97 protein-coding genes and 1 tRNA gene (2 of these 98 only partly in view) are annotated in these 115,343 nt (G+C 38.3%); 53 read left to right on the forward strand and 45 right to left on the reverse strand.

All coding sequences use genetic code 11. The features are described 5' to 3' along the window. The 5 genes from argH to rpiA form a co-directional block, all read left to right on the forward strand. Positions 1-285, forward strand: the 3' end of a protein-coding gene (gene argH / locus V7O61_RS06750) for an argininosuccinate lyase (protein ID WP_288070280.1). The gene continues 1,197 nt to the left of window position 1, outside the view; the window shows 285 of its 1,482 coding nt (coding positions 1,198-1,482); its start codon lies off the left edge, out of view; the stop codon is at positions 283-285. Positions 286-371: 86 nt separating this feature from the next. Next, on the forward strand, positions 372-1,622 hold the full coding sequence (gene gatD, locus V7O61_RS06755) for a Glu-tRNA(Gln) amidotransferase subunit GatD (protein ID WP_407282336.1): 1,251 nt from the start codon (positions 372-374) through the stop codon (positions 1,620-1,622). Positions 1,623-1,892: 270 nt separating this feature from the next. Further along, positions 1,893-2,318, forward strand: a complete 426-nt coding sequence (locus V7O61_RS06760; RefSeq protein ID WP_407282335.1) for a hypothetical protein — start codon at positions 1,893-1,895, stop codon at positions 2,316-2,318. A 289-nt stretch (positions 2,319-2,607) separates the two neighbouring features. Next, positions 2,608-3,939 (forward strand): aspartate--tRNA(Asn) ligase, encoded by a 1,332-nt coding sequence (gene aspS, locus V7O61_RS06765; protein WP_407282334.1) that lies wholly within the window; start codon positions 2,608-2,610, stop codon positions 3,937-3,939. A gap of 20 nt (positions 3,940-3,959) precedes the next feature. Continuing rightward, positions 3,960-4,652 (forward strand): ribose-5-phosphate isomerase RpiA, encoded by a 693-nt coding sequence (gene rpiA / locus V7O61_RS06770; protein ID WP_288068226.1) that lies wholly within the window; start codon positions 3,960-3,962, stop codon positions 4,650-4,652. A gap of 47 nt (positions 4,653-4,699) precedes the next feature. Here the strand turns inward: rpiA and V7O61_RS06775 are convergent, their stop codons facing one another. From V7O61_RS06775 to V7O61_RS06785, 3 genes are all read right to left on the reverse strand, one after another. Beyond that, on the reverse strand, positions 4,700-5,905 hold the full coding sequence (locus V7O61_RS06775; protein ID WP_023846410.1) for a potassium channel family protein: 1,206 nt from the start codon (positions 5,903-5,905) through the stop codon (positions 4,700-4,702). Between the two features lie 67 nt (positions 5,906-5,972). Beyond that, complete coding sequence (locus V7O61_RS06780; protein ID WP_023846411.1) at positions 5,973-6,530, reverse strand: magnesium transporter; 558 nt, start codon at positions 6,528-6,530, stop codon at positions 5,973-5,975. Next, positions 6,527-7,150 (reverse strand): magnesium transporter, encoded by a 624-nt coding sequence (locus V7O61_RS06785; protein WP_023846412.1) that lies wholly within the window; start codon positions 7,148-7,150, stop codon positions 6,527-6,529. Before V7O61_RS06785 ends, V7O61_RS06780 begins: the two co-directional genes overlap by 4 nt. 128 nt (positions 7,151-7,278) lie before the next feature. On the opposite strand from V7O61_RS06785, the gene V7O61_RS06790 reads away from it, so the two are divergent. The 10 genes from V7O61_RS06790 (at position 7,279) to V7O61_RS06835 (ending at position 21,405) form a co-directional block, all read left to right on the forward strand. Further along, positions 7,279-7,581: a Dabb family protein gene (locus V7O61_RS06790; RefSeq protein WP_023846413.1), complete on the forward strand. Its 303-nt coding sequence runs from the start codon at positions 7,279-7,281 to the stop codon at positions 7,579-7,581. 64 nt (positions 7,582-7,645) lie between these two features. After that, on the forward strand, positions 7,646-8,146 hold the full coding sequence (locus tag V7O61_RS06795; RefSeq protein ID WP_407282333.1) for a pyridoxamine 5'-phosphate oxidase family protein: 501 nt from the start codon (positions 7,646-7,648) through the stop codon (positions 8,144-8,146). Between the two features lie 193 nt (positions 8,147-8,339). Then, a tRNA-Val gene (locus V7O61_RS06800) sits at positions 8,340-8,416 on the forward strand. A 442-nt stretch (positions 8,417-8,858) separates the two neighbouring features. Continuing rightward, positions 8,859-9,326 (forward strand): hypothetical protein, encoded by a 468-nt coding sequence (locus tag V7O61_RS06805; protein WP_407282332.1) that lies wholly within the window; start codon positions 8,859-8,861, stop codon positions 9,324-9,326. A gap of 21 nt (positions 9,327-9,347) precedes the next feature. Then, complete coding sequence (locus tag V7O61_RS06810) at positions 9,348-10,457, forward strand: hypothetical protein (RefSeq protein WP_407282331.1); 1,110 nt, start codon at positions 9,348-9,350, stop codon at positions 10,455-10,457. A 1,481-nt stretch (positions 10,458-11,938) separates the two neighbouring features. Then, positions 11,939-12,346 carry a hypothetical protein gene (locus tag V7O61_RS06815; RefSeq protein ID WP_407282330.1) on the forward strand — a complete coding sequence of 136 codons (408 nt, stop codon included), beginning with the start codon at positions 11,939-11,941 and terminating at the stop codon, positions 12,344-12,346. A 350-nt stretch (positions 12,347-12,696) separates the two neighbouring features. Further along, the gene (locus tag V7O61_RS06820; protein ID WP_407282329.1) at positions 12,697-14,808 is read left to right on the forward strand and encodes an N-6 DNA methylase; all 2,112 of its coding nucleotides are present in this window, start codon (positions 12,697-12,699) and stop codon (positions 14,806-14,808) included. Between the two features lie 41 nt (positions 14,809-14,849). After that, on the forward strand, positions 14,850-15,947 hold the full coding sequence (locus V7O61_RS06825; protein ID WP_407282328.1) for a restriction endonuclease subunit S: 1,098 nt from the start codon (positions 14,850-14,852) through the stop codon (positions 15,945-15,947). Beyond that, positions 15,944-18,193 (forward strand): DUF262 domain-containing protein, encoded by a 2,250-nt coding sequence (locus V7O61_RS06830; RefSeq protein ID WP_407282327.1) that lies wholly within the window; start codon positions 15,944-15,946, stop codon positions 18,191-18,193. Before V7O61_RS06825 ends, V7O61_RS06830 begins: the two co-directional genes overlap by 4 nt. Beyond that, complete coding sequence (locus V7O61_RS06835) at positions 18,193-21,405, forward strand: type I restriction endonuclease subunit R (RefSeq protein WP_407282326.1); 3,213 nt, start codon at positions 18,193-18,195, stop codon at positions 21,403-21,405. Before V7O61_RS06830 ends, V7O61_RS06835 begins: the two co-directional genes overlap by 1 nt. Positions 21,406-21,681: 276 nt before the next feature. On the opposite strand, the gene V7O61_RS06840 is transcribed toward V7O61_RS06835, so the two are convergent. Further along, positions 21,682-22,155 (reverse strand): hypothetical protein, encoded by a 474-nt coding sequence (locus V7O61_RS06840; protein ID WP_407282325.1) that lies wholly within the window; start codon positions 22,153-22,155, stop codon positions 21,682-21,684. Positions 22,156-22,595: 440 nt separating this feature from the next. On the opposite strand from V7O61_RS06840, the gene V7O61_RS06845 reads away from it, so the two are divergent. Further along, positions 22,596-23,822: a hypothetical protein gene (locus V7O61_RS06845; RefSeq protein WP_407282324.1), complete on the forward strand. Its 1,227-nt coding sequence runs from the start codon at positions 22,596-22,598 to the stop codon at positions 23,820-23,822. 26 nt (positions 23,823-23,848) lie between these two features. Here V7O61_RS06845 and V7O61_RS06850 read toward each other — a convergent pair whose 3' ends face one another. Together V7O61_RS06850 and V7O61_RS06855 are read right to left on the reverse strand one after the other, a co-directional pair. Beyond that, complete coding sequence (locus V7O61_RS06850) at positions 23,849-24,031, reverse strand: hypothetical protein (protein WP_407282323.1); 183 nt, start codon at positions 24,029-24,031, stop codon at positions 23,849-23,851. 43 nt (positions 24,032-24,074) lie between these two features. Further along, complete coding sequence (locus V7O61_RS06855; RefSeq protein ID WP_407282322.1) at positions 24,075-26,384, reverse strand: hypothetical protein; 2,310 nt, start codon at positions 26,382-26,384, stop codon at positions 24,075-24,077. A gap of 146 nt (positions 26,385-26,530) precedes the next feature. Between V7O61_RS06855 and V7O61_RS06860 the strand changes: the two genes are divergently transcribed. From V7O61_RS06860 to V7O61_RS06875, 4 genes are all read left to right on the forward strand, one after another. After that, positions 26,531-26,653: a hypothetical protein gene (locus tag V7O61_RS06860; protein ID WP_407282321.1), complete on the forward strand. Its 123-nt coding sequence runs from the start codon at positions 26,531-26,533 to the stop codon at positions 26,651-26,653. Positions 26,654-26,702: 49 nt separating this feature from the next. Beyond that, positions 26,703-26,825, forward strand: a complete 123-nt coding sequence (locus tag V7O61_RS06865) for a hypothetical protein (RefSeq protein WP_407282320.1) — start codon at positions 26,703-26,705, stop codon at positions 26,823-26,825. 45 nt (positions 26,826-26,870) lie between these two features. Then, positions 26,871-27,182, forward strand: coding sequence for a hypothetical protein (locus V7O61_RS06870; protein WP_407282319.1), 312 nt, complete (start codon positions 26,871-26,873; stop codon positions 27,180-27,182). A 163-nt stretch (positions 27,183-27,345) separates the two neighbouring features. Beyond that, positions 27,346-27,486: a hypothetical protein gene (locus V7O61_RS06875; protein WP_407282318.1), complete on the forward strand. Its 141-nt coding sequence runs from the start codon at positions 27,346-27,348 to the stop codon at positions 27,484-27,486. Between the two features lie 342 nt (positions 27,487-27,828). Here V7O61_RS06875 and V7O61_RS06880 read toward each other — a convergent pair whose 3' ends face one another. The 6 genes from V7O61_RS06880 to V7O61_RS06905 all read right to left on the reverse strand — a co-directional run bounded on the left by V7O61_RS06880 (position 27,829) and on the right by V7O61_RS06905 (position 34,889). Then, positions 27,829-28,518 carry a DUF2290 domain-containing protein gene (locus V7O61_RS06880; protein ID WP_407282317.1) on the reverse strand — a complete coding sequence of 230 codons (690 nt, stop codon included), beginning with the start codon at positions 28,516-28,518 and terminating at the stop codon, positions 27,829-27,831. Continuing rightward, positions 28,515-30,716, reverse strand: coding sequence for a DEAD/DEAH box helicase (locus tag V7O61_RS06885; protein WP_407282316.1), 2,202 nt, complete (start codon positions 30,714-30,716; stop codon positions 28,515-28,517). The genes V7O61_RS06880 and V7O61_RS06885 overlap by 4 nt, the downstream gene beginning before the upstream one ends. Before the next feature lie 370 nt (positions 30,717-31,086). Continuing rightward, positions 31,087-32,094, reverse strand: a complete 1,008-nt coding sequence (locus V7O61_RS06890) for an integrase (RefSeq protein ID WP_407282315.1) — start codon at positions 32,092-32,094, stop codon at positions 31,087-31,089. A gap of 387 nt (positions 32,095-32,481) precedes the next feature. Further along, positions 32,482-33,462 (reverse strand): hypothetical protein, encoded by a 981-nt coding sequence (locus tag V7O61_RS06895; RefSeq protein ID WP_288068236.1) that lies wholly within the window; start codon positions 33,460-33,462, stop codon positions 32,482-32,484. Between the two features lie 383 nt (positions 33,463-33,845). Further along, positions 33,846-33,992 (reverse strand): integrase, encoded by a 147-nt coding sequence (locus tag V7O61_RS06900; protein ID WP_407347468.1) that lies wholly within the window; start codon positions 33,990-33,992, stop codon positions 33,846-33,848. A 63-nt stretch (positions 33,993-34,055) separates the two neighbouring features. Continuing rightward, complete coding sequence (locus tag V7O61_RS06905; RefSeq protein WP_288068238.1) at positions 34,056-34,889, reverse strand: TrmB family transcriptional regulator; 834 nt, start codon at positions 34,887-34,889, stop codon at positions 34,056-34,058. 187 nt (positions 34,890-35,076) lie between these two features. Here V7O61_RS06905 and V7O61_RS06910 point away from each other — a divergent pair, with 187 nt between their 5' ends. Further along, positions 35,077-35,823 carry a class I SAM-dependent methyltransferase gene (locus V7O61_RS06910; RefSeq protein ID WP_288068240.1) on the forward strand — a complete coding sequence of 249 codons (747 nt, stop codon included), beginning with the start codon at positions 35,077-35,079 and terminating at the stop codon, positions 35,821-35,823. A gap of 179 nt (positions 35,824-36,002) precedes the next feature. On the opposite strand, the gene V7O61_RS06915 is transcribed toward V7O61_RS06910, so the two are convergent. Together V7O61_RS06915 and V7O61_RS06920 are read right to left on the reverse strand one after the other, a co-directional pair. Next, on the reverse strand, positions 36,003-36,665 hold the full coding sequence (locus V7O61_RS06915) for a GNAT family N-acetyltransferase (RefSeq protein ID WP_288068243.1): 663 nt from the start codon (positions 36,663-36,665) through the stop codon (positions 36,003-36,005). Further along, entirely contained in the window at positions 36,662-36,826 is a 165-nt protein-coding gene (locus tag V7O61_RS06920) for a hypothetical protein (RefSeq protein WP_288068246.1), read from the reverse strand. The genes V7O61_RS06915 and V7O61_RS06920 overlap by 4 nt, the downstream gene beginning before the upstream one ends. A 593-nt stretch (positions 36,827-37,419) precedes the next feature. Here V7O61_RS06920 and V7O61_RS06925 point away from each other — a divergent pair. Next, on the forward strand, positions 37,420-38,265 hold the full coding sequence (locus V7O61_RS06925; protein WP_288068248.1) for a DMT family transporter: 846 nt from the start codon (positions 37,420-37,422) through the stop codon (positions 38,263-38,265). 33 nt (positions 38,266-38,298) lie between these two features. Here the strand turns inward: V7O61_RS06925 and V7O61_RS06930 are convergent, their stop codons facing one another. Further along, entirely contained in the window at positions 38,299-39,816 is a 1,518-nt protein-coding gene (locus V7O61_RS06930) for a PAS domain-containing sensor histidine kinase (protein WP_407282314.1), read from the reverse strand. Positions 39,817-39,846: 30 nt separating this feature from the next. After that, complete coding sequence (locus V7O61_RS06935) at positions 39,847-42,843, reverse strand: PAS domain S-box protein (protein WP_407282313.1); 2,997 nt, start codon at positions 42,841-42,843, stop codon at positions 39,847-39,849. A 218-nt stretch (positions 42,844-43,061) separates the two neighbouring features. Between V7O61_RS06935 and V7O61_RS06940 the strand changes: the two genes are divergently transcribed. Both V7O61_RS06940 and V7O61_RS06945 read left to right on the forward strand, forming a co-directional pair. After that, positions 43,062-44,372 carry an APC family permease gene (locus tag V7O61_RS06940; RefSeq protein ID WP_407282312.1) on the forward strand — a complete coding sequence of 437 codons (1,311 nt, stop codon included), beginning with the start codon at positions 43,062-43,064 and terminating at the stop codon, positions 44,370-44,372. After that, on the forward strand, positions 44,350-45,669 hold the full coding sequence (locus V7O61_RS06945; protein WP_288068256.1) for an APC family permease: 1,320 nt from the start codon (positions 44,350-44,352) through the stop codon (positions 45,667-45,669). Before V7O61_RS06940 ends, V7O61_RS06945 begins: the two co-directional genes overlap by 23 nt. 51 nt (positions 45,670-45,720) lie before the next feature. Here V7O61_RS06945 and V7O61_RS06950 read toward each other — a convergent pair whose 3' ends face one another. The 4 genes from V7O61_RS06950 to V7O61_RS06965 all read right to left on the reverse strand — a co-directional run bounded on the left by V7O61_RS06950 (position 45,721) and on the right by V7O61_RS06965 (position 55,878). Further along, on the reverse strand, positions 45,721-47,619 hold the full coding sequence (locus V7O61_RS06950) for a PAS domain S-box protein (protein WP_407282311.1): 1,899 nt from the start codon (positions 47,617-47,619) through the stop codon (positions 45,721-45,723). A gap of 118 nt (positions 47,620-47,737) precedes the next feature. Continuing rightward, positions 47,738-51,493 carry a PAS domain-containing sensor histidine kinase gene (locus V7O61_RS06955; RefSeq protein ID WP_407282310.1) on the reverse strand — a complete coding sequence of 1,252 codons (3,756 nt, stop codon included), beginning with the start codon at positions 51,491-51,493 and terminating at the stop codon, positions 47,738-47,740. 260 nt (positions 51,494-51,753) lie between these two features. Then, positions 51,754-54,342: a PAS domain S-box protein gene (locus V7O61_RS06960; RefSeq protein WP_407282309.1), complete on the reverse strand. Its 2,589-nt coding sequence runs from the start codon at positions 54,340-54,342 to the stop codon at positions 51,754-51,756. Between the two features lie 249 nt (positions 54,343-54,591). Continuing rightward, positions 54,592-55,878: a M1 family aminopeptidase gene (locus V7O61_RS06965; protein WP_407282308.1), complete on the reverse strand. Its 1,287-nt coding sequence runs from the start codon at positions 55,876-55,878 to the stop codon at positions 54,592-54,594. 266 nt (positions 55,879-56,144) lie between these two features. On the opposite strand from V7O61_RS06965, the gene V7O61_RS06970 reads away from it, so the two are divergent. Continuing rightward, positions 56,145-57,446, forward strand: a complete 1,302-nt coding sequence (locus V7O61_RS06970) for a phenylacetate--CoA ligase family protein (RefSeq protein WP_407282307.1) — start codon at positions 56,145-56,147, stop codon at positions 57,444-57,446. Between the two features lie 41 nt (positions 57,447-57,487). After that, a complete protein-coding gene (locus V7O61_RS06975; protein ID WP_407282306.1) occupies positions 57,488-58,336 on the forward strand; it encodes a methanogenesis marker 8 protein in 849 nt (282 codons plus the stop codon). An 82-nt stretch (positions 58,337-58,418) separates the two neighbouring features. Here V7O61_RS06975 and V7O61_RS06980 read toward each other — a convergent pair whose 3' ends face one another. Next, positions 58,419-58,835 (reverse strand): PaaI family thioesterase, encoded by a 417-nt coding sequence (locus tag V7O61_RS06980; RefSeq protein WP_023846442.1) that lies wholly within the window; start codon positions 58,833-58,835, stop codon positions 58,419-58,421. A gap of 758 nt (positions 58,836-59,593) precedes the next feature. Here V7O61_RS06980 and V7O61_RS06985 point away from each other — a divergent pair. Continuing rightward, a complete protein-coding gene (locus V7O61_RS06985; protein WP_052324345.1) occupies positions 59,594-61,246 on the forward strand; it encodes a PAS domain-containing sensor histidine kinase in 1,653 nt (550 codons plus the stop codon). Positions 61,247-61,256: 10 nt separating this feature from the next. On the opposite strand, the gene V7O61_RS06990 is transcribed toward V7O61_RS06985, so the two are convergent. After that, positions 61,257-61,658: a metalloprotein gene (locus tag V7O61_RS06990; RefSeq protein ID WP_023846444.1), complete on the reverse strand. Its 402-nt coding sequence runs from the start codon at positions 61,656-61,658 to the stop codon at positions 61,257-61,259. Between the two features lie 97 nt (positions 61,659-61,755). Here V7O61_RS06990 and V7O61_RS06995 point away from each other — a divergent pair, with 97 nt between their 5' ends. After that, complete coding sequence (locus tag V7O61_RS06995) at positions 61,756-62,985, forward strand: NADP-dependent malic enzyme (RefSeq protein WP_023846445.1); 1,230 nt, start codon at positions 61,756-61,758, stop codon at positions 62,983-62,985. On the opposite strand, the gene V7O61_RS07000 is transcribed toward V7O61_RS06995, so the two are convergent. Together V7O61_RS07000 and V7O61_RS07005 are read right to left on the reverse strand one after the other, a co-directional pair. Continuing rightward, positions 62,941-64,749 carry an ATP-binding protein gene (locus V7O61_RS07000; protein ID WP_288068278.1) on the reverse strand — a complete coding sequence of 603 codons (1,809 nt, stop codon included), beginning with the start codon at positions 64,747-64,749 and terminating at the stop codon, positions 62,941-62,943. The two genes, V7O61_RS06995 and V7O61_RS07000, sit on opposite strands and share 45 nt — an antisense overlap. A 132-nt stretch (positions 64,750-64,881) precedes the next feature. Continuing rightward, a complete protein-coding gene (locus V7O61_RS07005) occupies positions 64,882-66,309 on the reverse strand; it encodes a DUF92 domain-containing protein (protein ID WP_407282305.1) in 1,428 nt (475 codons plus the stop codon). 353 nt (positions 66,310-66,662) lie between these two features. Here V7O61_RS07005 and V7O61_RS07010 point away from each other — a divergent pair, with 353 nt between their 5' ends. The 6 genes from V7O61_RS07010 to V7O61_RS07035 all read left to right on the forward strand — a co-directional run bounded on the left by V7O61_RS07010 (position 66,663) and on the right by V7O61_RS07035 (position 72,312). Next, the gene (locus V7O61_RS07010; protein ID WP_023846448.1) at positions 66,663-67,217 is read left to right on the forward strand and encodes a helix-turn-helix domain-containing protein; all 555 of its coding nucleotides are present in this window, start codon (positions 66,663-66,665) and stop codon (positions 67,215-67,217) included. A gap of 57 nt (positions 67,218-67,274) precedes the next feature. Beyond that, on the forward strand, positions 67,275-68,948 hold the full coding sequence (locus V7O61_RS07015; RefSeq protein WP_407282304.1) for an AMP-binding protein: 1,674 nt from the start codon (positions 67,275-67,277) through the stop codon (positions 68,946-68,948). Between the two features lie 123 nt (positions 68,949-69,071). Then, complete coding sequence (locus tag V7O61_RS07020) at positions 69,072-69,305, forward strand: ferredoxin family protein (protein WP_023846450.1); 234 nt, start codon at positions 69,072-69,074, stop codon at positions 69,303-69,305. Positions 69,306-69,320: 15 nt separating this feature from the next. Then, entirely contained in the window at positions 69,321-70,379 is a 1,059-nt protein-coding gene (locus tag V7O61_RS07025; protein ID WP_023846451.1) for a 3-methyl-2-oxobutanoate dehydrogenase subunit VorB, read from the forward strand. A gap of 2 nt (positions 70,380-70,381) precedes the next feature. Continuing rightward, positions 70,382-71,803, forward strand: a complete 1,422-nt coding sequence (locus V7O61_RS07030; RefSeq protein ID WP_023846452.1) for a 2-oxoacid:acceptor oxidoreductase family protein — start codon at positions 70,382-70,384, stop codon at positions 71,801-71,803. Between the two features lie 116 nt (positions 71,804-71,919). Continuing rightward, positions 71,920-72,312 (forward strand): co-chaperone YbbN, encoded by a 393-nt coding sequence (locus V7O61_RS07035; RefSeq protein ID WP_288068038.1) that lies wholly within the window; start codon positions 71,920-71,922, stop codon positions 72,310-72,312. A 17-nt stretch (positions 72,313-72,329) separates the two neighbouring features. On the opposite strand, the gene V7O61_RS07040 is transcribed toward V7O61_RS07035, so the two are convergent. Next, on the reverse strand, positions 72,330-72,995 hold the full coding sequence (locus V7O61_RS07040) for a 2,3-bisphosphoglycerate-dependent phosphoglycerate mutase (protein WP_407282303.1): 666 nt from the start codon (positions 72,993-72,995) through the stop codon (positions 72,330-72,332). A 385-nt stretch (positions 72,996-73,380) separates the two neighbouring features. Here V7O61_RS07040 and V7O61_RS07045 point away from each other — a divergent pair, with 385 nt between their 5' ends. The 4 genes from V7O61_RS07045 (at position 73,381) to V7O61_RS07060 (ending at position 78,249) form a co-directional block, all read left to right on the forward strand. Beyond that, positions 73,381-73,998: a zinc ribbon domain-containing protein gene (locus V7O61_RS07045; RefSeq protein WP_288068033.1), complete on the forward strand. Its 618-nt coding sequence runs from the start codon at positions 73,381-73,383 to the stop codon at positions 73,996-73,998. Positions 73,999-74,079: 81 nt separating this feature from the next. Then, positions 74,080-75,009: a transglutaminase domain-containing protein gene (locus V7O61_RS07050; protein WP_288068032.1), complete on the forward strand. Its 930-nt coding sequence runs from the start codon at positions 74,080-74,082 to the stop codon at positions 75,007-75,009. 216 nt (positions 75,010-75,225) lie between these two features. Then, entirely contained in the window at positions 75,226-76,134 is a 909-nt protein-coding gene (gene nudC / locus V7O61_RS07055) for an NAD(+) diphosphatase (protein ID WP_407282302.1), read from the forward strand. 198 nt (positions 76,135-76,332) lie between these two features. After that, a complete protein-coding gene (locus tag V7O61_RS07060) occupies positions 76,333-78,249 on the forward strand; it encodes a DUF2341 domain-containing protein (protein ID WP_407283414.1) in 1,917 nt (638 codons plus the stop codon). A gap of 63 nt (positions 78,250-78,312) precedes the next feature. Here the strand turns inward: V7O61_RS07060 and V7O61_RS07065 are convergent, their stop codons facing one another. The 4 genes from V7O61_RS07065 to V7O61_RS07080 all read right to left on the reverse strand — a co-directional run bounded on the left by V7O61_RS07065 (position 78,313) and on the right by V7O61_RS07080 (position 81,470). Continuing rightward, positions 78,313-79,956 carry an AMP-binding protein gene (locus V7O61_RS07065; protein ID WP_288068029.1) on the reverse strand — a complete coding sequence of 548 codons (1,644 nt, stop codon included), beginning with the start codon at positions 79,954-79,956 and terminating at the stop codon, positions 78,313-78,315. A 28-nt stretch (positions 79,957-79,984) separates the two neighbouring features. Then, the gene (locus V7O61_RS07070; protein WP_023846460.1) at positions 79,985-80,401 is read right to left on the reverse strand and encodes a thioesterase family protein; all 417 of its coding nucleotides are present in this window, start codon (positions 80,399-80,401) and stop codon (positions 79,985-79,987) included. 22 nt (positions 80,402-80,423) lie between these two features. Continuing rightward, positions 80,424-80,999 carry a helix-turn-helix domain-containing protein gene (locus V7O61_RS07075; protein WP_407282301.1) on the reverse strand — a complete coding sequence of 192 codons (576 nt, stop codon included), beginning with the start codon at positions 80,997-80,999 and terminating at the stop codon, positions 80,424-80,426. 174 nt (positions 81,000-81,173) lie between these two features. Beyond that, complete coding sequence (locus V7O61_RS07080; protein WP_288068027.1) at positions 81,174-81,470, reverse strand: hypothetical protein; 297 nt, start codon at positions 81,468-81,470, stop codon at positions 81,174-81,176. A gap of 121 nt (positions 81,471-81,591) precedes the next feature. On the opposite strand from V7O61_RS07080, the gene V7O61_RS07085 reads away from it, so the two are divergent. Beyond that, positions 81,592-83,526, forward strand: a complete 1,935-nt coding sequence (locus V7O61_RS07085) for a hydantoinase/oxoprolinase family protein (protein WP_407282300.1) — start codon at positions 81,592-81,594, stop codon at positions 83,524-83,526. A gap of 11 nt (positions 83,527-83,537) precedes the next feature. Here V7O61_RS07085 and V7O61_RS07090 read toward each other — a convergent pair whose 3' ends face one another. Beyond that, positions 83,538-86,300 (reverse strand): ATP-binding protein, encoded by a 2,763-nt coding sequence (locus V7O61_RS07090; protein WP_407282299.1) that lies wholly within the window; start codon positions 86,298-86,300, stop codon positions 83,538-83,540. A 339-nt stretch (positions 86,301-86,639) separates the two neighbouring features. On the opposite strand from V7O61_RS07090, the gene V7O61_RS07095 reads away from it, so the two are divergent. Beyond that, positions 86,640-87,371, forward strand: coding sequence for an NAD-dependent protein deacylase (locus V7O61_RS07095; RefSeq protein ID WP_023846464.1), 732 nt, complete (start codon positions 86,640-86,642; stop codon positions 87,369-87,371). Here the strand turns inward: V7O61_RS07095 and V7O61_RS07100 are convergent. From V7O61_RS07100 to V7O61_RS07110, 3 genes are all read right to left on the reverse strand, one after another. Next, positions 87,356-87,610, reverse strand: coding sequence for a TfoX/Sxy family protein (locus V7O61_RS07100; RefSeq protein ID WP_023846465.1), 255 nt, complete (start codon positions 87,608-87,610; stop codon positions 87,356-87,358). The genes V7O61_RS07095 and V7O61_RS07100 overlap by 16 nt on opposite strands. A 25-nt stretch (positions 87,611-87,635) precedes the next feature. Continuing rightward, positions 87,636-88,337, reverse strand: coding sequence for a pirin family protein (locus tag V7O61_RS07105; protein ID WP_407282298.1), 702 nt, complete (start codon positions 88,335-88,337; stop codon positions 87,636-87,638). Positions 88,338-88,463: 126 nt separating this feature from the next. Beyond that, complete coding sequence (locus V7O61_RS07110; protein ID WP_048135528.1) at positions 88,464-88,970, reverse strand: Hsp20/alpha crystallin family protein; 507 nt, start codon at positions 88,968-88,970, stop codon at positions 88,464-88,466. A gap of 258 nt (positions 88,971-89,228) precedes the next feature. On the opposite strand from V7O61_RS07110, the gene V7O61_RS07115 reads away from it, so the two are divergent. Then, positions 89,229-90,491 carry a diaminopimelate decarboxylase family protein gene (locus V7O61_RS07115; protein ID WP_407282297.1) on the forward strand — a complete coding sequence of 421 codons (1,263 nt, stop codon included), beginning with the start codon at positions 89,229-89,231 and terminating at the stop codon, positions 90,489-90,491. Positions 90,492-90,572: 81 nt separating this feature from the next. Here V7O61_RS07115 and V7O61_RS07120 read toward each other — a convergent pair whose 3' ends face one another. Then, positions 90,573-90,971 (reverse strand): hypothetical protein, encoded by a 399-nt coding sequence (locus V7O61_RS07120; RefSeq protein ID WP_407282296.1) that lies wholly within the window; start codon positions 90,969-90,971, stop codon positions 90,573-90,575. Between the two features lie 246 nt (positions 90,972-91,217). Here V7O61_RS07120 and V7O61_RS07125 point away from each other — a divergent pair, with 246 nt between their 5' ends. Next, a complete protein-coding gene (locus V7O61_RS07125) occupies positions 91,218-91,610 on the forward strand; it encodes a secondary thiamine-phosphate synthase enzyme YjbQ (protein WP_407282295.1) in 393 nt (130 codons plus the stop codon). A 301-nt stretch (positions 91,611-91,911) separates the two neighbouring features. Here the strand turns inward: V7O61_RS07125 and V7O61_RS07130 are convergent, their stop codons facing one another. From V7O61_RS07130 to V7O61_RS07145, 4 genes are all read right to left on the reverse strand, one after another. Continuing rightward, on the reverse strand, positions 91,912-92,109 hold the full coding sequence (locus V7O61_RS07130) for a helix-turn-helix domain-containing protein (protein ID WP_023846471.1): 198 nt from the start codon (positions 92,107-92,109) through the stop codon (positions 91,912-91,914). 110 nt (positions 92,110-92,219) lie between these two features. Further along, on the reverse strand, positions 92,220-92,633 hold the full coding sequence (locus V7O61_RS07135; protein WP_023846472.1) for an HIT family protein: 414 nt from the start codon (positions 92,631-92,633) through the stop codon (positions 92,220-92,222). Between the two features lie 64 nt (positions 92,634-92,697). Beyond that, on the reverse strand, positions 92,698-94,404 hold the full coding sequence (locus V7O61_RS07140; RefSeq protein WP_407282294.1) for a sensor histidine kinase: 1,707 nt from the start codon (positions 94,402-94,404) through the stop codon (positions 92,698-92,700). A 200-nt stretch (positions 94,405-94,604) separates the two neighbouring features. Further along, positions 94,605-96,515 (reverse strand): VIT domain-containing protein, encoded by a 1,911-nt coding sequence (locus V7O61_RS07145; protein WP_407282293.1) that lies wholly within the window; start codon positions 96,513-96,515, stop codon positions 94,605-94,607. Positions 96,516-96,871: 356 nt separating this feature from the next. Here V7O61_RS07145 and sfsA point away from each other — a divergent pair, with 356 nt between their 5' ends. Next, positions 96,872-97,633 carry a DNA/RNA nuclease SfsA gene (gene sfsA / locus V7O61_RS07150; RefSeq protein ID WP_407282292.1) on the forward strand — a complete coding sequence of 254 codons (762 nt, stop codon included), beginning with the start codon at positions 96,872-96,874 and terminating at the stop codon, positions 97,631-97,633. Positions 97,634-97,657: 24 nt separating this feature from the next. Here the strand turns inward: sfsA and V7O61_RS07155 are convergent, their stop codons facing one another. From V7O61_RS07155 to V7O61_RS07165, 3 genes are all read right to left on the reverse strand, one after another. After that, positions 97,658-99,037 carry a PqqD family peptide modification chaperone gene (locus V7O61_RS07155; RefSeq protein ID WP_407282291.1) on the reverse strand — a complete coding sequence of 460 codons (1,380 nt, stop codon included), beginning with the start codon at positions 99,035-99,037 and terminating at the stop codon, positions 97,658-97,660. Next, positions 99,034-101,145, reverse strand: a complete 2,112-nt coding sequence (locus V7O61_RS07160) for a M4 family metallopeptidase (RefSeq protein WP_407282290.1) — start codon at positions 101,143-101,145, stop codon at positions 99,034-99,036. Before V7O61_RS07160 ends, V7O61_RS07155 begins: the two co-directional genes overlap by 4 nt. A gap of 242 nt (positions 101,146-101,387) precedes the next feature. Beyond that, positions 101,388-101,585 carry a hypothetical protein gene (locus V7O61_RS07165; RefSeq protein WP_407282289.1) on the reverse strand — a complete coding sequence of 66 codons (198 nt, stop codon included), beginning with the start codon at positions 101,583-101,585 and terminating at the stop codon, positions 101,388-101,390. A 265-nt stretch (positions 101,586-101,850) separates the two neighbouring features. Between V7O61_RS07165 and V7O61_RS07170 the strand changes: the two genes are divergently transcribed. Beyond that, the gene (locus V7O61_RS07170; RefSeq protein ID WP_023846480.1) at positions 101,851-103,089 is read left to right on the forward strand and encodes a uracil-xanthine permease family protein; all 1,239 of its coding nucleotides are present in this window, start codon (positions 101,851-101,853) and stop codon (positions 103,087-103,089) included. Between the two features lie 83 nt (positions 103,090-103,172). Next, positions 103,173-103,871, forward strand: coding sequence for a uracil phosphoribosyltransferase (gene upp / locus V7O61_RS07175; protein ID WP_023846481.1), 699 nt, complete (start codon positions 103,173-103,175; stop codon positions 103,869-103,871). A gap of 97 nt (positions 103,872-103,968) precedes the next feature. Here upp and V7O61_RS07180 read toward each other — a convergent pair whose 3' ends face one another. Further along, positions 103,969-104,718 (reverse strand): protease inhibitor I42 family protein, encoded by a 750-nt coding sequence (locus V7O61_RS07180; RefSeq protein ID WP_407282288.1) that lies wholly within the window; start codon positions 104,716-104,718, stop codon positions 103,969-103,971. 283 nt (positions 104,719-105,001) lie between these two features. Here V7O61_RS07180 and V7O61_RS07185 point away from each other — a divergent pair, with 283 nt between their 5' ends. The 3 genes from V7O61_RS07185 (at position 105,002) to V7O61_RS07195 (ending at position 106,695) form a co-directional block, all read left to right on the forward strand. Further along, positions 105,002-105,694 carry a SatD family protein gene (locus V7O61_RS07185; RefSeq protein WP_407282287.1) on the forward strand — a complete coding sequence of 231 codons (693 nt, stop codon included), beginning with the start codon at positions 105,002-105,004 and terminating at the stop codon, positions 105,692-105,694. After that, on the forward strand, positions 105,691-106,422 hold the full coding sequence (locus tag V7O61_RS07190; RefSeq protein ID WP_407282286.1) for a DUF3307 domain-containing protein: 732 nt from the start codon (positions 105,691-105,693) through the stop codon (positions 106,420-106,422). Before V7O61_RS07185 ends, V7O61_RS07190 begins: the two co-directional genes overlap by 4 nt. Before the next feature lie 108 nt (positions 106,423-106,530). Beyond that, positions 106,531-106,695: a hypothetical protein gene (locus tag V7O61_RS07195; protein WP_156916293.1), complete on the forward strand. Its 165-nt coding sequence runs from the start codon at positions 106,531-106,533 to the stop codon at positions 106,693-106,695. 151 nt (positions 106,696-106,846) lie between these two features. Here the strand turns inward: V7O61_RS07195 and V7O61_RS07200 are convergent, their stop codons facing one another. The 3 genes from V7O61_RS07200 to V7O61_RS07210 all read right to left on the reverse strand — a co-directional run bounded on the left by V7O61_RS07200 (position 106,847) and on the right by V7O61_RS07210 (position 108,750). Continuing rightward, positions 106,847-107,167, reverse strand: coding sequence for a DUF6951 family protein (locus V7O61_RS07200; RefSeq protein ID WP_023846485.1), 321 nt, complete (start codon positions 107,165-107,167; stop codon positions 106,847-106,849). 170 nt (positions 107,168-107,337) lie between these two features. Continuing rightward, complete coding sequence (locus tag V7O61_RS07205; protein ID WP_023846486.1) at positions 107,338-107,673, reverse strand: carboxymuconolactone decarboxylase family protein; 336 nt, start codon at positions 107,671-107,673, stop codon at positions 107,338-107,340. A gap of 153 nt (positions 107,674-107,826) precedes the next feature. Then, entirely contained in the window at positions 107,827-108,750 is a 924-nt protein-coding gene (locus tag V7O61_RS07210) for a DMT family transporter (protein ID WP_407282285.1), read from the reverse strand. A gap of 93 nt (positions 108,751-108,843) precedes the next feature. Here V7O61_RS07210 and V7O61_RS07215 point away from each other — a divergent pair, with 93 nt between their 5' ends. The 5 genes from V7O61_RS07215 to mtaB all read left to right on the forward strand — a co-directional run. Next, positions 108,844-109,212 (forward strand): VOC family protein, encoded by a 369-nt coding sequence (locus V7O61_RS07215; RefSeq protein ID WP_023846487.1) that lies wholly within the window; start codon positions 108,844-108,846, stop codon positions 109,210-109,212. Positions 109,213-109,678: 466 nt separating this feature from the next. Further along, on the forward strand, positions 109,679-110,443 hold the full coding sequence (gene mtaC, locus V7O61_RS07220; RefSeq protein WP_023846488.1) for a methanol--corrinoid protein MtaC: 765 nt from the start codon (positions 109,679-109,681) through the stop codon (positions 110,441-110,443). A 266-nt stretch (positions 110,444-110,709) separates the two neighbouring features. Then, positions 110,710-113,862 carry a PAS domain S-box protein gene (locus V7O61_RS07225; protein ID WP_023846489.1) on the forward strand — a complete coding sequence of 1,051 codons (3,153 nt, stop codon included), beginning with the start codon at positions 110,710-110,712 and terminating at the stop codon, positions 113,860-113,862. Between the two features lie 639 nt (positions 113,863-114,501). Further along, complete coding sequence (gene mtaC, locus V7O61_RS07230) at positions 114,502-115,266, forward strand: methanol--corrinoid protein MtaC (RefSeq protein WP_023846490.1); 765 nt, start codon at positions 114,502-114,504, stop codon at positions 115,264-115,266. An 11-nt stretch (positions 115,267-115,277) separates the two neighbouring features. Further along, a protein-coding gene (gene mtaB / locus V7O61_RS07235; protein ID WP_023846491.1) for a methanol--corrinoid protein co-methyltransferase MtaB crosses the window boundary here: on the forward strand, positions 115,278-115,343 show its start. 1,314 nt of this gene lie beyond the right edge of the window; the window shows 66 of its 1,380 coding nt (coding positions 1-66); the start codon lies at positions 115,278-115,280; its stop codon lies beyond the right edge, outside the window.

Here is a 115,343-nt window from a genome sequence, read left to right on the forward strand (position 1 = left end):
CTTGCTGATGTTGATGCAGTAGCAAAGGATGTAATTGGTGAAACTTTGAGCAGTCGAGGCCTTACTGAGGAAATGGTAAAGGAAGCCCTAGATCCTGTTCTTAACATCAACAGGCGTTCAATCACAGGTGGTCCTGCACCTTCAGAAATGGAAAAGGCAATAAAGACCCGTCTTGAAGATCTTGAAGGTACAAAGACAAGCATCTCAGAGCTGAACGCCGGTATTGAGGAATCATTGAAGGTTCTTTACGGAATTGTTGAAAAGTATACAGGACAAAAGGCTTGAGATACTTATTTACATTTAATTCCTATCATAGAGTTAGAATTAATATTCAGATTTGACTTAGACTTACAGGTAATCAAGTGATGATCATGGATTATGAAGAGGGCGACAGAGTAAAGGTCGAGAAGTCCGGCGTGGAATACGAAGGCATTGTAATGCCAAGTACAACCGGTCATATTATTATAAAGATGGTCAGTGGATACAATGCAGGTATCGAACCTGAGGGTGCCACTGTTACAGTAGTACAGAAGAAAGCTGACATGGAAGAAACTGCAAAAAAAGCAGTAAACGAAGTAAAACCTAAAAAAGGTCTTCCAAAGGTATCCATACTCTCAACCGGTGGAACCATTGCCAGTAAAATAGACTACAGGACCGGTGCTGTAACATCACAATTCTCAGCAGATGATATCCTGCAGGCAATTCCTGAACTTACTGAGATCGCAAACTTCAGTGGCAAGGCAATCTACAACATCCTTTCAGAGAATATGAAGGCAGACTACTGGCAGGAGCTTGCCAGGGCTGTTGTTGAAGAGATCAAAAATGGAGCCGACGGAATTATTGTTGCCCACGGTACTGACACCATGATGTATTCAGCAGCTGCATTGTCATTTATGATAGACACTCCTGTGCCAATCGTGTTTGTAGGTTCCCAGAGAAGTGCTGACAGGCCAAGCAGTGACAATGCCATGAATGCAATTTGCGCTGCAAAGGTTGCTGTAAGTGATATTGCAGAAGTGACCGTTGTTATGCACAGTGAGTCATCAGATGATAAGTGTTCAATACACCGTGCAACCAAGGTTCGCAAGATGCATACATCCAGAAGGGATGCTTTCAGATCAATTAACTCTGAACCAATAGGATATGTCGATTATTCCACCGGGGAAATTACAACCGGTCTTTCCTATGTAAAGAGGAATGAAAGGGAACTGACACTTATGGATTCCATCGAACCGAAATGTGCCCTTGTGAAATTTACTCCTGGTTCAAGCTCTGATATTCTTGGTTACTTTATCGATGCTGGCTACAAAGGAATCGTCATTGAAGGTACTGGTCTTGGACACGTATCTACAGACTGGATTCCACATATAGAGAGAGCCACCGAACAGAAGATCCCCGTGATAGTCACTTCCCAGTGTCTTAACGGCAGGATATGTGACAGGGTATACGACACAGGCAGGGACATCTTAAAAGCCGGAGCAATTGAAGGCGAGGATATGCTTCCTGAGGTTGCACTTGTTAAGATGATGTGGACTCTTGGTCAGATACAGAATTATGATGATGCAGTTGATATTCTTAAACAGGATATCAGGTGCGAGATTAATGAGAGGAGCCTTGAATAAAGGTTCCAATGTTTCATTTTGTAAGAGTTCTTTAGGACTGCTAAATTGTTGCATAAAATGTCAAATCATAGCTTTTATTGTTATGATTATTCCACTTTTTTGAATACTTTGTAGTTACTATTATGGTGAGTTATGGTCTGCTCAAGTTTCTTGTAATTATTATTTTTGTTTCATGTATATTTTGCCAAGACGGGGACATCTGCTAAAATTACACTGGATAATAAAATTTATTTACATGATATTCCTACTACTTATAGAAAAGGAACAATTATGAAATCTATTGACAAGAAATTTATTGTTGTGGGAACTATCATATTTATTGCGTTGATATTATTTATTCTGTACATGCCTTTTTTATTCATGGGTCCTGAATCTCCTTTGTTTGTAATTCAAAACCATGATACTACTAACCATTCTGTAGCCATTGAAATATTAAATTCAGATAATAACTCTTTGATGAAGGAAACATACAAACTGGAAACAAACAGTGATGTTTTCCAAAAAAGACCTTTCTTGTTGAGCCTGCCATTGTCAAAAGATGAATTTACATTTAATATTGCTGTAGATGATACTAATATGGGTTCATATCTTGTCGAAATACCGCATCCTCATACAATGGTTGATATACAATTATATTTTGAGGATTATACAGGAAATATTACTCCTGTCTCTGTGGAGGTAGTGGCAGTTGAATAACAATTGCCAAACATTTTATTTAGGAGGGTATTTACTAATTTTTTTTCTTAGCTTGAATATCCTTTTCTCCAACAATCGTTTACTGCTTGTTTAATTACAATATTTATTATTCATTTATAATCTTAAATGAATTAATATGTAAAATCAATTTACTCTCCCACATAACCATTATTTTAGAGTATATTCTGATTCATTATCTAAAACCTCAATTCGAAAACCTTTATAACGAATAAATTAGCTATTGAAGCAAATCAGTCTATTATATTAATACAATACTCAGGTGAATATTATGACATTAGCAAATCTCAGGACACACTATGCGTCACAGATTAAACCCGAGGAACTCGGTGACCAGAAGGTTACCGTGGCAGGATGGGTTCACGAGGTCCGTGACCTTGGTGGAATTTGTTTTGTTGTGGTCAGGGACCGTACAGGCAAATCCCAGATCACACTGGTAAAAAAGAAGACAGACCCAGAACTTCTGGAGCAGGCAAGAAAGCTTGTGAGGGAATCCGTGGTTTCAATTACAGGAAGCGTAAAGCCGGAAGGAAAAGCACCAAACGGTTACGAGCTTATTCCTGATGAGATAACACTTCTCAACGAGGCAGACTCACCACTTCCAATGGACACAACCGGAAAGGTAGAAGCTGAACTTGACACCCGTCTTGATTCAAGGTTCATTGACCTCAGACGTGAGAGAACAACATCCATTTTCAAGATAAGACACGAAGTCCTCAAGGCAGTCAGAGGCTACCTTACAGACAACGGATTCATTGAAACTTCCAGTCCAAAAGTTGTGGCAACAGCAACAGAAGGTGGAACATCACTCTTCCCAATCACATACTTTGACAGGGAAGCTTTCCTTAACCAGAGTCCACAGCTCTTCAAGCAGATTCTCATGTCAGGTGGACTTGACAGGGTATTTGAAATTGGTCCTATCTTCAGGGCAGAAGAACACGACACCCGCAGACACCTTAACGAAGCAACATCCATTGATATCGAAGCAAGTTTCTGTGATCACTTCGATGTAATGGAAGTCCTTGAGGAAATGGTTGCTTACGTCTATGAGCAGGTAATTGAGAATGCATCCGATTCACTTGGAGTTCTTGATGTTGAACTTAAGGTTCCACAGGTGCCATTCAAGAGAGTAACCTATGATGAGGCAATTGAGATTGTCAACGCAAACACAGACGAGATGCTTAACTGGGGAGATGACCTTGGAACAGCTGCCGAACACGCAATCGGTGAGTACGTATTCAAGGAAACAGGGGAATCGCATTACTTTATCATCGACTGGCCAACAGAGATCAAGCCATTCTATGCGATGCCATATGAGGATAACCCGATTCTGTCAAAGGGATTTGACATGATGCACAGGACAATGGAACTTTCATCCGGTGCACAGCGTATTCACATTCCTGAACTTCTCATCGAGAGAATCGAGTCACAGGGTCTTGACCCTGAAGGATTCGAGTTCTATCTCAAGGCTTTCAGATATGGTATGCCACCACACGCTGGTTGGGGTATCGGTTGTGAAAGACTTGTTATGACTATGCTGGGTACTGAGAACATTCGTGATGTCGTACTCTTCCCAAGGGACAGGCGCAGACTTTCCCCATAATTCTTTTTAAGGTGATACTTATGAAGGAAAGGAATCCAACAGGAGAAAGTCCTGAGAAGAAAGCTGCAGGAATTGCTGCAGCAGACCTTGTGCAGGATGGCATGGTTGTCGGTCTTGGTACCGGTTCAACAACAGCCTACACAATAGCCGAACTTGGCAGGCGTGTTGACGAAGGTCTTGATATCCTTGCAGTTGTAACATCATACCAGTCAGAAATGCTTGCAATTCAGGCAGGAATCACTCTTACATCACTTGCAGAACATCCAAACCTGGACATTGCCATTGACGGTGCAGACCAGATTGATAAAGGTCTGAATGTCATCAAAGGCGGCGGAGCAGCACACACACGTGAAAAGGTTGTTTCACGTTCTGCAGAGCGTTTTGTTGTAGTTGCAGATGAGTCAAAATATAGCGAACAGCTTAATCACTATGTGCCTCTGGAAGTACTTCCATATGCAAAGGAGTATGTTTCACAGCAGGTGTGCAGGATTGGCGGAAAGCCTGAGCTTCGCCTTGCAGCAAGAAAAGACGGTCCTGTAATAACAGATAACGGTAACTTTGTAATCGATGCAAGTCTTGGAACAATTGAGAATCCTGTTGTAACAGCAGCTATTCTTTCCCAGGTTGCCGGAGTTGTGGAACACGGAATATTTACCAATGTAGACGAGGTTTACATCGGTAAGAAAGACGGTTCCGTAGAAATAATGGCCTGATCTGAAAAGATCAGGTTTTATTCAATTTATTGTTATTCTTATTTTGTTTATTCTTCGCCTTCAAAAGGACAGGCACACATTTCAAATAATGCCTCTTCTCCTGTGTGTGACCCTCTTGCAATGAGTATGTCTCCGGCTTTTACAACAGTTCTCTTATTAGGTCTGTAGACCCACCGGTCATCTCTTTTTATAGCCATCACATGCACGCCGGTTTCAGTTTCCAGCTTCAACTGACCAAATGTCTTCTCAATTATCGGTGAACAGTCCTGAACTACAAGTTTAGTTATAACTTCATCTGATTCCCTGACAGCGATTGTGATGATCGGATGCAGGTCGATGTCTCTGAGAACCGTATCTGCAATTGTGTATGCTGCATCTGAAATTGCCTCTGCGGAGTTTGCAAGCTGAAGAAGTCCTCTGAGAATATTAACATCGGGCACGTGTTTTGCAGTTTCAAGTACCCAGTGCTGGAGTTCATGCTTCATGCTGTCCATTTCAGATTCAAGAGCCTTTACTTCATGGGCTATGTCTTCATTATCAAACAGAAGAGCAGAATATGCAAGTCCTACTGACAGTTCTCCCATGTTCTTCATTTCCACAATTATGTCAACGGCTCTCTCAAGGTCGATAAGGAATCTTTCATGTTCCATGGTCCTTGGTACATATTTGCGGTTTGTAACGAGCTCTATAAAAAGTGGTACACCTTCGTCATGTCCTCTGGAAAAAATAACGTCATCAGGTCTTATGCGGGTTGCATGATTTGGATCGTATATCCATTCGTCGTTGCGGCGTATGGCAATTATCCACATTCCGGCTTCGGTGTCAAGTTCAATATCTTCAAGGTTCATACCTGCGAGTTTTGAATCTTCACTAACCGTCGCTCTTGTGATGGTTTCCTCAGCTTCTCGCATTGCCAGTTTTAACTCCATTGGAATGCCTATGTCTCTGAGTACTATCTGAGCAATATCTCCTGCTGCGTTGGCAATATTTTCCGATGCACGTGCAACCTGGAGCACTCCTGACATTTCCTCTGCTTCCTCAACACGTCTTGTGCTGAGCATGGCAGCTATCTTCATATGATAGTCAAGCGTGTCCATCTTTCCTTCGAGGCGAACCACCTCTTCCGCAATATCCTCGTCATCATAGACCATGGCTGAATATGCCAGGTCTACCATGAGTTCGGATGTATCCTTCATCTCTATCAGGAGGTCCTTGAGATTACGTGGAACATATCTTATTTCCTTTGGACTCATAGATTTCTACCGTTCATTGTATTCTAAATATGTATTTACTTGTTATATATTTTGTATTTATATCAGATTATATAAGGTTCATGATGTGCATAGCCATAAAAATACCGCTGACTCCTATAAGGTCACCAAGTGTGGCGATAAGAGGAATTACTGTATCATCGGGGTCAACACCGAATCTGTGAGATGCAAATGCAATGGCTATAGTGGCTGAAAATACTGCCAGAAGTTCAAATGTACCTGCGAGGAGGCAGAGTGCCAGAAGTGTCAGGAATGAGATTCTCATGTCAAATAGCATTCCGGTTATCCAGACGGTGATACTGACAAAAACACATGCAACAAGGCCAACTATAATGGCAGCATAGACGCTGTTCCTGACAACAGGACTCCTGTGCAGGTGACTTCCAAGACCCATGTGGAAGGATGAGGAAAGTCTTGCTCCAAGCATGCTGCCGGTGTCTCCACCGATTTTGATAAGTGCCGGTATAAGCACCAGTATTATTGGCATTGATACTATCTTGTCAATTTCGATATTTAGTATCTGGCCTGAGAATATGCCTATGATGGATGTTACCAGAAGGATTGGGAATCCCCTTCCAACTATGCCTTTGACTGTATAATAGGTCATATCATAAGCACCACCTTTGCAGCCATGAAGATCATTACCATGGATACTATGTCACCGATGGTGGCAATAGCAGGCGTTACAACGTTGTCCGGATCAAATCCGAAACGAAACATACCAAGTGCCAGCAGCACTGCAACAACTGAGAGAATAAGTCCTGAAGAAACTCCTGCCAGAACTGCGATAAGCGTAAGAGTGATTGCACCTGCACTTTGCATTCCAAGTGCAATAGTTATTATATGGCCGGTAATTCCAAGGATCACCGACATGATAAAACTTAGAAGAAGGGAGCCTGATACATTATTGACTAGCTCTGGATTTCGGTCAATTTTTGTAATAAGACCCATGTGTATGGCACTTCCAAGACGGGAACCAAGGGTGCATGAGATGTTTCCACGCATACCAAGTACTGCCGGTGTTATCACAATAAGTCCTGGAATTAGTTCCAGTTCATTGCTCATTCCTGAAAGAATAAGCCCGGATATTACTCCTCCTATTGTTGCCATGAGTTCAAATGGCAACGCCTCACGCACTATGGAGCGGACACTTCCGTAATCTCCTATGTATTCCTCGACGACTTCTATTTCATATTCTTCGTCTTCATCACTTGTGTCGTAAGCCATTACAATGCCCTATTTCACTTTGTTATTATTTATACGTATCAGGCATCTATGAGCTTTTTCTCATAGTTTCTTCCTTCTATGGTTAAGCATAAAACTAATGTTCTCCTTTCCAGAAACGAGGAAATCCCATGTTAAAACATATAGTTATGTGGAAATTGAAGGAAAGTGCAGAAGGTAACAGCAAAGGTGAGAATGCAAAACTCATGAAAGAGAAACTAGAGGCTCTTAAAGCGAAGATACCTGAGATAGGTGTTATTGAAGTAGGAATTAATGCTATTCCTTCAGATGCTGCTTATGATGTTACTCTTTATTCTGAGTTCAGTGATGAGTCAGCTTTCAAAACATATCAGGTTCATCCTGAACACCTGAAAGTTGCTGAGTTCGTTGGAAAGATCAATGATAACAGGGTAGTTGTAGATTATTTTGTCTGATAACTTCACATTTTTATTATCTTTATTTTTTATTTTTCTGGTTTTTAGATATTGGGGCTGAGGTATGACTATGAGAAGGTCTGAGAAACAGATTATAGACAAGGAGACGTTAGGGACTATCCTCAATAAATCCATAGTGTGCAGGATAGGTATGTGCAGGGACAATATCCCGTATGTTGTGCCAATGAATTTTGCATACCATGGCAATGCTCTTTATCTGCACGCTGCAAAGGAAGGTAAAAAGCTTGATATGATGGCTGAGAACCCCCATGTCTGCTTTGAGATGGAATACAAGGCGGAAGTTTCTCCTGCACCGACTAGCTGTGGCTGGAGTATGAAATATTACAGCATCATAGGATGGGGAAATGCTTCCATTCTCAACGATCCTGAAGATAAAACCAAGGCTCTGAACCTTTTAATGGATAAGTATGCAGACGAAACTAATGATTCTTACCCGGACAGCGTTCTCAGCAAAACTGCCATAATTAAGGTTGAGATTACTGAACTTACGGGCAAGTTCTCAGGTTATTCCAAACCTTCCACTTGCGGCAGTGGAAATGAATGATTTTGTCCTTTTGCTTTTAAAGGATACTCACCAATCCGGGTATATTTTTAAATTTATGCCGGATTTTTCTGTGATAGACACATTTTAATCCTTTTTTCCAGCTAATCCATCAATAAAGGTTATATACAACTAGTTACATCTAGGGGTTGCTCGAGGGCGAAAGCGCCACCGAACAACTTAATCGCAAAACAATGGGCCCGTGGTCTAGCCGGTTATGACATCGCCTTTACACGGCGGGGGTCATGAGTTCGAATCTCATCGGGCCCACCAAAATTACTCTTTTCTATTGCTATTGTTTCTTGGATTAGTGAGAGCTGGATTTCGACTGATTGAAGTCTGGATTCGAGGTCTGAGTTACTGCTGGGTTGTATAACTTGGAGTTCGCCGTCAAATTCTTCTTCTAGAGATAGAATGAATACAGGCTTGCCGTTGTACTCGGTTTTGAAGATATGGGCTGTTTCTCCGATTATTTCTGTGTATGATTGTGGGAGTCTTATTAGAGGATATGTGATGTCTTTTTTAGGGCTGAGCCTTGTGATTTTAGATTTGCCTATGGATTTCATTGAGTTTTACCTTCTTAATAGAGAAAAGTTGTATAATAGTTATATAATTATTGATTGGGCATTAATCTAAATGTTGGAATGCGTACCTTTGTCATCGCAGTTTTTAGTATTCCAAATCCTGCAATGAATGTCCATTCAACGATGGAGTCATGGAAGATGGTAACAAGATCAAGTGCCAGCTGAAGCTCTCAGTTCTGATGGAACACGAAGATCCAAACAAGGTATACGAAGTAAAACTTCCATACGGTAGCTACATCGAGTTCTCCAGGTACGTCAGGGAACTCCATGCAGCAAAAACCGATGTACCTTTCGTTATGACCAAGATAACCAAGATCGAGAACCCATCAGGAAATGGCGGACTCTTTACATTCGAGAGAGGCGAGGACATTGAAGGTGGTGCAGGTGAAGAGGAAGCAGCTCCGGAAGAAGTTGTCCTGACAGAAGCTGAGGAAGAAGCACTCCTTAACCTCATAGCAAAAGCTGAAGCCCTGGGTGAGCCAATCGATGAGGACTTCGCAGTAGGAATGCTGATGAAGATCAAAGACCTTGCAGGCATTTCCAAGGAGAGAGCACAGGCTGTTGTAGCTACCGCTGCAGTAGACGGCGTAATCGGCTAATCCTAGTCGGAGGAAAAACGGATGGATGAGCTTGACGAGGCTTTTCAACAAGTCCTCGAAGAGAAGCTCATGGAAGATCTCGAACTTACCGAAGCAGATTTTGAACGTTTCAAGCAGATGAGAAGCATCACCATGCCGGAGATCTACGACTTGAATATCATCCTGGATGATACAATAGTCGGAGAACATCAGGCAAGGATGAGTCTTTTCACTATCTTTATCCTGTCGAAGATCTGCACATATGTCAGCGGACCTTCAGCAGGTGGTAAGACTGCTCTGATGGATGCAGTACTTGACACCCTAATGCCAGGAGACGGAGTAGTGGTCGAAGGTGGTTCAGACAAGGCTATCTTTGACAAGGAACGTGAAATAAAAAAGGCCAGGTATGTAGAGATCCGTGAGCTTAACAAGGTCAACCAGATCTGGCTTGAGATCTTCAAGTCATGGGGAGAAGGCAAAGAGTATGTTTATGAAAGAGCTCAGATACAGGGGTTCAACAAAAAGTTTGTACTACCGCCAAGACCATTCGTGGTAAGTCGTGCAGACGAATCCGCAAACGACTATGACGTTGGTGCTGAGTTCAGGTCCAGAATGGTTGAGATATCTGTCGATGGTTCTAAGGAGCAGACCGAGAGTGTCATGGACAGGCAGGCAGAGAATGTTGAGAATCCTTTCGATGTCAAACAGGTCGATAAGGTGTTCAAAGCCTGCCTGAAATGGCACATCAGTAACATTCCTGAGTTCGATGTGATCGTTAACCCTGCTGGTGGAATGCTGAAGAAGTATATCCCGACAGTCTTCACTACTGCTAGGCGTGACTTCCCTAAGTATCTCGCCAACTGCGAGGGTATAGCAAGGTTCTATCATAAGGATAGAATGATCACTGATATTAACGGTCAGAAAACGCTATTCGTAACACCGAAGGACCTCTTCCTGAATCACTATATCTTTGGTACTTCTCTGATAGCATCAGCTTTGCGCTGTTCACATCTTGAAAAGCAGATGATTAAGGTTATAGAGAAACATGGTGAGGTGACTAAGCAGGAACTTCAGCGGTATTTACGTGGCTATAAATACTGCAGGATACAAGAAGGTGATGCAGTAGAAATGTTGATGATGGGAACATTATAATTGTTATTAACAGGTTTTGCTCCATCGATTACTGCTGGTAAACCGCTAGGAAATAATAAAAGGAGTCCTAACCTCTCTACCACTCGAAACTATGACAATTGAGTATTCAGGAACCTAAAAGGCTGATCAGGGACATATTGTGTTAGTTGTGTGCAGTGGGTAGCGGTAATCAGTCTGTACCAGCTGGGAGGAATATCATAATTGGTACTAATAAATATCGTCCATATGGCGAAACTGCTGTGAAGCTTATCATTACAAATAATATTGATAGATATTTATTCTCTTTCTATCCGCACTGTTGTTCAGCAGACTCTTAGTTACCAGTAGGCAGTTGCGGCAAATCAGGACGTATAAAGGGTGTAAATTCATCAAAATCGAGAAAATTTATAAGAAAATCCTCTCATTCGGTGCATTTTTATGTATAAATATGTACATTATACGCCATAATTGTCACAATTATATTGTTATAATCAGTATAATGCGAAAATTATTTAAGTCTATAACGCATATATAGCAGTATAAAGCAGTCCCCCACAGTCCGCAAGTACTTCTAAGTTGTGTTAGGGGGGTTCAGTGGCGGTTACTATACATTACTCCTAAACTGTTAATAACCGCTGCATAGACTGATATAAACTCTTAATAGCGGTTGTTATTTCTATTCTACACCCTGAACCCGCTAGTTATAACCTAATACTTATAGGATATTGCTAAGACATTGTAAGTATGACTGATATAAACCGTTAATAGCGGTTGTTACTTCTATTCTACATCCTGAACCCCCTAGTTATAACCTAGTACTGCTAAGACACTGCTTATGTATAGCCCAAGACTATTTCTTAATGTGTCTATAAGACATACCATAGATAACGTTGTACAATTAAGATTAGATATCTCAGGTTTAACGAGAATCAACCCTTAAACTGCTTAGAAAACCAAAGATACGTTTCCATTAGTAAAAAACAATTTTGTTAATATAAGGTCTATGATTAATCCATTTTGCAGGTTTATGATCTCTCAAAATTAAGGCAAAAAATAACGGCTGTAGGGGAGAAAAGCTTCATAGATTCAACGAACTCCTTCCCATGTAGGGTAACTATACACTCAACCCTTTCAAACGATTCTATAGTTAAAATTCTACGTAAAACAACTGGGAAAATATGATTATTTAATGCCAATATTCACCCTGAACCACCTATTCAGTATAACTGTCAGGATTAGGGGTTAGAATAAAAGTGATTTTTCTTTTTTAGGGGGTTCCCCTAAAATACGCTTTGTCCGAAAAATAGGGTATTTATTGGACAATGACCCCGAATATTCGGACAAAAGCATGAATTTTCGGACAAAGCACTTATGGATATAATGCATATATACTATACAAAATAATTTTACGGTATCACATATAATCATGTGAAGTAACTAATCAAAAATAGGGAGTGTTTGCAATTAAAAGTAATAAATCAATAATTATATCATTAAGCATTTTGTTACTAATCAATTTATCTTTTGGATGTATTGACCAAGACTCAACTAAAAATTCATCTATGCAATCAAGTAATAACACATCAATAAATTTAGATATTAATTATTCCGAAATTAAACTCCTCCCACCATATAATGAATCAAAACCTGAATGGCTCAAAACAAATGAATCTAATATAGCTAGAATTGCACTCAAGGATATTCGAGTTCAGCAAATGATTCAAGAAGGAGGGACAATCATAGGAGTAACTTATTCATGCCATCCAACTTATGAAGGATATGACGGAATCGGATGTGCTCCTGCCTTAAAAATTAAATCTAAGTCTGAAAATGAGATCGTAGATTTCTTAGTTGATGAAGAGAAGGAAGTAGTAGCTGAAACCGTTACAGAAATTACATATAGTAACTAATACTTTTCTTTTTTATACATATGGGAATTGCGATTAACTGCTTATTTTTTAAAGCAAATTTTGTTGACTGATTTTTTAAGCATTCCTCTCTATCTTCAGCGGCTTGCTATTATTCATTGAGATACTTTATCGGACAAAAATCCGATTTTTCGGACAGAATCATGAATATTCGGACAAATTGATTTTTCGGACAAAGCGCCTAAAATAGTAACCTTTTTATAAATGGTTCAAACAATAATGAAATATTCTTTATCAGTTCTAAATATGCTTATTGACACATACAAGAGGCTTTAATACGTATCTCAATCCTTAATTTCCCCTACGTTTAACAAAATGGAGTTCACAGTTATATGTCACAATTAGAAAGTATTGAGGCAATCGAAAAACGTCTCTGGAAAAGCGCAGATAACCTGCGTGCTAATTCTAACTACGCCAGTAATGAATACTTCATGCCAGTTATGGGACTGATATTCCTTCGACATGCCTATAGCCGTTACTTAAATGTCAAGGATGATATCGAGAAATCCCTGCCAAAACGTGGTGGTAAAACAAGATCACTCACAAAAGAAGATTTCTCTGGAAAAGGTGCTATTTTCCTAAAACCAGAAGCTCAATTTGATTACTTGGTTGAATTGCCAGACAGTGAAGATAGATCACAGGCAATTTTTGATGCAATGGAATCAATAGAGGAAGATTATGAGACTCTGAAAGGAGTTCTTCCCAAAAACGAGTACAAGGAATTGGATAATGAGGTTCTTGGACAGTTACTAAGGACTTTTAATGATTCTGCACTTAAGAAAGCGACAGGAGATATCTTTGGACGTATCTATGAATATTTCCTCACTGGATTTGCTGACCAGAAAGCCCACGATGGAGGAGAATTCTTCACTCCTGTTTCACTGGTTCAGACAATTGTAAATGTCATTGAACCAGAACATGGTAAAGTGCTTGATCCTGCATGTGGTTCTGGCGGAATGTTTGTTCAGAGTGCTCATTTCATCGAACACATGAATAAGAATCCAACAGAAATGGTCACATTCTATGGACTGGAAAAGAACCCCACAACCATCAAACTTGCAAAGATGAACCTGGCAGTACATGGTCTTGAAGGGAATATTCAGAAAGCAATCACCTACTATGAAGACCCTCATGAGATGGTTGGAAAGGCTGACTTTGTGATGGCAAATCCCCCATTCAATGTTGATGAGATTGATGCTGAGAAGATAAAGAATGACCCACGTCTTCCTTTTGGTCTTCCTGGAGTTAACAAGAAAAAGAAAGTCTCCAACGGCAACTACGTATGGATCAATTACTTCTACAGCTATCTCAACGAGAATGGCAGAGCAGGATTTGTGATGTCATCTCAGGCATCCAGTGCTGGAGGAGATGAACAAAAAGTCAGACAGAAACTCATCGAAAGTGGCGATGTTGATGCCATGATATCCATTCGTAATAACTTCTTTTATACAAGGGCAGTACCCTGTGAGCTCTGGTTCTTGAATCGCAATAAGCCTGAAGAGTACCGTGATAAGGTTCTCATGATCGATGCTCGGAACATCTATCGAAAGGTGACACGTAAGATCTATGATTTTAGTCCTGAACAGGAAAAGAACATAATTTCTATTGTCTGGCTATATCGCGGCCAAACAGAACGTTTTCTTGATTTGATTGATAGTTACTGCAGAAGAATGCTTGAGGAAGGCCATTCATGTTTTGAGAGTATAACTGAAGATGGAAAAGTCCAGCCATTACCAGCATTTGTTGGTGCGATCAAAGAACTCTATCAACCACTGAACCACTTCATCGAGACGCTTAGCGAAGATGCAGATAAACCAGAAGCATTGAATGAACTCAACGAAAAACTTCCATTATTCATTGCTGATGTTGAGGCTTTCAAGAACAATTTGAACGAGCAACAGTCAGGATATGAAAGTGAAAGTGAAGGAAGAGTGAGCTTCAATCAAGCTGTTGAAGAACTAGAGCCACTTGCTGAAACAAGCCGTGATCTTATCAAAGATGCAGACTTGATTTACAAACTCATATCTCAGCTCATTGATACTTGTGAAAATGAATATAGTGCCAAAGAAAGCAAAAACTGGTCCAGTAGAGATGTAAACAGTAAGCTCAAAGAAACAAATGAAGCACGCCATTTTGCTGTAGAACAACTCAAGAAGATTCGCTATTTCTATCGACATGCACACTGGCTCACCTCCAATTTCCCCGAAGCAAAATTACGTGATGTAGAAGGCTTGGTGAAGTTGGTTGATATTAGTGAGATAAAAGATAATGATTGGAGCCTGACTCCTGGACGTTATGTGGGTATTGCTCCAGAGGAAGAAGATGAAGACTTTGATTTTGAGGAAACAATAAATGAAATTCATATTGAATTGGAAGGACTCAATGAAGAAGCTGTTGAATTAGCTGCAATTATTAAGAAGAACTTTGAGGAGCTGGGAATCTGAAAATAATAACTAAAAAGGTTCCTTTAGATGAAGTTATAACTTTGCAACGTGGTTTTGATTTGCCTACATCCAAGAGAGTTGCTGGATCAGTCCCTGTGGTAGCTTCCAGGGGTATTACTGGATATCATAATGAATCAAAGGTGAAAGGTCCAGGTGTAGTTATTGGACGCAGTGGAAGTATTGGAGGCGGTCAGTTTATCCCTAATGACTTTTGGCCACTTAATACAACACTCTGGGTTAAAGATTTCAAAAATCATAATGAGCGCTTTATTTACTATCTCTTGAAGAATATTGACTTCACTACATTTAATGCTGGGGCTAGTGTACCCACACTAAATAGAAATCACTTATCCAGCATCTTGATTCCATTGTTTAGTCTGGAAGCAGAAAGAGAAATTGCTAATATACTTTCTGCATACGATGATTTAATTGAAAACAACCAGCGCCGCATAGAGTTACTCGAACAGGCAGCCCGTTTGCTTTACAAAGAATGGTTCGTTAATCTTCGTTTTCCAGGTCATGAGCATGTCAAGATCATAGATGGTGTTCCTGAGGGGTGGCATACAAAAATTATTGATGATGTATGTGATACAATTGGAGGCGGAACTCCTTCTACTAAGAATCCAGATTATTGGGATGGGGGAGATATCACGTGGGTAATTCCTTCAGACATAACAAAAAATGATTGTCTGGTACTCATTGATTCTGAGAGAAAAATAACGGAAGCAGGTCTCAGATCATCTTCTGCACGCATGGTCCCCTCTGAAACGATTCTGATGACCAGCAGAGCTTCAGTCGGGTTTTTTGGATTAATTGAAAAAGAAGTTTGCACAAATCAAGGGTTTATTAACATTATCCCTCATGAAGAATGGCTTCGTATGTATTTATTGTACAATCTCATGTGGAGAGTTGAAGAAATTCGTGCACATGCTGGAGGCTCAACATATAAAGAGATTAGTAAAGGTCGTTTTCGTCAAATGCCAATTATAGTTCCAGAAAAGATGATTGCAAAAGAGTTTTACGATTTTTCATATCAAATACTCCAGCAAATTCGAACATTAAAAAAACAACAATTCAAATTAAAAGAAGCCCGTGACCTTTTGCTTCCTAAATTAATGAGTGGGGAGATATCTGTATGAGTGAAACCGTATTTACAAAAGTTGACTACGATCTTGGATCACTTGTTAAATTCATATCGCTTGGTGAGATTGGTCTTCCAGATATCCAGCGACCTTTTGTCTGGAAGAATGCCAAGGTACGTAATCTATTCGATTCGATGTACAAGGGATATCCAGTAGGATATCTACTTTTCTGGCAGAATGGATTAGCTGCTGATTCCCGTACAATTGGAACCGATACAAAACAAAAGGCACCAAGACTTGTTATTGTAGATGGTCAGCAGCGATTGACTTCTTTGTATGCGGTTGTTAAAGGTGTACCAGTCATCCGTGAAAATTATGAAAGCGAACTGATCCGTATTGCATTTAACCCACTTGAAGAAAAATTCGAGGTTGCAGATGCAGCAATCCTACGGGATCCTTCTTACATATCTGACATTTCAGTCCTATGGAATCAGGAAACTGATTTGTTCGAAGTTGTTGATAGCTATTTAGGAGGTTTACGGGAATCACGTGAGGTTATGGATGAACACGTAAAGAAGGTACGTAAAGCCATAACTAAATTACAGGGTCTTTTGAGCTTTCCTTTTACTGCTCTTGAACTGGCGGCTAATATCTCGGAAGAGGATGTATCTGAAGTTTTTGTTAGAATCAATAGTGAAGGTACATCACTGAATCAGGCTGACTTTATACTGACTTTAATGTCAGTATTCTGGGAAGAAGGACGCACTGAACTTGAAATGTTTTGCAGAGATGCAAGGAAACCATCTAAAAGTGGTCTATCATCATTCAACCATTTCATTGAACCAACACCTGATCAATTGTTAAGAGTAAGTGTAGGAGTAGCTTTCAAACGTGCGAGGCTGAAGTATGTTTATTCTATTCTAAGAGGAAAAGACCTCGAAACAGAAACGTTTAGCGAAGAAAGACGAGTAGAGCAGTTTGAAGCACTTAAAGAAGCACAATCTAAGGTACTGAACCTTCAATACTGGCATGACTTCATGAACTGTGTCCGTCAGGCAGGCTTCAGAAATGGTAAAATGATTAGTTCAAAGAACAATCTCTTGTTTGCCTATATGCTCTATTTGATAGGAAAAACTGAGTACAGAATTGAAGAATTTGATCTACGCCAAGCCATAGCCCGTTGGTTCTTCATGTCATGTGTAACAAGTCGCTTTGCAAGATCACCTGAATCTGATATGGAGTTTGATCTTGCACGTTTCCGTGATGTAAAAGATGGAAAACAATTTATTAACATTTTAGAACAGGTTTGTGATGTAACTCTTACTAATGATTACTGGAGTGTCACATTACCCAATGATATGGCAACATCATCCTCACGAAGTCCTTCTTTATTCGCATATTATGCATCCTTGGTTCTACTAGATGCAAAAGTGCTTTTTTCAAAAACCAGAGTATCCGAACTGTTGGATCCTTCAATTCAAGGAAAGAGATCACTGGAACGGCATCACCTGTTCCCTAAAGGATACCTTAAAAATAACGGAATAACAGGTACTCGTGATACAAATCAAATTGCAAACTATGCACTTGTGGAATGGGGGGATAACCTTAAGATATCAGATCAAGCACCCTCTGAATACCTTCCTGACTTTAAATCACGTTTCACACTCAACGAACTAACTCGCATGTATTACTGGCACGCTTTACCAGAAAATTGGGAAAATCTGGACTATCGTGATTTCCTTGAAAGCCGAAGGGAACTAATGGCAAAGGTCATTGCTGAAGGCTATAAGACTCTGCAAACAAGTGCAGATACAGATACAAATTTCGAAGAATTTGATATTGATAGCCTAATCCAGAATGGCGAATCATCTGCAGTGGAATTTAAGTCCACTCTGAGGACAAATCTTCACACTGGAAACAAAGACCCTCGCATGGAACGTGTCGTTCTAAAGACATTGGCAGGTTTTCTGAATACTAATGGAGGCAGTCTTATAATCGGTGTTTCAGATGATGGAAAAGCTGTGGGCATTGATGCCGATGATTTCCAGAATGAGGACAAAATGAGTCTGCATTTAGTAAATATTGTTAAAAGCAGGATGGGACCACAGGCAATGACCAGCATACATCCACACTTTGAAGACTATAACAGTTCAAGAGTAATGGTACTCAAGTGTGACAAAGCGAATGCACCAGTTTTCTTAAATGATGATGGTACCGAACGATTCTATATCCGAACTGGTCCTTCTACAACCGAACTTCCACCCAGTCAAACACAGGATTATATAAGGCAGAGGTACTCCTGATGACGCAAAAGTACAACGAGGATACTTTAGTGCAGCAGACAACAGCAAACTATCTGCACGATGAACTTGGATGGAATTCAGTTTATGCCTACAATACTGAAGTTCTAGGCCATGATGGTACCCTCGGTCGTACAAGTGAAAAAGAAGTAGTACTAACTCGTTATCTAAAAGAAGCACTTGAAAAATTCAACCCTGAACTCCCCTCTTCTGTATATCAGGATGCTATTAGTCAAATCGTTGATTACTCTGTTACTCAATCAGTTTTGCAGATAAATCAAGACAAGTACAGGATGCTCAAAGATGGGGTACAGGTTCAATTTAGAAATGACAAAGGTGATCTTGTAAAGAAACGCCTGAAGGTTTTTGATTTTGATAATCCCGGAGAGAACCATTTCCTGGCAGTCCGCGAACTCTGGATAAAAGGGTCAATTTACAGGAGAAGAGCTGACATAATAGGATTTGTCAATGGCATACCTTTACTATTTGTTGAATTAAAGAACGTTCATAAAGACATACGTAAAGCCTACGAACAGAATTTTTCAGACTACAAGGATACAGTCCCTCATCTTTTCCACCATAATGCAATAGTTATGATCGGGAACGGTATTCAATCAAAGATTGGGTCATATTCCAGCAAATACGAATATTTCCATGAATGGAAACGGCTTGCAGAAGAAGACGAAGGAATCGTTGACATGGAAACGATGCTGAAAGGCATCTGCAGTAAAGACAATTTCATGGACATATTCGAGAACTTCGTTCTGTTTGATGAAAGCTCAGGAAAAGTGGCTAAGATCATAGCTAAGAACCATCAGTATCTTGGAGTCAATCGTGCAATAAATTCGGTAATTAATCGAAAGCAGCTTGATGGAAAACTTGGTGTTTTCTGGCATACACAGGGAGCAGGAAAATCATATTCAATGGCTTTTTTCACACAAAAGATCCATCGTAAGCTTGGTGGAAATTTCACATTCCTTGTATGTACTGACAGAACTGATCTTGACAATCAGATATACAATACATTTGCAGGTTGTGGACTGGCTGATAATGACCGAGAACACTGCCGTCCAAAGGATGGAGAACAACTGAAACAAATGCTTGGTGAGCACAAAGCCTTCGTATTCACTCTGATCCAGAAGTTCAACAAGAAGATTGACGGAGATCCCTATTCCACCAGGGAAGACATAATTGTTCTCTCCGATGAAGCACACAGGACACAATCAGGACTGCTGGCACGCAACATGAGAGATGCACTGCCAAATGCCAGTTTCCTTGGATTTACAGGTACACCACTGTTCAAGGATGATGAACTGACAAAGCGTATCTTTGGTGGTTATGTCTCAACCTATGATTTCCAGAGAGCTGTTGAAGATAATGCCACTGTACCACTCTATTATGATGCAAGAGGTGACAGACTTGGAATCACTACAAGCGATATCAACGAGCGTATCGCTGAAAAATTAGAGGAATTTGAGATCGATGATGTGGATGTAACCCAAAAACTTGAAAGAGAACTCAAACGTGAATATCACATCATCACCGCTGAAAAACGACTGGATCAGATTGCAAGAGACTTCACAAATCATTATTCAACACAATGGGAATGTGGTAAGGCCATGTTGATCTGCATCGACAAGATTACCTGTGGTCGAATGTACAATTTAATTGCTCATTACTGGCAGGAAAAGATTGTTGAGCTTGAAAAAGAACTGGCTACTATCCAGGATGAACAGGAAGAGATTCAACTCCAGAACAAGATAAATTGGATGAAAGAAACTCTTATGGCTATAATTATAAGTGAGGAGCAGGGAGAGGTTGACAAGTTCAGGAAATGGGACATTGATATCACTCCTCACCGAAAGCTGATAAAAGAAGGCTTTGAAACCGCAGATGGAAAAAGAATTGATGTAGATTCTGCCTTCAAAAAGGAAGAGCATCCATTCAGAATAGCTGTTGTCTGTGCCATGTGGTTAACAGGTTTTGACGTACCAAGCCTGTCTATTCTTTACCTTGACAAACCTCTGAAGGCCCATACCCTAATGCAGGCTATAGCCAGAGCCAACCGTGTGAACGAAGGCAAGAACAACGGATTGATAATCGATTATTGTGGTATCCTTAAAAATCTCAGGAGTGCTCTGGCAGTCTTTGCAGGTCATAAGGGTAGCGATATGATCGATGGTGAACCACAGCCAGAAGTTGACCCTGCAAATCCAACTGAGAAACTTCTGGATGACCTTACGAATTCAATCGATATGGTACGTGAATATCTTTTATCGCATGATTTCCGTCTTGAGAGAATCACTGAAGAAACCGGCTTCAGACAAATAAATGCCATCGATGAAGCAAAGGAGATCATCAATCAAAATGATGAGACACGTAAAAGATTTGAGATAATGGCTCGTGCTGTATTCCGAAAGTTCAAGTTCTGCTTAAGTGAAAAAGGCATAAACGATTACAGGCAGTCATATGAAGCCATCAATATTATCTATAAGATGCTTCAGAAATCAAGAGAAGAAGCAGATATAACAGACATCATTAAAGAGCTGCATAGGATCATTGATGAATCTGTTAAACCCACAGATGATGAAATTGGCGAATCTCGAACTCCTTATGATATTAGTAGAATTGACTTTGACCTTCTGCGCAGGGAATTTGAAAGGTGCAAAACTAAGAACACAGTTGTCCATGACATGAAAGAAGTCATAGAACAAAGACTTCAAAGAATGATGCGACAGAATCCTTTGCGCATGAATTTCCAGAATCGATATGAAAAGATTGTAAGTGACTACAACAATGAGAAGGATCGAGTCACCATAGAACAAACTTTTGAAGAACTACTGAAGCTTGCTGAAAGCTTGGATGATGAATCAAAACGTTACATACGTGAAGGTCTTGATGAAGAAAGTCTTGCTATTTTTGATCTTCTGATCAAACCAGATATCTCAAAAGAGGATATCAAAAAGATTAGGCAGGTAGCATCTGAACTTCTTTCTCACTTAAAAGCTGAGAAGTTGAATATTGATAACTGGAGAGAAAAAGAAGCGACCAGAGACTCCCTCAAAACAGATATAAAAGACTGGCTTTGGGAGGAAACCACAGGTCTTCCTGACAGTTATTCAGACAATGAAGTTGAGATTAAAGCAGAAGCGGTCTATAATCATATCTTCAGAGTTTATGATAGTCCTAATACATCAACTTATGCTCCGGCTTAAATATACAGCTCAGATGATGAACTGATTCTAATAACCACACCAATGTGGTTAAAACTATAGGGGACTTTGATTAACTCTTCATTTTATTTCTTTTTGAAACATCAGGTCTTAATTCCTTCCTCTTTCCCTGACTTCACGTATCTAATATTCGTTCTTTCAACATCCTCACAATGGGTATTCCAAGTAATCTTCAAAGATGTTATAGAGTTACTTGTGGACAAGAATAATAAAGGATTCTACAACGATTGTAGAACCAATTAATTCGTTACATAATTATCATTCACTTTCTGGCAATGTTCTCTCAAAAAGATAGGTTGTACCAAGTGAATTCTCTTTCTCAACACGTGTAATTGTAGTTATCACATCTGGAACATCTAAATTTTGACCTATCAGTGATTTTATGTAACGGGAAAAATTTACTCGTGCACTATATGGAATATCTAGGATGTATTCTTTTTCAGAATCTTCATGCTCTAATGTAAGGATACAGCTGTGTTTGCACTTGAAATTTTTACCATTTTCATCTAACCCATACACATATTTGCATTTACTACAAAGTCTTTTTTCGGAAGAGTCCTTGCCAACCAACTCTCCAATCTTACCGTCTGATGACTTACAAACAAGTTTCCGGTTTTTGTTTAGTCTTCTTGATACTTTAGCATCAATGATTCTGAAATTTTTAGGCACATTTATAGGAAAATCTTTTTTTGCTTTTAATTGTATTTTTTCTTTGATATCTGTTTTTGACATACCATCATTCCATTAATAGAGATTTATGATTTTTTTTCTTCTTGAACACTTACTCAATAATTGTGTCAGTTAAAAAATTGCTTATTAGATATATAGATTTTTGTTTAGAACAATATAAAGAAAATTCAGTTGAGCGTTAAAAGTCATATGGTCGAATCAATGTCCTGTAGGCTTCTTTTCAAATGACGCCTATATGAGGCGAAGGTTTGTGGTCGTTATTCCTGGAAGATAATATTTGTTCGATTTCCAACCTTCTGTATACATCTGGTTCAAACTGTGCTTCTTTCAATAAGTTATTGGGTAATAAGTAATAGCTAAAAAACGTAACTCTAATTCTTGCAGACATCAAAAAAGTAAAACAATAATCCTAACCATAAAATATTTAGATATATAAACAATAAAAGATTTGCTTGTATTAAATCACTTTTTAAGGTGTAAAGATGGGGATTGAAAATAGGTACAGAGGGTTTGAGTTGGCTTCTCTTGAAAAAGAACTACTCTTTAATAGAGAGAATATAGGTTTTGTTAAAATAAATAAGAGAACTAAAAGCTTTTTTCAGTTAACTGCCTCACCTTTTCTAGAAAATAAAAAAGAGGAAATCTTTGTTCCTTTAAATTGTCCCATGCCTCCAGATGGTAAACTCATAGAGGTTTCTGTTGCAAAGACCGAAGATCAGATATTTGGGAAAATAAATAATTTATCTAAAATTATCATAAAGTATATCGACTCATGGAAGGAAATGGATTCCTCACAATTTGCAAAGAAATCCAATCTAATTCGACCACAAGAATTTGTTGATTTTTTTTCAAAGCAGTATAAAAGTCAGTTTGGTATGATTGAAGATATAGCAGAATGTACAGCTTTGTATGCTTTAGGTTCCCCTCAATTATTTGATGAAAAAGGAGGGTTAAGTGCTTCTGTTATAGGTAAAAGTGGTCAATGGGATGGTTTCTATAGATCAATGGCATTCATTCCCCGAGATTTTAGAAAAATATCATCACGAAATCAATACCAAATGTCTAAAGCTGAAAAACCAATACATTCTAACGAAAGTATTGAAATTTCTTGTGCATTTCATGAGCCAAAAGAGACGCGTGTACACGTTGCACTTCCTTATGAACCTGAAATACGTCCTGAACGAGACGAGTGGTATAAAAATGATGTCCCATTAATGAGGGGGTTTTTGATAAACTCTTTATTGATTGAACCAGAAATCCCAGATACATTAGAGAAAAAAGTAACTGATGCGCTTTATGCTATTGATTGGGAATACAAAAAAAGCAAAGAGGTAGCCTATAAACAAGATTTAGGTTCAGCAATACCTAGACTTTGTCGTTCAATTGCGAGGCTTGAAAGAGGAGACACAGTAGACAATAAAAATGTTAATGAAATAGTTGATTTATGGGTGGACATGCACAGAAAAGCTCAAAAAATTGGTGCTACAAGATCATTGAACACAAAAATAGCTGATATAAGTGTCAGAGGAAGAGTTTTATTCAGGAAGCTAGAGGATGTCTACGGTTTTGACACCTTTTTTGATGTAAAAGAAGCACAAAAAGAAATTACTTTATCCCAAATTGATTTTGAAGATGTATTTAAAGAATTGAGAATAAATGGATATATCTATCGTTCAAACAAAGGTCTTTTTAAATTAATAGATATTTAAAGTTTTATGCCTAATTACCTCAGAAATTAATTCCATTGATTTAACGATTCTCTCACGTGCTTGTTTATAGTGAATGATTTATCTCCTTTTCTTTTTTCTTCATATAATGCTATGTACCCTTTGAGAAACTCTATTTTTTCATTGAACACGCTTGAAAGAGAGGGTGCAGGTGCTTGCTTAACTCTTACGTCCAATTTCTTTTCTTTCAAACACATCTTTAGTTCTAACCATGATTCTTGTGCATGAATAAAATTAGACCACAGCAGTGTGGTACAAGCTCAAGAAATTATCTGCCTCGATATCATCCTCAAACATTCTTTCCAATAGACGCTTATTGTTAACGAGCAACTTCATCAATAATCCAGAGGAAGAATTAGAATGAACCATTTGAATTACATCTTTAAAGGACAGATCACTCTTAGACAAATCATCTAATACTTCCCTGAAGTCATCACTGCTGTCAATGAAAACATCGAATATTCCTTTTTGATATAATTCAGGTTTCAAAACAATGAGATTAAATTCATTCAAAATCTCTTGCTTTAACCTCAAAGAAGGTGGGCAAGATAAATCTAAATACAACATAGTGTTTTGAACCTTAAGAGGAAACAGCTTTCTCACATGATCATATGCCGGTAGATTTGTTTTTTTGAGTTTTGAAATGAAAGAACACATGTCTTTAATTCTATTCATTCTAAAAAGGCTGTATTCGATTTCAGGGAGAACATTAAGTGTCAATGAAGGATAAATCTCAGGATCTTCGTTTTTACCTGTAGCAACAAATGAAAGGTACAGGGTTAGCTCATAGATATGTTTTAATTTTATTTTAAGAGAAGTGCCTTCAATAATTCTTAGTTTGTTGTAGGAGAGTTCGTTGTAATATTCATCAAGTATTTTGTGCCTGTACTCTACATATTTTTCATAATCATTAATTCCACTGGTTTCAAAGTGATTTATACATGAAGGACAATATGAGTCAAAAGAAATGCTTTCAACAATCCCTTTCTCAAAAAAGCGTGGCTTAGAAATGATATCAATAAATGCTATATGAATGAGTTTTGCTAAAAAAGCACTATTTTTTGTCTTTTGTTGATCACCAAAGAACGAGAGTTCAAAAGAATCCCACTCACCATTAAGGAATTCATATAAAGCAAGTGGCGAACTTTGAATCAAAACCAATATGGGTAATATCAATTTTTCATATTGAAAAACAGAATAGTGTTCTTTTAAAGTATTGCTATAATTATTAAGTATATATTGATTTTCTATTTCTTTTATATTTTTTAATTCATCAAGTTTTTCAAGTCTAAATTTAAATCTTGATTCAATTAAATTTAATCTATCGACCAAAAACTCATCTATATTTTGTTGTTTGACAGAATTGAATTGTTCATTAATTAACTCGTTTAATTCGTCTAAATCTTTCTTAATGATATTATAGAGGGAAAGAGTCTTGTCTTGAAGTTGATTTGCTTCAATTTTATTTTTGTAATAATGAATCTTTTCTATTAAATCATTAAAAGGTAAGTCATTACGACTTATAATAGCTATTTTATTTTGATTTAAATTTTGAACTATTTCTATTTGTATTTCTTCCAATTGTGAAATAGATGTGTTAAGTTCCAATATCAGGCTTCTTGGTAATGACTTAAGTTTTTCATAAGCATCACCATAATATGTATAGCAAAAGATATCGAGATTTAATTTTTTTATTTTTTCAATTTTCTCAATTTCACTTATGGAATCATTAAAAACTGGTAGCTTTAAAGGAAAGGGTGAGATCAGATCAATAAATGCATAGTGCATATTAGGATAGTTACTAGTGTAATATCTGGACTTGGATAAATTGTAAAAATCGTATTCTTTGAAATAATATTGCATCTCATCAAAATTAGGATCATTCAGGTCTTGATAGAATGAATCGCAAAAATCTTTAATTTGACCTATGTACTGAGATTCATTTTTCTTGTTGTCTTTCTCATAGCTTCCAATTGATTCCTCAATGTTTTGAGTAAAATTGCTCGCCATTTCATGATAATCTGAATATCTGTCATTCCTCGCAAAAATGTTAATTATGCTCTGTGCATCATTTATGTTCCAATCTAGTGCGTAAAATGTCCGGTATATGTTTACATCTTTTTCGTACAGAACTTCTCTTACAAGAGATTCATTTAAATTGTAGGTGAAATAGTAATTATCTAGAAGTCTCTGAGCTTTAGAGTAAGGCAGTTGTTCTATTATCAGTTTTACAAGCTTTCTAATAGTCAAGAGATCTGACTTAAGCGAATAAAAATTACTTTTACCACCTCTTTTATGTGTATAATTGTGCTTGGCAACTTCAAGTATTGACATCTTAGAGAACATCTTGCATGCATCACCAGCTGTTGGCCTAGAAATATCAATTTCTTTTGCGATACTGCTAGGATATGTAGAAAACAGATTTCGGTTTTCAGATGTGAGCTTATTGTCTTTTTGAAGAACCAACTCAATCATTTTGCTTTCAGTCACTATGAAATATTCAAGTACTTTCCACTCAGCATCTGATAGTTTTTCTTCCGTCATTTGAATCCCACTTAATTATAAATGTTGTAAGGCATTTTCAATTACACTTTACAAAATGAATTTTACTTTACTTAACTCTTTTGAAAGGTTTTTATTATTGCTCGCATAAACAAGTGCCTGTAAGAAGAAAAGGAGGTGAGCAATGAATGAGCAAACAATCTGATCAAGATAACCATGCGAACCAGTGCAATCCAAACAATGATGCTTACTGGCAGAGCCGTGGAGAAGATGAAAGACCATCTGAATGGGAATCCAAAGATGAAGAATAAATTGTGAACAAGGTGGAATGAATTTAAAATAAAAAATGGAGGTTGAAATATGTCAAAGGGATCAATGAACCAAAAAGCTGCTTCAAGAATACAGGCTCATGCAGATAAAACAGGTACTAACCAGGGATTTAAATCTCGTGCCCAATCTGCAGCCTCAAAGAACAAAAAATGAGTTGGGGGAACTTTTCCCCTGTTTATTATCAAAAAGGAGCTAAATATGTATACAGTATTCATAAAAACAGCTGATTTAAACATGTTAATTGATGTGGACAAGATTGAAAGAATAATGTATGGAGACAATGAAATATTTGCATTCAATATATATGAGGAAAGATGTCCAATCTATCGTGGAAAAGCAGTCAATGGTGACAAAGCAATAGTTGAAATTGTAAGCATGATTCACTCGGCTAAAATGCATTCTGAAAATACGAAACAGGCCATAATAATGGATTTCTCAAAAGACCTTGATGACCCAAAAATAACTATTCCTATGCCAAAAGATGTACAACGCTTTACACGTGTTTATTAACACGTTTTTTTGTCTATGATTAATCTTGCTATTTATTAAAACACACTCAGCTTTTTCAGATAGTAATGTAATTGTGATTTTATTTCCTGAATCACCTGGCTTGATCCAATTTCTTTGATAGATTCAAAGAGAGAAGTATCCGACGTAAAAAAGTTTTATTACAATGAATGAATATAAAATGTATGAAAGGGGCTGTCGCAAGAGCAGCCACATTTTCTGCAAGGGTGATTTCGAGCGCGAACAGGAAGTCGCCCTTGCTTATCAGCAATACTACTGTAGCAACTTCTTTTGTGTCAGGGCTTAGTGAATATTCAATAGATAATGTTATACTTGTTCTAATTATTATGGATTTAAGGTGTTGAAAAAACTAGACCTTGGAAAGAATCTGCCCATAGGCGTGTTCTGCTTTAGAAACTGGTACAGTTTATTAAAGCTTGATTTTAGTAACTGATACCATAATTCATCTGTAACTGCACGTCATATTTCAAATTGGATTACCGCTGCATAAGGACGCGCCTGAAAGAGGCGGAGGTTGTATGTTATTGAAGTCAATGTTGATATTTACTTCTTCTGATGCTTGCATCAGTAAAATCAAAGGCAATATGGGTCAATCGCCTACTTTATAATTCTCAATATTATTATACATTTAGGTCATATATAACTCGTATTTGTCTAAGTCTCTTGAAAACAGACTTTCACATAATTCACTACAGTTTTCTTTAAATTTACTGTATTTTCGTTTAAAATGGTGATGTTTTATCATTTCGCTCCAAGTTTCAGAATAAACTTGTTTCAAGATGAAAAATAAAAAAGCTTCTGGTGTTAATAACTTGTCAACTGTTAACCTAATTGAATTTAAAAAACCGATGTGTATATGAGAAGCTCCATGGATACCATTCACATATCCATTTTCAGCATAATCATACCTTAAATATAGTATACTCTCTTTTATTGGTGCATTTATTGCTGACAGGAAATATTCATTCTCTTTAGAGTCGCCGACATCTGCGTAGTCATACCCGTATTCTTCTTTTATGAATTTTTTATATTCAAAGATATCATACGGAAATTGAAAATAACAATATCTAAGAGATAATTTTGAATTTTTATCTAATGTACATTGAAATTGAAAAAAGGAATCATCAGATAATAGGAATGTATAATTTAGATTGTCAATTTCATCCAAGTAACTAGTAACTAAATCATCTCTTGATTTTATTCTATTAAATTTGGTTTTTATAGGCTTATGCATATATGCATAACTTTTCAGTAGAGGAGTCATTGACAAAATATTTTTTGACTCTTCTATGTTTCTTTTGAAATTAGATGGATTCATTTTTTAACCTTTGAATCCGTTTGTTCTTTTTCTAGAAGAACTTTCAATAGTTCTTCTTTATCAATGCCTAATTCTTGGGAGGATTCCTCCAACTTTCTAAAAATATCGTTTAATTTGGCCTGTTCATGCTCTAAGTCTCGTTGGAACGTTTCCAATTTTGATAAGTCTGGCATAATGAAATTCAATTCAAAATTGTTATTTACAATTTTATTCATTTCATTATAGAACTCTTTAGCAGGTGCCCCTATGCCTGTAATATCAACCCAAGCTTTTGCTCTAGTTATTGAAGTGAATATTTTATTTCTTGCTATTCTAGAATCTTTATTTTTGAATATAGCATCAATCCCTACAATAAATACATGAGCTGCTTCATTTCCTTTTGCACGGTATACTGTACTCAAAGTAATTTCGCCTTCATTAAAAAATTGAGTATTATAAGTGGGTAGCTGTAGCAAATTAAACGTACTTACTGATTGATCATATAAAAGAGAAGAGATAGTATTGAAATAAGCACGTGCATGTCTATCATCAAGAGAAATTACCATGATGTCTTCTGGTTTTAATCCCTCTTTTAAATCATCTAATATTTGTTTAACTACATAGGTACACTCTTCTTCAAAACTTTCAAAGTAATCCCATTTCATCGGATTTTGAGAGGCATCAATTAAAGTATTTTTGAGTAATGGGCTATTTCTTTCGGGACGTACTATTTTCATAACGTCTCCTTTATTGTATTCTCCTGAAACGACATCAAATCCCCAATCAATCCACAACTCTTTACTTTCAGGTAATTGAACTATGTTTGAATAAATTCCCATACCTAGTGCAAATGCACTAACAAGCACCTTTCGAGGATTTCTATAACATTTATGTAAAACCAAATCTTGATCTTTTTCAGCATCGTGAGAGAAATCAATATATGGAGTACCATCTGCCTTTTTACCAAATGTTTTTATGGGATTTTGCAGGCTGGTATTCAAAATATTTTGACATTCGTCATATGCCCATATTACTCGGTTATTTCTTACAATCTTTCTGCACAATCTATAAAAATGAATGGGGAAATCTTGTGCTTCATCAATTAGAATATAATCATACATCTCATCCAAGTTTTCCTCAGCGATTAACTTGCATACTTCATTAAAAGGATCACGATAAAGCCTGTTAGCATCCGTGAATGATTTTGGCACATAACCATTTTTTATACAAGTATTGTAATAAACGCCATCTAAGTTTCTTCCTCCCCATGCATGCATAATATGAATTTTATCCCAATTAGGGTCAAAGAGAGAAAATTGTCGGTAAAAAAGAGTGATTAGATTTTTCACATATCCGCGTAGATTTTTTGTATAGTATGTGAAAACAATTTCTGCATTTGGTTCAGTCAAATGAATTTGAGCAGCTTTCATTGCTAAAATAATTGTTTTTCCAGAACCGGCTAATCCTCTTATTCGTTGAGGACCATCTATGATTCTAAATCCTGCTCTTTTTTGTTCATTATCAAATGTTGATATTGAAGCTTCTATCTGCTCAATAATCTGTCCTTTTGTTAATGGAGTAGTTGAAGATATACCCTCTTTCTTTTTAGTTAAACATTTAGACCCTTCCAAGATAGAAATAATCTCTGTGAAACTATCGTTATCAATTGTTTCTGAATTATCTCTAATGATTAGTCGAAGTGAATCTAGATCACTTACGATGGATACTTCATCCCATTCAAAATCAATATTTAGTTTTTTGTAGTCATCATTACTAAAGAATAACACCGGTTTTATGCTAAACTTTAGTTCTCTTACATTCTTTCTTAAAGTCCTACTTTTAACTAACTTTGAATAAATATTAGAATAAATGTCTTCTAATTCATCAGTCGATTCTGTAATAATATCAGTATTAAGTGTTCTTTCAGAATTACCTAAACATTTGAATATGAAAATACCATACTTTGCAGATATTAAAAACAAATCCATCTCAAGTAATTTTGCTTCATCATTCAAATGAACTGGAAAATTAAAATATACGTGAGTATCATCTATGTGATAGTCATTATCCAATTCTTTCAACAATTCTATTAATATTTTTGTGCTTGGATACCGATTTAAAATACGCTCACTATAAAAAAAATCCATAGTCTTTTGGATGTCTTTAAAATTTAAAAATGTTTCTAAACTTCCAATGTTCTTTGTGCTTTCAATCCCCAATACATGTTATTTCATTCATTGAGTCTATTACTTCCTGGAACTTTACCAGTTTAGTGATGTAAGTAGGTGGAAGTAGATTAGAACGCTTGCTCAGTGTCTGTCTTAACTTTATAAAGCAAGGCCATAGCTCTTCAAGAACAAGTCTGAGCTTAATAACATTGCTATAATCTTCTGATCATAGGAGCAAGTACATTTTTTAAACGATATCTAATCCCATGTATATCCTTGTAGATTAGAGAGAATAAATTGTATTTTGTGAAGACTTTAACAACTGTGAGGTAACGCTTCAATTTTCTAAGTACTTAATTTATATTGTGATCTTTTAACTAAATATGGATTGGCATTGTAACAATCTCAAACTTAAACATACTTATAGCATGATATTATTTAACTCCCCCACAATTCTCCTATACTCCTCTTTCGACTGCTGTACTTTATTAAGATAGTGAGCACTTCCTACTGTAGCAGGAGCTCTCCCTTGTATAAAATCAGCTAAACTCTCAGTAACTCCTTCTTTAATCATCAAGTTAAGATGCCATTTACGGATGGTTTTTGCGCATACACGATTGTGCCTTATTCTCTTGGCGTAATAATCGTATCCATAAACTTTGTCTATACTCTTCAACGTGCTAATGAAGTCTGAGGGGAAATATATCTGAAAAGTCTTCTTTGTCCCTGATGAGAAAGCTGCCGATGGATAATGTGCTACCTCTCCATCTACAACGATATTACGTTCATCAAAGGTTTTTAGCATCTTGTGAATATGAGATAGACGATTTCCAGAATATATCAGTAGCTTATAGATAGGTTTCAAATCCTCAGGATAACTTTCATAAGCCTCTTGAATCTCCTCATCAGTGACATAGACTTCAAAGACATTGGATTTCTTTATTTTGACATAGCGTCTCCATTTCTGAATAGTATATCCACATACATCATCAATGTCTTCATCTTCGAAGTAGTTCAGTAAATTACGAAGTCCGCGTTCTTCTTTATCTCTCAGATCGAGCTTCCTAAAGTCCTGTGGTTTCTGAACAGATTCAGTAGAAAAGAACCGTTTAAGGGCGTTATAATAATCTCTCTTTGTGGTCTTAGAAACGTCTTTAGCGTTCAACCAATCCTTGAAAGATTCATGATGGTGGGCCCATAGATCGTTCAATAAAACAGCTTGCAATGTCTCCGTGGCATACGGTGGCTCTTGGCCTTGATATTCGGGGGTACGTTCCCCGGAAACGCTATCAATGTACCCCTTTACACGGCGGGGGTCATGAGTTCGAATCTCATCGGGCCCACCAAAATTATCTATTTCTCTTGTAGTTTGTTTTTGTAGACTTCCAATATTTTTTCTAGCATAGTGGTGCTGAGCAGAGCTTAGCAACTCTCAAGTTTACATCTTATTTTGCTTGTTCAAATTCTTAAAAGGCAGAAGTCAGGCATTTAAGCAAGGTATATTGAGTATATCTTATTCTGAATGAACGAAAATTAAATTTTTCTAGATGTACTTTGCACTATATAATATGAATGCTGAAATGGATAGCTTTTTACACTCCATGTTTATGGAGGGAAAGAATAGAATTGTGGGATGAGTGTGTAAAGAAAAGATAGATTGTACTCTATAGAAATCCTATCAAAATAAAACATTTAAGGATATATTGATTATTTGTATATTTTACGAGGCTATCCTGAAACGAACGAATTACTTAAAATAGAAAAGCTCATCATCTCCTTGTATGAGATGTGAGCAAAAATGCATAAGGTTCTAAATCTATGAACTGACACCATTAGTAATTGACTGATTATTACTTGCAATATTACAGCTATCTTCTCTAGGTTCCTCTTCTTTAATGTTAGACAAGATCCAATTTTTATTCTTGTAGAAGTTGTCTGTACCTGTTCCATCTTTTAGAATGCATCCATGTAGAGAATCCTTTTGTGTGATTTTATCCCACAATTTTTCATAATAGTTAGAATATATTCCGACTATGTTTTTGTTTTCAAAGTAAAGGCATTCTTTGAATTGGCCTCTATTACGAGGAACACGGTTTAAAAGAGGATTTAGTATAAACATCTTGTTTTCATCAATTATTTGGCAACTGACAACTGAAAATGGAAATATATCTTCAATGTCATCTATTCTAATGTATGCTAAATGAAGATTCTGATATGCATCTGTATCCATAATGAGTTTTTCTACCCATTCCAGTTTATCTTTAGTAGGGATACTAATGATTCTTTTGAAATCAATTGCAGGATGAGTTTGGATATGTTCCAATACACTATCAAAATAATTTACTCGATCTTTATCACTAAATTTAGGTGAAGTTGGAGCCCATTGATCCAAATGAGTCACCCATACTCTAGTAGAAGATGTGATTACGCTTGCATTTAAGAGATGATAAAAGTCTTCTTGATTATTTATAGGTTTGATAACTGCAGGAGTCCCGCTCTTTAAAAGATCAACATCATCTGCTATTCTATTTATTTTTTCAGTGTTTTCCTTTAAAACAGTAATTTCATTTGAAATCTGAGTTACTTTATCACATGTTAAATCATTTTTTTTAGCATTAGCAATTAGAAATGTCGATAGTGAAACTAATAAATACAGCAATATGTCTATTTTGTTAATTTCTATGCCTTCTATTTTATTAGGTAGTAAATAGAGAACTATACAAATGGCTGTAACTACTATCGAAACATAGGATAAAATATCATATTTACCAAACTTTATTTCACCTATACGCATCATTGATTCCTTCTTTGAAGTTTACATAAAATATTGATAATGATGAAGGTAAAAAACATATTAGTATTTAGACTTATTTACATTATCTTCAAATAAATACTGTAGTTTATTTAAATAATTCTAGATAAAAACAGTCATAAGTATCTCATATATTCAATATAGTTTTAATTAAATACCTTCCAAAAATGTATCATATTAAAAAAAGCAACATACAGTTATACGCAGCACATTCAAAGCAGTACACTTTTTTCTGCATTATGTTGTCCTCCTCAATCCTTTGCACCAAGTATAATTCGAACATTAATATTTTGTAAGTCACTAAGCCAATATATCGTCAAACCTTTTCACAAGTTTACTATACGCTTCCTTGGCCCGTACAACCTTATTCAAATAATACGCACTGCCACTGCCACAGGTGCTCTGCCTTGGATAAAGTCAGCGATACTCTCTGGTATACCTTCGGATATCATAAGGTTCAGGTACCATTTGCATATGATTTTTGCAGTGACACGTCTATATCTCAAGTGTACCATGTAGTGATTGTAGGTATATACAAACCAGCAGTCATTAATAAAAAACTCATAACCTTAGCCAGTTCATACTAAATCGAATCGCTTCCCCTTAGTCCAGAGGTCGTCGAATTTAGCCTTGAAACGTCTTGTATATGACTCATCATGAATTTGTGTCATACCGAGACTCGTACCCGTATCGACCTGATCTTCAATATCAAGCAAGAGAGTTTTTGAATCAAAGATTACAAAATCATGCTTTGTTTCCAGAATTCTTATTTCCATGAATTTCTGAACATTACTTTTGATTGATTCGTCTTCTATTGAAGTAACAATTTCTTTTATTGACGGTAACAGTTGGGAATGGGAATCCAGAATTTTAACATGAATGCCACGCTGTGCCAGATTTAAGTAAGCCTTGCTGAATACTGACATTGAGTCATCATATTGTTCTGATACTCCGGGCTTATACTTACTGGGAGTAACAACACATATTTCATGCTCAATATCCTCAAAAAATGAATTAACTGTTTCTTTTAGTTCATCATCATTGAACTTGTCAGGCCAGAATATTGTTTCAACATGGTTTGGAGAATCGCCACTTGAAAGTTGCCTTTCAATTTCAGCAAATGCTTCCCTGAGTAGTTTGAGCTCACTGAGTGCTTCTTCTTCTTTTCTTTTGTACATAAGTTCAAAAGCAATTTTCGTATCAACAGTCCTGTATTTTCGTGGCCTTGAAGGTTTGATCTCCACAAGGCCATATTTGTTTAAATCACTCAAAACCTCATAGATTTTTCCAATAGGAACCCTTGACAACTGTGATAATTTACTTGCTTCCAGCTCTCCTTTTTTTAAAAGCGTCCAGTAAACGGTTCTTTCATATTTATTTAAACCGATATTTGCAAGTAACTTTTCATCCATCTTTTCACTACTTTTTAGTTTATCGTAAAGTAAAATTGTTATCTATTCTGCGTGGTATTAAGAAACACTGCTTGAACATATAAATTTGTAAGTATCAATGTAAATATCGATCCAATTATCAAAAAATCATATTGGCTTTATTGCATATTTATATCAAGTAAAATAAATGATGAATATAGGTGCAAAAATGGAATCCACAATTTTTGAGATATTTGATGGTTTACCCAGACAGGGTCCCGGTAGTAACGAATGTACTGAAAAAGCGTTTAATATGATTTCTTCCCTTCCTGCAGGTGCTAAGATCCTTGATATTGGATGTGGTGTCGGTATGCAGACAATACATCTTGCCAGTATCTGCAAGGACTGTCATGTCACTGCAACTGATATTTACCAGCCATTTTTAGATAAACTGATGGAAAATGCAGCTGAAGCTGGAGTTGATGACAGGATAACCACAGTTTGTGCATCCATGGATAACCTGCCATTTGAAACAGGAGAATTCGACGTAATCTGGGCAGAAGGCTCCATCTTTATCCTTGGTTTTGAAAAAGGAATCAGCTACTGGAAACAGTTCTTGAAAAAAGGTGGCTATATGGCAGTGACAGAGAACACATGGTTCACAGACGAACCTTCTGAGGAAGTTGTTGAATTCTGGCAGGAAATATATCCCGGTATCATGAATATACCTGATACTGAAAAAGTTATCAAGGCAGTAGGATATGATGTCATTGATCACTTTAAACTTCCAGTTTCTGTCTGGTATGAGTTTTATGACAATCTGGAAAAAAGAGTTGATGAAATCAGTGATAAGTACAAAGGAAACACTGAGGCAGAAATGATACTTGAGTTTAACAAAAGGGAGATAAAACTCTTTAGAGAACGTCCTGATGAATATGGGTATGCGTTCTATATTTTTCAGAAGAACAAACTCTAATAGCGTATATGTGGAGTGACTTGCTCATAAAAAGCAGGTCATATCCGAATACAAATTATTTTTGAAATAAACACATTGTCGTTTTAAACTATTTCCATAATATCTGACCTTTCCCCAACATGAGAATACAAGCTGAACTATTAATTCGGCATTCACCAGAAACACACAGAATAAATCTTTCACTCTCTCCAATGTTCTGGCTTATTCAAGGCATCTGCACAAACAACTCTTCCCTTAATTCCATCAACAGATTCTGAGCTTAAAGGATAGATCATCCATGCACCCGCATGCTCTTCGGGAATTGGATAAGGCGCTGCAAAGCCCATACTCCCGGCATTCTGCTTAAATCCATATTTTGGATAATAACTTTCATGTCCGAGAACAAATATCATTTCAGCGCCAATTTCTTTCAATTTCTTCACACCTTCATTAACTAACATTCCACCTATTCCTTGTTTTTGATGTTGCGGTTTTATTGCAAGAGGTGCAAGGAGGTATATTAACGGGGCTGTTCTTCCATCTAGAGTTGCTTTTGTAAATAGAATATGTCCAACCGCTTCATTGTTTTTGAAAGCCAACAACGATAAAACTGGTGCTGCACTTTTGTCTTCAAGAAGTTCAGATACTAAGATTGCCTCTTTCTCATAACCGAATGCTTCTTTTTCTACGCGCATTACATCATCAAAATCAGATTTTCTTGCTTCCCTAATATGGATATCCTCTTTCATTTTTATCATTTGGAACAAATGCATGATTAATATAAAAGCTATCCAGCTTTCTTCTGGGTGATTTGATTCTTGATTCAAAAATAATATTCCCAAATTAATAGAAGAGGTGCTCAAGCACCCTCTTCTTCTCCTACCGGTTCCCGACCAGTCCACAGAATGTCAGGACCTTCGGTCCAATAAACTGGCTTCTCATTGCGAAGCATATCTATTATTAACATTGCGCGTGTGGGTTCAAGATCCTTGTAACTATCCCATGTCCCATCAGTAAAATACACGTTTATTCTCGTTGTTCCATTTCTATAGTGAAGTACAGCATACTTTTCGACTTGCTTTTTAACTGCCATCAAAAACCTCTCAAGTGTTTAATTAATAAAGTTACACTTCTATTCACATGGTATTATATATTAATATGTGTGCTCTAATGCCATTGATTTTTGTTGATAAGGCTATCAAGCAATTTTAAAATTGTATTTTTAAAAATATTTCATCCAAAATTTTTTCTACAAAGCATGATCATTATACGTTACACATAACAATTAATATCTTAATGAATAATATTATCTATTAGTCAAATTTTACTTTAATAAAATGGGAACGGGGTAGAAATATGCAACTTTTAAGTGTCCAATATCAACTATGCACACAATGCAAAATTCCATTGAAACGCCTGAATATTCAATCAAATATTCTCTACTACTGTCCAAAATGCGGAAGGCAAACATCCACACAATGCCTATAATTCTAAGAGATTAATTCTTTCTTCAGTTTGCAGACATCTTTATGCAAATTATTTTTGTTCATTTTACAAACCTAAAAATAATATACAAAACAAGCATTCTGTGAATCTGGAAATAACCGGAGAAACAAAATGATGCCTGTTGAAAATCTTGCAAACCTTTTTGGGCTTTTATCTGCACTGTCATGGGGTGCGGGAGATTTTGTAGGTGGGTGTGCTACCAGGCGGACAAACGCTTATTCTGCTGTAATTGCCACACAGATAACGGGAATAATTATGTTTCCAGTCCTTGCACTGGCGTTTTCTGAAAGCCTGCCTTCACTTAACAATCTTATGTGGGGTGGCCTTGCAGGATTTTTCGGAGCTACAGGACTTATTTTACTCTATATGAGCATGGCCAGAGGTAAAATGAGCATCGTTGCAACGCTGGCTGCAGTAATAGCTATAATCATACCTGTTATATATTCAGCTATAAATGAAGGTCTTCCTGACACTTTAAAAATCGCAGGCTTTCTTTTTGCACTCATTGGTATATGGTTCATTGTCAGAATGAATTCAGGATTGGATTTAAAAACAAAAGATTTGGAACATATAGCAATTGCAGGTACACTATTTGGACTGTTCTTTATTTCAATAGATAAATTCAGTTCAACCGGAATTTACTGGCCACTGACGTTTTCAAGAATTACAGCTCTCATTATGCTGGCTGTGTTCATGCTATCAACAAAAAAAGTCAGCAAACCAGCTTCACATGGAATTCTCTTAGTTATCCTTGCAGGAATATTCAACACAGGAGGTGTTGTCCTGTTTGCCCTTGCTTCTGTAGCAGGAAGGCTGGATGTTGCCACGATTCTGTCATCACTAAGTCCTGGAGTTACGGTGCTTTTGGCATGTGTAATATTAAAAGAGAGACTTGTCCCACGTCAATGGCTAGGTATAATGGCTTCTCTTGCTGCTATTGCTCTTATATCAATGTGATAGTTTAACAGATTAGGTCCTAAAAGACTATTGTTAATCATTTTCAGGTCCAATAGGAATAGAAAAACTAAAGGTACTTCCTTTGCCTGGTTTACTCTTAAGGCTGAGCGTTCCGCCATGTATTTCGACATATCTTTTCACAATTGCAAGACCAAGCCCGGTTCCTTCAAATTCTCTTGTCAGGAAACTATTGACCTGCCTGAAAGGTTCAAATAATTTCTCCTGATCTTTTTCCGAAATACCAATGCCTGTATCTGAGACATCAATATCTAATGTTTCACTGTCATAATTGACCTTTATACTAACTCTTCCATTTTCAGGCGTGAATTTAATTGCATTTGAAAGAAGGTTGTACAGGATATCTTTGATCTTCTTCCTGTCTGCATGTATCTCACTATTCACTATCCTGATATCCTCAACAAGATCAATATTTTTGTTTTTTGCAAGTGGTTTCATTGAAGATATTGTTTCATCTATCATTTCATCAATATTGAATATCTCACGCTCAAGTTTCATCTTTCCAGCTTCTACCTTGGAAAGATCAAGTATATCGTTTATAAGATCAATAAGATGTTTACTGCTTCGCATTATATTGGATACATAGCTTGCCTGTTTATCATTAAGCTCTCCCTGTACCCTTTCATTTAACATTTGGGAAAATCCGAAAATAGAATTAAGAGGTGTACGAAGTTCGTGGCTCATATTTGCAAGGAACTCGGATTTTGTCTGGTTGGCAGCTTCAGCATCCAGTTTTGCCTGTAGTAAAATATCTTCTGAATTTTTTCTTTCGGTTATATCCCTGCTGACACCAAGTACTCCTATGAGCTTTCCGTTGGTATCATACATAGGACTTTTGATAGTTTCCAGATATTCTTCCTGTCCGTCATATGCATAAATGACTTTTTCTTCAAATATTACAGGTCCACCAGCTTCTATTGCTTCTTTGTCCTTTTTAAAAAAATAGTCAGCTTTTTCTTTATCAACAAAATCATAATCGCTCTTTCCCACAATCTCAGATTCCCTTGAACCATAAAGACGCTCAAACTTGGTATTACAGGCAAGGAAAAAGCCTTCTGTATCTTTTAACCATATAAGGTCAGGAATAGTATCTACAAGTGTACGCAATTGACTTTCACTGGTCATTAAAGCGGAATTCGCGCTTTTAAGTTCGGTTATATCAATAGTAGTTGCCATAACCCTTTCAATACCATTAATTTTAACCTTGCTTAAACGAATATTTTCCCAGAATAAATCTCCGTTTGCTTTTATGTTAAGCCATTCAAATTCCTGTGGACCTTCAGTCGCAGCTTTGTGTATCAAATCCAGCGCTTCATTAAATGAATAAGGTGGTTCCATCCAGAATTCATTTGCTTTTAATTCATCAAGGGTTGAAAAACCATACATTTTAAGAGTTGTTGGATTTGCATCAATAATTTCCCCGGTTTCCTTGTCATGTATCAGTATTGAGATTGGCGAATCTACAAAAAAGGCTTTGTAGAGCTCTTCATTGTTTTGAATTTCGGAAATTTTTGAAGTTTCTTTGTCTCTCATGGTAATTCCCAATTGTTCCTGTAAGTGAATTTAAATTGGAATCGTAAACATGAACTTACTACCTTTCCCAACATCACTTTTAACACTAATCTCTCCGGAATGCATCTCGACATAATACTTAACAATTGCAAGTCCAAGTCCCGTTCCTCCATGTGTACGGTTATTTGATGAACTGACTTGCTTAAACGGATCAAAAATGGCGCTTTGTTGTTCCGGGGCAATACCAATACCATTATCAGATATAGATGTCTGGATTTTGTTATTTACAACTTTTGAATCCACCCACACTTTTCCGTATTCAGGCGTAAACTTAATGGCATTACTCAGGAGGTTGTACAAAATTTGTTTGATTTTAGTCTTATCTGCATTAACTTCAGTATTCCCTAATTCAATATTGGTTTTAAAATCGATATGTTTCTCTTTAATCAGAGGTTCCATTAAAACTGTTATTTCTTCAAGGACTTCAGGCATGTTCATTGGTTCTGGGTAGAATTCCATGTTACCTGATTCTATTTTTGAAACATCGAGTATATCATTAATAAGTTTTAGCAGGTGAGTACCACTGTTCAATATATTGGATACATAGTGGCTTTGTTTTTCATTCAGATCCCCAAAGATCTTATCATTCAGCACCTGGGAAAAACCAATAACAGAGTTAAGTGGTGTACGAAGCTCATGGCTCATATTGGCAATGAACTCTGACTTAATCTGGCTTGATTCTTCGGCCAGGGCTTTAGCTCTAAATAAAGCCATTTCAGTTTCTTTACGCTCAGTAATATCCCTGCACACTGAGAAAATTAGTATTTCTCCGTTTATGTTTTCCATACTGGAACTGATTTCCACATCAATAAAATCACCATCTTTCCGACGGATTGTTGTATCTAAGTATTGGGGTCTCTCTTCGAAATTCTTAAAGAAAGAATAAATCTCTTTACGTGTCCATTTGGCGTCCAGTTCCCATACATGCATCTTCAGAAGTTCATCTGGAGTGTATCCAGTCATCTCCGCATACTTTTTATTAGCTTCCAGTATTTTTCCATTTTTATTAAGGATAATTATACCGTCATTGGAATTTTCAATAAGCAAACGTCTTCTGGTAACTTCTTCTACAATCCTCCTTTCTGCTTCTTTTCTCTCTGTAATATCCTGTATCATTCCAACAACAACATTTCTTTCAGCAAAATATTCAGCAGCAGAGTGGATGTAACGAATTTCACCATCGGTCTTCCTTTTGATTTTAAACTCAATATCATAAGGAAGATTTTTGTGAATCAGATTTGTCATGGCTTTATCAAGCATTGGATGATATTCGGGCAGTGGCATTTCCCTGATATCTTCAACAGTATATTCCGTGTCATTATCAAGTCCGTATATTTTTCCTGCTTCCTCTGAAGCATCGACTTTTAGTGTGTTCAAATCAATTTCCCAGCTTCCGACATTACCAACACTTTGTGCAGTACGCAGTTGCATTCCTTTTCTTTGTAACTCCATCTCTGACATTTTACGTTCTGTGATGTCTGTTAAAAACAGAGTAAGTCCAATAACGTTTCCTTCTTCATCTTTGAGAGGACTGTAAACATTCTCGTACCATCTTCTTTCGAATAAATAGTACCCGTATTCTTCAATACTTGTGAAGGCTTCACCTGCAAGTACCCTGTCATAATTTTGTTTTGCTTTTTCTTTGTCAGAAGATTCTTTGATGTAATCAAGCATGCAGGCGCCAATATCAATTTCAACATTCCATATGTTTTTCATCGTCATTTGATGGTTCTTATTGAATGTAATATATCGATAGTTTTTATCAAGAGCAAATATGATAACCTCTTTAGGACTTTCTATAACTTCCTGCAAGATTTTTTGTGTCCGCCTGGAGTTCTGATCGGCTAGTTTTAGCTTTTCTTCAGACATTTTCCTTTCAGAAATATCCCTGCCAATACCTAGTACACCAATGAGTTTTCCAGTGGAATCATACATGGGACTTTTAATAGTTTCAAGATATTCTTTATGCCCATCATCAGCATAGGTGATAAGTTCTTCATTCACGGAAGGTTCACTGGCTTCTAAAGCAGCACTATCATTTTGTCTGAAAAAATCTGCAAGTTCTTTATCGATAAAATCATAATCAGTTTTTCCAATAATTTCTGCTTCTTTTGCACCAAAGAAACGTTCAAATTTTCGGTTGCACTTTAGGTAAATCCCTTCCGTATTCTTCAGCCATATCAGGTCCGGAATGGTATCAATCAGCGTCTGAAGCTGTCCTTCATTATTCAGTAATGCGATTTCTGCGTTCTTATGTTCAGTTATATCAATGGATGCTGCCATAACTCTTTGAATACCATTGATTATGAGAGGGCTCAACCGTACATAAAGCCAAAGAAATTCTCCGTCCTTCTTTTTGTGAAGCCACTCAAACTCCTGTGGTCCTTCTAAAAAAGCCTTCTGTATCATTATCCGGGCTTCAGTGAGTGAGTATGGTGACTCGTACCAGACATTATTCGCTTTTAATTCATCAAGTGATGAAAATCCAAAAGAAGTATAAGCTGCAGGATTTGCATCAATTATTTCTCCAGTGTCCTTATCGTGTATCACTGCGGAAATTGGTATTTCCGCGAAAAGATCCCTGTACTGTTCTTCACTTTTTTGAAGTTTTTCTACATATGCTTCTTCATATTCTTTAGTTTCTGTAATATCACGAATAATGGAACAGAGAAGATTTTTTTCTTCGATGGTGGTTGGGAATGTATTTACTTCAACATCTCGCATTTCACCGCTGGCAATCCGGTGTTTAAAGAAAAAGTGATTTTGTACCTCATCAATTGCCTTTTGAACTACTGCTGAGATTTCTTTAACCGGCAGTGAATTTATCCGGGAAATTTTCTTACTGGTGATTTCCTCAAAACTCCAGCCATAAAATTCACAGGCAGCATGGTTTGCATCAACGATATCAAGGTTATCAGGGTCAATAAGTAACATAATAACATGGGCGTTGTCAAATAATGCCTTATACCCTGTTTCCTTCCTTCCCACAGTTATCCCTCGTTATTCCTGATGAATTGGATTTATCAAAAGGAAAATCTATAATCTTATTTAATTGAAAGATTACCAATATTTATTACCAAATTACATGTGTCTATTATTATATAAATCACTGCTTATTTTTTGATGTTAATGAGTTTAAGATTTCTTCAATAATAGTCAAGGGACTAACTTTTATAACAAGCCATCAAGAAAAACAATGATTACTAATGACAGAAAGCAAATCTATGGGACTATGGTCAGCTACTTCAATTGGTGTTGGGGCCATGGTAGGTGCGGGAATATTCTCAATATTCGGAACAGCAACCCAGATATCCGGTAATGCAGTCTATATATCATTCATAATTGCCGGAGCAATTGCTTTGTTAAGTACTTATTCCTACGCAAAACTGGGAGTCAGATATCCGTCAGCAGGCGGTCCGGTTGAATTTCTGATTCATGGATTTGGTGACGGGATACTAACCGGAGCTTTGAATCTGTTATTGTGGACAGGGTATATATTCGGACTGGCATTATATGCAAAAGGATTTGCTCTTTATGCACTGACTTTAGTTCCAGTTGCTTCAACCGGTCTATGGACAAATATTTTTGCCACATTAATAATAGTCATTTTCACAGCCGTCAATTTTATCGGTGCAAAGGCTGTTGGAAAGTCAGAACTTTTTATAGTATCAATTAAAGTAGGTATACTTCTGCTTTTTGCAGTTTCCGGCCTCTTCTTCATAGAACCTTCCAATCTTTCAATTTCAGAATTCCCATCAACTTCAAATATCCTTTTTGGAGCTGGCATAGTATTTCTGGCATATCAGGGGTTCGGACTTATAACCAATGCAGCAGAAGACATGGTTGACCCTAAAAAGACACTTCCACGGGCATTGTACCTCAGTGTGATCATTGTGATTTGTATCTATGTGCTTGTGAGCATCACAGTTATCGGAAATCTGTCAATTTCCACAATATCAACAGCTAAAGATTACGCTCTGGCTGCTGCTGCACAACCTTTCCTGGGAAATTCAGGATTTACAATTATGGCAATTGCAGCTCTTTTTTCAACATCATCAGCCATCAATGCATCTCTGTATGGTGGAGCCAACGTAAGTTATCTTATTGCAAAAGAAGGTGAATTACCTGCTTTCTTTGAAAGGAAAGTGTGGAATAGAAGTACAGAAGGGCTTTTCATCACATCAGGTCTTGTAATTCTATGTATCAATCTTCTGAACCTGGAAGGAATAAGCATGATTGCAAGTGCATCTTTGCTTGTAATATATGTTGCAGTAAATGCTTCTCATCTGAGACTGGTAGCTGAAACCGGCGCAAAACGCTATCTTATAGGGGCATCTCTTCTTAGCAGCATAGTTTTTTTTGTGATACTGGTGTATTATGAAATATTAAATTCAATAACAACACTGGTGGTTTTTGCTTTTGTCCTTGCACTATGCTTTATAGTCGAATGGGCTTACAGGAACTATTCAAGCAGAATACTAAAAACAAGAACCAATGGCGGTAAAACTTATGAGTGATGATTCGTCAGCAAAAAGTATAGGACTACTTTCAGCCGTTTCAATAGGTGTTGGTGGAATGGTTGGCGGAGGAATCTTCGCAGTTCTCGGACTTGCCGTTAAACTTGGCGAAGGAGGAACACCTATTGCTTTTATGCTTGCAGGTCTGGTGGCACTAATAACATCTTACTCTTATGCAAAACTCTCAGTCCGCTATCCATCGGAGGGTGGAACAGTTGAGTTTCTTAACCAGGCATTTGGTTCAGGTATGATAACCGGAGGACTGAATGTACTGCTCTGGCTGAGTTATGTTGTTATGCTATCACTTTACGCTTATGCATTTGGCAGCTATGGTTCGACATTTTTCCCGGATTCCATGCAGTCAATTTCACGACATGTTCTTATTAGCGGAATTGTGATATTGATGACAGCAATCAATGTTATTGGTTCTAAAGTTGTAGGTAAATCAGAAGAATGGATTGTAGCATTTAAGGTTGCAATTCTTGCAATATTCATAGGTGGAGGACTCTGGAGTATAAGGGCACAACCTGTCCAGGTAACTTTAGGTTCAAACCCGCTTCAACTTGTAGCAGGCGGCATGATAATTTTTCTGGCATACGAAGGATTCGAACTAATAGCCAATACTGCAAATGATATCAAAAACCCTGAAAAAACTCTACCCCATGCTTACTATTCTGCTGTTCTATTTGTCATCCTGCTCTATGTCCTGATAGCATATGTGACAGTTTCAAGTGTTTCCACCGATACCATTGTTCAGGCACAGGATTATGCTCTTGCAGTTGCTGCCAAACCTTTCCTTGGAAGTTTTGGCTTCAACCTGATTGCGGTTGCAGCTCTTTTATCTACAACTTCTGCAATCAATGCCACATTATATGGTGCTTCACGGGTAAGCTATATTATTGCAAAAGATGGTGAACTGCCGGAAGTATTAGAGAAAAAAATATGGAATCGTCCTGTTGAAGGGTTACTGTTGACTTCAGCTATGACTCTGTTTGTGGCTAATCTCTTTGACCTTTCCAGCATTTCAATAATGGGCAGTGCAGGTTTCCTTTTGATATTCGGTGCAGTGAACGCTGCAAACGTTCGTCTTCATAAAAGAACCAAAGCTAAAAAATGGATATCAATTACCGGTATAGTTGCATGTGTCATAGCTTTACTTACACTTATCTGGTATGTGCTTACAAACTCTCCTGCAGATATCTATGTATTAATAGTCATGGTATTCCTTGCATTTGCAATTGAATATGCTTACAGAAAATATACAGGCAGGAAAATAAAGAAGATTCATTTCTTCTGAACAGGAAAAATTTAGTAATTACTGGATTTAGATGTTTAAATAATTAAATATTTAAAAATTGAGACCTTCAACTTTTGATTCAACAGGTATGACGAATTCAAAAGTGCTGCCTTTTCCGGGTTGACTCTTAACCCAGATTTTTCCTTTATGCATTTCCACATACTTTTTAACAATTGTAAGGCCAAGTCCGGTTCCACCCTGTTCTCTGATGTTATACTTGCTAAGTTGTTTGAATGGTTCAAAAAGCCGGTCAGTATTCTCACTGGAGATTCCAATTCCATTATCCTTAACACTGGTATGGATCATATCACCGACCTGTTTGACATTAATGCTTACTGTTCCTCCCTGTTCAGTGAACTTGATGGCATTTCCTATCAGGTTGTAAAGTATTTGCTTGAATTTAGTTCTGTCTGCATTCATTGTAAGGTCAGGCTCAACACTGACTTTGATTTTTATGTTCTTTCTTTCAGCAATAGGTATTATTGTGGCTCTTACTTCTTCAACCACATCGCCGACACAGAACGGACAACAACAAATTTCCATTTTCCCTGCTTCCATCTTCGAGAAATCAAGAATTGAATTTATAAGTCCCAGCAGGTGTTTTCCACTATTGGAAATGTGCTCAACATACTCTGATTGTTTATCATTCAGCTCACCTACTATTTCATGTGTAAGAATTTCAGAGAAGCCGATAATTGAGTTAAGAGGAGTTCTCAGTTCATGGCTCATGGTTGCCAGAAACTCGCTTTTACTTGTGCTTGCATCTTCTGCCATTTGTTTTGCATTAATCAGGGCTTCTTCTGCATTTTTCCTCTCAGTAATATCCCTGCACACACAGAAAATTAATTTTTCTTTTCCAAAGATTGCACCATTTCCACTTACTTCCACATCAATAAGAGTTCCATCCTTACGCCTCTGCCTTGTTTCATGGGTTACGCCAACTTCATCTGCAAGACTTATCATTTCTAATAACTGCTCACGGGTGTATTCTGTATCCCAGTCCCACATATATAGTGAAGTGATCTCTTCTTCCGTGTATCCCAGCATGCTGGCAAATTTTTTGTTTGCCTCAAACACTTTTCCATTGTGGTCAATAATAACAATCCCATCTGCAGACTGCTCAATCAGGATGCGTCTTTTCATAGCTTCCATTTCAAGACCTTTCTCAGCGAGTTTGCGATCACTTATATCCTGAAGAGAACCGGTTACTTTCACAACTTTGCCTTCACATATCTTAGGGTGGCCAGTAGTTCGCACCCATTTATGATTGCCTTTTGCACTAATAAGTTCAAGTTCAAGGTCGTAAGGTCTTCCTCTCTCAATAACATTTTTGATTGCTTCTTCAATGATTTCCCTTGAGCCTGGCGGGTAAAATGTAAATCCGAAATCAGTGTCAGTTGGGATTTCAGGATCAAGTTCGTGTATTTTTGCAACTTCAGGTGTCCATTTGCCTGTTCCTGATTCGACTTCAAATTCCCAGCCACCTATTTTTGCAATCTTGCACACATCATTCAGGAGTTCTTCGCTTTCTATAAGTTTATTCTTTGTTTTTGTTATGTCAATATGGTGCAAGAGAACGCCAGTAGGTGTTTCACTGGAAAGCGGATGAACTTTTAACAGGAACCATCCTATATTGCCATTGTACTTGTAGGAATATTCAGTCTTAAAAGAACTTTTCTTACCAGAGATGACTTTTTTAATCCCTGCTTCTATGATTTTTGTCTTTTCCTTACTGTTAATGTTAGGATTTTCACTACAAAATGCAAAAAAATCAGAACCTTCTTTGCATTGGCCGTCGGGTTCATGTTTCTCAGAAAAGTGCTTCCAGGCTTTATTAGTAAAAAATACTTTTCCATCCGGCGAAAGTATGATTACCCCGTCATCCCAGAGGTCTATTGATTTTGTATCGAAAACAAAATTTGATTTTTTATCATTTTTTGCAGGCATCATCAAGGCACCATTTAATTATGCCTTTTTTATAGAACTAATTGTTTATATTCTTTGTTAAAAAGTTCATCAAAATAGCAACAAAATCAAAATATTACGGAATATGCTATTAATTAATATTTTAAGCATCAACATTTATGTTTTCATATTCCGGCTCTTTTGGTATTGTGAAAGTAAAACTGCTTCCATCGCCCGGTTTGCTTTGGACACTTATACGACCTCCATGCATTTCTATGAATTTTTTAGTAATGGCCAGACCGAGGCCTGTTCCTTCAAGTTCATGATTCATGTACGGTTTTATCTGCTTAAAAGGCTGGAAAAGCTTATCCATATCAGCTGTGGAAATACCAATTCCTGTGTCCTGTATACTAATACTTATTAACCTGTCATCTGTACTGGCTTTTATTGTTACTTTTCCCTTTTCAGGAGTGAACTTAATTGCATTGCTTGCGAGGTTGTAGATTATTTCCTGTAATTTAGTCCTGTCAGCAATTATCGTTTCAGGCAGTGAATCTAATTCAAGCTCAAGATCCACCTCCTTTTTAATTGCCAGAGGTGTTAATGACATCTTTACTTCATTGATGGAGTCTAAAAGATAGAATTGTTCGTAGTTGAGTTCCATTCTGCCAGCTTCTATCTTTGAAAGATCCAGAATATCATTAATCACATTCAGAAGATGCTTCCCACTTTTAGAAATATAATCAATATACTCAGCCTGTGCTTCGTTTATTTTTCCAAAATCCTCTCCCTTCAGAATTTCTGAAAAACCAATTATGGAGTTCAGAGGTGTCCTTAGTTCATGGCTCATTGTTGCCAGAAATTCATTTTTGGTCAGACTTGCCTCCTCAGCAGTTATCTTTGCTTTCAAAAGCTCATCAGCATATCTTTTCTTTTCTGTTATATCCCTGCAGACACAAAAGACAAGTTTTTTTCCACTGTACGCCATGAGATTTGAATTTATTTCGATATTAAGGATAGTTCCATCTTTACACTTCTGTTTTGTCTCAAATAACAATCCTCTGAAATCAGAACAATGGATCATTTCCAGCAGTTGCTGCCGATTAAAATTAGCATCCCAGTCCCACACATACATTTTCTGGATTTCTTCGACGGTATATCCCAGCATTTCAGCAAAAGCACGATTTGTCTCAAAGACACTTCCATCCCCTTCCAGAATAACCATTCCATCCCTTGATTCTTCCATGAGAAGACGACGCCAGTGTATTTCCTCAGAAAGTGCATTCTCAGATTTCAGACGCTCAGAAATATCTTTAACAATGGCATAATTGTATTCTTTGCCATCATAAACCATATGATTGACAGTAACCTCAACAGGGAGAAGCGTTTTTTCCTTTGTCAGAGACAAGGATTGGAAAGTAAAACTCTTTCTTTCTTTTACCAGTTTCCAGCTCTCTTCCCATTTTTCAGGTGTCAAATCAGGAGATATATCCGTTACTGACATGTTTAATAGTTCTTCTTTAGAATAACCAAGTAGGCTACAGGCAGATTTATTGACAAAGAAGAATTCTCCATTTGATCTTGTCCAGAAAACGGCATCACTGAAATTCTCAAGTGAGAAACAGGCAAGTTTCAATCCTTTTTCAGCTTTCTTACGTTCGGTCAGGTCTCTTACAAATGTGCAATCGTATTCTTTGCCTTCATAATTCATATAGTTGGAAATGACCTCTACCGGACATATTTTTCCGGATTTTGTAGGAATGGTGGTTTCAATGAGTAATGTTTTTTCATTACACAGTTTTTCCCAGTGCTCATCCCACATTTCCTGTGTAATGCTTTTATCAAAGTCAAATATTGACATTGATAGCAGTTCTTCCCTGGGATATCCTACCAGATTGGATACACCTTTGTTGATGAAAAATACGTTCCCATTCTTTTCCAGCCACGCCACGGCATCGCTGGAATTTTCAAGGGAATGACTCGCTTTCTTCAATTCATCTTCTGCATTTTTTCTCTGGGTTATATTCCTGCCAACACCCAGTACGCCTATCAATTGTCCATTTTCATCATGAACCGGACTTTTGATGGTTTCCAGCCATACTCTGTGGCCGTCGTCGGCATATACGACTTCTTCTTCAAATACAATAGGATTTCCTGCATTTATCGCTTTTCTATCCATCTCGACAAAAAAATCTGCAACTTTTTTGTCTACGAAATCATAGTCTGCTTTTCCAATGATTTCTTCTTCTTCAGCACCATAGAGATGTTCGAATTCGGCATTGCAGGCAAGGTATTTACTATTTACATCTTTCAGCCATACAAGGTCAGGTATCGTGTCCAGTAATGTGCGCAATTGCCCTCTGCTTTCAAGCAGGTCTTTTTCTCTTTTCTTGCTTTCTGTCAGGTCTCTTACAAAAGCACAATCGTATTCTTTTCCTTTGTAATCCATGTAAGCAGATGTGATATCAACAGGACACATCTTGCCTGATTTGGTTTTCAATGAAGTTTCAATATGGAAAGTTTTCTTATTCTTTATTTTTTTCCAATGCTTACTCCATGTGTACTGTTTAAAGAATGGATTTATATCGCATACAGATTTTGAAAGAAGTTCTTCTTCTGAATACCCAAGCAGTTCACATGAGGCTTTATTGACATAAAAGATACGGCCAGTTTTTTCCATCCGGAATACTGCATCACTTGAATTTTCCAGTGAAAAACTTGCCAGTTTTAATTCTTCTTCATCTTTTTTGCGTTCTGTAATGTCTCTGCATATGCACAGAACTAGTTTCTTTTCAGAAAAATAGATAAAATCAGATGCAATCTCAACATCTATATGTGTGCCATCTTTTCTGTATTGGCGTGTTTCAAAAGGTCCTCCTTTAAAGTCATCTGTAATAAGAAGTGTCACTAATTCCTCTTTTGAATATCCTTCTGCCCAGTCCCATATATGCAATGTTTTCATTTCTTCCAGAGTGTAACCAAGCATTTTAGCAAAAGCAGGATTTGCTTTGAAAACTTTTCCTTCCAAATCCAGGATTACAATTCCGTCTCTTGACTCTTCCATCAGGCTGCGACGCCAGTTCACTTCATCTGCCAAAGCCCTTTGGGCTTTTTTGCGTTTGCTTATGTTTCGAATCACTGCACAGTTGTATTCATTTCCATAATAAACCAGATAATTTGCCGTAATTTCCACAGGGTAAATTTTTCCGCTGCAGCAGCGGTGAGCAGATTCAAAAGTAATATGGATGTTCTCTTTAAGGTATTTCCAGTGTTCATTCCATAAATCTTCGGAATAATTGACATCGAAATCCCTTATATTCATATTGAGTAATTCTTCCTCTGAATACTCAAGAAGCTCAGATGCAGCTTTATTCGCATAAAGCAAATCACCGAATTCATTTACCCACAGAACAACATCGGCATTGTTTTCAAGTGAGAATGAGGATAGTATTATCTTCTCTTCAGCTTTTTTTTGCTCGGTTACATCCCTTACCACTACATAGTGGATATCATTTTTATCAACAAGCGGAGCACTTCTGTATATTTTAACATCACGAATGTCACCGTTTGCAAGCATGTGTTTTGAAAAAAAGTAATTTTTATCTTCGGCAATCTTGCATTCAATGGGAAGGTCGTTTCCTGCTATTTTACTTAATTCCATTATATGAACGTCTATGTCCTGGATACCCATAGCTTTTAGTTCTTCCTGGCTACACCCATAAAATTCAGAAGCAGCTTTGTTGGCATCCAGTATTTTACAGTTGTTTTGATCAATTAACAGTACCACAGCTTTTTCATTTTGAAATAGATCTTTATATGTTTCTTCATTTTTAAGAAAATAGTCAATCAGTGTTTCTTCATTGCACAGGAATGACAAATCGTATCCTGAATGCTCCAAATGATGAACTTTTTTCTCCATAGAATCATCTACCCCGTTCAAAAGTCAGATGTGTCACTGCAAAGAAACCTGGCATATTAGACCAGATAAAATGCCAGAGGATAAGTTCATTTGAAATCCTGATACTTTCAAAAGCAAACCCTCTCTTTTGCTGACGCAATCAACCCTGTAAATATTACTATTAAATCACTAATATTTATAGATGAAGGATTTGATTCGACAAATTTCACTCAATTTTCAGTGTATGGAAAAAGTAATATAAAAAATTTAAATTAAAGATTTTACAATGATTTATTCAGTGTGATCCAGAAAACACTTCCCTTTCCTTCCGGATTATTTTCCACACCATATGTTCCGCTATGCAGTTCTATTATGCGCTTTACAATAGCAAGCCCCAGTCCTGTACCTTTAATTCCTCTTTTATCGGCACGCTGGAACCGATTAAACAATAATATTTTATCGGAATCCGGAATTCCTGCACCACGATCGGTAACAGCCACCTTCCACATATTTCCTACATCACTGAAAGTAATATCTATGATACTGTTTAATGGACTATACTTAATGGCGTTGGATAATAGATTAGCAAATACCTCCTCAATAACAGGATTTGCCCTTGCAGGGCAGCAAGTTTGTCCATAGACGTTTACAGTCTGTTTGTTATTTTCGCTTTGATCCCTGAATCCATCTATGACCATTTTAAACACAGGTACCAGGTCAATGACTTCAAAGTCTATATCTTCCTGTTTCTGAAGTTTTGCAAGAGTTGTGGCAGTTTCAAGCAGCTCTATGAGCCTGTCATTATTGCTTTTCACTTTCAGTGCCAGCATTCTTGCCTGCTCGTCTTTAATTGTATCAAGCAGTTCTTCTGTGTAGCCTTTGATAACACTTGCAGGCGTGAGCAAGTCATGGCGTATGATATCTGTGAAGAGGTCTTTGAGGTCATTTGACTTTTTGAGTTCGCCTGCATACCTTTTAAGCCTGTCTTCTGCTTTTTTCCTTTCAGTTATGTTCCTGGCAACAGAAAGGATCGCCTGCTCGCCTTTATATTCAATAAGCCTGGAATTAAGTTCCAGTGGGAGTGTGGTTTCATCTTTAAGTACAAAAGTAATTTCAAAAATCACACTTTTTTCCTTGATAATACGTTCAGTATAACTGTCCATCAATTGTTTCATTTCAGGCTTTACAATGTCAACAGGAGACATTTCAAGCATTTGTTCTTTTGTAAAACCTGTTGAGGATACCATTGCTCTGTTTACATCTACAAAATTACCATACGGTTTGCAAATATATATAAGGTCATCTACATTGTTGAGTATTGTCTTAAGGTTCTTTTCGGATTCAACCAGCATTGCTTCTATTCTTCTGTTCTCTGTAATGTCCTCTCCTGAACTGATTACGCCTATACGCTTTCCATTCTCATCTTCAACCGGGACATCATGCCAGAATATCAGTCTTTCTTCACCGTCTTTTGTTAAAAGGTAATTTTCAAAATACTTAGGAGGGTCCAGCTCGTGGTTGATTACCTTGATAAAATTACTTCTGGTAATTTCCCTGACACTATCCGGCAGGAAACAATCAAACCAGTTCTTTCCTATTATCTCTTCTTTTTCGTATCCGAGAACTTCAGCTCCTTTGTTATTAACAAAAATGACATTAAGATCAGTATTCACAATTCCTATGATGGAACCTGCAACATCAAGATAATTGTACAGCTTATCCCTTTCTCTTTTGAGAAGGTCTTCAGTTCTTTTTCTGTCACTGATATCCCTGATAATGAGAAGTTCTGCCTTCTCAGCTTCGTAATCGATAATTGAACCATTAATCTCAACAGGAATATTTCCATTGTCTCTGGTTGCAATGTTAATGTCAAAGATTTCTTTTTCTGCAACCTTACTGGTACACAATTTGAGCCATTCGGATGCTCCCTGCTCATCATTTGCAGGACTGAACTTCATGTAGCTCTGGTTGATTATTTCATCATGGTCATAACCAGTGAGTTCAGAAATCATGGAATTAGCAAATTTAATGATCCCATTCTGTATGATGAGGATACCATCGTTTCCTTTTTCAACAATGGTTGAGTATTTCTTTTCAGATTCATGCAGTTCCTGGACTGCGTTTTTTGTTTCAGATATATCTTTGCCCACACAAATGAATAGCTCTTCTTTCTCACTATCCAATGGCTTGCAGGTTATGCTCATGGGTACTCGTTCTCCACTTTTGCAAAGGTGCTCACATTCAAATGTAAAATGTCCGTTCTCAACCGTTTTTTCTATTATAGGTGGAACCTCTTTACTTACGGAACATTGGGCCATAAGTCCGGATATATTCATTTGATGAAGTTCATCTGATGTATATCCTGTACATTCTTGAAAAGTGGTGTTAAAATCGACTATGTTAGTTTCAGAATTAATAACAAAAATATAATCATCAAGTTTGTTGTAACAATCCCTCATTTCTCTTTCAAGGTTCTTCAGTTCCATTATTTCATTCCTGTTTTCAAAAGCAAGTGTTACAAATCTTGTGAGTACACCAAGTTGTTCTTCATATTCTTCAATCCTGCTTTTGTTATCTTTTACATCAGGAAGAAGTCCTTTTAATTTGAATTCTATAAAACCCTCACTTTTTCCATTAATGACAATTTCATTAATAAGTGACATGTCATGATCAGTACAATCCGGATGCTGACATTCTTTTCCAAACATCCCTATTTTTATGGAAACCAGTTCTGATTCATCAAAAAAAGCTATAACTTTGTCTGCAAGTAAACTCAGAGATTTTTCTACTGATGGCTCTTTTAACAATATTCTAAAGACATCTGTTATATTATTTATAATCTCAACATTTTTTTTTGAGTATCCATTCATCTCCCATTTTCCCCATGAGCAAATAAATGGCAGGTGCTTTCGCTAAATGCGTTATATAGCAATCTCCACACTAACCTATTCATTCTATGCTTCTTTAATTTATAAATATATCTACTTAAAGTATTTTTATAAATATGTCTAAATTTATTTGAAACTTATTATGGTTGATGAGATAAATAAACAAGTTTGGCACAAAAACTTAATACTCTTACGTATGCATTAAAAACTTATAGCCTTTTCAGCTTAATTTTAATTATACAGGTATTCCCCTACAAAATCTGTGTCAACGGATGAAGCAGATTCTATTATCTCAAGGAAATCAGCATTGTTAATATTAGTTGATTCCACAAATTCTATGTTTGCCTGTTGCAGTGCTTCTACACCAATTGTCTCATATAATGTGTATGTTAGTGAGAATGCTTTCTTGTATCCATAATCCACATGCTCTTCATTATCACTATTGAGGGTTTGTGGTGTGTTCCAGTCGGAAAGCGGGAAGTCATGTTCATCGTGGAGATCTTCGTATTTTTGAAGGAAGCGGTCACGTCTTGATTCTGCGGCGTCAGGTTCCATCTCACTGAGAACTATGTATGTGTACAGGTCTGCATAACCTTCATCCATCCACAACTGGTCAAAGTTGCAGGCACGTGTCCAGTAGTGTGAAAGTTCATGAACAAGTATTCCATGGTTGGATGTGTAAAGAAGCCAGATTCCGTTTCTCCCCTGATTATAGCCCCCATAACCACCGGTTTCTGTCAGGTTTGCCTGTGTTATTGTAATATTATACTCGGGAGGATATGCAAAACCCCATTTTTCTTCAAGAAGCTCAAGGCTTTCAATGCTAGTCCGCATGATATCCTGTGCCCACTGCTCTTCGCCTTCCCAGTATCTGACCTCAATGTCCACATCACGTTCTGTAAGGTGGGCTGTATCTTTTAATGTAAGGCGAGGTGAGGCTCTTACAGAGTTGACAGTACATGCTTTTTCCCAGTTTTGCCCCTTTTCAAAAATGTAGACACTGGAATACAATTTATCTTCTACTCTGTAATCATCCCTGCTAAGCTGGGTTTCAAAGTCATCCGGTACTTCCAGGGTTACTTCAACATTGTCACCGTATTCATTTAATGAGAACACAGCTGTATTCTGGTTTACTTCAATTTCGTAAACAACCTGGAATGTGTAACTTTCCTCATACCATACCTTGTTGTTGAAATAAAAGACGTAATATCCTTCTGCTGATTTACTGAATGCCATGCTGTTCTCATCATCAAAAACCTCAATGTTGAGTGCTCCGTCAGGAAGGTAGGAATTGTAGCTGGAGTAAAATCCTCTCCAGTATTTAGTATCAGGATTGTTGTTGTTAAATGTGATCTCTTTTGATACTTTTACCATTCCCTCTTCAGGAATAAGTTCATAATTTGAGCTTATATCGGTGATGATATCACCGCTTGCTGCTGAACTTATTTTTATGGTACACAGGAGCACCAGAAGAACTGTTGTTCCTGTGAGTATCTGACGTTTTTTAGAAGATCTCATCACTATCTAAGTGCAAGACTGAATGTACACGGTTTAAACCGTTATGACATTAAAAATTGATTTGTGTACATGAAAATAGAATGTTTGTGCATAGAATTAAAATAATTCAGTCAAAATTATAAATTTATGTGCAGATCTCGATGTATGTATGTAGGTATACACGCATCAATCTGTGAGTATGGGGTCGGTTCCTGTTAGCGTGTGGCATAATAGCAAACCATTTAAAGATGTACTCCTATGAGAGGATATTTTGCGGAGATATTTCCATGAGATACTGGCAGCCAAAATACGAAACTATGAAAAAGGACGAACTTGCCGAACTACAACTAAAACGCTTAAAAAAGACGGCTGCGGCAGTCTATACTAACGTTCCTTTCTACAAAGATAAGTTCAGGCAGCTTGGCATAACTCCTGATGATATAAAGTCACTTGATGACATCAGCAAATTACCAACAACAAGAAAAACTGATCTCAGGGACAATTATCCATTCAATCTTTTTGCAGTGCCAAAAGAGGACATAGTACGAATTCATGCATCCTCAGGTACAAGTGGCAAACCAACAGTTGTTGGTTATACTAAGAATGATATCGAGAACTGGTCAGATCTCATGGCAAGGAACCTCACAATGGCAGGTCTTGACAGCAGTGATGTTTTTCAGAATGCAGTTAATTACGGGCTTTTTACAGGCGGTCTTGGTTTCCATTATGGTGCTGAAAGAATGGGCGCCATGACAGTGCCAAGTGGTACGGGAAATACAGCCAGGCAACTTGAGATGATGATTGACTTCGGTGTTACAGCTGTTCACTGTACTCCTTCTTATGCACTTTATCTTGCAGAAACAGCAAAGGACATGGATATTGTAGACAAACTTTCCTTAAAAGTAGGTTGTTTTGGCGCAGAACCATGGTCATCCAATACGAGAAAACAGCTTGAAAATGCTCTTAATATCAAAGCATATGATTCATATGGCCTTTCAGAACTCATGGGGCCAGGTGTTGCTTTTGAGTGCGAGGAGCAGGACGGTCTTCACATATGGAGTGACCATTTCTATGTTGAAGTTCTTGACGAGAATGGTGAGCAGGTTGCAGAAGGTGAGAAAGGAGAACTTGTACTCACATCCCTGACCAAAGAAGCTCTTCCGATAATAAGATACAGGACCGGTGACATTACACGTCTTCTTGAGAGTGAATGCTCATGTGGTCGTACAACACCACGTATTTCAAGGCTTCTTGGAAGGGCAGATGATATGCTCATTGTAAGAGGTATCAACGTGTTCCCATCACAGATTGAGGATGTCATTGTGGATATTCCTGAAGTCACAGAACATTTCCAGGTTATTCTTGACAGGAATGCCAAGATGCTTGATGAAATTACTGTCAGGGTAGAGCTTGAGGAGAATGCATTCACAGGTGAACTTAAAGACCTTGCAGCTGTTCGCAGGCATGTAGAGAACGAACTCAAGAGTGTGCTCAATATCAGGACAAATGTGGATCTTGTTGAGAAAGGTTCTATCCCAAGAACAGCAGGAAAGTCACAGAAAGTTGTCGACAGAAGAAGCATCCTATAATTGCTTTTAATAAATATTAATATCAAATCTCAGGTGAAAGAATGCCACATGTCATGGAACTTCTTGGAAAAGCCAGAGTCGTTGTAGAGAATGAAAAGGTTGTAGAGGTTGGTGAACCTTTAATCGGCTGGTGTCCTATTTTTGACAAAACCCGAGGTATAACTGAAATCACAAAGGAAGAGATCAGGAAAAATATGGAATTCCGCATAAAGGATTTCGGTCTCTTTACAAACAAACGTCAGCTTGACATGGATATTTTCGTAGGTTTTGGCGCATCAGAAACAATGATGACAGGACTTACCAGTGGTCTGCTGGATACAACTGTTACCGCATGTGATGGTGCAGGAACAGTAATTTCCAATAATCCAAATCTTGTTCAGGGAATCGGAGCACGTATCTCCGGTCTTGTTGAAACAGAACCTATTGATGAGACTATTAACGGAATAAATGAACGTGGTGGAATTGTCCTTGACCCTTCAACTGCCAGAATCGACCCTGTTGCAGGAGTCAGAAAAGCAGCACAACTTGGCTACAGGAAAATAGCTGTTACCGTTGTTTTCCCGGAAACTGCCAGACAGTTGCGTGATCTTGAAAAAGAACTTGACATTGAGCTTGTGATTATAGGTGCACATGTAACGGGTATTAACAAACAGGCAGCACAGGGTCTGATTGATTCAACTGATATCCTGACAAGTTGTGCTTCAAAGCATGTACGGGAACTTGTACAGCCATTGGTTCAGGTTGGCAGTGCTGTTCCTCTTTTTGGACTTACAAAACGTGGAAAGGACTTGCTTCTTGAAAGGGCAAAGGAAGTCGATTCTCCTCTGTTTGTCAGTTCATCAAAACTTCCATCATTACCTGAAACAAAACAACCAAGAGAACTGGTTTGATAAACCAGCTTTCTTTTTTATTGGTATTATTGTTTTTATTGTTTTTAGCCGATTAACACGTAACTTCAACTAAATTTGAATTCTATTTTTCAGGAATCTGAAGTTTATTCTTCTTCCTGTACGTCATCCCATTGAATATCGCAACGGTATCTCCCTGGTCATCTGTAATGTTTACAACGTAGGTTGATATTTTCGGGTTGATGGATGTTTCCTTTGCTTCTGCATAAAGAGTGCCTTCTACTGCGGCTTTGACAAAAGATATGTCGGCATTGATAGCAACAGCAACAGTCCCATAGGAATTTGAAGCAGCAGCAAATGCCATATCTGCAAGTGTAAATATTGCTCCGCCGTGCACAGTGCCCAGGATATTGTGATGTCTTTTTTCTATCCTCATTTCGGCTTTAGCATAGCCTTCTGAGACTTCAGTTATTTTCATGCCGGAATTTGATGCGAAACATTCCTGAGAAAAATATCTTTGGATATCATTCATGTTTTCCATAAAAACCCTCATTGAGTGATGTCCCACTCAGTTTGTTTTCTTCATACTTATATTAGTTGTTAATTGGTCGGTTAATTGTTTGCAGATAATATCTGAGATGATTAATCATGATAAATAAGGGTTAGCTATATATACAAATAAGATCTAGTCTATCATGATAAAACATGACAGAATATTACGTTAATCACAGCCCATACAGTTTTGGAACATTCTTCCTTTCACTGATGATCGCTCTCATAACCTATTACTCATTCCTCAGCTACCACGGTGTAGTTTGATTTGTACCACAAAGAAGGATTGGGTCTATTTGGGGACTAGTGTAGAAAAGAGCATAAATGGATGATACGATCCATTTGCTCTTTTCCCTTCATATGTCATTAATCTACAACAACATTTGTTAGTTGTTTTTTTATTGTGCCTGGTTCTTGTTTCTATCATTTTCATCATTTTCTTATGTCTTTCCTTTTATTCAAAGTTCAGAATACATAGTTATATTTAAGTTTTAACAAACATTTAGCATTTAATTAATATGTATCTTCAATTTCTTAGTATGTGGGGTTTTAATATGGTTATATATTTTTGACAATATAAAACACTGCTAATTTTTGGGCTGTTTTGCAAAATATTTATATTGCACTGAGTAATTGCTTTACTTTACAGGACAAAAAAATTGCTACTTACGGACCGGTTAAAAGGCAGACAATTTATTTGTTTACCATGGGCTGTTTGAAGTGACAATTAGAGTAGGGGTAATAGGTGTGTTAGGTAATGATAAAGTAGATGATATTGCTGATTTAGACTCAATGGATATACCCGACTCGGTAAAACGGGAATTATTTCAAAAAACAGCTCTTCTTTCAGGATTGCTTCGTTCCGTTCCTGATCTTGTTTTTTTTAAAGATACAGATGGTATTTTTCTTTCATGCAATGAAATGTTTTCCAGATATGTAGGTAAACCTGCAAGCGAGATTATAGGAAAGACGAGCCATGATATTTTTGACAGAAGCAGAGCTGACTTTTTCCGCTCTAACGATAAACGAGTGCTTGAATCCGGCCATTCTTATAAAAGTGTGGAATGGATAGACCGTGCCGATGGAAAAAGAATTCTTCTTGAAACGTTTAAAACCCCACTTTTTACAGAGGAACATGAACTCATAGGTGTTGTTGGTGTCGGTCGTGATATAACTGAGCGTAAGCGTGCCGAGATTGAGTTAAAAGACAAGAAGAATGAACTGTTCCAGATAGTAAATGGAAGTCCTATTCCGGCATTTGTGATTAACAAAGATCATGATATTATATACTGGAACAAAGCCTGTGAGAATACAACAGGCATAAAATCCAAAGACATAATTGGAACCAGAAATTCCTGGATGCCTTTCTATGATAGCAAAAGACCGGTACTTGCAGATCTTATTGTTGATAATTGTCTTAATGACATAGAAAAGGTATATGGTGATAAAAAGCTGCAACCTTCTTTTGTTGAAGGTGGTTATCAGGCAGAAGATTATTTTGACGTAATTGGCAGATGGATTCTTTTTACTGCTGCTCCTATAAGGGATCATAACAATGAGATCATAGGAGCAATCGAAACACTTCAGGATATCAGTTTGTCCAAACAGGCTGAACAGGCAATGCTGGAAGCTAAAATGCTGGCGGAGAATACTTCACGCACAAAGAGCGAGTTTCTCTGCAATATGAATCATGAACTTCGAACTCCCTTAAACCTTATTCTGGGGTATGCAGATCTTCTTCTGGCAGAAGAAACCGGAACTCTGAATGAAGAACAGAGACATTTCTCTGAGATTATCAAATTCGCAGGGTCCAGATTCCTGGACCTGGTTGATTCTTTGATATACATTGCTGAGATAGAAGAAGGAAAAATGGAACTTGATGTTGATTTATTTTCAGTCCCAAATCTTATGTCTGATGTAAAGAGGATGCTAAGTTCTCAAGCACTCAAAAAAGGTGTAAGTCTGGAGTTTGATATTCATCCTTCTGTAACAGTTGTATATGCTGATAAGTCCAAGATAAAAACAATTTTGCACCATCTGATCAGTAATGGGATAAAATTCACACCATCCGGTGGAACTGTTCTTGTAATTATCAGACAGAACCAGAATAATGAACTTAAGCTGATTGTAAAAGATGATGGAATAGGTATATCAGAAGAAGATCAGAAGAGACTGTACAATGCTTTCGTTCAGCTTGACTGGTCGCTTAACCGTAAATTTGAGGGTTCCGGGCTTGGTCTGAGTATTGTCAAGAAATTTGTGGAAGCACAGGGAGGCACAATCAGTCTTAAAAGCAAACCCGGTGAAGGAAGCACATTTGAAGTACTCTTGCCACTGTCTTCCTCAGAAAACTCCGGTGTACTTGGAGACATGTGCAATAGTACGGAATATCTTGAATAGATGTAAATTTTCAGAGGATTTCATCATCCTCTATTTCCACATCAAGCACTTCCAGCTTAATCTCTTCCCCGTTTCCATTAAAGCACTTCCAGTTATCCGGTCCGAAAGGGTGACCAACTATTATATGGTGGTTTCCGGTTTTGCTGAACAGCCGGAGATCAGCCTTTGAAGGTCTTATAATGGAACTGGGATGGCTGTGTACAGAGCCAACAGCGGAGATATTTGGCATCATAAAGAGTTTAAGAACTGCATTGATTTCACTGGACTCAGTTCCTGGAAGTATAAGTACATCCGTAATAATGCCATCTTTTGTTTCCAGAAGCCCGGCAAATTCATTTGGAAAAGTTGATTTGCTAACCTCCATGATAAAGTCCAGAGTTTCTCTGGCAATTCCTTTTATTGTTTCGCTCATCTGCTAATTCTATACATGGAGAACATATAAATTTTTTCAAAACACTATTATTATGAGAGATTGAAGACAAGCTAAAAATGATTTCAGGTGTTAGCAAATGGATGAGAAACCAAAAGTAATACTTTGCAGGGAAGGAGATAATACCCTGGGCGAACGGTCACTTGAATTACACGAGAACGCCGGTGGAGTTATCGGTACATGCGGAAAAGTTCCTCTTAATAATATTGAAGACCTGAGCCTTGCGTATACTCCCGGAGTAGCTGAGCCATGCAGAAAAATAGCAAAAAAACAGGATGATGTCTATAAATACACAATGAAACGTAATTCTGTGGCAGTTATCAGCGATGGTTCAGCAGTTCTGGGTCTTGGTAATATTGGTGCACATGCAGCGCTTCCGGTAATGGAAGGAAAAGCATTGATATTCAGGGAACTTGCCGGGATAGATGCAGTCCCAATTTGTATTGATACTACAGATACTGAAGAAATCATAAAAACAATTAAAAATATCGCACCTGCATTTGGTGGTATAAATCTGGAAGACATAAGTGCTCCAAGATGTTTCACTATTGAGGAAAGGTTGCGAAAAGAACTGCCTATTCCTGTATTCCATGATGACCAGCATGGAACCGCTGTTGTTGTAATTGCCGGTCTTCTGAATGCCCTGAAAATCACAGGTAAAAAGATGAGTAAGATAAAAGTGGTTGTTTCAGGAGCTGGTGCTGCAGGAAAAGCAATAGCATTAAAGCTTATACTTGCAGGTGCAAATCCCGAAAAATTACTTATTTGTGACAGTCACGGAATTATTCATAAAGGTCGAAAGGAAGGCATGAATCCTGAGAAAGAAGACCTTGCGGAAGTAACCAATAAGCACGTTATCAAAGGTACACTTGCAGATGCAATGCAGGATGCTGATGTATTTATTGGTGTTTCCGCACCGGGTATTGTTAGTGGGGAAATGGTTGCATCCATGGCTTCAGATCCAATTGTCTTTGCCATGGCAAATCCCGTCCCTGAAATAATGCCGTCTGAAGCTAAAATGGAAGGTGTGAGGATTGTTGCCACCGGACGTTCGGATTGTCCGAACCAGATTAACAATTGTCTTGGTTTTCCGGGTCTTTTCCGTGGAGCCCTTGATGTCTGTGCCATTGACATTACACCTGAAATGGAAATGGCTGCTGTGTATGCACTTGCCGATATTGTAAAGGATGAAGAGCTGGACGAGAACTATATAATCCCGGGTCCGCTTGACAAAAAAGTTGTGAAAACAATTGCAAAAGCAGTTTCAAACGAAGCTATCAGGAATGGTGTTGCAAGAAGTTTCTATTAAGCATTCGTTTTTCGGATCAACAGGAAGAAAAATATGCACACTTGTACCTTTCCCTTCTGTTGACTCGACCCATATCCTGCCATTATGTGCGTCAACCACTTTTTTAGCTATATGCAGTCCAATGCCGTTTCCTCCATATCTGCGGGTGGCAGACCCATCAATTTGATAAAATGGATCAAATATTTTCTTTAATTCAGAAAGAGGTATTCCAATTCCAGTATCACTTACTTCAATATGAATTCCATCATCAATCTCAGAGGCAAAGATTTCAACATTGCCGTTTTCAGGTGTGAATTTTAGAGCATTATCTATCAATTTATACATTAGTTGCGGAAGGAAATAGACGTCACCATTTATTATAGGAAGATTTTCTGTTACCTTTTTCTGCAAATTTATTTTTCTTTTTGTTGCTTCGAACTCATGGTGACTGACTGCATTATCTATAACATTCTCCATTTGTATAGGATCGAATTGGTAACATGTTTTACCGGCAAGCACACTTGCCATATAAAGCAATGAATCGATAAGATTTCCAAGTTTTTTGGAACTGTTGAATATAGCATCAACTGACTTTTTTTGTTTTTGGTTTAAAATCCCAATTTGATTATCAATGAGTATTTCGCTGTATCCGCGGATAGAATTAAGTGGAGTTTTGAGTTCGTGACTGAGATTAGATATGAATTCATATTTCATTATCTCCATGGATTTTAGTTCCTCATAGGCTCTTATCAGTTTCCTGTTGCGCTCATTCAGTTTATCCTGAGCCTCCTGCTGTCCAATGGCACTGCCAATAATGTTAGCCACCGCACCAAGAACCGTAACGTCTTCTATACTCCATTTTCCTGTGTCTTTGACATTATCAAGACCAATAAACCCGTTCACTTTCCCGGTTACATAAACAGGAAGCACAAGCAGTGAAGTTATATCCTGCATTTCCAGGATCTCTTTCTCTGCAGAGGCTTCAGGGGGCATTTTTGAAACTTCTTTTACATGAATTATCTCATTTCTTCCGATTTTATCCATCCACCAGGGAAACATGTCCTGTGGCAGATCCTGAAGATTATCTTTCTGGGCTTCAACTCCTTCCTCATTCCATTCGTGTGTATTGCTCATGGTTAAATTTTCATCGTCAAAACGGAACAGGTAAGCGCGGCTTGCTCCGCATACATTGCATGTTTTTCCAAGAGATTCGACAATAACTTCATCCAGATTATCAGGTGCAACAAGGGCGGAGGAAATAAAAGATATTACTTTTTCTATCTCCAGTTTTCTATGTAAAAGCAGGCCTGATTCGTTTTCATCAATATCAACGCAGAAATTCTCTTTGTTTTCAAAAGAGAAACTGCGATCTTCAACATACCATGCAAATAGCTCCTTCTTGGAATTACCGGTTCTTGCATCAACTTTTTTGCATCGAATATCTTTTTCGATATTTAGTTTTGTATTCCATTTGCAGGTAAATATCTGGTCATTCTCTATTTCAGAAATGCTATTTTCTGAATTATTGTTGTCATTGTGGGAATTGCAGCAAAAAACATCATCCATGGATAATCCATATATTTCTTCTATGGCAAATCCTGTAATTCTGGTAAATGCAGGGTTACAGTAGTGAATGTATCTCTGCATGTCTGTAAGTAAAACTCCCAGTGGAAGCTCTTTGTACAGGGTAAGTTTATCCGGACTAATAATAGACTGGTACTGTTCACATTTTCCAGCATCAAACGAAGATTCAGTTACTGTTGAGTTGTTCTCCTTGCAATGCATTTCTCCTCACACTTAAAATATTGCACTATTCAGGAAGATTCCATCTATTCCAATATTTTATATAAATCAATCATATATTAATATTTGCAATATATTATTGCCTGTAAATATAAGAGAAGAGCAGATTTTTACTCAATTCAGTAGCAGATAGATTATTCCTGAGACAGCAGCTCCTGCAAATGTAGCAACAAAATTAACGCCGCTGTTTGAAAGCATACCTCGTTTCTGGAGTGTTGCACCAAGAATACTGTCAATATTAGTTCCAAGGAAACCACCGGCTGTTGTAATGGCTATTGCCATACCGGCATCTTCCACCCTTCCAAAAATAACAGGTAGAAGACCAATTACCATGGAACCAAGAAGTGCTGCTATTTCACCAAGTATGGTGACTGCTCCGTCAACACCGGCATTAGTTGGTTTCAGTGTGGTTATCATTATTGGCTGGGAATGGGCGGTTGTTCCAACCTCACTTGCAAGTGTATCCCCGGTTGCAGTAGCCACAGTGCCCAGGTAAGCGAAAATTATCAGGTCTGCATATTGTGGATATATTCCGTAACATATGGCAAGAACCAGAGCTGCCGTACTGTTGCTGAAAACATTCTCATAGCTCCTGACACCGCCTTTGGACTGTGCAAGTCCAATAGATTCCTTGTACCTGTACTTGTATTTGGTAAAAGCTCCTCCAAGTATGAAGAATGTGAGCAACAGGACGAACCAGAAAAGTTCGCTGAATACTATTATAAGAACTCCAAGAAGGGTAGCACTAAAAAGAGCTGAAAGATCAGCTATTTTTGTCTTGTATGCAAGATAACCTAGAATCATGGAAAAAACAAGTGCAAAGAACATCTGCTGCGGTGGCACTGAGTAGCCAAAAGAACTGAACAGCCACATTGACATTCCTGAACCAAGTGGTACAGAAAGGTTATTATCGATGTTAGATGGAATTGATTCAAAAAGTGCTCCTGTTACCGAACCAATTACCGCAAGGAAAAATAGCATATTAAGGTCTATAGTAATATCCTGCCAGTGCATAAGCCAAAGTCCGGCTAAATAAGCTGTCAATATGCCTGTACCCAAGAGTACGATACTGGAGGGAAGTAAGCAGCATTCTGATTCCTCTGCATCTGATTTACAACGCAGGAGTTGAAGTTGCTTGCGATGTCTGATGAAGTTTGCAGAACTTGTTCCAAAAGTGGATATTGCAATTGCACCTGCTATTACGTACAACGGAAGCCTGTAAGGCGTAAATTCCAGTAATGCACTTATCAGCATCAGGATGAATACGGATATCGCAAGGTTCTTTGCGCTTTTAAGTCCCTCGTTTATTTTGTCCGTAAGCATACCCCTTGCACCAGGAAGCGGTTTTTTATACAAATAGCGATTAAGGGACCAGTCTTCAGGAAGAAATGTCAGTGCGAGTATCATTAAAAAACTAAGTATCAAAAGGATCTCAGGACCGATAAAAGGAAACAGAAGTATAAGGAAACCAAAAGCAGCATGAAGTAGTTGCCTTCTGTATTCATGTTCCATGTTCTCAAATATATTAGGAATGCCTGTCATATCGATCGATGCTTTTTACATAATGATTTTTGATTTGCTTTTTATTTCAGATAAATTTTAAGCTATATATTGATAATGATTATTCCATTATTATAATATTAATATATTTTCCTGTTTTTCAATGGATTTGTTGTCTTTATTTTGAAAAAACCAATTACAAGAGTATCATGTCATGGTATTACATGACATGTTTTAAACGAATATATTAAAATAATAGTAACCCTTAAACTCACAGACCTATCTGGAGAATACCGGGAAGCGATTCTCTTTTTGAGATAAAATACCGCATTTTGCAGCGCAATCTGTGAAGTTTCTCTTTTTGTATTCATATGGCCATTTAGGAAGGTGTTTCTATGCAGGAAAAGATCAAAGAAATTGCAGCCCGTGTAAGGGAATTACGTGATATTTCCGATATTTCCGTTGAGGAAATGGCCGGAAAACTGGCATTGTCTGTTGACACTTATTCTAATTATGAAGCCGGGGAAGAGGATATACCTGCAAGCATTCTGCTTGAGATCGCCCAGATTCTCAATGTAGACATGTCAGTATTGCTTACCGGTGAAGTTCCAAGAATGCATGTTTTCTCAGTTACCCGTAAAGATAAGGGTGTAAGTGCAGAGCGCCGCAAAGATTACAAGTACCAGAACATTGCTGCAAATTTCGCTCATAAGAAAGCTGAGCCTTTTGTTGTAAGAGTTGACCCAAAACCCGAAGGTACAGCAATTTCAACTAACAGTCATCCAGGTCAGGAATTTGATTATGTCCTGGAAGGAACCCTGAAAGTGGTTATCCATAACAACGAGATTGTTCTTGAAGAAGGAGATTCCATATTCTTTGATTCCAGCTATGAACACGGAATGCAGGCACTCGGTGGCAAACCTGCAAAGTTTCTGGCTGTGATATTGTAATTTAGTTTTAATTGATGCTTTAATTTATGTTTTAACTTATGCTTATTCGGAGGTAGTATGACTTCATTACTTGAAAAATATGTTTCCCGTGTGGAATTCGAGTCCTATGAGGACTTCAAAGCGAACTTCAAAATCAACATCCCTGATAACTTTAACTTTGCCTATGATGTTGTGGATGTTTACGCAGAAGAACAGCCTGACAAAAAGGCTCTCGTCTGGTGTGATGATAATGGTGAAGAAAAGATATTCACTTTCAGGGACCTTCAGTATTACAGTAATAAAACTGCAAATATGCTCAAAAGCCTTGGTGTAAGAAAAGGCGACAACGTTATGCTCATGCTCAAGAGTCGCTATGAGTTTTGGTTCTGCATACTTGCACTTCACAGGATAGGCGCCACTGCAGTGCCTGCCACACACATGCTCACAAAGAAGGATGTTGTCTACAGGGTAGAGCGTGCAATTATCAATACAGTAATATGTGCACCTGATGAAGGAGTACTTGATTATGTAGATGAGGCTTATGCTGAGGTAAGCAGCATATTGAAAAACCGCCTTGTAATCGGCCTTGAAAGAGAAGGATGGCTCGGTTTTACCGACGAAATGGAAAAAGCATCCGAGGACTTTGAGCGTCCAACAGGAGAGGAAGCAACATTTAATGATGATGTCCTGTTGAACTATTTCTCTTCAGGAACCACCGGTTTCCCGAAGATGGTACAGCACAGTTTTACCTATCCTCTAGCACACATTATAACCGCAAAATACTGGCAGAATGTGACCGATGAAGGTCTCCATTATACTGTTGCTGATTCCGGCTGGGCAAAATGTGTCTGGGGTAAGATATACGGTCAGTGGATAGCAGGCAGTGCTGTCTTTGTCTATGACTATGAGAAATTCAGTGCTGATAAAATGCTTGAGAATGCTATCAAATACGGTGTTACAACTTTCTGTGCTCCGCCAACTATCTACAGGTTCCTTATCAGGGAAGACCTTAGCAACTACGACTTTAGTTGCCTGAAGTATTGTGTCACAGCAGGTGAACCACTGAACCCTGAAGTTTACGAGCAGTTCTACAAGATAACAGGTATGAAGCTCATGGAGGGATTCGGACAGACCGAAACAGTTGTTTCAGTTGCAACTTATCCGTGGCTTGAGCCAAAACCTGGTTCAATGGGTAAACCATCACCGGAATATGACATTATGCTCCTGAATGGTGAAGGCAAACCATGTGAAGCAGGTGAAGAAGGTGAGATCTGCATTGACACAAGCTTTGGAAACCCACCCGGAATCTTTACCGGATACCGCTCAGACGAGACACTTACTGCAAGGGTCTGGCATGACGGTTATTATCACACAGGTGACATGGCATGGAAAGATGAGGACGGTTACTACTGGTTCGTAGGACGTGCCGATGATATCATAAAGACATCAGGTTACCGTGTTGGTCCTTTCGAAGTTGAAAGTGCACTTATTGAGCATCCTGCTGTCCTTGAATGTGCTATCACAGGTGTTCCTGACCCGGTAAGAGGACAGGTCATCAAGGCAACCATAGTTCTTACAAAGGACTATACAGCCGGTGATGAGCTTAAGAAAGAACTTCAGGACCATGTAAAGAAGGTCACAGCGCCTTACAAGTATCCACGTGTTGTGGAATTTGTACCTGAACTTCCAAAGACCATCAGTGGAAAGATAAGGCGTGTTGAGATTCGTGACCATGATAAGGAAGGTCAGTAACTTTCCTTTTCATTCATTTTTTGTTTAAGTTCCGGACCATAAAGTAAATAGGCAGTTAATGTCTTTAGGGAATATTCCTTATCCGGGATATTATTTTTATTCATTCAAATGAGGCTTTGAATTATGTCAGGCAAAAAAGAACCATACCCGGTTATCAATATCATAGAGTGTAAAGCCTGCGGACGTTGTATTGTAGCATGTCCCAAAGGTGTCCTGAAAATGAGTGACGATCTCAACGAGAGAGGATACCACTATGTAGAATATGCAGGCGAGGGCTGTACAGGTTGTTCTAACTGTTATTATACCTGTCCTGAGCCGCTTGCCATAGAGATACACATTCCGCTTAAGGACGATTGAACTTAAGGTGAGAAAATGGCAACACAATTAGTAAAAGGTAACACAGCAGCTGTTATAGGAGCACTATACGCTGGCTGTGACTGTTATTTCGGTTATCCTATTACCCCTGCAAGTGAGATTTTGCAGGAAGCTTCCAAGTATTTCCCAATGCTTGGAAGGAAATTCGTACAGGCAGAATCAGAAGAAGCTGCCATTAATATGGTCTACGGAGCAGCATCCACAGGTCACAGGGTCATGACTGCATCATCAGGACCTGGTATCAGTCTGAAACAGGAAGGTGTTTCCTATATGGCAGGAGCTGAACTTCCGTGTGTAATAGTCGACATTATGAGAGCAGGTCCTGGACTTGGAAACATTGGTCCTGAACAGGGAGATTATAGTCAGGTAGTCAAAGGCGGAGGACATGGTAATTACAAGAACATAGTACTTGCTCCAAACTCCGTGCAGGAAATGTGCGATTTTGTTATCAAAGGATTTGAGCTTGCTTTCAAATACCGCAATCCAGTAGTAGTACTGGCTGATGGGGTTCTTGGACAGATGGTCGAGTCCCTGCAGTTCCCGGAAGTTTCAGTAAAACCTGAAATTGATACTGAATGGGCTGTAAGCGGCACAGCAGAAACCAGAGAGAACCTTGTTACATCTATTTTCCTCGACTTCAACCAGCTTGAAGAATTCAACTATGAGATTCAGGAGAAGTACGCGACCATTGAAGAGCAGGAAGTTGATTTTGAAGATTACATGACAAAGGATGCAAATATCATTTTGGTTTCATACGGCATCAGCAGTCGTATATGTAAATCTGCTGTTGACCAGGCAAGAAAGGAAGGCATCAAGGTCGGTCTTTTCAGGCCAAAGACACTTTTCCCGTTCCCAAAAGAAGAATTGAAAGCAATTGCAGATTCAAGGGAATGTACATTTGTCTCAGTTGAGATGAGTAACGGACAGATGCTTGAGGATATTAAGCTGGCAATTGAATGCAGCAGACCAACTGATCTTGTGTATCGTATGGGTGGAAATCTGATTACAATGGATCAGGTTCTTGACAGTATCAGAAAGATCGCAGAGGAGGAGTAAAAATGGCAGAAAAAGTCATTAAGAGTGCTGGTCTGTACTCAGAATACACCCGTAAAGGTGGTGCAGCTCCGACTGCAACTCACTATTGTCCGGGATGCGGACATGGTGTTATTCACAAGCTCATCGGCGAAGCTATGTATGATCTGGAAATTCAGGACCGCAGTGTTATGATAAGTCCTGTAGGTTGTGCTGTTTTTGCTTACTACTACTTTGACTGTGGAAACATCCAGGTAGCGCACGGACGTGCTCCTGCTGTTGGAACCGGAGTATCAAGGGCACAGGACGATTCCGTGGTTATTGCTTACCAGGGAGACGGTGACCTCGCATCAATCGGTCTGAACGAGACAATGCAGGCAGCAAACCGTGGTGAGAAAATGGCAGTTTTCTTTGTCAATAACACAGTTTACGGTATGACAGGTGGCCAGATGGCACCTACCACTCTTATTGGAGAGAAAACAGTAACGTGTCCCGATGGAAGAGATCCAAGGTTTGCAGGTTATCCACTACACATGTGTGAGCTTCTTGATAATCTGAAGGCTCCTGTATTTATAGAAAGGGTTTCAGTTTCTGATATTTCACACATTAGAAAAGCTCGCAAGGCTATTCGTAAAGCTCTTGAAATCCAGCGTGACGGCAAAGGATATGCATTTGTGGAGATTCTTTCAACCTGTCCGACAAACCTCAGGCAAAACTCCGAGCAGAGTACTGCTTTTGTGAATGAGGAAATGGAGAAGGAATTCCCACTTGGTAATTTCAGAGACCTTACGGATGAGACAGAACCACTGCTCAGAGGTGACAGTGCATTTGATAAAAAGTCAATTGATGACCTTTTCAATCTTGAAACTGAATCATCACCTGACGCCAAACTTGACCCTTCATTCCCTGAAGTCCAGATAAAAGCAGCAGGATTTGGCGGACAGGGTGTCCTGAGTATGGGATTGACCCTTGCACACGCAGGTTGTGATGCTCAGCGCTTTGTTTCATGGTACCCATCATACGGACCTGAGCAGCGCGGTGGAACATCCAATTGTTCAGTGGTGGTTTCAGGTGAGTCCATAGGTTCCCCGGTAGTCTACACGCCTGATGTACTTGTGGCAATGAACCGTCCTTCACTTGAAAAGTTCGCTGCAGATGTAAGGGAAGGCGGATACATTCTTTACGATTCAACGATTGGAGAATGCGACATTCCTGAAGGTGTACAAGGCATAGCTGTTCCTGCGGTAAAAATTGCAGGTGATGCCGGTTCAGAGAAGGCTGCAAACACTGTAATGCTGGGAGTTATCATGGCTCTTGGAATTACAGGACTTGATGAGGAACATTTCAAGTCAGCACTTGCAGAGACCTTTGCCAAAAAGCCAAAGCTTATTCCGCTGAATCATGCTGTTCTTGAAGCGGCTGCCACCTGGGCAAAAGAAAATATCTGAGTCTTTTCGTTTAGTTAAAACAAAATAAAACAGGCAATTTACGCCTGTTAGTTCTCTTTTTTTGAAGATAAGTTTTAATAGCTGAAAGCCCCCTTTTATTATGGGAGAGGATAAAAATGGCTGAAAGTAACATTTTAGAAGCAAATGATTCCAACTGGGCAGAACTTATTGAAAACCAGGAGAAACCAATGGTTGTTATGTTCTACCTTCCAACCTGCGTTCATTGCAAGGAAATAGAACCATACTTTAAGGAGTACTCAATTGAATTCCATGAGTCCTGCACTTTTGTAAAGATGAACGGAATTGACAGTCCAATGACTGCCAGGAAATACGGTGTGCGTGGAACACCAACTTTTAAGTTCTTCTGCAAAGGGAATGCAATAAAAGAAGAAGTTGGCCTTGTCTACCCTTCAATTCTGCGAAAATCCATAGAGGACTTAATAAAACACGGCGACGAATGCGTACTGCACACATCCCCGATGCCGGATGAAGTTTCTCCTTATGAGTGAAAATTTAATATTCACTCTTATTCTTCTTTTGTAAACTTACCGTTTTCGAACTGATAATATACTGGCTTACCTGTTGCAAGTTCCAGTTTAGGTATGTCTTCGTCACTAATGTTTTCAATATATTTTATCACAGAGCGCAGGCTGTTTCCGTGTGCAGCTACAAGTACATTTTTTCCATTTTCAAGTTGTGGGATAATTGCTTCTTTGAAGTAAGGAATTGTGCGCTCATAGGTATCCTTAAGACTTTCCCCTCCGGGTGGCTGGATATCGTAGCTACGTCTCCAGATGAAGACCTGCTCCTCTCCAAACTTATCCCTTGCTTCCTGTTTATTCTGTCCCTGAAGCTCCCCATAGAATCTTTCATTGAGGGTGTCATTTGAAAAAACAGGTATTTCATTTTCTTCAAATCTTGATGGATGGTGTGACCATTCATCTCTTTTTTTGCTCTCATGCAGAAAAACACCTGTTTTCTTCTGCTTTGCAAGTATAAGGAAAAGTGTTTCCTGAGCTCTTATAAGCTTGGAGGTGAATGCAACGTCTATCTCCATATTCTCAAGTTCTGTGGCACAGTCCATTGCTTCCCTGATTCCCTTTTCACTAAGTGGTACATCCACCCACCCTGTGAACCTGTTCTCAAGGTTCCACCTGGATTGTCCGTGTCTTACCAGTATCAGATAATTCATTTTATCATTCCCGTTTATTCCCTTAAACCTAATAGTATTTTGCAGGTTATATATTAAAACTTTAAGGTTCTAAGCGGTGTGTTGGAAATATTAACTGGATATTATTCTGTTCGAAGATTGGATCAAGAATATCCAACGGGTTAGAAGCAAATGATATTGAAGAAGAGGAGTTGAAGCTTCAGAGGGTTCAGATTTTGATTGATAAATTCAAATTTGGGACTAAGGAGCTGAGGAAATTGTTATGGGCATTTTAGTATTTACGTTCCTATATTTATTAAATTTTAAATATATGAAATACATATATACTATTAAATTAATTGATAACTTTGCTCAGTATCAAATTATAGTGAAATGCCATTATCGAAAAAGGGGGGGCTAAAAAATTATGTTCTGCTCAAACTGTGGAAATGAACTTGAAAACTCTGATAATTTTTGCCCAAGTTGTGGGCAATCAACAAACAAAAATTCTGAATCAAAAACCCCTTTTATAGGGATATCAGACGAAAAACCTATTCAAGAAAAAAAGCCTTCTAACAATTGGAGTGTTACAACAATTCTTGTTGTCGTTTTTTTAATTTTTGTTGGTTCAGGGGTTTTAGGTGGATTTATAGATGGTATGTCTTCATCTACTACTTCTCCATCTGAAACAGTCAATCCAGACAAATTCCTTGATAATTTAGGCGGGTATTCTAACGTTATTGTTGAATCACAATGGGAATATGAATATAACCAACACTCAAATGAAAGAATTATAGTAAATTGTTATTTTGATGTTACTAACATTGGTACAGCTACTGCAGATAATGTACAGGTTGACTATTCAATCTTGTTTGATGGTAGAGTTTTAGAGACTAGTACAATCTACCTTGGAAGTATACCTGCGGGCTCATCTCTACATAGAGAAAAAGGACAATCTGTAAACTTGAATAGTTTTGAATGGAATGACTTAATAGACGAAGAGGAAAAAATAGAAGTTTCAATTGATGAAGTTAGGTCAGAATGATATTATATATTATATTTCATGCTTTATATAAAAAAATAAACACTTTTAATTTTTTCAAGTTCTATTGTTTCAGAGGAAATTATGTTCTGCACAAAATGTGGAAATGAACTTAAGGATTTTGATCATTTCTGTTCAAAATGTGGGCAACAAGTAAAACCTAATCTTGAGTCAAATTATACAGTTGATAATACTTCCCACAAAAAAACCGCAAAAGAAAAAAAAGAATCTGGCGTTTGGTCTGTAATAATAATTATTTCTTTAATTGGTATAGTATTCTTTGGCTTAGCAACTGTAGGTGTATTTATAGATGAAAGACCTTCATCTAGTGCATCCCCTTCTGATTATGATTATAAATCATTAACCAATGCACCAGATATACCATCATTGGATAAAGATACTATTGGAGTAGCAACAACGGCATACCCAAAAAAATACCGAATTCTATCTCAGAATTTCCGTCGAGCAATTGATTATAACAGTGGTGAAATTGATCAAGAAGTTATTAAGATAACAGGCAAGACTTCGAGTTATGACCTTGAAGACATATGTTATACTTTTGAATACGTCAATTATTACTGGCAATATCAAGAAGAACCAGGAGAATATTTTTTTACTGCCTCGCAAACAACAAAAGATTATGAAGGAGATTGTGACGATTATTCTATACTAATGTCAGCCTTAATGGAAAATATGGGTTTTAACACTAGGATAGTTGTGGCTAATGACTATTATTTAAACGGACATGCTTATCCTGAAATTTACATTGCGGATGATGTTAATCAATTGCAAGAAGTTAGAAACTATATTGGCGAGAGATATGACATTAGTTACGTGAATTATAAAATTAGAGAAACAGAAAACGGCGTTCAGTATTGGTTAAGTCTTGATTGGAGTGGTTCAGGTAACACATTGCATCCCGGAGGGAAATTATTTGAAGGTAATAATGGAAATAGCATTAATTATTATCCAAAAGGACTGATTGAATTTAATTATCAAAACCTTAATAACTAGTTTTTAGTATTATATTTTAAATTTCTGTCAAAATTCGTATTTTTGAATAACCGTTGCATTTTTTATCCATTGCTATTACCCAATATGACTATTCAACATAGTATTCGAACAATCAACTACGTTCAATCTATTTTCCAGTCAACAACATGAATATTCAGACAAAGCGAGTCCTAAGGTAACGTTGATAAATATTCCCAAACATCTATTCATCCAGTTATGAGCTCAGAGGACACAATTCAGGTTTCGGATTTTATGCCACTGGTCCGGCCACCACAGAAAGATGACAACAGTGACAGTTTTTGTTTTGCTTTCAAAAACCGTGAGTTATTGCTGGTTGGTGATGAAGGAAACTACAGGTTACCTTTGATGAAAGAGATGGAGAAACTGGATTTTTCAGGAATAAGGACTCAATACCTTGGTGAACTCAGGGACATTTCATGTTATTCAATGGAACTCAACGCTTCAATAAACTCAGATGAATCAGTGTCCGGTGATCCTTTCAAACCTGAATCAACTGCTGCCGATGTCTGTAAGCTCAGTAAAAACACCTGTTTTGTGGGACTCAGGGAACTTAATGGAATTCTTGAAGAAACTCTAGCTGCACTTGCCGGTAAAGCTGTTCACATTATGGAATGGGATAAAAACACTCTTTATTGTGGCAGATGTGGCAGTGAAACTTCGCTTAAAGAAGCCGAAAGAGCAAAAATGTGTCCTGAATGCGGCTTCACATCATTTCCTAAAATTTCTCCTGCAATAATTGTCATGATCGAGAAAGAGGACAAACTCTTGCTGGCACGTTCTCCTCATTTCCCTAAAGGAAGATACAGTATCATTGCAGGATTTGTAGAACCAGGTGAATCAATAGAGCAGGCTGTTGTAAGGGAAGTAATGGAAGAAGTAGGCATCAATATCAAGAATGTCAAATACTTTGGAAGCCAGCCATGGCCTTTCCCGGATTCGCTTATGATAGGGTTCACTGCTGAACATGCAGAAGGTGACATTCAGATAGATGGTGTCGAGATAGAAGATGCCGGTTGGTATACCAAAGATGAGATTCCAAATATTCCGGGAACTCATAGCATATCAGGACAACTTATACAGCATTTCATCAGCAGTCACTCCTGATAGCTTTATTTTAATTTTTCTTTTATTTTTTGTTTGGCATTTGTTATATTTAAATGCACAAGATTTATACAGTCGCACAGCAAATAATACTCAGGACTTTATTTTTCAAACTTAATAGAAAAACACGAGGACGGCGTTAGGATGTCATTTAACAGACAAATCTGTATCATTTTGATATTAGTAGCCAGTTTGACATTTGTGCAAACATGCGCAGCATTAACATATTCAGGTGGCGGTGAGTGGAACTATTCAGAAGAAATCATTATTAAAGAGAGCTCAGGAAGCAGCCTGACAAATTATCAGGTACCAATAGTCCTGAATAGCTCCAATTTTGATTTTTCACTTGCACAGTCAGAGGGACAGGACATACGTTTTACATCCGGTGACTCGCAGCTTAAACACTGGATAGAAGAGTGGGATTCAAAAAGAGAGAAGGCAACCATTTGGGTGAAAGTTCCTTCTATTCCGGCAGGAAGCAACACCAAAATTAAAATGTATTATGGTAATCCAAAAGCAAGTGATGTCCAGAGCGGACCCGGAACCTTTGTATTTTTTGATACTTTCAGTGGTACCAGTGTCTTTGCAAACTGGGACTCATTCACAACAGGTGGCGGGGAACAGGATGTTTCCAATGGAGTGTGTAAACTCATAGTTCCTAAATTCCATCCTGAAGATGTTTCCAGTATTAAATCAGAAGATGATTTTTCAATAAACTCCATGTTTGTGGTTAAAAGATCAAGAACAACTACCGGAGAAGATATTAGAGGTCCTGTTATAACACAGGGATTTGTTGACCCCCAGAAAGAGACAAAGAACCAGATACTGGCTGTATCTGAGCTTGAAAATGAAACAGAGGTTAGCTGGACTATTAAAAATGATAAGGAAGATGTACGCTATTATCCTTCAGACCTGGCTGACATTGGGGAAACCGAAGGTGACTGGTACACTATAGGCGTTGCCTGGTATATGGAAGATGAGCTTGGAAGTATAGCATGGTACAAGGATGGTGTCAGGAACACTAAAATGGATATTGTCTCAACTGAAGAGTATAATTATGTCCCTGTTGGGGACATGAAGGTTTACATCTCTGCAAATTCATATTCTGACGCTTCAGACAATACAGGTTATGCATCCATTGACTATGCATATGTGCGTAATTTCGTTCCTGATGAACCTGTTGTTACACTGGAGAGTTCAATGCAGGAAAGTACTGAAGAAACTATCATCGAAACTCCTGCCAGAATTAACATAACACCTTCAAGTGGTATAATGACTGCAATCCGTATTTTCAATACAACTGATTATGACGAGGATGCCATCGTTGAGTTGAAAGAAAGCGGATTGAACACTATTATGGTCCTGACAAATGAGGACAATATCTGGAACCTTGAGAGATTTGTCAAGACAGCACACGACAATGATATGCAGGTCTATGCAATGATCTTTAATGACCCGAACAGCGATACCAATGAGGACAACTCCATTTATGTTAACGCTGTCCTGGAAGAAGTAGTCGACTACAACAGCAAATCACTTTCAGCTTTTGATGGAGTGGATATTGCTCTTGATCCATGTACAAAAGATATTGATAGTGCCTGTGCACTGAACCTGCTTCTGCTTGAGAATGCCAGGGAAACTGCAGGTGATGAACTCGCAATTGCTGTTGACATTCCTGCATCTTATACATTGTCTGACATCTCAGAAGTATCAGAAACAGCAGACCTTATTATCCTCCAGACCTACGAGTTGGGGGAAACAAACCCTGATACAAAGTCAGATATTATTGATTCTGTGGCTTCCAGAATGGGTGAAATAAGAGCATCTGAAGGGAAAGCTCTCATCGGCATTTCAGTAAATGAGAATTTCTTAACAGATACTGATGTGCAGAGTCTTCTTTCGGAAATAGAGGACTATTATGCAGATGACAGTGCTTTCATGGGAACATCAATTGCTGTTTATGAGGACTACGAGGCTTATGCCAGTGTTTCAGCACCTGTAGAAGATGATAGTGAAAGCAGTAGTACTCCAGGATTTACGGGACTTTCAGCAATAGCTGGAATTGCCGGAGTAATAGCAATTTCCTTAATTCAAAAAAGAAGATCAAAAGAAAAGTGATGTGATAACACATCATTTTCCTTTTTTATTTTGTTCTTAATTTTACGTACTCAGGTTCTTTGTTCACTGCTCTTTCTTCTCTAGAAGCTCAACAGCTAAATCCCTTAGTTTGAACTTCTGTATCTTTCCGCTTGCAGTGAGTGGATAATCTTCCACGAAGAATACATGCTTTGGAACCTTATAGCGTGCAATTCTTGCAAGACCAAAGTCCCTGACATCCTCTTCTGTAATGTCAGAATCTTCAGCTTTGACGATAAAAGCACCGACTATTTCACCGTATTTTTCATCTGGTATGCCCACAACCTGTGCATTTTTAACACCAGGCATGGTGAAAAGGAATTCTTCTATTTCTCTTGGGTAGATATTCTCTCCACCGCGGATTATCATATCCTTTATACGACCTGTAATCTTGTAGTAACCATCTTCATCAACAGTTGCAAGGTCACCACTGTGGAGCCATCCGTCTTTGTCAATGGCAATTTCTGTCATTTCAGGCATTTTGTAATATCCTTTCATGACATTGTAACCACGGCAGCAAATTTCTCCCTGCTCGTTGGGTCCGACGATCTCACCGGTTTCAGGGTCAACGATCTTAACCTCTATTTCAGGCATGGATGTTCCCACTGTACTGACACGGCGGTCAATTGTGTCATCGGTACTTGTCTGTGTGAACACAGGTGATGCTTCTGTAAGTCCATAAGCGATTGTGATGTCCTTACAATGCATTTCATTAATGACACGTTTCATGGCCTCAATTGGACATGGTGAACCTGCCATGATACCGGTTCTCAGTGATGTAAGATCAAACATCTTAAACATCGGGTGGCTGAACTCCGCAATGAACATTGTCGGGACTCCATAAAGGGCTGTACATTTTTCTTTCTGAACAGCAGCCAGTACCATAAGTGGGTCAAAGAGTTCAAGCATAACAAGTGTACCACCATGGGTCAGTGTTGCAAGTACACCAAGTACTATTCCGAAACAATGGAATAATGGTACCGGAAGGCAAAGCCTGTCTTCTGCCGTGAATTTCTGTCTTTCACCGATGTAGTAACCGTTATTGAGAATATTGTAGTTTGTCAGCATTACACCCTTTGGAAAACCTGTTGTACCGGAGGTGTACTGCATGTTGATGACATCATCTTTATCAAGTGTATTCAGGATCTCACTGATTGCTTCATCACTGCCATGCTGACCAAGGAGGAACAGTTCTCTGGTGCTGTACATTCCACGGTGCTTTTCCTGACCAATGAAAATAACATTTTTCAGGTGTGGGAATTTCTCACTCCTGAGATTTCCACGGCTCTGTGTCTTAAGTTCAGGAACAAGCTCGTAGATGGTCTCGATGTAACTAACATCCCTGAAACCATCAATAATAGCAATAGCTTTCAGGTCTGCCTGTTTCATCACATACTCGACTTCATGTATTTTATATGCGGTGTTTACAGTGACCAGAACAACTCCTAACTTTGCAGTGGCAAACAGGAAAGTGAGCCAGTCAGGTACATTTGTAGCCCATATTCCAACATGGTCCCCTTTTTCTATACCAAGTTCAAGCAGGCCTTTAGCCAGCATGTTGACTCGTTCATCAAATTCTTTATAGGTAAACCTCAGGTCCCTGTCAGGATAAATGACAAATTCCCTGTCAGGATCGTTTCTGACAGTTTTCTCGAAAAAGCCACCTATCGTATCATTTGTAAAAGGCATGGTTAAATCTCCAGAATCTATTTACAACTTATTTACAACTGTTATCTTCATCCTGCAGGTGCTCTTCAAGTTTTTTTCTGATATCATTCGGAATTGGCACGGACTTTTTGTTCAAAAAGTCATAATGCACAATTGTTGACCTGCCGATAGCGCCCTTTGTTCCGTTTTGCCATGCTTCCTGCACAACTACAAAGGAAGAGTTTCCTATCCTTGACACGTAGCTGATAATTTCAACATCGTGTCCGTAGAACATCTCTCCTACATAATCATACTCTGTCCTTGCCATGATAAGTTTCCAGTTCTCATAGCTCAGGTCCAGGTCAGGTGTGAACAGCCTGAAAACCGGGTTTCTGGCCTGCTCGAACCATATGGCAATGGCAATATTGTTGGCGTGTTTTAGTCCGTCTATGTCGCCGAATCGTGGAGTAACAGTTGTTTTGAACATTTTTATCTACTTCTGATCTTGATTAATAGGGTGCATATACGACTGCCAGAATCTTTGCGTCCTCGGTTCCGACTGCATGCACATGGTGTGATACAACGGAATCATAGTAAATGCTGTCACCGGTTGAAAGGGTGTAACTGTCCTTTCCATAAATAATCTCTATCTGGCCGCTAAGCACGTAAATGAATTCCTCTCCCTCGTGGGATGATGGATTAATTTCACCTGATCTTGGGTGAACATCTATGATGAATGGCTCCATGTGTCTGTCAGCTTTATCCTTAGCCAGTGAGAAAAAGTCAAGTGTGCTGCTTTCACATGTGTCACAATTGCCTGAAAATCTTACAATGTTATCTGATTCACCACTTTTGACAACAACGGGTTCGTTATGGGGTGCATCGTCAAGGAATGTCCCAAGACGGACTCCCAGGGCTCTTGCAATCTGCATGAGTGGAGTAAGTGAGGGAACAAGTGCCCCGTCTTCAAGTTTGTTTATCAGGTCAACGCTTGTATTACTGTTATTTGCCAGATCTTCCACAGACATGTTCTGCATTTCACGTATCTGACGTATTTTACCACCTAGTATATTCTTGTCTGCCATCGTACTGTCCTCTTGTTTTTATCGCGAAAACGTGTTCATAGGCTTATGGTATGCTCAGTTAAAAAAGTATTGATTTATCATGAACATTTAAGATGACACTCGTTTTTCAGATTAAGCCGGATGTAAATCAATGGAAATTCAGGATGAAAAAAGAAGAAATGTGTCCTATTAATATCACAGATCACCGGATATCATTGCTTTATGGTATGCAACAGCAAGCATATTATTAACAAGCTCTGTAGCTTCTTTTTCCGAATCAACCATTCTTATTGTTACCTGAGAATTCCTGAAAAAATTAAGTTCTTTTTCACCAATTCGCAGTGCTACCATCCCAAGTTCTTCTGAATACTTACCATTGAGGTATTTTGATATCAAAACCAGATCAGGTGTCTCATCAAGGTGTGCTATGATCCTTAGTTTCCATGGGTCGGCAATGCATGGAAGAACCTTCTCTATACTTTTTACTCTCATCTTAATCCCCCTTTTTTAATTGCAGCAGGTATTTAAAAATGTTTTGAAACACATACTCTTAAATATCCATGTGACAATCTACTAGTAGGATTTCAATTTATTTTAAAACAGGTGATAAGAGATGCATTTCGGTCTTGGGATAGATGCCGGTGGAACATATACGGATGCAGTACTTATAAGAGGATCAGACGGTGCGATAGTTGATTCAAAAAAGGCTTTTACAACTTATCCTGACCTTCAGGAAGGCATAAAGAATGTGCTGGATTCTCTGGATCAAGAACTACTGAAGAATGTCAATCTTGTATCTGTTTCCACAACCCTTTCCACAAATTCACTCCTTGAAGGAACCGGGACTTCAGTTGCTCTTCTAATAATAGGTGAAAAGCCAGCACAGACAGAATTCCCTGCTGAATTTGTAATATGTGTAGAGGGAGGACATGATACCCGGGGTGATGAAGCCTGTGAATTAGATGTGGCTGCAGTTGAGAGTTTTGTCTGGAGCACAAGGACAAAGGTATCTGCTTATGCAGTGTCAGGTTATTTTGGTGCACGCAATCCGGAGCATGAGATTCAGGTCAAAGAGTTAATCACAAAAATGACCGGGATGCCAGTAGTTTGCGGTCATGAACTGTCACAGGAACTTGGTGCTTATGAAAGGGCTGTTACTGCTGTCCTTAATGCACAACTCATGCCTATAACCTACCAGTTTGTAAATTCAGTTGTAAAAGATGTCCGTGGTCGCGGAATTGATGCACGTCTTCTGATGCTCAAGTGTGACGGCTCTGTCTATAATATAGAGGATGCACTGGAAAAACCCATAGAAACTATATTCTCAGGCCCGGCTGCCAGTCTTCTGGGTGCATCATACCTGTCAAAAATGGAAACCTGTGCTGTTATAGATATTGGAGGAACCAGCACAGATGTTTCAATGCTTCGTGATGGAGTTCCTGAGATTAGCAGTTCCGGCGCTGTTGTGGGTGGCTGGAAAACCCGGGTAAGGGCCATGAAAATGGAAACATCAGCCACAGGAGGAGATAGTCACATATGGGTTCAGGATACGCAAATTCATGTTGGACCCCGGAGAGTTTTGCCTTTATGTGTTGCGTCAACAATGTATCATGATTTCCTTAACAAGCTTAAAAGATGCAGGGTTGTACCAAGAAACCATATGGATGAGAATCTCCAGCCAACTAAATTCTTTGTAAGGACAGCTTACGAAGCTTTTGATCTTACTGATGATGAAAGCGAAGTTCTCTCTATAATAGGTAGTGAACCGGTTTCAGTTACCGATATAAGTTCAGACCTGCGGAAGAATATTCCAAATGGAGTGCTGGATTCTCTTATACGAAAAAGGCTTGTGCAGGGAATAGGTTTTACTCCCACAGATGCTCTGCATGTTCTGGGTGTCTATACAAAGTGGGATGCGCAGGCTTCGGAGGTTGGTGCTGCAAATCTTTCACGCTATACTACGAAAGGAAAATATGATTTCTGCACACAGGTCAAAGAACATGTGGCAAAGAACATGGCAGCAGATCTCATGGCTTATATCCTGCCACATCATCCCGCCGGGATGATTGCAGACTTGCTTAACGACAAATATCCTGCAAAATTCAAAGTGGAAATACCTGTTGTTTTGCTGGGTGGTCCTTCCAGGGCTTATGACAGTGAACTTAGCTCTATGATTGATGCTGAAGTCATTGTTCCTGAATTTTCAGATGTTGGAAATGCAGTCGGAGCACTTGCAGGCAAAGGTGTCAAAAGAGTTGAGATTATGATAACTCCAGCATCACTTGAAAATCCTGATGAGGATTTCCTTGTGTTCTCTCCGGTTGGCAGAGGGAGATTTAAGAATTATGGGGATGCAGTGGAATTTGCAACAAGTACCGGTAAAGAACTTGTTCTTGATTATGAAATGCGTTGTGGTATCTTAAAACAGGATACTAAAATCACAGTCTCAAAGAAAACAGTTTCGCCGGACAACTGGTCACATCCGCCACTGGAGACCAGGGTAGTAGTAGTGGGGATTGGAAATCCAATGATGATACTGAAGGACTGAGAATCAACAATTCAATTCATTACAGGAAGGATGACATGGACTTTAGTTCCAACACCTTCCGCACTTTCCAGCCAGAGTTTTCCACCGTGGTCTTCTGTAACCCTTTTGCAGATATTCAGGCCAATTCCTGCACCACCATATCTGCGTGCCAGTGAACCGTCAAGCTGGTAGAAACTATCAAATGTTTTCATTATTTTAGTTTCAGGTATTCCGATTCCAGTATCTTCAATGATGATGTGTATTTCACCATCTTCCTTTGTGCCGGATAATGAAATTCTGCCACCTGATGGTGTGAATTTAAATGCATTATCTATAAGGTGGATGAACACCTCACTCAGGTAATTTTGATCACCGCTTATAAACGGAAATGAGTCTGGAATTGTATTTTCTACAGTGAGATTCTTATCCGTATTTTCCATTGAAATTATGGAAAGGGCTTTTTCTATTATTTGCGATAAACGCAATCTTGAATACTCATATTGATAATTCTTCGCTTCCAGTGAACTCATGAAAAGCAATGATTCTATCAGACGCTTTAACTGGCCGGAATTGCTGTTTACAACTCTCATAGCTCGTTTCTGTTCCTTATTCAAGGGACCGAGGGTTTCATCACCAACAAGCTCACCAAACCCGAGAATAGAGATAAGAGGAGTTTTCAGTTCATGGCTCATTGTTGCCAGGAAATTACTCTTCATTTCATCAAGGGAATGAAGTTCATCGTTTGCCTTTCTGAGTTCCTCATTGATGTCTTCCAGTTTACTGTTGTACTTTTTAAGTTCATCCTCTGAATTCTTGAGTAAAATCATACCCCCCATCATCTGGGTAATGAGTGAAAGTTGTCTGGCATCATTCTTTGTATAGTCATCTTCCTTGTTGGCTACTGCCAGAAATCCCACAACCTCATTTTCATAGAGGATAGGTGCTGCAAGATAGGACCATATATTCATTTTCCTGAATATATCCGGACACCTTTCAACCTCAATTTCATTCGGCTCATTCATTACAAGTGGCCTTTTATTTTTCAGTAATTCTGCCCATCTGTGACAACTTTCAAGCCCTGATATCAGATCATTCTCTGTGAATCCATGCATCTTAAGAATATTTGCAGGTTGTGCAATAACGGATGACAGTTTTTTGTTATCATCAAAGAAACCAAGAACTCCGGCTTCACTACCGGTAAGCTTCATTCCTTCATTAAGTGCAAAAGTACGGATATCAGATATGGAAAATCCATTCATATAGCTTAATTCATGTAGTGTTTCAAGACATGACTCGTCAACAAGTAAAGCACTTTGAGCTTTTTTGAGTTCAGTCAGATCATTTATTATGAAAACAGTGTTGTCGTTAGTTTTTGCAAAATAGATAACAACATTCCTGTCAGTTCCATCACGGCATCTGATGACCCATTCTCCACTGACACCTGATTCTTTCTCTTTTGAGGTTAAATTCCATTTTTCTCTTACTTTCCTTCGATATTGAGGATCCGGGTAAACTGCATCCCACCACTTACTGATTGTTGGTATGTCATCAATTGTGTAACCTATCATTTCAGTGAGCTTATGGTTTGCATAATTGATTTCTCCAAGAGAATTCATAATGGCTATGGGAAGAGGTGAATTGTCAATTATTTTCCTGAAATTCTCTTCGCTTTCCTTTATAGCACGTTCTGCCTGTTTTATTTCGCTTATATCATGGGCCATTTCCAGACGTGCATTTCTACCATCTGTCCACTTTATTATTCTATCCATTATAATATAGTCTCTTACAGTAATCGGATTCTGATATTCCCATTTGTACGCCTGATTTTTATTTTTGAGTATAATGGAATTAGTGCAGAAATCACATGGTTCCTTGAAACCCTGAAGTACCTGATAACATTTCTGACCAACAGGATTCTCTCCTATTATCTGACTCAGGAATTTATTAACATATAAGATCTCATATGTATAAGGATCCGAAACATAAACAGGTTCCTCAATGCTGTCAAAAATTGATAATAATTGCCGTCTTTCAAGGTTTAAGTCCTCTGCTATGGAATTTTTCTTAAATGCCATGGCAAGTATATTGGAATATGTATTGAGCACCTCAATATCCTGTTTTGTCCATTCATTTGTTTCTCTTACATTATCAAAACCTATGAAACCGGCAATTTCATTTTCAATAAAGAATGGAAGTGCTATAAGTGATTTAATATCCTGGCTTAAAAGCAGTTCTTTTTCAGATATGGCTTCCGTGGGAAGTTCATCAACATTTTTAATGTGAATTGCTCCTTCCTGTGTAAGTTTCTCAAGCCACCAATGGTACTCATGACCTGACAAGTTCTGAAGCATCTCTTTTTGCGGTTCAACACCCTTTGCACACCATTCATGTGTGTTGTTAACAGTGTCTTTATTATCTATGACTCTGAATACATATGCACGATCAGCAGTGCAGAGTTCACCAAGCATGCCAAGCGACTCTTCTATCTTTTCATCCAGGTTGTCTGCAAAGGAAAGTGATGAAGATATTTTTGACAATGTGCTTTCTATCTGATACTTAATCACAAGCCTGTCGTGAGAATCCTTGTTTTTTTGTACCTCTGCTTCAAGGTCTTTTTTCAAAGACGTTACTTTCAGATTGTGAACTATAACACAACAGATAAGTGTTGCCAGAAAAATTATCCAGATAAGTTTTTGTTCGCCTTCTAAAATATAAACGTGGAACAGGACAAATCCCAAAAGCACCAGAAAAGATACTATCATTAACAATAATTTATTTTTGGATTTGTTTTTCATCCTGATCACAATTTTAATACTTTTTGAGGTCAAGCAGATTAGCCAGTATAGTGGAAATATGGTTGCCGCTATAACTTCCTAATGATTTTATAACATTTCTTGATTCTTTTAGTATATAAATTTATTTAATTATGGTGGATAAAAATATTTCATATTGTGCATTTACTGACAAGTCTTCATGAGTCTTGTTTTCTTAGATTTTTTTGTTCCATTAGTAACGCTAAGTTTATATATAAGCACAAATTCACACTATTATATATCTCAGAATGTATGTGGTTAAAATATGCCGAAACAATGATTGAAGAAAACTGTTATATCCGTAGGGAATGAACTACTTTTATGCAGCAATTTCTTGACCTTCTGGAAACGTCAGAGAATTGTGTCTTTCTAAGTGGAGCTGGAATATCCACTTTTTCCGGAATTCCTGATTTCAGAGGCAGTAATGGTCTCTATGCAAAATATGATGCTAACAAGATATTTGACCTGGCATATTTCCACAAAAATCCTTCATACTTTTATACTCATGCCAGGGAATTTATTTATGACCTTGATACCAAAGAGCCAAATCTTATACACAGAACCCTGGCTATAATGGAGAAAAAAGGATACTTAAGTTCTGTTATCACCCAGAATATTGATTTGCTTCACCAGAAAGCAGGTTCAAAAAATGTAATAGAGATTCACGGCTCTCCTATAAATCACAGGTGTCTTTCATGTGGAGAGAACTATTCCTATGCAGACGTTTCTGTTCTTCTGGAAAAAGAAATCGTTCCACACTGTACCAGATGCAGTGGTCTTATTAAACCGGATATAACATTCTTTGGGGAAATGCTGGATGAGACTGCAATTACAAATGCACTGGAAGCAAGTTCAAAAGCAGATTTGTTTGTGGTTATTGGTTCATCACTTGTAGTCCAGCCGGCAGCAAGCCTCCCGCTTTATTCACTGAAAGGGGGAGGAAAACTTGTAATTGTTAATAACATGGCAACGCCACTTGACGAATATGCATACCTGAAATATGATGAACTGGGTGACTTTTTCAATCACCTGTCATCTTACTTTAATGAGTGAAAATATTCCCTGAGGCTCTTTTTATCATCTTCTGAAAGATGATGCCAGCGAATTCCCTGTAAGGCTCCCTCAAGAGCATAAAGCTTGTTTATACAGGCTGTCTCATCGATGAGTAAAAGTCTCTCAAAGGCAGCTTTGCTTCCAAGTTTCTTAAGCTCAGCCGGGTCTGTTATCCCGGCCTGCATCAGGAGTTCTTCAAGCTTTCTGCCAATATTTGGAAGCTGTGATAGTTCTTCCATTGTGAAATTCCTTCTAAATTTATAATCAGTAACTTCCTGTTGCATCTACAAGAATAAAAGATGCATCAGAATTTGCTTTCAAAACGATGGTATCATTCTGGTTTATGCGTATCTGGTCGTTCTTTGCAAGTTTTTCGCCGCAGGTTGTGATCTCTCCTTCAAGTACATAAATGAATACGTATCTTGAAATATCAGTAAGCATCTCTACAACTTTTCCGGAATCCAGTTTTGACATATATACAGTGGTATTTGCTCTGAGTTTTACTGCTCCTGGAAATCCCTGGCCTGCTATTGCTACGAGTTCATTCTTCCGGCTTTCCATATCAAAATTCTCCTGTCTGCATGCAGGTTTCATATTTTGCATAAGAGGATCTATCCACAAACGTAAAAGATGCGTGTCCTTGCCGGACATGTTCATGTCTGTAAAAGTAGCTCCGCTTCCGCTTGAAAGCACCTGAACATCACCAGCTTTTAAGACTTCCTTATTACCGGTGCTGTCCTCATGGTTCAGTTCGCCATCAAGAATAACAGTAACGATTTCCTTATCGTTCAGTGACTCTGGTTTGTAAAACTTTCCAGCTTTTAATATCTCATCATTGAAAACCTTGAGGTCTCCAAAATGTGTGTTTTTCATATCCAGATAATCTGAATATGAGAAAATCCAGTAACCATTTATTGTATCGTTTTCAACAAAATGTCTTTCATCTGCTCTAACTACCTTTGTCATGTTATCTTCCTGTTTTTTCGGATAATTTGACATTGGTGTTTAAGTACTTGACTGTGAAGCGATATCTGAAAATCATAGAATTAACTAGTATTGAAAATAAAAAAAGAAAAATAAGGTAATTACCGCTTATTCTTCATCAGCGGCAAGTTCAAATGTGAGTTCAAGTACGCCGTTTTTGTAACTTGCTGCCATGGTTTCCGGGTCTACGCCACATGGCAGATCAACGACTCTTGAATAACCTGTATCTTTGGTTATCACAGTTATTTCAACGTGGGAGCAATATGGATAATATTCCACATGCTTTTCCTCAACGCCAAGGTCTGCAAGCACAACAAGCTTGTCATCGGTTTCAAAGATATCTATGAAGGGTTCCTGGTTGAAGATATAGAAGTCACCTTCTCTTTCATCATCTTCGTAATCAGAATCTTCATATTCATGCTGTCCACTGAACCCGAATACAGTAGGCTTTTTACCTGGCTGCCCGATGATAGTAAAACCACGTATCACAGTTTTTCCATCTTCTTCTGTGATGCTGTCTGAGAACATTTCCATAATGTGTTCTATCAGTTCATCGATGCTTGTTATTCTGTCAGGCGCTTCGTCATCACCGGAGTAATGATCTTTGTCATTCATTCCTATACCTCTTTTTCTGAAACGGGGTTCATAACGGACTATTCGAAGGTAACAATTATCTGTTTTTACTGCCTGATGCAACCTTAATTGTTTTAATTTATGCGAACAAGTTGTATATATATTCTGCGTTTCAAATGTGGCTGCCTTAAAAATAATAGTATGTTCCATCTTCCTGTTTTGTTTTTTTTAGAGTCTTTTCCAATCAACTATTTATCTTTGTACCGAGATGTAAGAAACCAGAGATTAAAGAGGAATAATATGGTGTCAAAACAAGTTCCATTCACAAAGGAAGAGATTACAGGGTTAATCGAAAAGTATCCGACACCTTTTCATGTATATGATGAGAAGGCTATCATAGAAAATGCCAGGAAACTCAGAAAGGCATTCAGTGTTGTCAATGGTTTTAAGGAATATTTCGCTGTGAAAGCACTTCCAAACCCATATATCATGAAGTTGCTTAAAAACGAAGGTTTCGGTTCAGACTGCAGTTCCCTGCCTGAACTTCTGCTTTCCGAAAAGGCCGGCATTGTAGGCGAAAATATCATGTTCAGTTCCAATGACACACCTGCAGAGGAATTCATCAAAGCCAGAGAACTTGGAGCTATTATTAATCTGGATGACCTGAGTCATATTGAGTTTCTGGAAGAGTCTGCCGGATTGCCTGAAATTGTCTGCTGCCGCTACAACCCCGGACTTTTGAAGGAAGGAAACGCTATTATCGGTAACCCTGAAGAAGCAAAGTATGGATTTACAAGAGAGCAACTTTTCACCGGATATCTAATGATGAAGGAGAAAGGTGTAAAAAGATTCGGTCTGCACACAATGGTTGCATCCAATGAGCTTGATCCTGCTTATTTTATTGAGACTGCAAAAATCCTTTTTGAGCTTATTGCCGAGCTGTCAAAGGAGCTTGACATTAAGTTTGAGTTCGTAAACCTTGGCGGTGGAATAGGTATTCCTTACAGGCCGGAACAGGAACAGGTTCCATACGATGTAATTGCAAAAGGTGTTGCAGAAGCCTACGATGAAACAATCAGGGCAAATGGCCTTCACCCACTGAAGATTTTCCTGGAATGTGGCAGGGTTATCACAGGACCATACGGTTATCTTGTTTCCAGTGTACGTCACATGAAGCATATTTACAAGGACTACGTTGGTCTTGATGCATGTATGGCAAACCTCATGCGTCCAGCTCTATACGGAGCTTATCATCACATTACCGTCCTTGGAAAAGAGCATGAAGATCATGAGATGCTCTACGATGTTACAGGTTCCCTCTGTGAAAACAATGACAAGTTTGCCATTGACAGGCTGTTACCTGAAGTAGAGAGAGGCGACATTCTCGTAATCCATGATGCAGGAGCACACGGACATGCCATGGGCTTTAACTATAACGGTAAGCTCAGATCAGCAGAATTCCTGCTGAGACCTGATGGTAGTTTCGTGCAGATTAGAAGAGCTGAGACAATAGATGATTATTTTGCAACCCTTGATTTTGAGGGTCTTACAGGTTTTGAATGAACGCTTCAGCGTTCATTCTTTTAAATTTGTAGTATCTCATTGTCTCAGTGGAATACTTGCTTTTCCTAAAAACAAAAATTATTAGTTAGATGTAATTTCGGTTACAGTTTCAAGCACTACTCCCTTTTCTTCATCAACTAAAAAATCCACGATTTTATTTCCTGATTCTATTTTTAATGCAGGAGCACATCCCGGTCCATCATAGTTTTCTGAAGTAGGGTGGCAGGAATATGTTACACCTATGACAGTCCCACCTTCCATAATTAATTGCTTTGCACGATTGTCTTCAAGAGCAATTTTAGCTATATTAGATGTATTCGTTTTGAGCCATTCTGGTTTTGATTCATTGTAAGGAGGCAGTAATTCAACTGTAGAATAATTTTTCTCTAAAATTTCTGTATCGTAATTTACAGATGAATTGTTATTATTACTTGATGTACCTGATGTGAGTGAAGAATTGTCAATAAAATCTTTATCCACACATCCGGAAAAGCCATTGACTAATAACAAAACAACTACTATAATTATTTTTGATCTGATTTTTGTAATAAAACCCCTCCGTAATAAACGCTTAAAATTAAAGATTGTATATTCATATACTTTCTAAGTAAATATACTTTATTGTCTAAAATTTTTGGTGGTATTTTTCTTCAGCTTTTCGTTATCATCAGGTGCTTACAATAATGCTATTAAGAGCCAGAATACTATCTCATAGTAGTGACAACTATGCAGATCAAAACTGGCAAGAGGATAGAATTTATTGATATCACGGACAGGGTAAAAGAACAGTTGCATGAAAACGGTGTCCAGAATGGAATCTGTGTGATAAGTACTAAGCACACAACAACCTCGGTTATTGTTAATGAGAATGAATCAGGTCTAATATCAGACATACTCGAATTGCTGAAGATACTTGTCCCTGCACATGCCGGTTATGCACATGACAGGATTGATAACAATGCTGATGCACACTTAAAAGCAGTGTTACTTGGAAGTAGTGAAACTCTTCCAATCATAGATGGCAATTTGCATCTTGGAACCTGGCAGAGTATTTTCCTTGCGGAACTGGATGGTCCAAGGACAAGAGAAGTCACGGTTACTGTAATCAGCAGTGAATGAAACAGCCACAATCTTAAAATAAAGTAAGCATCCGCCGAAGGCGGCGCGTTTCAATGCTGCTACACAGAATGTAATTATAAATAATAGTGAATTAATGCTAATACTCCCACAGAAGGTTTGCAAAGAAAATATTCAAAGTCATCGTGCAGAATATTTTGTTTCATCTTTCTGGAAAATACCGGTTTCGCCGTACCTTTCGGGATTGATCAAGTTAATCATGCCCCGGATAAATCATTTTCAAAATACAGTATATGGTTGAAATAAAAAGAGAAAAAAGAAAGTAATTGAATTTTATTTCAAGTTACTCTGACTTTTCGTAGTCAACGTGTGCATAGAAGCATCTTTTTGGAGTACAGACTGCATCTGAGCTTTTGAGTGTCTTGAGAATCTTGCTTACTTCCTTGCTTTCAAGACCGGTTGCTTCAGCGATCTCTCCTGGTCTCATTGGTTTATTTGCATCTTTAAGTGCATCGAGTACTTTCTGTTCATCATCTGCCATATTTTATTCTCCTACTATTATTTGACTATAAACGTGATTGTTAAATAAATAATTGATGCAATAGATTGCGTTTTATCTTATTTATATTAGATTTGATCAAAGCCGTTTGCTTAAAATGAATTCCTGAGCTGTTCGGCAAGTTCAGCAAGGTTGTCAGTGGATGGATGTAATTCCACGATTGTGTGCATGTTACCTTCCCCGTCACCTGCACGTCTGGGGATTATGTGAACGTGCACATGCGGTACGGTTTGTCCGGCAATCTCTCCGTTGTTGATGCCAATATTCATGCCTTCAAGTCCAAGTGTCTCTGAAACAGTTTTTGCTATCCTGTTCACAGAAGCAAACAATGTAGCAGCATCTTCCTCACTCATGTCAGTGAATTTCCCAAAATGCTTTTTCGGAAGCACAATAGTGTGTCCCTCTGCACAGGGATAGATATCCAGAAACGCATAAACATTCTCGTCTTCATAGACCTTATGTGAAGGAATAGCACCGGCAACAATCTTACAGAATAGACAATCCATATGTATCACCCTCTTTCTTTGAGGGTTTGGGTATTTAATTATTGTTGTTGAAAGAAACTTTGAACTATGAAGAAGTAACCGGCAAAGTCACAGTAAATGTGCTTCCGTTGCCTACCTCGCTTTCAACTCTGATTTTTCCGCCGTGCATTTCCACAAACTGCTTGACAATTGAAAGTCCAAGGCCGGTTCCCTTGTAATAATCTCTGGTACCGGCTTGTTTGAAAGGCTCAAAAATATTACGTTGCTGGTTTGCAGGGATGCCGATTCCTGTATCTGTAACAGATATCAGTACCTCACCATCATTCATCCTGGAATTGATGAATATCTTTCCGTTTACAGGTGTGAACTTGATAGCATTGCTTATCAGGTTATACATAATCTGTTTCATCTTAAGTTTATCAGCATAAACTTCAAAGTGGTCAAACTCAACAGTTGATACAAGGTCTATAGGCTTTGCTTTAGCCATGGGCTCAACAAGCATGGAAATCTCATCTATAAGATCTCTAAGGTCAAAACTGATGGGCTCAAAAGGCATCTGACCGGATTCTATCTTTGCATTGTCAAGTATATTATTGATAAGTTCAAGAAGATGGTTGCCGCTATTGCGGATATTCATAACGAACTTGTGCTGTTCATCATTCAGTTCACCATAGTTTTTCTCTTCAAGAACTTCAGAAAAACCAATAATAGAACTAAGAGGTGTGCGGAGTTCATGACTCATGTTTGCAAGGAACTTACCCTTAACCTCACTCAGTTCCTCGGCAAGCAGCTTATCCTTAAAAAGGCTCATTTCAATTTCCTTTCGCCTGGTAACATCTCTTCCGACAAACAACAAACCCATAAGGGAGCCGTCAGGATTGTAAATCGGTCCACGGATAATATCAACTATTTCGCTGTGTCCGTCTACAAAGAAAAGCTCCTTTTCTTCCAGGGTAAGCTCACCGGATTCGATAATCTCCTGCTCATGTCTTCTGAAATCATCCGCCAGTTCCTTACTAAGAAATATATAGTCGTTCTTCCCGATAATGTCCTTTTTGTCAGCCCCGATAAAAGCCTCATACTTCATGTTGCATTTTATGTAAGTCCCGTCAGGATTTTTCAGGGCCACCAGATCAGGAATACTGTTTACAAGAGTACGCAGTTTAATCTCACTCTCCAGTATTTTTTCTTCCTTTTTCTTCAGGACAATAAACTGTGTGATATCCCTGACAATACCTTCTATAAGATCATATTCCTCTTTCACGAATGGATCATTTCCATCCATTTCTCTGTTCTCCAGATAGAATACTTCTACAGAACCGACTATTTCTCCATCGATTGTAATATCATGACTCAGTTTAATATCGCTGTGGACAAAGTTAGAAGATCGTATTTCCAGATCTGCAAAAACAATTCTTGAACTAGTTATTTCCGGATACTGCCATGAAGTCGGAATAATCTCCACTATTTTTTCAAATGCATCTTTAAGTGATGAACTATCCCTTATAATGCATGATATCTCATAGAGGCAATCAAGTTCCTTGACTCTTTCTTTCAGTTCATGGTTTGCTGTATTAATCTTTGATACGGAGTCAGCAAGGACTATCCCAAAGATAAGGAATAAAAGGAAAACAGTGGATCTAATGTATATTTCATGTCCCGGGACTTTGTTGATAAGCAAGTTCTCAAATGTTCCATTATAATAAAATAAATAGTCTACTGAGCTATCAAAGAGCCAGAAAAATAGTCCGAATACTAAGGAAGCAAGAATTATTTTGCGGGACGTGTTCATTTTTGTTCCTCATATTTTTTGGACAATTTATTATTTTATTATTTTATTACTCAATTTATATTTATCAAATTCAGCTTTATCCTATATAAAATATAAGGTATTTATAAATGTATTATTGTGTAACAGGTCTAACACACAACGTTTACATTATATATGTGTGCGTGAATATTAATATAGACCGGAAGTTCTGTACTCCTGTTTCACTTCTTGGAAAAACCTGGGCACTTACAATATGCAGCTGCAAAAACTCCAATAATGGCATACACGATTTCAAATCCCGGTGTCTCTTCTTTGTCAGTATTTTCTTCAACATCATCTGATTCTGCCATTACAGTTTCATCTTCCACAAGCGGTATTTCTTCAACCATAGTTTCCTGTACAGCTTCTTCTTCTTCTTCGACTTCCTCAGCAACAGCCTCATACTCTGCAGGTGGTGCAGCAGGTTCAGGTTCTTCCTCTTCCGGCATCTCAACATAAAGCGAAGTGTAAGGGGTTGCAAAACCAAATTCCATCGACAGGTCGGTGACCTCTTCAACCATCTCTGACTTTTCACCTTCAACATCAATACGGTCCAGTAGGTTCATTATTTTCTCGTACGCCCAGAGTCTTGGAATAAAAGAATTGGATGAACTTGATCTGACGACAAAATTGTTGCTGAACTCCTGAGTTCCTGAACGTGTGCTTCCTGTTATCGCGGAACTTATGCTTCCGGTTCCTGATGCATATTTTCCAAGTACAATTGCATCAGAACCTGCAAAAAGACTGCTCTCTCCGGTGTTTACAATGCCTGTTACCTCTCCGTCATAATCGTACTCAATATCAGTCATCAGGGGCGTAGAAATAGTATCATAGAAATTGCTTATATCATCCATGGAATCATCAGAAATTGAAAAACTATCTGCTTTTCCATAGTTCTCAAGACTCAGGACTTTAAGGAAATCATAGTAACCTTCATCTTTATCGATACCAAAAGCAACGGTAAATATTGCTGCCTGCGCATCGTTTTCATTGCTTATATCATTGCGTATGTTATCTGTGTTCTTAACTCCGGATGTGGGTATGCCATCAGTCAGGAAAACAACAATAGGGACACTATCGCTGTTCTCATCAAACATTTCAAGAGCTTTTACAAGGGCACCATCAATATCCGTTCTGCCACTGGCATCAAGGTTGTTAACAAAATCTATGGCATCTTTCTTGTTGTCACTACTTGCCATCATAAGTTCATCTGAAAACTCCATAATGCGGTTATCAAAAAAGATGATACTGAACCTGTCTTCTTCCGGCAGGTCGGATATTATCTCAGAGAATACACTCTTAACCTGTTCTATTTTCTTCCCTTCCATTGACCGGGATTTGTCGATCACAAAAATGATATCCTTATTCATTGCCGGGGTCCCAAGTTGATCCACTGTAGGTGAGAACACATGCATCATGTAACCCTGTCCACCAGTTTCATAAAAGAGCATGTCTCCTGTAAGTTCAGGACTTTCGGTGCTGAAAACTATTTTCATGTCACGGTTTGGAATTGAATCAGAACGATAATAGATTCTCTTTTCAGTGTTAGAAACAGAATTTATCTTTGTATTATTGAATCCCGGTGTTTCCAGGCTGATTATCTTATTTTCAGATACAATGTTCACATTAACGCTGAGATCATCAAGGTCATGCTGAACGTAAAGCGGCTGCACATATTCATATTCTCCTAGCGTTTTTTTCAATGCCTGCTCGTATGTCAGTTTCACAATGATACTCTGCCCAGCCTGAATGTTTACCGCATATTCAAATCTGCCACCCTTTTCATCTGTCAGAAGTCCGGCAGACTTACCCTGGGAAACCGCTTCCATCATACTCTTTTCAGCTTTTCCTTTTGGCAACACTTCCGAGCTGTATTCTTTATCATTTATCAACAAAGTGAAATCAGAAATGAACGCCTCTTCAGGTTTATATATGCTGAAATCATCGTAATCTGCCTCATCTTCATTATTGGTCAGCTTTTGCTCAACAGTTGTTATTACGTACCCATTGTTGATGTTGATGTCAACTTTCATATAATCAAGGTCTGCTGTTGCAGCAGCCGTAGACAGCGTTGCAGCTAAGAATAACAGCAAGATTACTGATATTTTTGATAATGATAACAAATGTGCAGATAACGAAAAATTACCACAACTCAGAAGACCATTTTTTCCACAGATTCCCGATTTCAACTTTATAACCCCTGAAACAGTTTTGAACACAATAAAATGGAATTTCCATTTTTTGTAGTTCTGTATTACTTCAAAACAATATGTATTTTTTAATACTTATACTTAGTCAATTTGATATGTGCGCGAATGCACATATTTGATAAAATAAGTACATCAGGGCATAGTTACTAAATATCTTTCCTGTAATAATCTTATAAACATATTAAATCCGGATTAATTTCAGTTTAATTCTTTCAATAAATCATTACCAAAAGATTATCATGTCACAGAAAACCAGCTCTACAACAAATGCTTTCCAGAAAGTTCTCAGTATTCAAACCGATGTCCAGGGAATACTTATTGAAAGACCAAATCGTTTCCTGGCCATTGTTGAGATCGATGTGAACGGAAGAAAAAGTCAGGAAAAAGTTCACGTCCATGACCCGGGCAGGCTTATTGATATCCTGTACCCCGGAAACCGTGTACTGCTTCGAAAAGCCAGCAACCCGAAAAGAAAAACAGGCTGGGACATGATAGCCGGAAGGTCCGGAGACAACTGGATTTTAATTAACTCAGCATTTCACAGGCAAATATCCGAATGGGTAATTGAGAATAATATTGTTGACCTTTTCAGTAATGCTGATAAAGTTCTTCCTGAACAGAAGTTCGGAGAGAGCAGGCTTGATTATCTCCTGTTAAAAGGAGATACTGATATCTGGATTGAAGTAAAAGGCTGTACATTGGCAGAAGAGACAACCGCATCTTTTCCTGATGCACCAACAACCCGTGGAAAACGCCACCTGGATGAACTTATCAAAGCCAGATCAGAAGGTCATGAAGCCGCAATTCTTATTCTCATATTCAGACCTGAAGCAGAATGTTTCACAGCAAATGGTATAATTGACCCGGATTTTGCCCATACTTTTGAAAAGGCACTTGAAGCAGGTGTAAATGTATTTCCACTTCTCTTTTCATTCGAAGGAAATACGGTTATGTATCATTCACAGCTCCCGCTCTGTAGGAATATTCTTTATGAAAAATAACTTGTTAATTTGTAATGTTTTCATTCATTTTTCATTTACCAGCCAGCAGTGACAGTTTGCCTGGAAAAGATCTCTCCTTGTGAAATTTGCCGCAATACAGCTTCCTCTGCAAACAGAAAGCCACTGGCACCTGCTGCATTCACCTTTCATGTCCGAGGCTTTCAGGCTCCTGAAATAGTTTAAGAATCGTGAATTATCCCATATCCACCTGAAAGACCTGTCTTTCACATTCTCAACATCTGCTCCCTCAAAATAGTTGCAGGGAAGCACATCTCCTTTTGAAGTGACAGTGCAGTATCCGATGGCACCATCACATCCGATTCGTGCATCTGAATCAGTCTCAAATCCCTTTTCCGGAATTGGCCGGAAAGTACACTCAAATTCCATAGGTGCAATTTCAGGGCCATCAGCTTCCCTTTTGCCAAGCAGGAATTCTGTCAGCTCCTGCATCCTTTCCGGTTTTACTTCCAGATCAAGAGCTTCCATTCCACGTCCTGAAGGAACAAAGGGCAGGATTCTGAATGTATGCACTCCCAGTTCTTTTCCCAGTTCATAAAGTTCAGGGATATTATCAATATTCATTGCGGTTACTGCGGCTGCCAGTGTAACAGGAACGCCGGCTTTTACCAGCAATTTAATTCCATCAACTGTCTTTTGCCATGAACCCAGAGACTGGCGAAAAGTATCATGTATGGCCGGTATGCTTGAATCAAGACTAACCTGTGCTCTTGCTCCAATATTTGCAAGCTTCTCAGCAGCAAGTTCATCTACAAGTGTTCCATTGGTGGCTACCTGTATCAGTATATTCCTGGAAGCGGCATATTCTGCTATGCCAAAAAAGTCTTTTCTAATCATAGGTTCACCGCCGCTGAGTATAAGCTGAGCTACTCCAAAATCAGCAAACTCATCGACAAGCCTGCAGCAATCTTCAAAACCCAGCTCATCGTTGCATTCCTCTCCGGCACTCACAACGCAATGTCTGCATCTGAGATTGCATTTTGATGTAAGGTCCCAGAGCACACCGGCAGGAGCAGGCACTTTCCAGTAGTTCATCCTTTCACTACGCCACCACAAAAGTCCCCTGTTTGTAAGTTCATCAAGTACCGATCTGCTTTTTCTCATCACAGTATCCTGCTCAGAATGAAAAGAAGTACTCAATTGTGTGATTATCTCATCGAGTGTCCGGTACCCGTCACACATTTTGAGTAACCAGTATGCAGCTTCATTCAGTTCCTGAATTTCAGAACTAAGTGGGTCTTTTGTAATCCATATATCATTGTCCTTACTTATCCTGAAAGGAAAATAAGGGACAGCAGATCTATCCGGAAGAACACTCCCACAGTTCATTCCGGTTTCTACGTTATAATTATCTGCTGTCAATATGCCATAATGATTTTCTATCACTTGATTTCCCCAAGCATCACAAGTGTCTTCTTTCTCCAGTCATGTATCCTGATTTCTGAAATACCCAGTGTCTCTGAGAGTTCTGCAATCTTCTTTGAGTTCTCTGTTGCTTTCAGGAAGTCTCCCAGTGTTGAAATCGAACTTCCCTTAAACAGGGTTGCAGTTTCACGTCCGATGCCTACAATCTCAATAATGTCAGTTTTCAATGTAATTACTGGATTCTTGACACGGATGTATGGATCATATGGCAATGGGTCCGGTCCTGGCAGACATGAAAGGCCTGGAGATGGCGGACAGGCTATGTATGGCGATGGTGGACAAACTATCATTGGAGATGGCGGGCATACAAAGTCCGGTGCTGGTGGGCAGATGTAAGGTGCCGGTGGGCATACAAATCCTGGTGCAGGCGGACATAGTACGTGCGGAGATGGTGGACAGATCATCGGTGCTATCCAGCATGTGAACGGGCATGTTACGGCTGTACCTATTCCCACAGCAGCAAAAGCATTGATTATGCTTGCTCTCCAGCGTGAATAATGTGGATTGCTTGAGTAGAGATCATCAAGTGAATCCAGTACTGCATCTCTCATGTCGCTGAAATCCGAACTTGATACAAGATGTGTTGTGAGGGCCTGATAATAAATGAGTCCAAGTACATCACGACCAAGTCCCTCGCAGATCCTTATTCCCCTGTGTGTCCCTCCGGTGGCTATCAGGTAAGCAGCTTTGTTCATGATTCCACTGTTGATGTGGACTCCACCGTTATCTGAGTATCCTGTGTATTGGTCACCTGTGTGATCTGGCTGGTGGCCTGCTCTGGAACTATCGATTGGGTTTGCAGGGTCATATTGTCCGCCGTTGGTCGGATCTTCCATATTACGCAGGGCTGGTGCCGTTGTCGGCAGCCAGGGCTCTTCGCCTATGAGCCAGTTTCCGGATATCAGTGCACCGAAAACATCTGACATGGATTCGTTAAGTGCACCTGATTCGTTGCTGTAGACCAGTCCGGCTGTATGTTCTGTGACCGCATGTGTCCACTCGTGGGCTATAATATCCAGTGCACAGAGTGAGTTATATCTTGAACCGTCACCGTTTCCTATTTTGACATAACTGCCATTCCATGTAGCATTGTTCCAGCCGCTTCCGCAGTTTGCATAAATGTGCATGTCAGCTCCTGCATCATCATAGCTGTCACGTCCATGTACGGTAAAGTAGTAGTCGTAAACCATTCTGGTATAAAGGTGGCAATCAACGTCAGGCCCCTGTCCGGAAGCAGACCAATTATTATTATTGTCTTCCGAAACAGGAGCAGGAGGATAGCCGCCATTGGCATCATGGGTAATAACTCTTGCAGAACTTGGTACCCATTGATCCTCAAGCAGGTATTTGGCTGTGCCGTGATCGTGTAGTGTGTTGATGGTGACAGAACCGGCATAGGTTCCGATTCCTGAACCTGTGGTTCTTGTGTGTCCCTGTTCGTTGTTGTATTTCCAGACCACTTTTCCGTTAAGTGCATCAACAAAATATTCCCATTTAGCAGGTGTTTCATCCCCGACAAGATCCTTGTCAATTCCGTCAACTGTAACATGCCATACCAGATGTGGTTCTTTCACAAATTGTGACAGAACCATCAGTGTGGGTTCAGCATGCAGTTTTCCTCTGGAATTATTTTTGTCATCTTCAAGAACAGTCTTCAGTGCTTCTTCTCCTGTGACCTTTGCTTTGTCCGGCAGGTCAATTTCAGGAGTTAGCTTTCCGGTTGTTCCTTTTATATTATCGTCAGCATCAATATGTACAATAATTTCACTGCCAAAAACAGGCAGTTCCTTGTATACCTGTTGCATGCGCACATGTCTGGCACCGATACGGTCGGTGTCAATCCTTTTCACAAGCATTTCCTTGTTAACAGAATTTAGCAGATAAAGGTCTTTATTAACTTCCATAAATTCTATGGCAGCCATTCCGGGATCCTTTTTTTCTGCTTTTGCAAGCAAGCCTTTAACCCTTAATGGGATACCCGTATGTTCATCCCATTTGATATCTACGTTTACATCGACATTTTTCAACTTGTCGAGTATATCCTTTTGTTTCCTGACAGGTTCGTACATTACCTATTCCCCCTGGATAGCTCACACTATCCTGATTGTACGTTATTCAGGGCAATTGAAAAAGATTGTAGTTCCTCCCTTGGGCACCCCTGCCCGGCCAGATTTAAACCTTCCACTATTACTTAATACCCTGCTTATAAATCCTCACTAATAATTTATAAAGTTTGCTCTAAAATTCAATATAATATATTAAAATAAGTGTAAGTAAACAGTGAAAGTAAACATTTAAAATGAGTAAAAAATTAATCTTTTTTCTCTGGCTTTTTCTTCTTTTCTTCTTCCACAGTTGTGTTATCACACCATGCATCAACTTCAAAATCAGCTGCACTTTTGTTCTCGTCATTAGAATCCGGTACTGTACACCATGTGTCAATCTGCTCATCAAGAGTTGGTATTTCTATGTCTTCAATTTCTTCCTTCTTAACATTTTTTTTGTCCATTCTAAAACTCCATTTTGATTTTATCATGCTCTCAATTTAGTAGAACATATTCTCAGCTTTCCTGAAATTCTATCAGTCGTGAAGCTTAAAAAATGTTTTTACCGTAGAAGGAGCAGTGCCAAATTATATTAAGTTAAAAAAATAAACATTTCTGCAGGAAAATTATCATTTCCTGGAAAAAATGGGGTAGTTATATCTATGGGAATAGAGTCTGGCTGCTAAAGTTGAATATCGGGTTGGTATAAATCATTTAATGGAGATTGTTATGAAGCGGATTGTTTTAGGATTCCAGCACGTGCTGGCTATGTTTGGTGCTACAGTGACAGTCCCTCTGGTTGTTGGTTCTGCCATTGGGCTTTCACTTTCGGAAATTGCAGTGATGATGCAGGCTGTTCTTTTTGCAATGGGAATTGCAACCCTGCTGCAGACTTTTATAGGTTCTAAATTCCCAATTGTCCAGGGTTCAAGTTTTGCTTTTATTCCGGGTCTTATTGCCATTGGTTCCGGCATTGGCCTGGCGGCTGCAGAAGGCGCTCTTATTGTTGGTGGTATCATTGAAGGACTAACCGGTGCCTTAGGTCTTATCGGTAAACTGAAAAAACTGTTCTCCCCACTGGTTACGGGAATCACTATTATGCTTGTGGGTTTCTCACTTGCCAATGTGGCTGTTATGTACACATTCAACTATTACGCTGATGCCGCAGGTACCAGTATTCTGCCCTCTTCTATAATTGCTATAGTGACATTCATTACAACTATTCTTGTAGCTCTCAAGGCAAAAGGAACCTACAAGACAATGCCGGTCATTGCAGGTGTAGTTGTAGGATACATTCTGAGTATGGCATTTGGTCTTGTTGATTTCAGTCTTGTGAAGAGCATGCCTATTGTAAGTCTTCCAAAACTGCTTCCATGGGGAACTCCTGTTTTTGATGTCAGTGCTATCATAATCCTGCTCTTTGCTTTCATGGTAAGCATTATTGAGAGTGTTGGTGACTATCATGCAATCTCAACAATTGCTGATCTGCCTATTGACAATAAGAAAATAAACAATGGTATAGCTTCAGAAGGTCTGTCCTGTTCCATTGCAGGTGTTTTCGGTGCATGCGGTACAACCAGTTATTCCGAGAATATTGGTTTGGTTGCCCTGACAAGGGTTTCAAGTGTTCAGGTCGTTCAGATTGGTGCCGGAATTCTCATCCTGTTTTCACTGATCCCTAAATTCTCCGGTCTGCTGGCATCAATTCCTGCACCGGTTCTCGGAGGACTTACAACAGCACTTTACGGAATGATTGGTGTTACAGGTCTGAAACTTATCAAGGATAGGGTAGAGCTTAATGACAGGAACACGCTTATTCTTGCCAGTTCACTGGTTCTGGGACTTGGAGCTCCTCAGCTTCCTGCAGAATTCCTTGCGAATTTCCCACAGATTATTGCAAGCATACTAGAATCCGGAATGGCAGTAGGTGCTATTTCAGCAATAATAATGGATCAGTTGCTCAAATAGGAGCATACTAAATTGATGGATACTACTAATACTACGATAATGAAAATAAATTGATACTAATCGATACTAATCAGGGTGTTAACATGATAGAAGACAAAAGATGGGAAGGTGTGTATTCCTTTGAAGATTCTCCTTATCTAATGGAGATACTAACAGAGCTTCGTTCTAAAGAAACAGAAAATGTCCGATTCAGAAAAGATCTTGTGAAACTTGGCAGATACATGGGTTATGAGTTCACAAAGACAATGGATTTTAAAAAAGTGAAAATAGAGACTCCCCTTGAGAGTACAGAAGGTATCGCTTCCGGTGATAGGGATCATGTGTATATTATTACTGTGCTCAGGGTGGCTATTCCACTCATGGAAGGTCTCATCAAGACACTGGAACATTCAAGGGTAGGCATTGTTTCCGCTTCCAGGGGCAAGGCCCCGGATTTTGACATTGAGATGAGTTATATCAAAGTCCCTCACATGAGGGAAGAAGACACTGTGATTGTCTGTGACCCGATGATAGCCACAGGTTCCACTCTTCTGAAAACGGTTTCAGAGATTAAGAAATGCGGAAATCCAAAAAGAGTTGTAATCATAGGCATTCTTGCAGCTCCGGAAGGTATAAGTGCTCTTAAAGAGGCTCTTCCGGATGTTGAAATCTACGTTACAAAAATCGACAGGGAGCTTAATGACAAAGGTTACATCCTTCCGGGCCTTGGAGATGCGGGCGACAGGGCCTTCGGAGAGCCACTTAATATCTCAATGCTTCCTCTGATGCACAATCTGGAATAAGCTGAAATATTAATACTTAAAAAAGTGAAAAAGGAAAAAAAGTCAGGCAGGTCTGTTAAATATAACAGTTCCTCCCTTTCTTTAGTTAAGTTCAGGTTTAGAGAATAGGACTTATGGTCCGTAGTTCTATTATCTGTCCCCACATGTGGAAGCTCATCATATCGTCACGTTGATAGGCGGTGAATCTGATTTCTGTTCCATCAGTTTTGAAGTCATCTGGCAGGTTAATCGGGTCATAATTTGTATCGTCAGCGCCTATGATTCCATAAAATCCGCCTTCAAGATTATTGTATGTCACAATTCCTGTGTCAGTTATGAGTTCACTTTCCGGAATGACATCGATGGTCAATTCATAACTGTCTTCGGTTCCTGTAGGTTCTTCCCATGGCCGTATGTAAATTGCGGATATGTTCTGCTCATCCATGTCGGTTACTTCAAAAATCCATGTGTGGTAACCTGGTGCACCTACCATTTCTGCTCTAATACTTGCTTCAGCGTATACATCCTCTTTAAGTTTAAGTCCTTCACTGTATGTCATATTCCATGAATATCCGGTTGTTGGATTTTCTTGGAGAGTAACGATTATTGTATCGCCAATAATAGCATAGGCTGTGCTTTGGCTCTCATTCTCTGAAAAGTGTTGAGTAACATTTGACATTGTACCTATGGAAACACCAGAATTGTCTGTGATTCCCGTTTGTTCTTCTACGTCTGGTGTTGTAGTGTTGCTGTCATCAATACTTGCGTTGGATTCGTACTCACCTGTATCGTCGCTTTCTGATACACAGCCGCAAGTCATGCATACAAGCAAAACAACTGCTGCAACCGTAAATAATCTGATATTCATTTTAAATTTTCATCTCCCTTTGTTATTATTTACAGGATTGATTTCCAGATATATACAGCTTTATTTAACTGCGGATCTGCTTGTAGTTATGAGTTAGAACAGGACTTTTAGTTTTAATAACCGTATGTGTTCAATGATTATAGTTTTTAAAACTTATATTTAAATAATATAAGTTAAAAAACCGATATTATTAAATAATAAGCTTAAAATACTATATAAGGGGATATAACTTTTGAAACTTGACATCTTTATTGTACTGGATTCCAAAAGGAAGTGATATACGTTGCAAGATAATAGAGAACTATATGCGGTAATTACAGGTGATCTTATAAGTTCGTCTGATATGAATTACAGTGACAGAGAGGTACTTCTCTCTATAATGCATGATACATTCTCTTTTATAAATAACCAATTCCATCCTGCCGGGGAACTCTCATTCCCTTTTGAAATATCCCGGGGTGACAGTTTCCAGACATTATTAAGGACTCCTGAAGATGCTCTGCTGGCATCTGTGCTTCTTTTTCTGAAATTAGGGTTTTTCAGCAAAATAAATAAAAAAATTGCAGCCAGAATATCAATCGGCATTGGAAGTGTGGAATACATTCCGGAATCCGGCAGTGTAGGTGAGGCTGACGGACAGGCGTTTAGACTTTCAGGCAAGACTTTGGATAGTATGAAAGAGCAGGAAAAACATCTTCTTATAAGCACGGCCAGTCCTGCATTGAACCTGATGCTGGAATCTCAATGTGCTTTTTTTGATAACATGGCTGCCAGATGGACGGATATTCAGAAGGAGATACTTTTTGAGAAACTCGGCGGCCTGACGCAGGATGAGATTGCATCAAAACTTGGAAAATCCCAGTCAACTGTTTCCCAGAGCCTGAAAGCCGCAGGTTTTGATGCCCTGAAGAAGTTCCTGGATAACTATGCAAGCTTATTTGAATATCCGGATATATTCTCTATGGGGAATAAATGATGGATGTTGCTGTATTAAATTTATCACTGCTTGCAAGACTTCTTCTATCGCATGTGCTTGCAGATTTTGTGTTCCAGAACCGGACAATGGTAAATGATCGTTTTGAGAATAAATGGCGTTCAAAATGGCTTTACATACACGGCTTCCTCGCAGGCCTGCTTGCATACCTTATTTCAGGAGCATATGGTTTTCTCTGGTTGTTTTTGTTTTATACGATTTTCCATCTTTTGATAGATGGTTTCAAGTCCACACGCAAGGACAATCTGAAATGGTTTATTATTGATCAGTTAGCTCATCTGATAACAATAATAGTCGTTTGGTCAGTGATAACCGGATTAGAAAACATAGTTACAGGTATTTCGTTCATTCAATTGAATAATACAAGAGCCTGGATTATGATACTTGCTTATATTGTTGTAATCTGGCCGAGTGGCATACTGATTGGTAAATTTACAGAACCATGGCATCATGATAAGGACGGTGAAGAAGGCGAAGGCCTTTTTAATGCAGGTCTGTGGATAGGACGGCTTGAGAGATTCCTGCTCCTGACATTCGTGCTGCTGGAACAATATCAGGCAATAGGTTTACTTGTAACTGCGAAATCCATTTTCAGATATACAAGTGATCGTAAGGTAAGTGAGTATATTCTCATAGGTACTCTATTGAGCTTTACCATAGCTGTTTTTGTGGGAATTATTGCAAAATGGATGCTTGATATAGGGGTTTAGTTATTCCGTATATTCTAATTTTAGTTATTTCAGCCAAAATAGAAGATAGTTTTATATAATATAAAGTCAGATATGGACTGCCGATAAAGGCAATGAAAAGGTGAAAACATGGATATAGCAACAACACTGAGGTACAGGCTAATTAACCTGAACCATTTCAGAAGATGTATGGTGAGCAGGATGACCTACCAGCTTTCATCATACGGGAAAAAAGGCGCCGATATCCCTGCTTTCGATATGAAACCGGTGAGTTTATCGCCTTACACAGTATAAGTTCAATCATCGCGAAAAACGACTTGCCATCTCTCCAATAGGACTGCCGGTTTCATAAGAATATGAAGTCTACTTGGGTGCATAAAGCACCCAACTCCTCCATATTTCCAATCATTATTTTTATTATCAATAACGATAACAAAAAATCCATCTATTCCTCATCAAATTCTATACTGACTCTCTCTGATTGTTTTGCCAGAGTTTTTGAAAGCATACCCAGTTCCATTTTGCAAACATGCAGGACTCCTGCCGGAACTATGCAGGTTGTACAGCATACATTTTGTGCCTGGTCCATGACATAATTCTCTTTAATGTTTAGGGTCTGCTTTTTTGGAATTTCCATATGCGCTATCTTGGCAACCTTGGAACAATCAGTTTCTATATCTGTTATTACAGTTTTTCCTTCAAGAGCTCCATTGATCTTGTGTTTGAAACCACATATTGCAGAATTGACAGTTACTTGTGATGGCATTTTTATCACTCTCTTGTAAAATCAATATAATAATAAAACCAAGGTGTTTTTAAAAGTTTGTGTCTAAATGAAAAAATTGCACTTTTTCAGCAGTTCTGTTTTGTATTATCCAAAAAGTAGCAAGAAGAAAAACAGATAAAAAAGAAATAGGAAAAAGTATCATTAAAAATCTATTTCTCTTCATCACCTGAACAACTGCAACATATATTGCCTTTCATTATTTCCTTCCAGTCGCCAATTACATCATGGGTCCAGCAGTCATCTGCACCTGCAGCTTCTCTCATGGTGAGTGCAAGTATATATGAAAGCTCCTTTACAGTTGCTCCGGCATCCAGAGCACCCTTGAAATGTTTGAGTACACAGGGTTTTGATCTGGCTTTAATGGAAAGTGCAAAGCAGAGGAACTGATATGTTTTCTCATCCACTGGTCTGTTTTCAGCGTAAAGTTTGTCAATCTCATCAAGTTTTTCAGTAAATTCCGGGAAGAACTCTTCTAGCATCCTCATGGTATGGTCTCCGTATTTCAAAGTTAACACTGTTAATCCATCACTAATAATCTCATTTCAACGATGGGTACTTCAAAATATGTTGAAATAGCTATATAAGTTTAATTATCGATATTTTTCCCGGATGCACAAAAAAGAATAAAATAGAGCCAGTTAGATCTGTATCTTAAAGTACTTCCCAAATACTTTCGGGCTTTTTTCCATCACTGCAACATAAGCCCCTATCAGGATGAAAACGCATCCGATAACCGTGTCGACAATTAATGGTGTATGAACGATTGTAATATCAAAAAATATACCACTCACAGGTTCGAGCAGGGCAAGTATGCTTCCTTTCTGTGCTTCTATCTGGGAAATACCGCTGACATAAAGAACCGCCGCCAGGGCGGTGTTAATAACACCAAAGAAAATCAGCATTGGCATATTGTCTATGATTACGCTTTCCGGGAAACCGCCTGATAAAGGTATCAACAAAATAACTCCAATAAAAGTATACCAGAAAAGCAGGGCAACACTGGAGTAGTCGTCCTTGATGTACCTTATAGTTACTATCTCAGTGCCAAACGAAAAACCGGAAAGAATACCTGCGGCAATTCCTATAAGGTATCCGCTACCCCCGTAGAGACCCAGATTCAATCCTGCTATAACATTTTCCATGTCAACAATAAAGAGAAGACCGGTCAGGGAGAGTACTAATGCAACAACACCTTTTCTTGTTATTTTTTCTTTCAATACAATTGGTGAAAGCAGGGTAACATACATAGGTGCTGTATATAACATCAGAATAGCAACTGAAAAGCTGGTATATTTGATGCAGGTGAAGTACGAAAATATCGTGCATGTATTGATAAATCCGAGAAGTAGAATGCATTTTTTCTTCCGGCGCGGTATTATCTGGGATAACTTTCCTGTTAGTATAATGAAGACAAACAGCGAAATTAAACCAAAAAACTGCTTGTAGAATATCATGGGTCCTGTGGGGACAGCTCTAAGGTAATCCACAAAAACTCCCATAAGTCCGAAAAGAACAGAACCTGTTATAAGTTCAAAATATGCTTTTTCAGAACCCGGACTCATAGACTGGAAATAGCCATATAGGCTATAAAGCATTTGGTATGGATACACAAACTTATATGTATTTAAACATACAATTGTTAACGGGGTTAACATATGGCAACATTCGTCCACATAGACATACCAACAGACAATCTTGAAAGATCAAAGAAATTCTATTCTGAGCTTTTTGGATGGACATTTGAAAAACCATTTCCTGACATGGAATACTACATATTTGCAACCAAGGATCTGGAAGGAAATGAAGGTATTGCAGGAGGCATGGGCAACAGGGAGGAGCCCGGCCAGAGCGTTACAAATTTCATAGAAGTTCCATCATTGGATGAATACATAAAGAAAATAAAGGCTGCAGGCGGTAAAGTTTCCGAACCTATGCCTGTTCCGGGAATGGGTTACCTTTCAATGTGCGAGGATACCGAGGGGAATGGTTTTGGAATCTGGGAAGGGAATCCTGATGCAAAGTAATTAAGAACCGACATCTATAATTTTTTAATTTACTAAGCCATTCTTTGTTGCACTTTATTTTTTGTAGCTTTAAGTCCGCAGATTAGAATTCCTAAATTTTCATTTTTATTTTCATTATGCTGCCAGAATGCTACTGATTCTTTTTATTTTTATTAATCTTGCACACTTGCAATAAAGGTCTGTTTTTTAAATTTTTATATAATATACACAATCAAAACTTGCTAATTTCAGAAAACCAGACTAAATAAAACCTGTTTGTGATTGGTTCTTTAGTTAATCATAGCTGACGATGCGTTAGAAAATAAGTTATATTGTATTTTGAACGTTAGCTTTACATAGCAGATTTTACAATCTTAGTAGCCAGCAACAATTTGTATATACAATCTTTATAAATCACAATTAATTCTTTAATGTGGTTTGCACACTTGCACTTTATGAGTAAAAAGTTTTAAAAAATGGAGGTTCAATGCTAGATATAGACCCTACGGGTATCCTTGTCAGGTATAATGTTAAGTTAGAATCAGAGTTAACTCCTGATGAGATAGCAAGAGAACTATTCCCTAGAGATATTCTATTAAGAAATATAGTTGAAGCGGTTTTTGAAGGTGATGAGGACGAGGTTATAGTTACTCTCAAAGATGCTGTCAAAGAAGGCAAAGATCCGATATCCCTCATCGATGATGCCCTTATGGCAGGTATGGATATAGTATCCCGGTTGTATGAGGATGGCCACCTTTTCCTTCCGGATGTTATGATCGCATCCCATGCAATGACCGATGGTATTGAATACTGCAAGCAAATATCCGGTAAAACTCATGAATGGAAGGGAACTGTTGTTTCCTATGTTGTGGAAGGCGATATTCATGATATCGGCAAGAAGATTCTGACAGTGCTTTTGAAGTCAAATGGTTATGAAGTAATTGATCTTGGAAGTGATGTGCCTACTGATGAAGTAATCAGTGCCGTATTGAAATACAATCCTATAATGATAACCGGCACTTCCCTGATGACAACAACCATGTATTCTTTCATGGAGGTTAATAACCGTCTCCTTGAAAATGATATCAGAATCCCTCTTGTATGTGGAGGGGGCGCTGTAACCCAGGACTTTGTTATGAATTATGAACTCGGCATATACTGTGAAGATGCCGCATTGGTGCCTAAAATTGCAGATTCTATTCTCATGAACAAAAGTATAGATGAGCTAAGGGAACAGTTTCATGTACATTGAAACTATTAATGCGTGCTTGTGCAATGAAAAGAGGTGGCTCACATCCAAAGATAAATCCCTCTTGTGTAGATTGGATTGAAGGAAGCATAGCATTCAGATGAGAGCCAATTATTAATCTGCATCTTCCATGTATTTAATATCTCCTTTTTTCCGATCTTTAAATGGAATATATGAAAGGAGCCTTTGCATATGAATATAACAAACGTTTCTGCTAACTTTATATCTGTACATCAAATACAAACACACATAATGGCGTAAGAGAATTATTGGCAAGGCGCGGGGGTCATATCATCAGCTCTGAAAAAATACAGGAAAAGAAGTATTCTTTACTGAATGGGAATACCAACTGCCGGATGTCTGACGCAGTTATCTCTTTTCTCTGGAAAGGTGATGATAAAAAGCATGTTATTTCAGTTTCTGAAAACATCTCCCTTTTAGGATATCATCCCGATGAATTCATTTCTGGAAAAATCATTTTTGAGGATATTGTTTATCCTTCAGATATTGAAGCTATCAGGCAAAGCTATTCTCAGTATATTAAAGATGAGAATAATCCATTTTTCATTGCAGATTATAGATTGAGATCAATTGATGGTAAAATCTGTGAAGTTAGCGAAAGAACCGTTAAGATTTCCAGGGACGATCTTAGTCTTTATCATGGCATAATATCGGTGAAAAGAAGTTTTGAGTTTGATACTGACAAAGAGAAGAGCTATTGCAAAAGTATAGTTGATGGTATACAGAGCCCGCTTTTAATTCTTGATAATACGTTTCATGTTTTTTCCGCTAATAGGTATTTTTATGAACTTTTTAAGTTAAAACCTGAAAACACTGAAGGAAAACATTTTTTAAATTTGCATAATGCTAACAAGGAAGAGCTGGGTTCATTTTTTGATCGGGTTTTGCAGGATGAGTATTTCTTCGATTCTGTTGAAGTAGGATGCACCATAGATGGTCTTGGGGAAAGGACAATGAGGCTTTCTGCCCGTCCACTTGATACCGGTATGGACAGAAAGAAGTTGATTCTGGTTTCAATAGAAGATATAACTTCCCAGAAAATAGCTGAAGCAAAACTCAGGGCATCAGAAGAAAAGTATTCTAATCTTGTAGAAAAGGGAAATGATGGTATCCTTATAGTAGACAGGAAAGGGACACTTAGTTTTGCAAACTCCAAATTCTCCCAGATGATAGAAATCAAAGAACAAGAACTTTCAGATAGAAACCTTCTGGATTTTGTTCCTTTTGATTATCATCGTATGATAGGTATTCGCCTCAAGAAAGTCCTCAAGGACATGCGTAGTATAAGACGCAATGATGAGGTTGAGTTTATCAAAGCTGAAGGTGGAACTTTTTCCGCTGAAATAAGTCTGTCCTATATATTACATGAACATAAGCCTTCTGTGATGGTGACTGTCAGGGATATCTCTGAAAGAAAACGTGCAGAAGCTGAGCTTAAGGCATCTGAAGAAAAATATTCTACTCTTGTTGAGAAAGGAAATGACGGAATATTAATTCTCCATGATCTGTCTTTCAAGTTTGCAAATTCCAAGTTTTCCGAACTTACAGGTTATTCACGGGAAGAGTTATTTGATAGGAGTTTCACAGATCTTGTTCCGGTAGAATACAGGCGCATGATAGGAAAGCGCATTAAAAAAGTAATGAAGGATAAACATAGCATTCGCAGAAATGACGAACTTGAATTCCTGACAAAGAACCATGATCTTTTCCCGGCAGAAATAAGTCTGGCTTATATTTTACATGAGGAGAAGCCCTCTGTAATGATGACTGTCAGGGATATCTCTGAAAGAAAACAGGCTGAGTTTGAACTCAAAGCTTCGGAAAAGAAATATTCCTCTCTTGTAGAAGAAGGTAATGACGGTATCATTATTGTCCAGAATGGTATACTTATTTTTGCCAACATAAAGTTCTGTGAAATAACTGGTTTTTCCAGAACTGAAATACTTCGCAGGCCGTTTGAAGATTTTCTGTCTATAGAATATAAGCGGCTTGTTATGAACAAATTCAGGAAAAGTCTTGAGAAAAAGAAGTCCTCACTGAAATATGAGATTGAGCTGGTATCAAAAGAAGGAGGCAACACTCCTGCTGAAATCAACTCTTCAATTATTGATCACGAAGGTGCACCAGCTATAATGGCAATTATCAGGGACATAACCGATCAGAAAGAAAAAGAAAGAGAACTCCTTGAACTAATAGAGGTGCAGAAAGTTCTTGAAACCGTAATTAAGAGCAGTCCTGCGGTTGTCTTTTTCTGGAAACCTGATGAAGACTGGAAAGTTGAATTCGTTTCTGAGAACATATCCCAATTTGGATATCAGGCAGACGACCTGATGTCAGGCAAGATCCTTTATGGCGATATCATCCATCCATCTGATGTGGAAAGACTCACCATGGAATATGATATCTTTTCCGGTGAGGAGAACCTTTCATTTGAGTATCGCATACTTACAAAAGCAGGTGAGGTACGCTGGGTTGATGAGAGATCTGTTCTTAAACGTGATGCTGAAGGTAAGCTCCAGTACATTCAGGGTATTATTGTAGATATTACCGAGCGGAAGAATGTGAAGAACTTTATGCAGATAGGCAATGACGTAGGTATGCTTTTCAGTCCGCTTGGTGATGTAGGGGATATGTTTTCCCAGCTTGTGGAATTCACCACCCAGATGGATAATCTGGACTGTGGTGCTCTCTATCTTGTAGATGGGCAGACAGGTGATATGAATATTGTTGCCCACTCAGGTCTTTCATCTGATTTTGTTAAAAGTGCAAGACATTATGGCGGCAAATCTATCCATGCACGTCTTTTGAAGACAGAATATCCGCTTTACACCCGGTATTATGAGCTGACATCCATGATCCCCGGTGAGAAACTGAGTTATGAGGGACTTGAAGCAACTGCTTTGATACCGATAAGATATGGGATGGAGCTTGTGGCAATATTAATGTTGTCATCACATAGCGTTTATTCTGTTCCTTTTGAAGTAAGGGATTCTCTTGAGACAGTTGCATCCCAGATAGGTCCTGTAATTGGGCGCATGCGTGAACAGGCAGATGTCCAGAAAAATATCAGGAATCTTCAGGTTATTTTTGATGCCATGGAGGACATGGTTTTCATGCTTGATGCTGATGGTTGTCTCCTCTATGCAAATCCACATACTTTCAATAGGCTTGGTTACTCTGAACATGATCTTATAGGAATGAGTCTTATTAATCTCTATCCTCAGAATGAGCTTATTGAAGCTGCAACAGAAATAAAATCTATATTGGAAGGCAGGGCAAAGATCTGCACGATTCCTTTTGAGTCTGTTTTCGGAGAACTTGTATCAGTTGAGATGCATTGTTCAATGGGGCAACTGGATGATAATCCAATAACGATATGCGTCTCCCGCGAAAGGGTATAATATAATCCTTTTGGTTGATTTTTCTTTTTTTTCCGGATCTAGCATTTAATATCAACGATACTATATAATTTGATGATTATATAACTCGCAAAATTCATTTTCATTCATATTCTTTTCTAAAACCCGAATTTTTCATGTTACTTTGGTAAATTCATTGTTTTCAGCTATAAATATGGCATATTGCTTCTATATAAACGCATTGGTTATTCTGGAGTTATTAAAACAAATAAAATTGTCTGCAAATATAAATCAATAGCATTAGGGTTTGTTAATTATGTGTTTTCTTTGTGTTTGCCTAAAGCATATTATTTAGTATACATTCCTTTTTATATGTGTTTCCTCTGTTTAGTTTTAAGCTCATCATACTTAAACATTAACCTATAATTTGTAGCTGAAGATGTACAAAAAAACAGTTTTAGCTAGTAAACAGCATCAATAGGTCATATATGTTTTATATATTAAATTAGGATTATGAATCCTGAATAGTTATCTTTTTATAATGGTATCTTCTCGAAGGAACCTTTATATAACATAAAAAAAGTGCATGATTTGAGGTTCGGAAGAACCTTTTTGTGTAGATTGGATTGAGCTTGACCCAAGCTCAATAAACTAGACTATCCAAATTGAAGGAGGTATAGAATGTTAATAGTAGACAAAGAAGGTATCCTTATCAGATACAACGTTAAAATGGAAAAATCAATGACCCCTGAAGAGGCGGCAGCAGAACTCTATCCAAAAGAGGAGTTATACAAGCCAATTGCAGAAGCAATCTTTGAGGGTGAAGAAGATGATGTTATCGAAGGTCTCGAGGCAGCTATCGCAGCAGGCAAGGACCCAATCGCACTCATCGACGATGCACTTATGGTAGGTATGAAGGTAGTAACAGACCTTTACGACCAGGGTGTAATCTTCCTTCCAAACGTAATGATGTCCGCAGATGCAATGCTCGAAGGTATCGAGTTCTGTAAGGGCCAGTCCAACGAAGCACCTGTCCAGAAGGGCAAGGTTGTCTGTATGGTCGCAGAAGGTGACGTACACGACATCGGAAAGTCAATTGTCGCAGCACTCCTCAGAGCAAACGGCTATGAAGTTATCGACCTCGGAAGAGATGTACCATCCGCAGAAGCACTTGCAGCTGTAAAGGAACACGAGCCAATCATGATGACCGGAACTGCACTCATGACAACAACCATGTACGCATTCAAGGAAGTCAACGACCTTCTCGTCGAGAGCGGAATCACAATGCCATTCGCATGTGGTGGCGGAGCAGTAAACCAGGACTTCGTATCCACCTACTCACTCGGTGTATACGGTGAAGAAGCAGCAGATGCACCAAAGATGGCAGACGCTATCCTTGCAGGCGCAGACATTGCAGCACTCAGAGAGAAATTCCACAACCACTAAGGTGATTAAAAATGGCAATTAACAGATTCACATCAATGGCATACTCCGAAGCTGACGAAATGGTCTTCGGAAACGCA

Origin of the sequence: Methanolobus sp. WCC1 (genome assembly GCF_045690315.1) — an archaeon.
In the GTDB taxonomy this organism is placed as follows: Archaea; Halobacteriota; Methanosarcinia; order Methanosarcinales; family Methanosarcinaceae; genus Methanolobus; species Methanolobus tindarius.

Excerpts from the sequence above, each read along its gene's own strand:
- V7O61_RS07020 (WP_023846450.1), top strand. The coding sequence starts at position 69,072 with ATGTCAGGCAAAAAAGAACCATACCCGGTTATCAATATCATAGAGTGT.
- V7O61_RS07030 (WP_023846452.1), top strand. The coding sequence starts at position 70,382 with ATGGCAGAAAAAGTCATTAAGAGTGCTGGTCTGTACTCAGAATACACC.
- V7O61_RS06980 (WP_023846442.1), bottom strand. The coding sequence starts at position 58,835 with ATGGAAAACATGAATGATATCCAAAGATATTTTTCTCAGGAATGTTTC.
- V7O61_RS06945 (WP_288068256.1), top strand. The coding sequence starts at position 44,350 with ATGGCGGTAAAACTTATGAGTGATGATTCGTCAGCAAAAAGTATAGGA.
- V7O61_RS06875 (WP_407282318.1), top strand. The coding sequence starts at position 27,346 with ATGAATGAATATAAAATGTATGAAAGGGGCTGTCGCAAGAGCAGCCAC.
- V7O61_RS07160 (WP_407282290.1), bottom strand. The coding sequence starts at position 101,145 with ATGTACGAACCTGTCAGGAAACAAAAGGATATACTCGACAAGTTGAAA.
- V7O61_RS07050 (WP_288068032.1), top strand. The coding sequence starts at position 74,080 with ATGTTCTGCACAAAATGTGGAAATGAACTTAAGGATTTTGATCATTTC.
- V7O61_RS06960 (WP_407282309.1), bottom strand. The coding sequence starts at position 54,342 with ATGAATGGATACTCAAAAAAAAATGTTGAGATTATAAATAATATAACA.
- V7O61_RS06820 (WP_407282329.1), top strand. The coding sequence starts at position 12,697 with ATGTCACAATTAGAAAGTATTGAGGCAATCGAAAAACGTCTCTGGAAA.
- mtaC (WP_023846490.1), top strand. The coding sequence starts at position 114,502 with ATGTTAATAGTAGACAAAGAAGGTATCCTTATCAGATACAACGTTAAA.
- V7O61_RS06900 (WP_407347468.1), bottom strand. The coding sequence starts at position 33,992 with ATGGTACACTTGAGATATAGACGTGTCACTGCAAAAATCATATGCAAA.
- V7O61_RS07195 (WP_156916293.1), top strand. The coding sequence starts at position 106,531 with ATGGATATAGCAACAACACTGAGGTACAGGCTAATTAACCTGAACCAT.
- V7O61_RS06810 (WP_407282331.1), top strand. The coding sequence starts at position 9,348 with ATGGATGAGCTTGACGAGGCTTTTCAACAAGTCCTCGAAGAGAAGCTC.
- V7O61_RS07165 (WP_407282289.1), bottom strand. The coding sequence starts at position 101,585 with ATGGACAAAAAAAATGTTAAGAAGGAAGAAATTGAAGACATAGAAATA.
- V7O61_RS06855 (WP_407282322.1), bottom strand. The coding sequence starts at position 26,384 with ATGACGGAAGAAAAACTATCAGATGCTGAGTGGAAAGTACTTGAATAT.
- V7O61_RS06975 (WP_407282306.1), top strand. The coding sequence starts at position 57,488 with ATGCCACATGTCATGGAACTTCTTGGAAAAGCCAGAGTCGTTGTAGAG.
- V7O61_RS07025 (WP_023846451.1), top strand. The coding sequence starts at position 69,321 with ATGGCAACACAATTAGTAAAAGGTAACACAGCAGCTGTTATAGGAGCA.
- V7O61_RS06995 (WP_023846445.1), top strand. The coding sequence starts at position 61,756 with ATGGATGAGAAACCAAAAGTAATACTTTGCAGGGAAGGAGATAATACC.
- V7O61_RS07065 (WP_288068029.1), bottom strand. The coding sequence starts at position 79,956 with ATGCCTTTTACAAATGATACGATAGGTGGCTTTTTCGAGAAAACTGTC.
- V7O61_RS06895 (WP_288068236.1), bottom strand. The coding sequence starts at position 33,462 with ATGATGCGTATAGGTGAAATAAAGTTTGGTAAATATGATATTTTATCC.
- V7O61_RS06940 (WP_407282312.1), top strand. The coding sequence starts at position 43,062 with ATGACAGAAAGCAAATCTATGGGACTATGGTCAGCTACTTCAATTGGT.
- V7O61_RS07035 (WP_288068038.1), top strand. The coding sequence starts at position 71,920 with ATGGCTGAAAGTAACATTTTAGAAGCAAATGATTCCAACTGGGCAGAA.
- V7O61_RS06880 (WP_407282317.1), bottom strand. The coding sequence starts at position 28,518 with ATGAATCCATCTAATTTCAAAAGAAACATAGAAGAGTCAAAAAATATT.
- rpiA (WP_288068226.1), top strand. The coding sequence starts at position 3,960 with ATGAAGGAAAGGAATCCAACAGGAGAAAGTCCTGAGAAGAAAGCTGCA.
- nudC (WP_407282302.1), top strand. The coding sequence starts at position 75,226 with ATGAGCTCAGAGGACACAATTCAGGTTTCGGATTTTATGCCACTGGTC.
- V7O61_RS06870 (WP_407282319.1), top strand. The coding sequence starts at position 26,871 with ATGTATACAGTATTCATAAAAACAGCTGATTTAAACATGTTAATTGAT.
- V7O61_RS06805 (WP_407282332.1), top strand. The coding sequence starts at position 8,859 with ATGGAAGATGGTAACAAGATCAAGTGCCAGCTGAAGCTCTCAGTTCTG.
- V7O61_RS07215 (WP_023846487.1), top strand. The coding sequence starts at position 108,844 with ATGGCAACATTCGTCCACATAGACATACCAACAGACAATCTTGAAAGA.
- V7O61_RS07010 (WP_023846448.1), top strand. The coding sequence starts at position 66,663 with ATGCAGGAAAAGATCAAAGAAATTGCAGCCCGTGTAAGGGAATTACGT.
- V7O61_RS07130 (WP_023846471.1), bottom strand. The coding sequence starts at position 92,109 with ATGGCAGATGATGAACAGAAAGTACTCGATGCACTTAAAGATGCAAAT.
- upp (WP_023846481.1), top strand. The coding sequence starts at position 103,173 with ATGATAGAAGACAAAAGATGGGAAGGTGTGTATTCCTTTGAAGATTCT.
- V7O61_RS06775 (WP_023846410.1), bottom strand. The coding sequence starts at position 5,905 with ATGAGTCCAAAGGAAATAAGATATGTTCCACGTAATCTCAAGGACCTC.
- V7O61_RS06785 (WP_023846412.1), bottom strand. The coding sequence starts at position 7,150 with ATGGCTTACGACACAAGTGATGAAGACGAAGAATATGAAATAGAAGTC.
- V7O61_RS07110 (WP_048135528.1), bottom strand. The coding sequence starts at position 88,970 with ATGAATGACAAAGATCATTACTCCGGTGATGACGAAGCGCCTGACAGA.
- V7O61_RS07115 (WP_407282297.1), top strand. The coding sequence starts at position 89,229 with ATGGTGTCAAAACAAGTTCCATTCACAAAGGAAGAGATTACAGGGTTA.
- V7O61_RS07045 (WP_288068033.1), top strand. The coding sequence starts at position 73,381 with ATGTTCTGCTCAAACTGTGGAAATGAACTTGAAAACTCTGATAATTTT.
- V7O61_RS07210 (WP_407282285.1), bottom strand. The coding sequence starts at position 108,750 with ATGAGTCCGGGTTCTGAAAAAGCATATTTTGAACTTATAACAGGTTCT.
- V7O61_RS06925 (WP_288068248.1), top strand. The coding sequence starts at position 37,420 with ATGATGCCTGTTGAAAATCTTGCAAACCTTTTTGGGCTTTTATCTGCA.
- V7O61_RS06840 (WP_407282325.1), bottom strand. The coding sequence starts at position 22,155 with ATGTCAAAAACAGATATCAAAGAAAAAATACAATTAAAAGCAAAAAAA.
- V7O61_RS07180 (WP_407282288.1), bottom strand. The coding sequence starts at position 104,718 with ATGAATATCAGATTATTTACGGTTGCAGCAGTTGTTTTGCTTGTATGC.
- V7O61_RS07085 (WP_407282300.1), top strand. The coding sequence starts at position 81,592 with ATGCATTTCGGTCTTGGGATAGATGCCGGTGGAACATATACGGATGCA.
- V7O61_RS07135 (WP_023846472.1), bottom strand. The coding sequence starts at position 92,633 with ATGGATTGTCTATTCTGTAAGATTGTTGCCGGTGCTATTCCTTCACAT.
- V7O61_RS06860 (WP_407282321.1), top strand. The coding sequence starts at position 26,531 with ATGAGCAAACAATCTGATCAAGATAACCATGCGAACCAGTGCAATCCA.
- V7O61_RS06830 (WP_407282327.1), top strand. The coding sequence starts at position 15,944 with ATGAGTGAAACCGTATTTACAAAAGTTGACTACGATCTTGGATCACTT.
- V7O61_RS06930 (WP_407282314.1), bottom strand. The coding sequence starts at position 39,816 with ATGAGAGACAAAGAAACTTCAAAAATTTCCGAAATTCAAAACAATGAA.
- V7O61_RS07200 (WP_023846485.1), bottom strand. The coding sequence starts at position 107,167 with ATGCCATCACAAGTAACTGTCAATTCTGCAATATGTGGTTTCAAACAC.
- aspS (WP_407282334.1), top strand. The coding sequence starts at position 2,608 with ATGACATTAGCAAATCTCAGGACACACTATGCGTCACAGATTAAACCC.
- V7O61_RS07090 (WP_407282299.1), bottom strand. The coding sequence starts at position 86,300 with ATGAAAAACAAATCCAAAAATAAATTATTGTTAATGATAGTATCTTTT.
- V7O61_RS06950 (WP_407282311.1), bottom strand. The coding sequence starts at position 47,619 with ATGATGCCTGCAAAAAATGATAAAAAATCAAATTTTGTTTTCGATACA.
- V7O61_RS07070 (WP_023846460.1), bottom strand. The coding sequence starts at position 80,401 with ATGTTCAAAACAACTGTTACTCCACGATTCGGCGACATAGACGGACTA.
- V7O61_RS07170 (WP_023846480.1), top strand. The coding sequence starts at position 101,851 with ATGAAGCGGATTGTTTTAGGATTCCAGCACGTGCTGGCTATGTTTGGT.
- V7O61_RS07005 (WP_407282305.1), bottom strand. The coding sequence starts at position 66,309 with ATGACAGGCATTCCTAATATATTTGAGAACATGGAACATGAATACAGA.
- V7O61_RS07095 (WP_023846464.1), top strand. The coding sequence starts at position 86,640 with ATGCAGCAATTTCTTGACCTTCTGGAAACGTCAGAGAATTGTGTCTTT.
- V7O61_RS07140 (WP_407282294.1), bottom strand. The coding sequence starts at position 94,404 with ATGAACACGTCCCGCAAAATAATTCTTGCTTCCTTAGTATTCGGACTA.
- V7O61_RS07040 (WP_407282303.1), bottom strand. The coding sequence starts at position 72,995 with ATGAATTATCTGATACTGGTAAGACACGGACAATCCAGGTGGAACCTT.
- V7O61_RS07000 (WP_288068278.1), bottom strand. The coding sequence starts at position 64,749 with ATGCATTGCAAGGAGAACAACTCAACAGTAACTGAATCTTCGTTTGAT.
- V7O61_RS06790 (WP_023846413.1), top strand. The coding sequence starts at position 7,279 with ATGTTAAAACATATAGTTATGTGGAAATTGAAGGAAAGTGCAGAAGGT.
- V7O61_RS07190 (WP_407282286.1), top strand. The coding sequence starts at position 105,691 with ATGATGGATGTTGCTGTATTAAATTTATCACTGCTTGCAAGACTTCTT.
- V7O61_RS07125 (WP_407282295.1), top strand. The coding sequence starts at position 91,218 with ATGCAGATCAAAACTGGCAAGAGGATAGAATTTATTGATATCACGGAC.
- V7O61_RS07015 (WP_407282304.1), top strand. The coding sequence starts at position 67,275 with ATGACTTCATTACTTGAAAAATATGTTTCCCGTGTGGAATTCGAGTCC.
- V7O61_RS07105 (WP_407282298.1), bottom strand. The coding sequence starts at position 88,337 with ATGACAAAGGTAGTTAGAGCAGATGAAAGACATTTTGTTGAAAACGAT.
- sfsA (WP_407282292.1), top strand. The coding sequence starts at position 96,872 with ATGTCACAGAAAACCAGCTCTACAACAAATGCTTTCCAGAAAGTTCTC.
- V7O61_RS07205 (WP_023846486.1), bottom strand. The coding sequence starts at position 107,673 with ATGAGGATGCTAGAAGAGTTCTTCCCGGAATTTACTGAAAAACTTGAT.
- V7O61_RS06910 (WP_288068240.1), top strand. The coding sequence starts at position 35,077 with ATGGAATCCACAATTTTTGAGATATTTGATGGTTTACCCAGACAGGGT.
- V7O61_RS06955 (WP_407282310.1), bottom strand. The coding sequence starts at position 51,493 with ATGGAGAAAAAAGTTCATCATTTGGAGCATTCAGGATACGATTTGTCA.
- V7O61_RS07100 (WP_023846465.1), bottom strand. The coding sequence starts at position 87,610 with ATGGAAGAACTATCACAGCTTCCAAATATTGGCAGAAAGCTTGAAGAA.
- V7O61_RS06970 (WP_407282307.1), top strand. The coding sequence starts at position 56,145 with ATGAGATACTGGCAGCCAAAATACGAAACTATGAAAAAGGACGAACTT.
- V7O61_RS06780 (WP_023846411.1), bottom strand. The coding sequence starts at position 6,530 with ATGACCTATTATACAGTCAAAGGCATAGTTGGAAGGGGATTCCCAATC.
- V7O61_RS06905 (WP_288068238.1), bottom strand. The coding sequence starts at position 34,889 with ATGGATGAAAAGTTACTTGCAAATATCGGTTTAAATAAATATGAAAGA.
- V7O61_RS06835 (WP_407282326.1), top strand. The coding sequence starts at position 18,193 with ATGACGCAAAAGTACAACGAGGATACTTTAGTGCAGCAGACAACAGCA.
- gatD (WP_407282336.1), top strand. The coding sequence starts at position 372 with ATGGATTATGAAGAGGGCGACAGAGTAAAGGTCGAGAAGTCCGGCGTG.
- V7O61_RS06845 (WP_407282324.1), top strand. The coding sequence starts at position 22,596 with ATGGGGATTGAAAATAGGTACAGAGGGTTTGAGTTGGCTTCTCTTGAA.
- V7O61_RS06760 (WP_407282335.1), top strand. The coding sequence starts at position 1,893 with ATGAAATCTATTGACAAGAAATTTATTGTTGTGGGAACTATCATATTT.
- V7O61_RS07080 (WP_288068027.1), bottom strand. The coding sequence starts at position 81,470 with ATGAGAGTAAAAAGTATAGAGAAGGTTCTTCCATGCATTGCCGACCCA.
- V7O61_RS06865 (WP_407282320.1), top strand. The coding sequence starts at position 26,703 with ATGTCAAAGGGATCAATGAACCAAAAAGCTGCTTCAAGAATACAGGCT.
- mtaC (WP_023846488.1), top strand. The coding sequence starts at position 109,679 with ATGCTAGATATAGACCCTACGGGTATCCTTGTCAGGTATAATGTTAAG.
- V7O61_RS06795 (WP_407282333.1), top strand. The coding sequence starts at position 7,646 with ATGACTATGAGAAGGTCTGAGAAACAGATTATAGACAAGGAGACGTTA.
- V7O61_RS07075 (WP_407282301.1), bottom strand. The coding sequence starts at position 80,999 with ATGGCAGACAAGAATATACTAGGTGGTAAAATACGTCAGATACGTGAA.
- V7O61_RS06965 (WP_407282308.1), bottom strand. The coding sequence starts at position 55,878 with ATGAGATCTTCTAAAAAACGTCAGATACTCACAGGAACAACAGTTCTT.
- V7O61_RS06990 (WP_023846444.1), bottom strand. The coding sequence starts at position 61,658 with ATGAGCGAAACAATAAAAGGAATTGCCAGAGAAACTCTGGACTTTATC.